Below are 98,004 nucleotides of genomic sequence, written 5' to 3' on the forward strand. Positions count from 1 at the left end.
TGCCTCGTGGGCGACGTCGGCGACGGTGCGAATGTCCAGCACGTTGATGGCGGGGTTGCCGATTGTTTCGGCGTAGAAGGCCTTCGTGTTCGGGCGAACCGCGTTGCGCCACTGCTCGGGGTCGTTCTCATCGAGGATGAACGTCACCTCGATGCCCGCCTTCGCGAGCGTGTACTTGAAGAGGTTGTAGGTGCCGCCGTAGATCGAGGTCGATGAGACGACGTGGTCGCCTGCGCCCGCGATGTTGAGGATCGCGAGCGTTTCGGCGGCCTGACCGCTCGAGACCGCGAGCGCGGCGGTGCCGCCCTCGAGCGCGGCGACGCGCTCTTCGAGCACGGCGGTCGTCGGGTTGGTGATTCGCGTGTAGATGTTGCCGGTCTCGGTGAGCGCGAACAAGTTCGCGGCGTGATCGGCGTCGTTGAAGGCGTACGCGGTCGTCTGGACGATCGGCGTGATGACCGCGTTGGACGAGGGGTCAATCCGCGTGCCCGCGTGAATCTGGCGGGTTTCGAAGCGCTGTGACATGAAATCTCCTAGAGGTGGCAGCGGTGACACGGAGGGGTGCCGGCGCACCCCAATCATCACCGAGGTGGCGAGGCCATGTGAAATCCACTTGTAATACGGAGACACCGGGTGTGGGACGATGAAGAGGTGACTGTGCTGTTGTCTGGAGGTGGCGACCGCAAGGCGGTGCGCCGGGTTGTTGATCGGCTCTGTCGAGAGCTTGCGAGTAAAGCGGGCGCCTCGCAGGCGCGGCTCGGCGTTCTCGCCGGCGGCGACCCCGTGACACGCGAGGTCGTCGACGCCGTAGCGCCGCCGCTCGGTGTCGACGCAGTGCACCTGCCCGAGACTCCGCAGACCGGCGACTTGCTGATGCTCGCGGGTGTCCTTGTCGGCGACGGGGACGCGGCGCAGCAGCTCATGGCGTTTGGCGAGACGATCAGCGATCTGCGCGGGCTGGTGCATCGCGGCGCCAGCTACGCCGGTATCGGCTCTGGCGCAGCTATCGCGGCGGAACAAGCGCTGCTGGGCGGTAGCGAGGTCGGCTCGGTGCCGGTCGCGCCGACGACGAGCGAGACCGAGCGCGAGGTTGAGCTCACCGCCGGGCTCGGCCTCATTGACCTCACGGTACTGCCGCACGCGGCGGCATCGGGTCGCATTGGCCTCGGCGTCGCGACGATCGAGGCCGGTCTCACTGATCGCATCATCGGGCTCGACGACGCGACCACCCTTTCGATCCGGGATGGCGCACTCGAGTTGCTCGGCCCGGGCAGCATGTGGGAGCTCCTTCGGACCGAGGACGGGGTACTCGTACGCACGAGTCGGGTCTCGGCGTGACGGCGAGGTCGCTGGGGGAGCTCGCAGCCGAGGGCGTGATCGCCGATGACTGGGCGGTTGCGCTCGAACCGGCGCAGGCCGAGCTGCGACGTGCGGGGGAGTTCCTCCGCAGCGAGCTCGCAGCCGGCCGCGAGTACCTGCCGGCGGCCGAGAACATCCTGCGCGCGTTCGCGCAGCCGCTTGCCGACGTGCGTGTCGTGCTGGTGGGCCAGGATCCCTACCCGACGCCAGGGCATCCGATCGGCCTGTCGTTTGCCGTGAACCCCGACGTGCGCCCGCTGCCTCGTTCCCTCAGCAATATCTATCGGGAGCTCGACGACGACCTCGGCATTGCGCCGGCCGCCCACGGCGACCTCAGCCGCTGGAGCGATCAGGGCGTGCTGCTGCTCAACCGTGTGCTCACCGTGCGGCCGGGGGCGCCGGCGTCGCATCGGCGGCAGGGCTGGGAAGCCGTGACCGAGACCGCCCTGCGTGCGCTCGCCTCCCGCGGCACGCCGCTCGTCGCGCTGCTGTGGGGTGCGGATGCGCGCAAGGCGAAGGAGTTTCTCGGCGCGACACCGACGGTCGAATCCGCGCATCCCTCGCCGCTTTCGGCATCGCGCGGGTTCTTCGGCTCGCGGCCGTTCTCGCGCGTCAACGCGCTACTCGGAGAACAGGGCGCCGAGCCCATCAACTGGCGGGTCGAGGTACCGGAGGAATAGCCATGACTGAGCTCCACGAACTCACGGCCAGCGAGCAGGTGCGCCTGCTCGCGGTGGGCGAACTCACGAGCACCGAGCTCGCCGAGCACTATCTCGGCCGCATCGAGCGAGCGAACCCCACGCTGCGGGCCTTCACAACCGTCGATGCGGAACACGCACGGCAACGCGCGGCCGAGCTCGATGAGGCTGGCCGCCCGGGCGTGCTGCACGGCCTCCCGCTTGGCGACAAAGACCTCACGAACCGCGCCGGCGTGCCGACGAGCTACGGCTCGCGGTCAATGGCCGACTTCGTGCCGGAGGTCTCCGACCCGCTCGTTGAGACGCTCGACGCACACGGCGCCGTGTCGCTCGGCAAGACGAACACGCCGGAGTTCGGTTTCCCTTGCTACTGCGAGAACGAGTTGCCGGGCGGCGTCGCTCGCAACCCCTGGGACCTCGGGCGAGGCCCCGGTGGCTCGAGCGGCGGCGCCGCGGTCGCCGTGAGCGCGGGTCTGCTTCCGCTCGCGCCTGGCAGCGACGGCGGAGGCTCGATCCGTATTCCTGCCGCGGCGACCGGCCTCGTGGGCCTCAAGCCGTCGCGCGGCCGCGTGCCCGACGGCAGCGGTCTGGATGCGCTGGCCGGCCTCGGCGTCGCCGGCCCGCTCGCCCGCACGGTCGAGGATGCTGCGCTGCTGCTCGACGCGATGATCGCGCGGGACGCCGAGGGTCGACCGGCGAACCGGTTCACGACCGCGGCCGCGAGCGAACCACCGCGGAGCTATGTCGAGGCTCTGCGCAAAGTCGACCGCAGCCCGCGCCTTCGCGTGGCCTGGAACACGTGGACTCCGTGGGAACCGAGCTACGACATCGAGCTGGCCGCGGAGGCGATCGAGGCGTTCGAGACCGGGCTCGAAGCGGTCCGCGCGCTGGGCCACGAGGTGGCGGAGTTCACCCTGCCCGCGGCGCCGGAGTACTTCGACGCGTTCCGCGCCGTGTGGCGCGGGGGAGCGGCGGGTCTGCCGCTCGACGATGCCCAGCTCGACGGCGTAGAGGCGTTGACGGCGTGGCTCGTGCGCAGCGGCCGCGAGCTGCCCATCCAGGAGCTCTCGCGAGCGCTGTCGGCGCTGTCGGCGTTCGAGCGGCGCATGGTGGCCGCCTACGAACCGTTTGATGTCGTGCTCACGCCGGCGATGGCGATGCTGCCCCGGCCGCTCGGCTGGTTCGACCCGCACGACGGCGAGCGTAACTTCATGCAGCAGTGTCAGTACACGCCGTTCACGAGCTACGTGAACGTCGTCGGACTGCCCGCGATGTCGCTGCCGGTGTTCCAGGGGGCACTGCCGATGGGCATACATGCGATTGGCCGCCCGGGCGACGAACTGACGCTGCTGCGCCTCGCGCGCGACCTCGAGCGCGAATTCGCCTGGCACGAGCGCAGGGCGCCGGGGTGGACCATCGCGGACTAGCCCCGGCGCGCACGCCGCAGCGCCGCCGCTCAGCTCGCCTTTCGGCGGCCTCCGCCCGTGCGCACGTAATTGCCGTCGGCAAGCCCGGCCTCAATCTCGAAGCGGTTCTTGAGCGGGTTTGAGCCGGCCAGGAAGTAGAGGACCGGGAACAGCATGCCGTATCGCTCCCACTGGCGTACATGCCTGAGCTCGTGCCGCAGCACGCGCGAGCTCACGTTCGTGTCGGTGAGATAGACCCGGCCGATGCAGACGCCGCCCCGCTTGAATGCCCATTTGGGCAGCCCATGCAGCACGATCATGCCGTCGTGGCGCTCAATGCGACCAACCGACAGTGGCGCCCCGTAGAGGAGCGCCACCGCCGTGGCGAAGCGGCAGCCGAGTCGCGACAGTGGCGAGTCGAGGGCTACTTCGCCGATGAGTTGTCGAAGTCGCAAGGGCTACTGGGTGATGCTCGACTGCGAGTTGCCCGACTTGAGCGCGGCGAGGCGAGCCTCGACCTCGGTCATCTGGCCGACGTTCTCGAGCTCTTCGAACTGCTTGTCAAGACTCGACGCCTGCAACTCTTGCTGGCCACGGACACGAGCTTCTTCTCGACGTACCTTTTCCTCGAAGCGGCCGAGGTCGGTGGTGGGGTCGAGCACGTTGATCTGCGAGAGGGCATCGTTGACCTTGCCCTGTGCCTCGGCCGTCTTGGCGCGTGCCGAGAGCTCGTCGCGCTTGCGGATCAGCTCGTTGAGCTTGCCGCGCATGCCCTCGAGGCCGTTCTTCAGCTGGTCGACGACCTGGGTCTGCTGCTCGATCTGCGGGCGCGCCGTGTTGACGTTGCCCTCTTCCTCGACCTGGCGCTGAATCGCGACCTTCGCGAGATTGTCGAACTTGTCGGCCGACGCGATGTCGCCGCTGTTGCGGAACTCGTCGGCCTTGTTCGACGCGGCGAGCGCCTTCTGGCCCCAGTCGCGCGCATCCTGCTCGTCCTGGCGCGCGTCGTCCTCGAGCATGCGCAGGTTGCCAATCGTCTGCGAAATCGCGGCCTCGGCGTCGGCGATGTTCGCGGAGTAATCACGGATCAGCTGATCGATCATGATCTGCGGGTCTTCCGCCTGGTCGATCAGGCTGTTGATATTGGCACGAACAAGCTGTGAGATGCGGCCGAAAATTGACTGCTTCTGGGCCATGGGAATGCTCCTTGGTGATCGAATCGGTGGATGATCGTGAACTGAATTTATGTTGCGTGTCTGACCAGTTGGCTGATAGCGGCGACTAGCGGGTTCCGCCGCCCCCGCCGAAGCCGCCTCGGCTGCCGCCGCCGCCCGAGAAACCGCCGCCGCCTCCGCCGCCGCCGAAACCACCAAAGCCGCCAAAGCCGCTCCAGTCGTTGTCGTGGCGCCGCGACGAGCCCGAGTCGCTCAAGATGCCGCTGATGATGCCGCCGAGGATTGCCCCGCCCATGCTCGAAAGGAACTGGTCACCGCCACCGCCGTAGGAATTGCGGTGTCGCCCGTAGCCTGCATGGCTCGTCGAGTCCCACGAGCTGAACGAGTACGTGTTGTCGACCTCTTGCTTGCCGGTGGAGAGCGCGGTGCGGGCGAGGTGATCGGCATCGTTCGCGAGCTGCAGCGCCTGCACCGGATCATCGTTGCGGAGGGCCTCGGCGCGGGCGAGCTGAGACTCGGCCTGGTCGAGGCGGGTGCGGGGCCCGGAGGACACGGCGCCGCGCTTCGAGTTGATGAACTGCGCTGCGGCGCTGATTTCCGCGCTCGCGTTGCGCAGCGCTTCGGGCAGCCGGGCGCGCGCGTGATCAACGCGCTCCTTCGCGTCGAGCAGGCCGCCGAGTGCGTCGTCGAGGCGACCCGCCACCGCGTGGAGCCGCTCGATCGTGCCCGCCGGGTCGGTGAATCGGCCCGCAGCCTGGTCGATGTCGGCGAGCAGCTTGCGTGCCTCGGTGACTGTTTCGGTCGTAGTCGCCGACGGCGTGACCGACGCGGTGCCGGTAAGGTCTTCAACCTGCGCGAGCGTGCGCTTGAGCTGGGCGGCCTCGTCGGCGATCTGGCGGGGTGCTCGTTCAAACAGCTCGCGCGTGGCCGTGAGGCCCTTCACGAGTCCGTCGAACTGGGCGAATGCGTTCTCGGCGTCGGTGATATCGACGATCGCGGCGCCGGCATTGCCGGCCTCGGCGGATGCCGTGGCCCCCTCGATCTCATCGTCGGCGAGATCGAGCAACTGACCAGCCTGGCCGATGTCCGCGCCGATGCGGTCGCGCGCCGACTGGTCGTAGTGCGCATCCAAGCCGTCGAACCAGCTCGAAATCTCGGCGAGGCGCGGCCGGGCGGCCTCCGCACGCTGGCGCAGAGCGACGAGCAGCTTCGGTGCGTCGTTCTGCCGCACGCGGAGCTCCTGGAAGTGGCTGGCCTGGTCGCCGAGTCGCTTGGTCGCGGTGTCCGTGATGGTCAGGATGCGCTCGATCCACGCCTCGCGGTCCTCGGGTGCATCGGGGATATGGTCAAGCAGCTTGCCTTGGAGTTCGAAGGCCTCCTTCGACGCCTTCTTCGCCATGCCGAGCTCGTTTTGATACACCTTCACTTCGTCAGAGCCGAACTCGGCGCTCGCAAAGGCGACCTCCTCGTCGGACGACTTGATCAGGTTGTCCATCCGCACAAGCTGGATTGACGCCTGCTGCCGGCGCGCCTCGAGTTCGGCGGCCTGCTTCTGTTCGGCCTCGCGAAGTTGTTTTTGACGCTTGCGGCGGCCGTTGAGGAACACGATCGCGACGACGATGAGCACCACCAACACGAGCACGCCGAGCACGATCGTGAAGACGTTTGAGTTCTCGCTGCTCGTGCTCGTGGCACCGGAGGTGTCGCTGCCTGAGCTCCCGGACCCGCCGGAGTACGAGCCGTTCAGCGCCTGCTCGAGTTCGCTCGCCGCCTGCACCGCGGCACCGACGAAGTCGCGCTGGTTCACGAGCGGCAGGATGTCGTTCTGAATCGACTCGCGATCGGCGCTTGACAGCGAGAGGCTCTGGTCGACGTTGAGCCCGTACTCGCCTGCGTCAGTGCCGATGTAGAGAACGATGTCGTTGATGCCGAGCTGGCTGTCGAGGGCGACCGCGCTCGCCCAGTCATTGCCGACGTTTGGGTTCTCAAAGGTGCTGACGATGACCACGTAGAGGCTGCTGCCCGTGGCGGACTCGAGGCTCGCCGAAGCGTCTTCGATCTCAGAGATGTCGCTGTTCGAGAGGGTGTTCGTCGTGTCGGTGACGAGCCCAGTCAGTTCCATCGGCTCCTCCGCCGATGCGCCCTGCGCGGGGAGAAGCGCGAGGCAACTCGCCAAGAACAGCGACAGCAACAGCGCAGCGGTACGGCGGAGTGTGAGCATCCAGTCCCTCCAGATGTCGAGCCTCATCGAACCGGGGGATTCGAGAGGAATCGAACGTAGTCCCTACCGAAACTAGGGCACGATGCGGGGATCTATCTGAACCCCTCAGCCGAGCCAGAGCGGCGACGCGACGAGGTGAACAATTGGTGTACCCCTGCGTGTGGCTAGTCACGCCGTAGGCCCCGGGCTAACATCTGGTGGCGAGATGGAAATGACTATCTCGGAGAAATAAATATGCGCAGTGATGAATTACTGAATCAACAGTTCCGTTCAACCAAGTACTCCTACGGGTACGACCAGCGAGAAGTAGACACATTCATCGACCGGGCGGCCGCCACGCTCAAAATCTATGAGTCTGGCACCGTGCACAGCGACATCCGCACCAGCGATGTCGGTCTCGAGCATCCGCCGATCACCTCGCAGTTCGTCAACAACGTTCGGTTCACCCCCACGCACCTCAGCGAGGGGTACGACCAGCACGATGTGGACGACTTCCTCGACCGACTCGCATCGGCGTTCCAAATCCTGGAAGCCCCCGAACCGCGAGACTAATCACGCTCCACAACCCGACATGGCCACCGTGACGCAGAAGGCGCCTGCCGACTGCTATAACGGTGGCCATGTCACTTCTTTCCCCACGCGTCCTCATCGTCGACGCGACCATGCTGCGCGCGGACACGCGCTTCACCGGCCAGCTCGAACCCCTCAGCCAGCAGGTCGCGCGCGTGAGCGAGGCGGCGCAGTTGACGCCCGAGCGGCTCGCGATCGGTGACGCCACCGCCGAGGAGGTCGAGGCTGCCTATGAGCGCGCCGATGCGATCGTCGTCATGGGCGGCGAAGACGTGACGCCGAGCCTCTACGGCATGGGCACCGACTACCCCGAGTCGGGCACGCACCTGCGCGAGGCGGATGAGCGCAGCTGCGAGCTCATCCGTCGCGCGATCAGCGACGGTATCCCCCTGCTCGGGATCTGCCGCGGTCTGCAGCTGCTCAACGTCGCCTGCGGCGGCACGCTCGTGCAGCACCTCGAGAACTCGGATGCGCACCGCTACCTTCCGCCGCGCGACGGCGACTTCATCCGGCACCCGGTCGACATCGATGCGGGCTCGCTGCTTGCACAGTACCTGGGGGAGCATCTCGAGGCGGTGGAGTCGGCGCACCACCAAGTCGTGGCGGAGCCGGGCCAGGGACTGCGCGTCAGCGCGCACGCCGAGGACGGCACCCCGGAGGGTCTCGAGCACGTGAGCGCGCCGGTCTTCGCGGTGCAGTGGCACCCAGAATCGGAGTCGAGCGAGCCCTCGCAACTGCCCGCCCTCTTGACCGGGCTGCGAGCCGAGGTTCGCGAACGCGCGTGAGGGTTCGCTAGTGACAACTGAGTGCCCCCGACAGGAGTCGAACCTGCGACCTACGGTACCGGAAACCGGCGCTCTATCCACTGAGCTACGGAGGCGAACAAGCGACAAGCGTAGCAGCAACCGGGCACGCAACTTGCGTACGATTGAGCGTGATGACTGACCAGAACCTTTCGCACGTCCTTGCTGCCGCCACGACCGCAGCGCTTTCCCGTCACGATGCCGGTGCCGTTGAGCTCAGCGACGATGACCTGAAGCTCGAGCGTCCGCGTAATCGCGAGCATGGCGACTGGGCCTCGAATATTGCGATGCGCTACGCGAAGCGGGTGGGCACGAATCCCCGCCAGCTCGCGCAGGAGATCGCGGAGGGGCTCGAGGGTGACCCGAGCGTCAAGCGCGTCGAGGTTGCTGGCCCCGGCTTCATCAACATCACGCTCGACGAGGCGGCCGCGGGTGCGCTCGCGCTCAAGATCGTCGAGGCGGCAGGCTCCTACGGCACATCAGCCGCGCTCGCCGGTCACAACATCAACCTTGAGTTTGTGTCGGCGAACCCGACCGGCCCCATCCACCTCGGTGGTGCCCGCTGGGCCGCTGTCGGCGACTCGCTCGCCCGCGTGCTCATTGCGGCCGGTGCACAGGTGACCCGCGAGTACTACTTCAACGACCACGGCGCGCAGATCGACCGCTTCGCCAAGTCACTGCTCGCCGCGCACCTCGGCGAGGCAACGCCCGACGACGGCTATGGCGGGGCGTACATCGCCGAGATCGCCGCCGCGGTCGCCGACGAGTTCGCCGACGAGCTGGCTGCCGCCGAGTCGCGTGAGGCGCAGCAGGAGTTCTTCCGAAGCCGCGGCGTCGAGCGCATGTTCGGCGAGATCAAGCAAAAGCTCGAGGACTTCCGCGTGGTCTTCGACGTCTTCTTCCACGAGGACTCGGTGCACGAGGACGGCTCGGTCGCCCTCGCGGTCGAACGACTCAAGGAGCGCGGCGAGGTGTTCGTCGAGGACGGCGCGACGTGGCTTCGCTCGACCGACTTCGGTGACGATAAGGACCGCGTGATCATCCGGTCGAACGGCGAGCCCACCTATTTCGCGGGCGACATCGGTTACTACCTGAACAAGCGCGAGCGCGGCTTTGACGAGTGCATCATGCTGCTCGGTGCCGACCACCACGGCTACATCGGTCGCCTCATGGCGATGGTGTCGGCATTCGGCGACACCCCCAACGTGAACCTGCAGGTGCTCATCGGCCAGATGGTCAATCTGGTGAAGGACGGCCAGCCGGTGCGCATGTCGAAGCGTGCGGGCACGATCGTCACGCTCGACGACCTGGTGGATGCGGTCGGTGTCGACGCGGCACGCTACGCCCTCGTGCGTGGTTCGACGAATTCGTCGATGGACATCGACCTCGACCTGCTCGTGAGCCGCACGAACGACAACCCAGTCTACTACGTGCAGTACGCCCACGCGCGTACCCGCGCCGTCGCGCGCAACGCCGAGGCGGTGGGCATCGACGGCAGCGGCTTCGACCCAGCGCTGCTCGCGCACGCGAGCGAGAACGAGCTGCTCGGCCAGCTGCGCGAGTTCCCCCGCATCGTTGAGTTTGCGGCGCTAGAACGCGAGCCGCACCGTGTGGCCCGCTACCTCGAAGACCTGGCCGCGCGCTACAACCGCTGGTACGACCAGACCCGCGTGCTGCCGCAGGGCGACGGCGAGGTTGAGGCGCTGCACCACAGCCGCTTCGTGCTCAATCAGGCGGCCTCGCAGGTGCTGCGTACCGGGCTTGAGCTGCTCGGCGTGACCGCGCCGGAGCGCATGTAGCCGATGGCAGCAGCGCGTCGACGCACCCGACCCGGCATCATCGCGGCGATCATCGTGATCGCCGTGGTGGTGCTGCTCGTCGTGGTCGAGATCGTCGCTCGGGTGCTCGTCGGCCGCATCACGGCGCAGGAGGTTGAGCAACGACTGCCCGACGGGCTCTCGGCTGACGTCAGCGCGGCCGCGACCGGCACGTGCATCACGTGCGAGTTACTTGGCGGTTCGCTCTCGGGCATCCACGTAACGAGCGACGACGTGACGTTTGGCGACGTGACCGGGGCCGCGAGTATCGACGCGCACGACGTGAAGCTCGGCTCGCCGATCACGGTGGGCAGCCTGAACGGCTCGATTGGCATCGACGAAGACGAACTCAATGCACTGCTGCAGGAGGTGGCGGCGCAGTCGGGCATCGAGATTCACTCAATCGAACTGCGCGACGACGGCATCTCCTACGGCACCGAGGTCGAGGTATTTGGCGAGACAGTCGGGCTCTCGGTCGTCGCCAATCTCGAACCCCGCAGCGGTGGTCGCCTGCGCGTCGTGGCCGANAGGTCTCGATCACTTCGGGCCTCGGCTCGGCGCAGGTCGAGCTCGATGCCGATCGCTTCAGCTTCGAAATGTGCCTGGCCGAACACCTCCCTGCCGAGGTGCAACTCACGAGCGTGCAGCCCTCGGCACAGCACGTCGACATCAGCTTCCGCAGCACGAGCGCCATTCCGCTCGACGACACCGCGTTCGCCGAGCTCGGCAGCTGCACCTGACCATTGGCCCCCCAAGTAGGATGACGAGGATGCACGCCTCCGAGAACGCACCGCTCGCGCCCGACTGGCTCGAGCTGCCCAGCGACACCGCAACGCTTGACGACGGGGTTTGGCCCGTCACAGCGCGTCGCACCGATTCTGGCGAGCTCGAACTCGGCGGCGTCTCCGCGGCCCAGCTGCTGGAGGCGCATGGCTCGCCGCTCTATGTCATCGACGAGCAGGATGCGCGGGGTCGCGCCGCCCACACGCTCGGCGCATTCACCGACGCGTTTGGCGCCATTGGCGCCGAGGTCGAACTCCACTATGCGAGCAAGGCGCTGGTGACCATCGATATTGCTCGGTGGATGGCCGAGGCCGGTCTGGGCCTCGACGTCGCAAGCGGCGGCGAGCTCGAGGTCGCGCTGGCGGCGGGCGTCGACCCGGCCAAGATCGGGATGCACGGCAACAACAAGTCGCGCGCCGAGCTCGAGCGCGCGGTCGGCGCTGGCGTCGGCTGCATCATCATCGACTCGATGGGCGAGGTTGCGCTGCTCGCCGAGGTCGCAGCCCGGTTGGGCCGCATCCAGCCCGTCATGGTGCGCATCAACGTCGGCATTCACGCCTCGACGCATGATTACCTCGCGACGAGTCACGAAGACCAGAAGTTTGGCCTGACGCGCGAGGCGGCGATTGACGCCGTGACGCGCATCCGCGCGAGCGAGTCGCTCGAACTCGTCGGCCTGCACTCGCACATCGGTTCGTCGATTTACGAGTCCGAGGGCTTCGGTGCCGCCGCCAGCCGGCTCATGCTCCTGCGCGCGCAGCTGCTCGCCGACGGCCCGGTGCCCGAGGTGAACCTCGGCGGCGGGTTCGGCATCAACTACCTGCCGAGCGACCAGGCGCCCGACGTGCGCGAGCTCGCCCGCGGGATTGCGGCCGAAGTTGAGCGCGTCTGCGACGAGACTGGGAGCAGCCTGCCCCGGTTCGTATTCGAACCCGGTAGGTCCATCGTGGGTCCGTCGGGCGTGACGTTGTACACCGTCGGTTCGACGAAGATCGTCACGGTGCCGGGGGAGTCCGGCGGCGAGCGCGAGTACATCGCGGTCGATGGTGGCATGAGCGACAACATCCGCCCCGCCCTCTACGGTGCCGACTACTGCGTGCGACTCGCGAATCGGGTTTCGGACGCGCAACCGCGTCTCGTGCGCGTCGTGGGAAAGCACTGCGAGTCCGGCGATATCGTGGTGAACCATGATTACCTTCCCGGTGATGTCACCGCGGGGGATCTGCTCGCCGTGCCCGCGACCGGCGCCTACGGCTGGTCAATGGCGAGCAACTACAACTATCTGGAGCGCCCGGCAATTGCCGCGGTGCGCGACGGAGTCGCGCGAGTTCTCGTGCGGCGTGTGACCATCGATGACCTGCTGGCCTACGACGCCGCATGGAATGGAAAGGCGAGCTCGTGAACGAACAGCGCACCGTGAAAGTCGCGCTCCTCGGAGCCGGTTCCGTTGGGAGCCAGGTGGCCCGACTTCTGCTGGAGGACGGCGAGGAGTTTTCGCGCCGTGCCGGCGCGAAAATCGAGCTCGTCGGGATTGCCGTGCGCAATCTTGATTCGAAGCGCGACGTTGAGCTCCCGCGCGAACTGCTGACCACGGACGCCGAGAACCTCATTCTTCAGGCCGACTTCGTGATCGAGCTCATGGGAGGCATCTCGCCCGCACGCGAGCTCATCACCCAGGCGCTCGAGTCCGGCGCCGACGTCGTGACCGCAAATAAGGCGCTGCTCGCGAGCCACGGCCCCGAGCTCTTCGGCATCGCAGAACGTGTGGGTGCTCAGCTGCACTACGAGGCGGCCGTCGCTGGCGCGATCCCGATCATCCGCCCGCTGCGCGAGAACCTCGCGGGCGACCGCATCGAGCGCATCCTCGGCATCGTCAACGGCACGACCAACTACATTCTCGACCGCATGTATTCGAAGGGTGACACGTTCGAGGAGTCGCTGCGCATCGCGACGGAGCTCGGCTACGCCGAGGCCGACCCGACCGCCGACATTGAGGGCTACGACGCCCAGCAGAAGGCGGCGATTCTCGCGTCGATCGCGTTCCACACTGAGGTGCCACTCGAGCAGGTGCACCGCGAGGGCATCACGCAGGTCACGATTGAACAGATCGATGATGCGAAGCGCGCCGGGTTCGTCGTCAAGTTGCTCGCGATCTGCGAGCGGGTGCCCGGTGCCGACGGCGCCGAGGCGATTTCTGCCCGCGTGTACCCCGCGCTCGTTCCCGAGGCGCACCCGCTCGCCTCGGTGCACGGTGGCAACAACGCCGTGTTCGTCGAGGCCGCGGCGGCCGGCCCGCTCATGTTTTACGGTGCGGGCGCCGGCGGCATCCAGACTGCATCCGCGGTGCTGGGTGACCTCGTCTCGGCCGCTCGCCGGCACGTGCTCGGGGGCCCCGGCCTCGGCGAGTCGATGGACGCGAACCTCACCGTGCTCGACTCGGGCGAGATCCGCACGCGCTACCACATCGCCCTCGGCGTGACGGATGCGCCCGGCGTGCTCGCCGAAGTCGCACGCACTTTCGCTGAACACCACGTCTCGGTGTCGACGCTCGAGCAGGCGCGCACTGAAGACGATCACGCTGCGACGATCGTCATTGTGACGCACCTCGCCACCGACGGCGCCCTGCAGCGGCTCGTGGAGTCGCTGGGTGAGCTCGATGTCGTGACGCGCATTGCCGGTGTCCTTCGCGTCGAAGGAGGCGCCGAGTGAGCCGCGTGACGGAGGGCGCGAGGGCCCACGTACGAGTTCCCGCCACGAGTGCCAACCTTGGCCCGGGCTTTGACACCCTCGGCCTAGCCCTCGCGGTCTACGACGAGCTTGAGGTCGAGGCGCTCGCGCCCGGCCGCTACGAGTTTGAACTCTCGGGCGTCGGCGCGGATGCGGTCCCTCGCGACGAACGTCACCTCGTGATTCGCGCGATGCAGCACACGTTCGAGAAGCTCGGCTTCGATATGCCGGGCATCCGACTGCGTGCGGTGAACTCGATTCCCCACGGCCGCGGACTCGGTTCCTCGGGGGCGGCCATTGTCTCGGGCGTGCTCGCCGCATCCGGCCTGATCTCCGATCAGCGGACCGTGACCGCCGAGGAAATGCTCTGGCTCGCGACCGACCTTGAGGGGCACCCCGACAACGTCGCTCCCTGCCTGTTCGGTGGGCTGACGATTGCCTGGATGGACGCCGACGAGCAGGCGCATTCGAAGCAGCTCGCGGTGCATCGCGGCGTCTCAGTGCTGGTGCTGGTGCCCGACGAGACGATGTCGACCAAGGTCGCACGCTCGCTTCAGCCCGAGCACGTGCCGCACGCCGATGCGATTTTTAACCTCTCGCGCTCGGCTCTCATGGTCGCCGCGATGATTCAAAGTCCCGAGCTGCTCTTCGACGCCACCGAGGACCGCCTGCACCAGACGTACCGCGCCGCGGCGATGCCGAAGACGAAGGCGCTCATCGACGCGCTGCGCGAACAGGGGCTGGCCGCGGTAGTCTCGGGTGCCGGGCCAAGCGTGCTCGTGCTCTGTGATGACCCGGGTGCACGCCTGCGAGCAGCAGAAATTGCCGCCGCTCGCACTGACACGACATGGCGCGCGCTCATGACCGCCGTTGATGTTCAGGGTGCTACAGTTGGTGCGGCTGCGGGCCAGGCGACATCAGCGCCGCTCGGTTAGCTCGGTCGCACTTCTCGCGATCGGCATCCCGCTTCGCCATTTCTCTCGACCGGTGAGGTTTCTCGCCAGCGTCGATTTCCCAGCGCCCCGCATACGCGCGGGGTGCGTCACCGCAAGGAAAAGAACTTCATGACCGATTCCACGACTCCGAACGAGTCGCGCTCGCTCGAACAGATGCGTGTCGCCGACCTGCAGGCCCTGGCGGCTCAGCACGGAATCAAGGGCGCCGCACGCATGCGCAAGAGCGTGCTGATCGACGCGATCCAGCAGGCGCAGGCGGGCGCGACCGCCGCGCCGGCGCAGCCCGCCGAGGCCGCTGCGGCACCGGCAACCGAGGCGAACGCCGAGCCCGAGGCTGTTCAGGCCGAAGCTCCTGCCGCCGAGGCACCCGAGGCCGAGTCCACCGAAGTGGCCGAGTCCGGCCTGTCCGCCGGGGACGCACCCGAGGCCGACGCCACCACCAAGTCGCCGGCGCCGGCCGCGGCCGCGGCCGAGCAGACCAAGCCCGCTGAGGGCCGCGGTCGGCGCAATCGCCGCGCGAGCAGCTCGGGTGAGGCCCAGCAGGTAGAGCCGAAGCAGAGCGCACGCAAGGCACAAGCCAACGACGGCGCCGCCAAGAGCGACTCGCCGCTCAGTCTGGACGACATCGTCCTGCCGCCCGCGCGCGAGGACGAGGCCGATTCGGCCGACGACGAGCAGCAGAACGAGAGCCACGGGCGCAAGCGCAACCGCAACCGCAATCGCAACGGACGGCAGGGCGACGACGCGAAGCAGGACTCGGGTCGTCAGCCCGGCAACAATGACTCCGGCCAGAATGCGAAGAGCAACCAGGCCGGCCAGAACAACCAGGGCGGCAGCACGAACGCCGACCGCAAGCGCAAGCGCAACCGCGATGATGTCGACCCAGAGATCGCACCTGACGACGTGCTGCTGCCGATCGCGGGCATCCTCGACGTGCTCGACAACTACGCCTTCGTACGCACGAGCGGCTACCTTGCCGGCAGCAACGACGTCTATGTCTCGCTCGGCCAGGTGAAGAAGTACAACCTCCGCAAGGGCGACGCCATCGTTGGCGCGATCCGTCAGCCGCGCGAGGGGGAGTACCAGTCGGGGCGCCAGAAGTACAACGCGCTCGTCAAAATCGACACGGTGAACGGCGAGCAGCCCGACCCGGCCCGCGAGCGCGCCGAATTCGAGAAGCTGACCGCGCTCTACCCGATGGAACGGATCACGCTCGAGACCCCGGGCGGCCACACCGCGCAGCGCATGATCGACCTGTTTGCGCCGATCGGCAAGGGTACCCGTGGGCTGATCGTCGCCCCGCCGAAGTCGGGCAAGTCGATCATGCTTGAGCGCATCGCGAACGCGATTGCCCAGAACAGCCCCGACACACACCTCATGCTCGTGCTCGTCGACGAGCGACCCGAAGAGGTCACCCGCCTCGAGCGCACGATTCACGGCGAGGTCATCTCGTCGACGTTCGATATGCCGGCCGAGAACCACACCACGATCGCCGAGCTCGCGATCGAGCGCGCGAAGCGCCTTGTCGAACTCGGGCTCGATGTCGTGGTGCTGCTCGATTCGATCACGCAGCTCGGTCGCGCCTACAACCTGACCGCGCCAGCAACCGGCCGCATCATTGCCGGCGGCGTTGACGCATCCGCGCTCTACCCGCCGAAGCGCTTCTTCGGCGCTGCCCGCAACGTCGAGAATGGTGGCTCGCTCACGATCCTCGCCACGGCAATGGTCGAGACCGGTTCGCGCACCGACGAGGTGATCCTCGAGGAGTTCGCCGGCACCGGCAACATGGAGCTTCGCCTGTCGCGCGAGATCGCGAACAAGCGCATCTTCCCGGCCCTCGACATCCAGCAGTCCTCAACCCTGCACGAGGACCAGCTGCTCGACGCTGACGAGCTCGAGGCGACCTGGGCGATTCGCCGTGCCCTCGGCGGCGACGCACAGGTTTCGCTCGAGGCCGTGCTCGAACGCATCAGCCAGACGACGACGAACGAGGAATTCCTCGCGTCGGTGCGCGCCAACCCGATCAGCCCGGTGACGGCCCGATGAGCCGCCGGGACGAATTCGCGGAGTCGCTTGCGACCTTACGCGCCGAGCACACCGATTTGCAGAACCAGCTCGCTGAGCCGGAGCTGCACTCGAATCCGGCCCGCGCCAAGAAGGTCAACCGCCGCTACGCGGAGCTCTCGCAGATCATCGCCGCCGACGACAAGCTCGCGGCCCTCGAGGGCGACCTTGAGGCCGCGGTCGAACTCGCGAAGGAAGACGAGCTGTTCGCCGAGGAGGCCGAGACGACTCGCGCCCGCGTTGCCGAGCAATCCGAGAAGCTGCGCCGTCTGCTTATCCCTCGCGACCCCGACGACGGCCGCGACGTGATTATGGAGATCAAGGGCGGCGAGGGCGGCGAGGAATCGGCGCTGTTCGCGGCCGACCTCCTGCGCATGTACAGCCACTACGCCGAGCAACGGGGTTGGAAGGTCGAGATACTCGACTCCACCACGAGTGACCTTGGCGGGTACAAGGACGTTCAGGTGGCGATCAAGTCGTCGTCGAACGACCCCGCCGAGGGCGTGTGGGCGTCGCTCAAGTACGAGGGTGGTGTGCACCGCGTGCAGCGCGTGCCCGCGACCGAATCACAGGGGCGCATCCACACCTCGACGACCGGTGTGCTCGTCTTCCCCGAGGTAGATGAGCCCGAAGAGGTGCAAATTGACCAGAACGACCTCAAGATCGACGTCTATCGTTCGTCGGGCCCCGGCGGCCAGNGAATACGACCGACTCTGCGGTGCGCATCACGCACGTGCCCACGGGAATCGTCGTGTCGATGCAGAACGAGAAGTCGCAGATCCAGAACCGCGCGGCCGCAATGCGCGTGCTGCAGGCCCGCCTCCTCGCTCGCCAGCAGGAGGAGCAGGCCGCGGCCGAGGCGAATGCTCGTCACTCGCAGATTCGTACGATGGATCGCTCCGAGCGCATCCGCACGTACAACTTCCCCGAGAACCGCATCGCGGACCACCGCACCGGTTACAAGTCGTACAACTTGGACGCGGTGCTCAGTGGGGCGCTTGGCCCGGTCATCGAGTCGGCCATCACGGCCGACGAAGAGGCGCGCCTTGCTGCGCTCGGCGGGGAGTAACCGCTAGATAACCCAGTCGCCGGCTTCTTGCAGTGCGATTCGTGACTGCGGGCGGTTGCGGGCGGGGATTCCGGTGAGAACCGACCTCGGCTGCGCCGAACGCGTCACGACGGAGTTGGCACCAATCTTGGTGTCGCTACCGATCTCGATCGGGCCGAGCAGCTTCGCACCGGCGCCGATCATCACCCGGTCACCGATGGTCGGATGGCGTTTGATGCGCTTGCTCGACACGCCGCCCAGCGTGACGCCGTGGTAGATCTTCACGTCGTCGCCAACGACCGCGGTCTCGCCGATCACGACGCCCATGCCGTGGTCAATAAATAGGCGGTGCCCGATCGTCGCCCCCGGGTGAATCTCGATGCCCGTCGCGAAGCGGGCGAACTGCGAGATGGCCCGCGCGAAATACTTCTTGCCCGGGGTTCCGGTGACCCAGAAGCGATGCGCGATGCGATACGCCCAGACGGCGTGCAGCCCCGAGTAGATCGTCGCAACGGATGCGCGCGAGCGGGCCGCGGGGTCGCCGTGTTGGGCGGCGGTGATGTCCTCGCGCACACCTCGGAAGAACTCGTCACCGGGAAGTCGAACCATGCTTGCTATTTTTCCACATCCGTCGGGCACGCAAGCGGCGGGGCGCGCGCAGTTGCGCACGACCTCGCCGTTCACGATGCGGTGACTGGTTAGTTGCTCTCGCGGAGGTCGTCGAAGAGGACACTCGAGAGATAGCGCTCACCCGTGTCGCAGACGATCACGACGATGTTCTTGCCCGCGTTCTCGGGGCGGCGCGCGACCTGGAGTGCGGCCCAGACGTTCGCCCCCGACGAGATGCCTGAGAAGAGGCCCTCTGAGCGCGTGAGTTCACGCGAGGTTGCGATCGAGTCCTCGAGCGTCGTGTCGATGACCTCGTCGATAACGGACTGGTCGAGGATCTCGGGGATGAAGTTGGCGCCGAGGCCCTGGATTTTGTGGGGGCCGGCCTTGCCTTCGGTGAGCAGCGGCGAGTCCTTCGGCTCAACGGCGACGATCTTTACCTCCGGCTTGCGCTCTTTGAGCACCTGGCCAACGCCGGTGATAGTGCCACCGGTGCCGATGCCGGCAACGAAGATGTCGATGTCGCCGTCGGTGTCGTTCCAGACCTCTTCCGCGGTGGTCTCACGGTGGATCTCGACGTTCGCCTCGTTCTCGAACTGGCTCGCGAGAATCGAGTTCGGCGTGTTCTCCTGTAACTCCTGCGCCTTGGCAACTGCGCCGCGCATGCCCTCAGGGCCGGGGGTGAGGATGAGCTCGGCACCGAACGCACGCATGAGCTGCCGGCGCTCAAGCGACATTGTTTCGGGCATCGCGATGACGACCTTGTAGCCGCGCGCGGCGCCGACCGCCGCAAGCGCGATGCCGGTGTTGCCCGAGGTGCCCTCGATGATGGTGCCGCCCGCCTGGAGCGCGCCGCTGCGCTCGGCTGCGCGGACGATGCCCCAGCCGAGGCGGTCCTTTACGCTCGCGGTCGGGTTATTGAACTCGAGCTTCGCGTAGACGTTCGCGTCGGAGTCGTTGATGCGGTTGAGGCGCACCAGGGGAGTGCCGCCAATCACTTCGGTGACGTCGTTGTAGATCTTGGCCATGTGAAGACTGCCTCTCAGAGTGTGGGAGCCGGGATCGAACCCGGCGGACCGTACGGCAGTTATCCAATCAGCACTCCGTGAGCCACGCCTGGAAGCGCGTCACGATCCGTCACCTTGTTACGCCGCCTACAGTTGACGCGTGCGCATGGACGAACTTCTCGCGATGGTGACCCGCCGGCTGCTGCGATCGCAGCTCACGGCACGGGATGCGGTATTGCTCGCCTCCGTGGGCCTTGGGCGTTCGCTCGGCGACATCGAACTCGCGCGGCTGCTCGGTAAGACGGTCGAGGTCAGCGAAGCGGAACGCGTCCTGTCGCTCGCCGATCGGAGGGCCCGGCGCGAGCCGCTTCAGCATCTCGCGGGTGCGGCGCCATTTCTCGAGTTGGACCTCGCCGTCGGGCCCGGGGTGTTCGTGCCTCGGCCCGAGACCGAGGTGCTCGTCGAACGCGTGACCGAGGAACTCGGTGCCACGCCCGCGGGCCACATCGCCGACCTCGGCTCGGGATCGGGCGCGATTGCGATCACGCTGGCACGCCGGGCGGCAGGGCGCGAAGTGTTTGCCTTCGAGTCCTCTCCATATACCTGGCCCTGGCTGCGTCGAAACATCAACGCACTCGCACCCGAGGTTGTGCCCCGCTTCGGCGACTGGCGCGCCTCGATCGACCGCATCGACGGCGAGTTCGCGGCCCTCGTCTCAAATCCGCCCTATGTTCCGGCGCGCGAGATCCCCCGCGACCCCGAGGTGCGACTGTTCGACCCAGAGGCCGCGCTCTACTCGGGCTCGGACGGGCTCGACGAGATTCGCCGCATTGCGGAGGTCGCCTCCGAGCGACTCGTGCCGGGCGGGTTCGTGGCCGTGGAGCACACCGAAGACCAAGGGGGATCGGTACGCCAGCTGTTCGGCGACGCGGGTCTCGTCGGTTCGTTCACGATTCAAGACCTCGCCGAACGGGATCGCCATACGTTCGCACGTCGCCCCGACTAGACTGGGCGACGTTATGCCAGATGTATATGACCTCGCTCAGCCGCCGCAACTCCTCGCCGGGATGCGTGAGGCCCGCGGCGCGCTCGCTCGCGGTGACGTCATCGTGATGCCGACCGACACGGTCTACGGCATCGCCGCGAACGCCTTCGACGCGTCCGCCATTGGAAAGCTGCTCGCGGCGAAGGGACGCGACCGCACCTCGCCCCCGCCGGTGCTTGTGGCGAGCGCGTCCGCGGTCGACGCGTTGGCGCGCGAGGTTCCCGAGGTCATCCGCACGCTCGTCGAGCAGCATTGGCCGGGACCCCTCACCGTAATCTTGCCGGCGCAGCCGAGCCTCCAGTGGGACCTCGGTGAGACGCAAGGCACCGTCGCCCTGCGCATCCCGAACAACGAGTTCGCCCTCGAGTTGCTCAAAGAGACCGGGCCGCTGGCCGTCTCATCGGCCAACAAGCACGGCGAGCCCGCGCCCGGCAACGTGCAGGATGCGGTCGCCCAGCTCGGCGACGATGTGCAGATCTTCTTGGACGCGGGCGAGGTCGGCGGAGCCGCCTCGACGATTGTCGACGCTACGGGACTCACCGCGCGCGACCCGCTGCCGGCCCGCATCGTGCGAGCGGGTGCGCTCAAACGCACGCAAATCGCGGAGGTGCTCGGCGACCAGCTTGAGCCAGATCGAGGGACTCTCGTCTAGGTGCTCTTTTACGCAAGGGTCATCCTGATCGCCGCGGTGCTGGCCTTCCTTGCCTCCTGGCTGGTGTACCGCGTGGCGATGCGCTATCGCTGGTACCCCGCCGTGCGCGAACGTGACGTGCACACGACCCCAAAGCCCCGACTCGGCGGCGTCGCGATGTACTTTGCGTTCCTCGCGACGATCGCGATTGCGACGCAAATCAGCTGGTTTCAACTCGTGTTTGCGAACCCGACGAGACTCTGGGGCTTGATCGGCGCCGCGACCCTCATCGTGATCGTGGGCGTGATCGACGACATCGTCGATCTCGACTGGATGATCAAGCTCGCGGCACAGATCGTCGCGGGGCTCATCCTCGCGTTCTCGGGTGTCGCGATCACCTCGCTGCCCATCGGTGGTGTCACGGTGGCGTCGCAGTGGATGTCGGTGCTCGCGACAGTGCTCGCGGTCGTGCTCGTCATGAACGCGGTCAACTTCATCGATGGCCTCGACGGACTCGTCGCCGGCGTCGCGATCATTTCGGGCGGCGTGTTCCTGCTCTACAGCTATTTCCTCACCGAATCGCTCTCGTCGAGCCGTTTCACCCTGGCGGCGCTGTTGTCGGCGCTCGTGGTCGGCGTGTGCGTCGGCTTTCTGCCCTGGAACTGGAACCCGTCGAAGATGTTCATGGGTGACGGCGGCGCGCTGCTGGTTGGCCTGCTCATGGCCGCGTCGACGATCGCCGTCACCGGCGAGATCGACCCGAGCCTCATCAGCCGTGATGCGCTCATGCCCGCCTTCCTCCCGCTACTGCTGCCATTTGCGGTGCTCGTGGTGCCGCTTGTCGATTTCATCCTCGCGGTGGTGCGCCGGCTTAGCGCCGGCAAGTCGCCGTTCACGGCAGACCGCAAACACCTGCACCATCGACTCCTCGACATGGGGCACACGCAGCGTCGCGCCGTGCTGATTTTCTACGCCTGGGCCACCGTGGTGGGTGTCGCGGCCCTGCTCGCGTTCCTCGTGCAGCCGATCTGGATTTCTGGCGTGTTCCTCGTGCTCGGCATGATCGTGTGCAGCATCCTCACGATTTCGCCGATGTCGCTGCGCAAACGACTCGAGGTCGAGGCACAGCGCTCGCTCGAACTCGACGACGACGCCCACGATCCGCTCGACGAACTTGGCGGCACGCAGTCCGATCGTGACCGGGCGGCTGATCCGGCTCCCGTCGCGCTGACAGAGCGCCTCCGCGGTCTCATCCCCACCCGCTCCTTGCCGAGCGACGACAAAGGAAACTCATGACCTCCTCCACGAACACCCCCACCAGCGTGCCCGTAATGCGACGTGTGCTGAAGTGGTCGCTGCTGCTGACCCTGGCGATCGCTGTCATCGGGGGAGTGATCGGCTACTTTGTCGCGGACTGGCCCGGCGTCTGGTCGGCGCTCGTGGCCGCCGGCGTGACGCTCCTGTTCACTGGGCTTACGGTGTTGTCGATCATCCTCGCCGCGCGGTTCGACCCGATGTTCTTCATCGCCGTGATTCTCGGCATGTGGATCCTCAAATTCATCGCCTTCCTCGGTGTGCTCGCGATCGTGAAGGCCTTCGACTTCACCCATGACTGGATGCTCTGGTCGACGATGATGGCCGCGATGGTGGGTCAACTCGCGATCGACATCATCGTGGTGCAGCGCAGCCGACAGCCGTATGTCAGCGACGTCGCGCTGCCGGGTGAAAATGACGACAAGTCGTAGATTTATTTCCGTCAACCGCCCCGGCGTGAGTGTGTGGGCTGTGAATTGTTGCTACAGTAATTAAGTCGAAAAACGTCAGTGGCCGTTCACCTGGCACAGCGTCGAAGACATAGCCGTCAACCGCCGCACGATCGCGATTCTTGAGTCGTGCAACGAGACAGGAGACCCCTCTGTACGCTTCGGCCTTGAATCTGATGACGGGATTCTCGTTCACCTCCGGTGACGGAGGATTCCACGCGCCGAACATCGATGAGGAGCTCTTTCCTCCGGCGCTTCTGTTTGACGGGACTCCGTTCGAGATCAACCGGGTCATCCTCGTTCGTCTGATTGCGGTCGCAATTCTCCTGCTGCTGTTCTGGATCGCCCTCCGCCGGCCGAAGATCGTGCCGACGAAGTTGCAGTCGCTTGTCGAAATGGGCGTCGGCATGATCCGCGACGGTGTCGTGTTCGACATGCTCGGCGAGCGCATCGGCAAAAAGTACCTGCCGTACGTCCTCACGGTGTTCTTCGGTGTGCTGTTTATGAACATCACCGGCGTGATCCCGCTGCTCAACATTTCGGGTAACGCGCTGATGGGCATGCCGCTGGTACTCGCGATTTGCACGTACGTGGCCTTCATCTACGCGGGTATCCGCGAAGCTGGCGCGGGCACGTTCTTCAAGAACGCGCTCTTCCCGTCGGGTGTGCCGTGGCCGCTCTACATTCTGCTCACACCGATCGAGCTCGTGAACACCTTCGTGGTGCGTCCGCTTTCGCTCGCGCTGCGACTCATGCTCAACCTCATGGTCGGCCACTTGCTGCTCGTGCTCTGCTTCTCGGCGACCGCGTTCTTCTTCGGCATGCTGAACGTCTGGAGCACCATGGGCATCCTCACACTGTTTGGCGGCTTCTTCATGACGCTCGTCGAGCTCCTCGTTGCCGTGCTGCAGGCGTACGTGTTCGCTCTGCTCACCACGAGCTACATCCAGCTGTCGGTCGCCAAGGAGCACTAGCCACTCGGCTAGCGCACCGCGCGAACGATTCCCCAATGAATCTCAACTGAACACCGACTGATCGCTCCACCCTGGCGCGATTTTCCAACCGGAAGGAAACCCCTGTGGACAACACCACGCTCGCCGAGATTTCGGGCAACATTGCGACCGTTGGCTACGGCCTCGCAGCAATCGGCCCTGGTATCGGTATCGGTATCGTCGCCGGCAAGACCGTTGAGGCTATGGCTCGCCAGCCTGAGATGGCCGGTCGCCTGCAGACCACCATGTTCCTCGGTATCGCATTCACCGAGGTGCTCGCCTTCATCGGCATCGCAACCCCGTTCATCTTCGGTAACTAAGGCACTTCCAAATGGGCATCATGAACTACGGACCCGCCCTCGCGCAGGTCGGTGACGGGAACTCGTTCGGCTGGGACCCCAGCCTGCTGCTTCCCGCCAGCTACGACATCATCTGGTCGCTTGTCGTGCTCGTGGTGCTCCTGCTGTTCTTCTGGAAGTTCGTCCTTCCGCAGCTCAACCAGATGCTCGAGGAGCGGGCCGCCAAGATCGAAGGCGGCATCGAAAAGGCCGCCGCCGTTCAGGCTGAGGCTGACGCTCGTCGCGACGAGTACGAGAAGCTGCTGGCTGACGCCCGCACCGAGGCCGCAGAGATTCGCGAAAAGGCACGCGCCGAAGGCGAATCGATCAAGGCTGAGAAGAAGCAGGAGACTCAGAACGAGCTCGACCGCATGACGAAGTCGGCGAAGGAGCAGATCGAAGCGGAGCGCCAGTCGGCCATCGTTTCGCTGCGCCAGGAAGTCGGCACCCTCGCGATCGACCTCGCTTCGCGCGTCGTTGGAGAGAACCTCTCGGACGACCAGCGCTCCGCAGCGTACGTCGACCGCTTCCTCACTGACCTCGACGAGAAGGCTGAGACGAACCGCTGATGCGCACTGCAACCAAGCACGCCCTCGAAGCCGTCAAGCGCGAGGTCGACACGCTCACCGCTGCGGACGCTGACTCGGCGCGCAAGCTGTTCGACGTGGCGGAAACGCTCGCGTCGAACAAGCAGCTGGCCGTGGCGCTGGTTGACCGTAGTGCTGACGCGTCGGCCAAGCGCGCGCTGGCACGACGCGTGTTTGGCGAGCGCATCGGCATCGGCGCGAGCAACGTGCTCGACGCTGCGGTCAGCCAGAAGTGGCAGTCGGAGCAGCAGCTCGTGCAGGCCATCCAGGACGCCGGCATCCGCGCCGTCGCCCAGGTAAGCGGTGCACACGAGCGCATCGGCGCCGAGCTCGACCAGTTCCTCGAGACCATCTCGTCGAACGGTGAACTCGAACTCGCATTCGGCTCCCGCCTCGCGGATGGTCAGAGCAAGGTCACCCTGCTCGAACGACTGTTCGCCCGCAGCTTGAGCGCCGAGACCCTCGACGTTCTGCGATCGTTGCTGACCCTCCCGAGCTCACAGCGCATCCGTCGCCTTGCCGCGACCGCGCGCGAGAGCGTGGCGGACCAGGCTGGTCGGCAGGTCGCGATTGTTACGGTCGCCCGGGCCCTGCCCGAGGCACAGCTGGATCGCCTTCGCGTCGCGCTCACGAAACGCTTCGGCCACGATGTGGCCGTCAACCAGGTCATCGACCCCTCGGTAGTGGGCGGTATGCGTGTGGAATTCGGTGACGAAGTCATCGACGACACCGCCGCAGCACGCCTGAAGAATCTTCGCCTGCAGCTCGCCTAGCAGCGCATCGAACGCGGGGCGACGCCCCAACGACAAGGGAAGAACATGTCAGAACTTACGATTAACCCGGAGGAGATCCGCAGCGCGCTCAGCGACTTTGCGAACTCCTACCGTCCCCAGGGCGCCGAGGCTACCGAGGTCGGAACCGTCATCTCGGCGGCCGACGGTATTGCCCGCATCGAGGGCCTGCCCTCGACCATGGCCAACGAGCTGCTCCGCTTCGCCGACGGCACCCTCGGCCTCGCGCAGAACCTTGAAGAAGACCAGATCGGTGCCATTGTGCTCGGCCCGTTCGGCGGCATCGTCGAGGGCATGGAAGTCACCCGAACCGGCGAGGTCCTCTCGGTTCCGGTCGGCGAGGGCTACCTCGGCCGCGTTGTCGACCCGCTCGGCGCACCGATGGACGGCCTCGGCGAGATCACCGGTATCGAGGGCCGTCGAGCCCTCGAGCTACAGGCTCCCGGCGTTATGGCCCGCCAGTCGGTTGAAGAGCCGCTCGAGACCGGCATCAAGTCGATTGACGCGATGATCCCGATCGGCCGTGGCCAGCGCCAGCTGATCATTGGCGACCGCCAGACGGGTAAGACCGCCATTGCGATCGACGCGATCATCAACCAGAAGGCGAACTGGGAGACCGGTGACCCCTCGAAGCAGGTTCGCTGCATCTACGTCGCCATCGGACAGAAGGGCTCGACCATTGCTTCGGTGCGCGGCGCGCTCGAAGAGGCCGGCGCCCTCGAGTACACGACTATCGTCGCGTCGCCCGCATCCGACCCGGCCGGCTTCAAGTACCTCTCGGCATACACCGGCTCGGCCATCGGCCAGCACTGGATGTACGGCGGCAAGCACGTGCTCATCGTGTTTGACGACCTGTCGAAGCAGGCCGAGGCCTACCGCGCCGTGTCGCTGCTGCTGCGTCGCCCGCCGGGCCGCGAGGCGTACCCGGGTGACGTCTTCTACCTGCACTCGCGCCTCCTCGAGCGTTGCGCGAAGCTCTCGGATGCGCTCGGTGCGGGGTCGATGACCGGTCTTCCGATCATCGAGACCAAGGCGAACGACGTCGGTGCGTACATCCCCACCAACGTCATCTCGATCACCGACGGCCAGATCTTCCTGCAGTCCGACCTCTTCCTCGCGAACCAGCGCCCGGCGGTCGACGTCGGTGTGTCGGTTTCTCGAGTTGGTGGTGCGGCCCAGCGCAAGCACATCAAGAAGGTTTCGGGCACGCTGAAGATCGACCTTGCGCAGTACCGCGACCTCGCGGCGTTCTCGATGTTCGCATCCGACCTCGACGACACGACCAAGCGTCAGCTCGACCGCGGTGCGCGCCTCACTGAGCTCCTCCGCCAGGGCCAGTACAGCCCGTACCCGATCGAAGAGCAGGTCGTTTCGATCTGGGCCGGCACCAACGGCAAGCTCGACAAGGTTGAGGTCTCGGACGTGCTGCGCTTCGAGCAGGAACTGCTCGACTACCTCAAGCGCAACACCGACGTGCTCGACCGTCTGCGCGCCTCGGGCAAGCTTGAGGATGAGACCATTGCGGCCATGGACAAGGGCATCGACGACTTCACCGCGAGCTTCCGTAGCTCCGACGGCAGGGGCATCGGCAAGCCCGGTCGCGAAGAATTCGACGCTGCGGAAGCCGAGGACGTGAACCAGGAGCAGATCGTCCGCGGTAAGCGCAAGTAGTCGGCGACGGGAGCGAGAGGAGAACCATGGGAGCACAGCTTCGCGAGTACCGAGCCCGCATTAAGTCGGCTCAGACGATGCAGAAGGTCACGAGTGCCATGGAGTTGATCGCGACTTCGCGTATCGCCAAGGCTCGTCGTCGAATGGAAGAGTCCAACCCGTACGCCCGGGCCGTGACGCAGGCGGTTTCGGCCGCCGCGACCTACGCCGACATCGATCACGTCCTGCTCAACGAGCACGACGAAGTCAAGCGCGCTGCGATCGTCGTATTTACGAGCGACCGCGGCCTCAACGGCGCCTTCTCGTCGGGTGTGTTGAAGGAATCCGAAGAACTGGCGACCATGCTGCGCGAGCAGGGCAAGGAAGTCGTGTTCTACCTTGTCGGACGCAAGGCGGTTGGCTACTTCACCTTCCGCCGACGCACGTTCGAGCAGGAGTGGACCGGCACGACCGAGAAGCCGGTCTTCGGCACCGCTAAGGAGATCGGTAAGGCGCTTGTCGAGCGCTTCACCGACCACCACACCACCGGTGGCGTGCAGGAAATCCACGTCATCTATAACCGCTTTGTCAGCATGGTGACCCAGGACCCCACCACGGTTCGCCTGCTGCCGCTCGAGGTTGTCGAGGGCGAAGCCGGCGAGTCCGGCATGGAAGACCTCTTCCCGCTCTACGACTTCGAGCCCGACCCGGCCTCCGTGCTTGACGCGCTGCTGCCGGTCTACATCGAGGCACGCCTGTTCAACGCCATGCTGCACTCCGCGGCAAGCGAGCAGGCCGCACGCCAGCGGGCAATGAAGGCAGCATCCGACAACGCCCAAGAATTGGTGCGTGACTACAGCCGGCTTGCCAACAACGCCCGCCAGGCTGAAATTACGCAGCAGATTAGCGAAATCGTGAGCGGCGCGGACGCGCTCGCTTCTTAACCCGCGCTGAACACGAAGAAAAGGACACCTCACATGACGACGAACGCGACGTTCGAACAGTCCTCGGCCCCTGCGGCCGCGGGCGTCGGTCGCATCGCTCGAATTACGGGCCCGGTGGTCGACATCGAGTTCCCGCACGACGCGATGCCCGGCATTTACAACGCCCTGAAGACGCAGGTCACCATGGGCGAGGAGAGCTTCGAGCTGACGCTCGAGGTTGCCCAGCACCTCGGCGATGACCTCGTCCGCGCCATTGCGATGAAGCCGACCGACGGTCTCGTCCGTGGCCAGGAGGTCATGGACACCGGCGGGCCAATCACGGTCCCCGTTGGCGACGTGACCAAGGGCAAGGTCTTCAACGTGACCGGTGACGTGCTCAACGGCTCGATGATCAACGAGCCGTACGAGATCACCGAGCGCTGGCCGATCCACCGCGAGCCGCCGGCATTCGACCAGCTCGAGTCGAAGACCGAGATCTTCGAGACCGGTATCAAGGTCATCGACCTCCTCACCCCCTACGTGCAGGGTGGAAAGATCGGCCTCTTCGGTGGTGCCGGCGTTGGCAAGACGGTGCTCATCCAGGAGATGATCACGCGTGTTGCACAGGACCACGGTGGTGTGTCAGTGTTCGCTGGCGTCGGTGAGCGTACCCGTGAGGGTAACGACCTCATCTACGAGATGGAAGACATGGGCGTGCTGGACAAGACCGCCCTTGTGTTCGGCCAGATGGACGAGCCGCCGGGGACCCGTCTGCGCATCGCGCTCACCGGCCTCACCATGGCCGAGTACTTCCGCGATGTGCAGAACCAGGACGTCCTCCTGTTCATCGACAACATCTTCCGCTTCACGCAGGCTGGTTCGGAGGTGTCGACCCTGCTGGGTCGCATGCCTTCGGCCGTGGGCTACCAGCCGAACCTGGCAGACGAGATGGGTCTGCTGCAGGAGCGCATCACCTCGACGCGCGGTCACTCGATTACGTCGCTCCAGGCCATCTACGTGCCTGCTGACGACTACACCGACCCGGCCCCCGCGACGACGTTTGCGCACCTCGACGCCACCACGGAGCTCTCGCGTGCAATTGCCTCGCGTGGTCTCTACCCGGCCGTCGACCCGCTGGCCTCGACCAGCCGCATCCTCGACCCGCAGTACGTCGGTGACGACCACTACCGTGTCGCGACCGCGGTGAAGCAGATTTTGCAGAAGAACAAGGAACTCCAGGAGATCATCGCGATTCTCGGTGTTGACGAGCTCTCTGAAGAAGACAAGATCACCGTGTCGCGCGCACGCCGCATCCAGCAGTTCCTCTCGCAGAACACCTACACCGCGATTCGCTTCACCGGTGTCGAGGGTTCGACCGTGAGCATCAAGGACTCGGTGGAGGGCTTCGACGCGATCGTTCGCGGCGACTTCGACCACGTTGCTGAGCAGGCGTTCTTCAACGTCGGCGCGATCTCGGACGTGGAAGAGAAGTGGGCCCAGATGCAGAAGGAAATGAACTAGCGCATGGTCAACTCCGCAAACCAGCTGCACGTGACCGTCGTTTCGGCGACGGCCACCGTGTGGGAAGGCCAGGCGAGCCAGGTCATCGCCCGCACCGTCGAAGGTGAGATCGGCATTCGTGCCGACCACACCCCGGTGCTCGCGATCCTTGCCGATGGCAAGGTGCGCGTGACCACCGCCGAGGGCAAGCAGATCCACGCGCACGCGGCGGATGGCTTCCTTTCGGTGGCGAACAACGTGGTGACCGTCGTCGCCGGTGAGGCCTCCATTACCGAGTGACCTCGTCATTCCTCGTGCTATTGCCGCCGTCCGAAACCAAATCGGACGGCGGCAATCGCCGTCTCAGCAAGAAACTCCACTGGCCCGAGCTCGAGCCGGTGCGTGCGAACGTGCGCGAAAGCCTGTTGCAGCTTGCCCATGGCTCACCCGACGCCGCGCGCTCGGCGCTCAAGATCTCGCCGAAGCTCGCTGAGACTGAGCTCGAGCGCAATCGCGCCCTCGACGATGCGCCGCGCAAACCCGCGATCGAGCGGTACACGGGCGTGCTCTACGACGCCATCGCCGCCGAGACACTGTCGACCGAGGGCCGGGCCTGGGTCGAGCGCCACGTCGCCATCCATTCCGCGTTGTATGGACTGATCATGGCAGGCGACCCGATCGCGGCCTACCGGCTGTCCCACGACTCCAGACTGCCCGGGGCACCCCTCAAGCAGCGCTGGCGCACGCACATCGCCACCGCGCTGCGGGCGCATCGGGGGCCCATCCTCGACCTCCGCTCGAAGGGGTACGTCGGTTTGGGGCCGCTCGACCACGGGGCCGACCGTGCTTGGGGTGACGTGAAGGAACGTCTTGACGACGGCTCGACTCGCTCGCTCAATCACTTCAACAAGCAGAACAAGGGCCTGCTCATCCGGGCCATGGCCGAGCGCTTCGCTGGCGAGGCCGAGCCGACCTCGCTCGCCGAGGTGATGGATGCACTCAGTTCGTTCGCGAGCTGGGAACGACGCGCCGTCGGAACCCTCGACGTCGTCCGTTGATGGAGCGGACGTCGTACCCGAGTTGTGACTTTGCGCATTGGTGCGCTTCGCGCGAGGTTGCCGCGTTAAGGTCTTGACGTATCTCTCATCTCGCACATTAGGAGCGAATCAATGTACGACTACCACTATGCCGCCTCGTTTGGCGTGGGGACGATCATCATCGGTCTCGTCATCGGCTTGCTCAGCTACGCCATTACCGCCTTCTTCCTCATGAAGGTATTTGAGAAGATGAACATCGAGGGTTGGAAGGCTTGGGTGCCCATCTACAGTCAGTGGGTGCTCCTCGAGGCCGGTGGCAATCCTGGCTGGATTTCCCTGGCTTTCCTCGTCAGCTGGATTCCCTTCCTCGGGCAGCTTGCCGCCATCGCCGCCGTTGTGTTCCTCGCGATTTCGATCTACCGCATCGGCATCGGCTTCAACAAGGAGGGCGCCTGGGTCGTCCTCTGGATCTTCCTGCCTATCGTCTGGCTCGCCATCGTGGCATTTGACAGCTCGAAGTGGCGCGGCCTGCCCGATGGCAAGGTTGCGGGCCCCTCGGCAGCCGGCGCGAACCGGGGCGTTCAGCCCTACTCGACTGTGGGCTACCAGCAGCCCGGTGGCTACGCGCAGCAGCCGGGGTCGTACCCGGCACAGCCCCCGCAGCAGGGGTATGGTCAGCAGCCCGGTTACAGCCAGCAGCCGAATCAGTACGGCCAGCAGGCCGCCCAGCCGAACCAGTACGGCCAGCAGCCCACGCAGGGTGGCCAGCAGCAGAACCCTTATAGTCAGCAGCCCGGCCAGTCGGGCCAGCCGAACCAGTACGGTCAGCAGGCAGGCACGCCGGGTCAGACAGGCACGAACGGCGTCTCCGACAACCCGTACGGAGGGTCGAACGAGAACCCTTACGGCGGCGACTACAACCGCAATAACTCCTAGGAACCGTCAAGGTTCGCGATCGGGGGAGTTCTCCACAGATCGTGGCCCCGCGGAGTAATCCACGGATTCTCTGGACCCGTCAGCGCACAGCTGGCGGGTCCTTCTAGCTTGAGCGGCATGACCTCTCCACGCATCCTCACTTCGATCCACGAAGTCCTCCGCACAATCCCCGAAGTGCTCGGCTTTACGCCGACCGAATCCCTCGTCGTCATTCCCTTTAGCGGCGGCCCGAGCAGCGCCATGATCCGCGTCGACCTGCCGCAACCGGCGGGCGACGACGCCGAACACTTCAGCCATGCCGTGCTCGAGCACGTGCTTCGCCTGGGTGACGTCGAGCGTGTGTTCTTCGCCGTCTTCACCTCGAAGGCCCACGCCGGCGAGATCGCGCCATACACGATCGAACTCGAGACACTCGCACGACAGTCGAGGCGACTCGGACTCCACATCGTGGGTGGCGCCTGCGTCGCGGGTGACGCGTGGTCGGAGTACTGGGGCGCACGCGGTGGTCCCCGCGACGAGGTGGTGTCAGCGCTGGCGCCGGTGATCCCCGCCGACGTGTCCGAGGCGACCGAGATCGCTTCAGCGCCCGAAGAGGCCAGGTCGCGCGTCGAAGAGCTGCTCGCAGAACACGCCCGACTCGCCGAGATCACCGACGACGAAGTGCTGTGCGCGTGGAACCTCTACCTCGACGGCGCGCGGTGGCTCGACCCTGAGTACGAGCCGATCCTCGTAGCCCTCGTCAGCCGTGGCCTGCGTCGGCTCCGCACCCTCGAACTCATCGTCGCGAACGGCGCGCTCGGCAGCGAGATCTGCGAGCGCGTCGAGGCGATTTGGCTCGACCTCGCCGAAAACATGCCCGAGGCCGAACTAACGGGGCTCACCGAAGTGTTCGCGGACTTCATTCCGGCCGACCTGGCACGAGTCGATCGGGCGATCAGCGCGCTGCGCAGCATCGCGAGCCACGTCAGCGAGCGTGAGGCTCGTGGCGCGCTGGCCGCCCTGGCCTGGTTGACCTGCCTCGCGGGGCGCGCCTCGATCGCGAGTGAATACGCGCGCAGGGCGCTGCGTGCGGGCCATCATGCCCTCGCCGCCCAAGTGCTTGAGCGTATCGACCAGGGGTACGTGCCCGGCTGGGTCGTCGGCTCCGGATGCGCTGGCCCCGGTCGCTACAGCGAGCTCGACGACTCGGTACCCGAATGACCCTGCTCTCGCACGTTGCCGAAACCCCGGCCGAGCAGCAGGAGGTCGCGCTGGTCCTCCCCGAACTCCCGAAACGCGACCGTCCGAACGGCTTCCCGTATGTGATGGTGTTGGCCCCGATTGTGATCGCCGGGGTGCTCTTCGCCGTGCTGCAGAGCCCCTATGTGCTGATCTTTGCGGTATTTGGCCCGGTGCTCGGCATCGCGAATGTGATCGACCAGCGGGTGGGTGGGCGTCGGCGGTACCGTCGTGCGCTGCGGGAGTACGAGGGGGAGGTTGAGCGGTGCCTCGTTCAGGCCGAGGCCGCGCACGAGCGCATCCGCATGCGGGCTCGTATCGCGGCGCCGGTGCCGGAGGACATCGTCCGGGGCGCACGTGTCAACGGCCCTGGAGTCGCCCTCGGCACGACATCCGTCCGCGGCGAATTACGCACGAGCGGCGCGAACGCCGAACTCGCGACTCGGGTCACGACCACCCCGGGTATGCCGGTCGTCGTCGAAACGCGCTGCGTCGTTCTCGCCGGAGCGGCTCCGGGACTCCTCGCCCTCGCGCGAGCTGCACTGGTCGGGCTGCTCGCGACCGATCTGCAGGCACGGGTCGCCGTCGCCGGGCAAGCCCTCGGGCCGCTTCGTTCCGAGCTGGCGGCTATCGGTGTCGAACTCGCCGGTTGCGCCGATGCCGACCTGATCCTGGCAACGCACGAACCTCGAGACGTCGGCGACCGCGTATGGCTCCAGCTCGAGGCGGATCACTCCGCGACGCTCATTGATGCCTCGGGCGTCGTAACTCGCATCGTGCCAGCCCAACTCGGCGCGCCCCAGCTTCGGGCGTGGCTGCCGACGGTGGTTGCAGCACAGGACTCTCGCCGGCGGGCAGAACAGCTCCTGCCGAGCAGCATTGGGCTCGGCGACCTCGCAGCAGCGGCGGGCCACACGGGCGCCGCGACGTTCCTCCTCGACTCGCAGGGCCCGCGAAGCGTCGATCTGATCAGCGACGGTCCACATGCGGTCATCGGTGGCACGACCGGCAGCGGCAAGAGCGAGCTGCTCGTCGCGTGGGCCGTGGCCCTCGCCTCCCAGCACAGCAGCGCTGAACTCACCCTGCTCTGCCTCGATTTCAAGGGCGGCGCCACCTTCGATGCGCTGGCATCGCTGCCACACTGCGCCGGCATCGTAACTGACCTCGACGGAGACGACGCGGTGCGGGTCAGCGAGAGTCTGCGCGCCGAGCTTCGACGTCGCGAGCAGTGGCTGCGTGACCACGAGCTGCGCGAGCTCCCTGCCGAGGGCATCGCGGGCATGAGTCGGCTCGTTGTGCTGATCGACGAATTTCAGGCGCTCATCGGCGCGCATCCGCAGTTGCAGGAGTTGATCGCCGATGTCGCAGCACGGGGCAGGAGCCTTGGCATCCACCTCGTGCTCTGCACCCAGCGACCCACCGGAACGTTTCGTGAAGAACTGCTCGCGAACTGTTCGCTCCGCATCTGTCTGCGCGTCGAGCAGGCCAGCGATTCGCAAACGCTCCTCGGCAACACCGATGCCGCCAATATTCCGGCCGCTCAGCGAGGTCGCGCGTGGCTGCGCGTCGGCGGCACGAACTCGCTCGTGCAGGTCGCGATGGTGAATCAGCCACTCATCGAGAGGATCGCTCGAGACGAGTGTGCGCGGCTTGCGCGTGCGGGCGCCCCGACTCCCCATGCCGTCTGGCATCCACCGCTTCCGAGCGTGCTGCCGGTGGTCGAGTCGCCGCTGAGACGGCCAGACGAACTTGTTTTCGGTGAACTCGATCTGCCAGCGCAGCAGCTTCGTCGCCCGGCATCCTTGCTCGCGGGAGAACAACTGTTCGTGCTCGGTGCGGCGGGCTGCGGTCGCACCTCGGCGCTCGAGACCCTCGCCGCGGCCGCTCGACGGGCCGCATGGGAGGTTGTGCGCGTGCCGCCTGACGCCGAGGGAGCGTGGGACTCGATCGAGCGGCTCGCTGATGGTGGGGAAGGCGTCCCACGACGTCGACTCGTCGTGATCGACGACCTCGACGCCATCGAGCAGCGCCTCGGTGACGAGCATCGTGCGGCGCTGCTCGATCGGGTGCACGCCCTCGTGCGGGGCGGGTCAGAACGGGCCACGAGCATCGTCGTGTCGGCACGGCGGTGCGGAGGTCAGCTGCTGCGCATCCAGCAGCAATGCAATCAGACGCTGCGGCTCGCGCACGTCACGCGCAATGACTGGATTTTGCAGGGTGGCGAGCCCGCAGACTGGCAGCCGAACTGGCCGCCGGGGCGCGGCAGGCTCGGCCGTGACCTCGTGCAGGTCGCGGTTGTTGAGGCCACGCCAGCGTTCGAGTCGGCGTCGCCTCGCTGGGAACCGTTCGAGATAGCAACGGCGGGAGCCGCCATCGTCGCCCGCCGCTGCGCACCGATTGCGCAGGCATTCGAACAGCACATAGTGGCGGTGAACGCTCCGCCGACAGCGGCCACGCTGCGTGAACAGGGCCTCGGCGACGCGAGCTACCTCGGCGACGTAGAGCAGTGGCTCGGTGCCTATGGCTCGCTCGCACGAGTCGCTGAGCACCGTGACATCGCCATCATCGGCATCACACCCGGTGAATGGCGGAGCCTCTTTCGGGCAGACCCGCTGCCGCCGGCAGTGCGCGACCTCGCCACGCGCGGATTCCTGCGAGCGCCGGACGGCTCGGTGCGGCGGCTCCAGGTGCGCGACGGCGTGCCGATCGCTGTTGAGGTGCCGGCCGCGCCGCAGGTCAGCGACTACAAGGTGCTGGGAACATCCTTGCCCAGCATGATGCTGCCGACCGGTTGTCTGCCGCCGAGTACCTCGAGGTGAAGCGCTGGCAGCACGCGCTGGGCACCCTCAGCGTCGATGCTGCCGGCGGCGAGCAACAGTTGCAGCGCGACGAGCATGCCGGCTCGGTTTGAGCCGTCGAGCATCTTCACCGCGACCGAGGTGCCGTCGGGTGCAACGAGCACCTGGAGCCCCTCGGCACCCGACTTCGCAAACACGCCGAGCTGTTCCATCACGACCGAGTCGGCGCGACCGGCACCCTGAATCGTCCAGGGGTGCTCGAGCTGCGCCCGCCAGATCTTTGCGGCGTTGCGGAAGATGGCAAAAGGCGAGCTTGACTGCGCCGTCGCGAACCGCGACATCGCGCGGGCCAGGCCGGTGAGGGAAATGGCAAATACGGGGGCGCCGCAGCCGTCGACGCCGGTGGCGCGAATCTGCTCACCTGAGAACCGAGCCACGGTCTGGGCCACGAGCTGTTGCAGGGGGTGGTCGGGCTGCAGGTACGTCTCGACGGGCCACTCGGCGGCGCGGCAGGCCGCCAGGAAGCCGGCGTGCTTGCCCGAGCACTCCATGTAGACCGAGGCGGAGGCTTCGCCCGAACGGATGAGGGAGTCGCGACTCGCCCGATCGAGCGGCCACGCCGGCGGGCACTGCAGGGCCCGCTCGTCGAGCGCAGCGCGCCCGAGCACATCCCGCACCAGCGCGACGTGACCCGGGGTGCCGATGTGGCTCGCGCAAGCGATCGCGAGGTGCTCGCCATCGAGCTCCGCGCCGGCCTCAAGCGACGCGAGCGTCTGCAGGGCCTTGAGCGTCGAGCGCGCGAACACGGGGGAGGCGGGGCTGCCAAGCTCGTAGAGCAACTCGCCCTCACGGCCGACGACGACCGCGCTGCCGAGGTGCCGAGACTCGACAAAACCATTGCGCGAGACCACCGCCAATTCGGCTGCGCTGTCTCCCGTGAAAGTAGCCGTGGTCATCGCCGCACCTCTCGCGTCTGCTGTATCGCTCCAACCTGGCCATGTTACGCACAAGCCGCCGCCGGTGACGGTCTACCTTGGGGACTATGCCTGATCTCAGACGCGTCCTCGTGCTCGGTTCGACCGGGTCCATCGGCACCCAGTCCCTCGACATCGCGCGTGCGAACCCCGATCATTTTCGGATCGTCGGGCTGAGCGCCGGCCAGAATCGCGAGCAGTTCGCCGCGCAGGCCGCGGCGTTTGGCCTTGAAAGCTCGGCGACAGCGCTCGGCGCCGAAGACGCGGAGCGTCTCGTGCGCGACGTTGAGGCCGACGTCATCGTGAATGGCATCACGGGCTCGGTGGGGCTCGGCCCGACGCTGGCGGCCCTCGAAACGGGCACCACCCTGGCGCTCGCCAACAAAGAGTCGCTCATCGTCGGGGCACCCCTCGTACGCCAGGTCGCGCGCCCCGGACAGATCGTGCCCGTTGACTCGGAGCACTCCGCGATCGCCCAGTGCCTCGCGGGCGGCACCCGCGGTGAGGTGTCTCGACTCGTGCTCACGGCGTCCGGCGGCCCATTCCGCGGGCGCACCCGTGCCGAGCTTGAGGAGGTCACCCCGGCCGACGCGCTCGCGCACCCGACCTGGGACATGGGCCGCGTGGTCACGACCAATTCTGCGACGCTGGTGAACAAGGGCCTCGAGATGATCGAGGCGAACCTGCTGTTCGACGTGCCGTTCGAGCGCATCGACGTGGTTATCCACCCGACTTCGATGGTGCACTCGATGGTGGAGTTCTCCGACGGGGCGACGATCGCGCAGGTCTCGAACCCCGACATGAAACTTCCCATCGCCCTCGCGCTCGACTGGCCGCGCCGAATCCCCGGCGCCGTCGCACCGATACGGTGGGGCGACCCGGACTTCGAGCAGACCTGGACGTTTTCGGCACCCGACCACGAGAACTTTCCCGCCCTACGGCTCGCGCGCCGCGTCGGTGAGGCAGGCGGAGCACATCCGGCAGTGTTCAACGCCGCGAACGAGGTCGCCGTCGACGCGTTCCATGACGGTGCCCTGTCGTTCCTTGGCATCGTCGACACGGTGAGCGAAGTGGTCGACACCTATGCGGCAGAACCCGGCCCCGTGACCCGAGAGTCCCTGGCCCGCGCAGAAAGCTGGGCACGCGAGTCCGCGAGGCAGCGCATCCTGCACCGCGCCTAAGCTCGCTCTCAAGCCTGCGGCGCTAGGCTTGCCGCTCGTGACTGGAATCGTGCTCTTCGTCGTTGGCATTCTCGCGGCCGTTCTCGGGCTCGGGATTTCCATCGCCCTGCACGAAGTCGGCCACCTGTTCTTCGCGAAGCGATTCAACGTGCGCGTGCCGCAGTACATGATCGGCTTCGGGCCGACGCTCTGGTCATTCAAGCGCGGTGAAACCGAGTATGGCTTTAAGCTGCTCCCGCTCGGCGGCTACATCTCGATGATCGGCATGTACCCGCCCGAACCCGGCAACAAGGCGAAGGCCGCCGGCACGGGCATGTTCAGTCGACTCATTCAGGACGGCCGCGAGGCGAGCGCTGAGACCATCATGGTCGGCGAGGAAGACCGGACGTTCTACCGCCTGCCGGTGTGGAAGCGCCTGCTGATCATGTTCGGCGGGCCGATTATGAACTTCGTGCTCGCGGCGATCATCTTCTCGATCGTCGCGGTTGGTTTCGGTGTCTACCAGCCGACTACGAGGGTCGGCGATGTCTACGAGTGCGTCGTGCCCGCCGGCAGCGAGACGTCGGCCGACGAGTGTGACGAACCCGCGCCGGGCGCAGCCGCGGGCCTGCTTCCCGGTGACACGATCACCGCGCTGAACGGTTCGCCGCTGAGCGGCTGGGACGAACTGCAGAGCACGATCCGCGTTTCGGCGGATGTGCCACTCACTCTCACGGTCGAGCGCGGCGACGAGACGCTTGACCTCACCGTGACGCCGCGTCCGAACGAGATCTACGTCACCGACCCCCAGACCGGTCAGGTGGTCGAGGACGACAACGGCAACCCGATCACCGAAACGGTCGGATTCGTCGGCTTCACGGCGGTGAGCGCGCGTCAGCAGCAAGACCTCACCTTCGTGGGGGAGATGTACTGGGACAACCTCACCAGCGTCGCCAACGTGATCGTGACGATGCCGGAGCGGGTCGTGCAGATGTTCCAAGCCGGGTTCCTCGGCGCTGAGCGCGACCCCTACGGTCCCATGAGCGTCGTCGGTGTGGGCCGCATCACGGGCGAGGTGGTCTCGATGGAGGACACGCCGGTGCTTGATCGGGTCGCCACGGTGCTCTCGATCGTCGGCTCGCTCAACGTGATGCTCGGCGTGCTCAACCTCGTGCCGCTGCCGCCGCTCGACGGCGGGCACATCGCGGCCGCGCTCTGGGACGGGCTGCGCCGCTGGTGGGCGCGTCTGCGCGGCAAGCCAGACCCGGGCCCGTTTGACGCGGCGAAGCTGCTGCCCGTCACGATGGTGATGGCGACCGTGCTCATCTTCATCGGCGCGCTGTTCATCTTCACCGACATCGTGAACCCGATCAGCCTGTTCTCTTCGCCCTAACGAGCGGCGTGATCGCTGATAGAGCAATCGGGAATACCGCGGTCGAAGGCGCTCCCGCGTAAACTGGCGATGTGCCTGCAGTAAATCTCGGACTTCCCAGCGTCCCCTCCGTCATCACCCCGCGCCGCAAGACTCGCAAGGTCAAGCTCGGCTCGACGTTCGTTGGCGGCGACGCGCCCGTCTCGGTGCAGTCGATGACAACGACGCCGACCACCGACATCAACGCGACGCTGCAGCAGATCGCCGAGCTCACGGCATCGGGCTGCGACATCGTGCGCGTCGCGGTGCCGAGCCGTGACGATGCCGAGGCGCTGCCGATCATCGCGAAGAAGAGCCAGATTCCGGTCATCGCCGACATCCACTTCCAGCCGAACTACGTGTTCCAGGCCATCGACGCCGGCTGCGCGGGCGTGCGCGTGAACCCGGGCAACATCCGCAAGTTCGACGACAAGGTGGGCGACATCGCGAAGGCGGCGAAGGACGCCGGGGTTGCGCTGCGCATCGGCGTGAACGCGGGTTCGCTCGAGCCGTCGCTGTTGCAGAAGTACGGCAAGCCCACCGCAGAGGCGCTCGTCGAGTCGGCGGTGTGGGAGGCGAGCCTCTTCGAAGAACACGACTTCCACGACTTCGGCATTTCGGTGAAGCACAACGACCCCGTCGTCATGGTGCGTGCCTACCGCATGCTCTCCGAGCGCGGCGACTGGCCGCTGCACCTCGGCGTGACCGAGGCCGGCCCGGCGTTCCAGGGCACGATCAAGTCGGCCGTCGCCTTCGGCTCGCTACTGTCCGACGGCATCGGCGACACGATTCGCGTGTCACTTTCGGCACCGCCGGTCGAAGAGGTCAAGGTCGGCCTGCAGATCCTGCAGTCGCTCAATCTGCGCCAGCGTCGCCTCGAAATCGTCTCGTGCCCGTCCTGCGGTCGCGCTCAGGTCGACGTTTACACGCTCGCCGACTCGGTGCAGGAAGGGTTGAAGCACCTCACGGTGCCGATCCGTGTCGCGGTCATGGGTTGCGTCGTCAACGGACCCGGTGAGGCCCGCGAGGCCGACCTCGGTGTCGCCAGCGGGAACGGCAAGGGCCAGATCTTCGTCAAGGGCGAGGTCATCAAGACAGTGCAGGAAGACCAGATCGTCGAAACGCTCATCGCGGAAGCCGAGCGTATCGCGGCGGAGATGCCGTCGGATGTGCAGGGCACGCCCGAAGTCATCGCCTAGTTCTGCTTCGGGGCCGACTTCGGTTTGACGCAGTCGCGAGCGAGGGCTGCGTACGATGGCCTGCATGACTGCCTCCCGCATCACCCACGACGATCTCGCAAGAGCGTACGACCTCACCGGCAGGATCGGCACCGCACTTGAAAGTCGGGTGGTGGGGCAGGACCGCCTACGGCAGACGCTGCTCATCGGCTTGCTAACGGGCGGCCACGTGCTGCTCGAATCCGTGCCAGGTCTCGCGAAGACGACGGCGGCAGAAACGCTCGCTGCGGCGCTCGACGGAGAATTTCGGCGCATCCAGTGCACTCCCGACCTGCTGCCGAGCGACATCATCGGCACGCAGGTCTACGACGCGGTCGAGGCCCGCTTCGAGACCCGGCTCGGCCCAGTGCACGCGAACGTCGTGCTGCTTGACGAGATCAACCGTTCGAGCGCGAAGACCCAGTCGGCGATGCTCGAGGCGATGCAGGAGCGTCAGACCACAATCGGCGGCAAGCGTTACCCGCTGCCCGACCCGTTCCTCGTGATCGCCACGCAGAACCCGATAGAGCAGGAGGGCACCTACGTGCTCGCCGAGGCGCAGCTCGACCGCTTCATGCTCAAGGACGTGCTCGACTACCCGCAGCCGCACGAGGAGGCCGAAGTGCTGCGCCGCATCGACGCGGGCGTGTTCCTCGACCATCCGGCGCCCGTGGCCTCGCTCGAGGAGGTCCTGGAGTTACAGGAGCTCACGCGTCGGGTCTACGTCGACCCGGCGATCACCGAGTACATCGTGTCGATCGCCTATGTCACCAGGCACGTCGACCAGTACCTCGACCCCGACGTCGCGCGCCTGGTCGAGGCGGGCGTCTCGCCGCGTGCGTCGATCAACTTCACCGCGGGTGCCCGTGCGGTCGCGCTGCTGCAGGGCCGCGACCACGTGATCCCCGAGGATGTGCGCTCGCTCGCATACCGCGTCCTGCGCCACCGCGTGCTGCTCGGCTTTGAGGCCGAGGCGACCGGCGTTCGGCCCGAGCAGGTCATCGACGCGATCCTGCAGGCGGTTCGTACCCCGTGACCGAAGAGGCACTGCTGACGCGCGTCAAGACCAAACTCTTTCTGCGGTCTCGGCGACGTGCGACGCACCTGCTTGAGGGCCAGTACGCGGCGATGCATCGCGGTCGCAGCATGGACTTCGATGACCTGCGCGAATATGAGCCGGGCGACGAGGTGGCCGACATCGATTGGAACGCCTCGGCACGCTCCGGTACGACGCTCGTGCGCCGCTGGGCCGACGAGCGGCGCAACCGCGTCTGCTTCGTCATGGATTCGGGCCGAAACATGGCCACCGGCTCGACCGGCGGCGACCCGAAGCGTGACATCGCGATCATGGCGGCCGGTGCGCTCGGCTACATCGCGCAGCGCCATGGCGACGAAGTCGCCTTCATCAGCGGCAACGCCGACGGGATCCAGCAACTTCCGTTTCGCGCGACCGAGGGGTCGCTCGAGCGCGGTCTTCGGGCCGCGAGCGCACCGATCGCGGTTGATGGCGCCCGCAGCGACGTGATCAGCTTGCTCGAGCGCGCCCGCGTCACGCTCAAGCAGCGGATGTTCGTGGTGGTCATCGCCGATGAACTGCGGCTGGATGAGCGGCTGCGTGAGCAGCTCGGCGCGCTTTCGGCCGCGCACCAACTCGTGTGGATCGAGGTCGGCGATGGCGACCCCATCGGGCGCGGTGGGCAAGCCACCAGCTTTGACGTCGACGGCGGCTGGGAGATGCCACGCACGCTCGCTCGCTCTCCGAAGCTGCGCCGAGAGCTTGACGCCGCCATGGCCGAGCGCGCCCGCGAACTGCGCACCGAGCTCGAGCGCCGAGGCGTGTCGCATACGCGCATCGAGCGCGTCGATGGCGCAGTGCCGGCGCTGCTCGAACTCCTACGAGTGAGGCAGCATGCCCGGATTTGATTTCGCGAGCGCCACCACGCCGCCCGAGCTGCCGGGCGAGGTGCTGCCGCTCGTCGGCTACAGCGCGTTTTGGCTTTGGCTTGGCATCGGGTTCATCGCGCTCGTTGTTGTCTACTACCTGCTCGTGTGGGTGTTTACCCGCGACCCTTCGCGCACGAACGAAGCTGAGCACGACGAGACCATCGATGTGGACGCCGCTCGGGCCCAGGCATTCGCGCGGGTCGATACCATCGAACGACAGGCCAGCTCGGGTGAACTCGACGATCGCTCCGCCTACGAGCAGCTCAGCGCGACCATGCGCGAGTTCGTGGCCGAGGCCACCGGCGTTCCCGCCGACCACATGACCCTGGCCGACCTCTCGCGCACACAGCTGCAGGGCACGACGAGAACGGTGGCGCAGCTCTACCCGGGTATCTTCGCGCCCGAGGCGCAGCGTGATGTAGCGGCGGCAACACGGGATGCGAGGGCGGTGATTTCGGGATGGAACTAGCATTCTGGTGGTTGCCCATCGCCGTAATCGTGGTGCTGATCGCGGTGATTGCCGCGGGGTGGTGGCTCGGCCGGCGCCGAACGGCCGGCCGAGCAATCGCGAATTCCTGGCGCGTGACCGAGCTGCCTGGTTATCGAACGGCACTCGCCCGGTCTGGCCTGTTCATTGGCGTCACCGCCGTGGTGCTCGCCCTCGTGCTCGCGACCGGTACCGTTGCGGCGGCGCGCTGGGTCTACACGCGAGTCGAGACTCCCGAGAAATACAACCGCGACATCGTGCTCTGCCTGGATGTGTCGGGGTCGATGACTGAGTACGACGCCGACGTGATTGATCGCTACCTCGAAATGCTGCCCGGCTTCGAGGGCGAACGCATGTCGCTCGTGCTCTGGAACTCGTCCGCGGTGCCTGTCTTCCCGCTCACCGACGACTATGCGTTCGTCGAAGACCAACTCAAGACGGTACGGGACGCCATGAAGTCCGGCACGGGGTCCGCGGTGTATACGAGCGGAACGCTTACCCGGCCCGGCGCCTCGCTCGTCGGCGACGGCCTCGCCTCGTGCGTCATGCAGTTCCCGGGGGCCGAGCCGTCCTCCACCGAACCGCCGGTTGACGACGGCCGCTCGAGGTCGATCATTCTCGCCACCGACAACGTCGTGAACGGGGCCCCGACCGTGTCGCTCGAGCAGGCGGCCGCGTACGCCCGCGACAACTTCATCACGGTGTTCGGTCTGGACGCGAACGAGTACCGAGACGCCTTCGCGGCCGAGTACGAGGGCGTCATGACCGAGTACGAGTTCCCGTACTTCCCACTCACCGCGGAGGACTCGGTCGACGAGATCGTGGACACGATCACGAGCGAGCAGACGAGCAAGATTCAGGGCGCTCCGCAGCTCTACGTCATCGACCGCCCCGAGTTCTGGCTGTGGGGACTGCTCATCGGTATTCCGGTGTTCCTCGTGTGCGCGAGGAGGCTGCGCATATGACCTGGGATCCCATGCTCCCGCCGTGGCTCCTCGTGGTCATCGCGGCGCTGCTGGTCGGCTACGTCGGTTTCGCGGCCGTCCGCGCGCCCGCGCGGGCCCGGCTGATGTGGCTCGGTCGCCTGGTGATGGTGCTCGCGCTCGTGGGAGCCCTCGCACGCCCGGGCATCGGCACCTACTCGGCGAACGTCGCGAACGATGCGGTCGACGTCGTGTTTGTCGTCGATACTTCAGCGTCGGTCGGGGCGGAAGACTGGGGGAGTACCGCGGTGCGGCTTGAGGGCATGAAAGACGACATCAAGAAGCTCGCCGCGGATCACCCAGGGGCCCGCTTCGCCATGATCACCTTCAATTCGGTCGCCTCGCAGCGATTGCCGTTCACGAGCGATGCGACGGCGCTGCAGGAGGCGGTCGACCTGCTGACGCCGGAAGATGGCTTCTATGCGATGGGCTCCTCACCCACGATTGCGGCCGACCTCCTGCACGACGTGCTGCAGGATGCGGTCGAGGCCGACCCTGAGGGCGAGCGCGCCCGCGTCGTCTACTACCTCGGTGATGGCGAAGACACGCTCGGCAGCGATGCCAACGACTTCTCGGAATCCGCGGGACTCGTGCAGGGCGGCAGCGTGCTCGGTTATGGGACGAAGGCCGGCGGAAAAGTGCGAGCTTATGACACCTATGGCCGCAACTACACCGACTACCTCTATGACTACGGCACCTATGAGCCGGGAGTCTCGAAGATCGACGAGGAGACGCTCGACGGCATCGCGCAGCAGCTGCGGGTGAGCTACCAGCACCGCGACGCAAACTCGGAACCCGAGGCGGCGCAAGTCGATGTGCGCCGCGGCACGTTGGCACCCGAGGCCGCCAACCGCATGAGCTTCCCGGTCTACTGGGTGTTCGCGCTGGTCATTGTCGGGTGGTTGCTCGTTGAGAGCTTCCTGCTCGTGCGCGCCGGGCGAGAGGTGCGCGATGCGCTGGGCGAGCAGGAGCGGCGCGAGGATGCGCGTGCCGTCGGGGCGGGTGACGACGTATGAGTGACGAGATGAACGACTTTGTGAGCGACCGCACGGTGCGTCACCAGCGAAAGCAGAAGGTGCAGGACCCCGCGATCTCAGCGGCGCGTCGGCGCAGGCGACTTCGCCGTCGCCTCATGCTGTGGAGCCTGCCGTTCTCGATCGCCTTGCTGTTGGTGTCGGCAAAGCTCATTTCGCAGCACGCGATCGCCCAGACCGCGCTGAGCCAGTATTCGCAGGCCGAGTATGAGGGCTCGCTGAATACCTCCGGCCAGCTGAAGTTTGCCAATGTCGTCGAGCCGTGGAAGCCCTTCTACAACATGGGCACGAACTACCTGCGACTGGATGCACTGGCCGAGGCACAGGAGCAGTTCCACTCGGCCCTCGATCTGGCGAGTCCCAGCGAGCAGTGCCCGATTCGCGCGAACCTCGCGATCGCGATCGAGCGCGAGGGCGATGTCGCGCTCGAGGCGGAGGACGCCGAAACCGCCATTGCGAAGTATCAGGAGGCGTTGACCGTACTCGATGAGGCAGACGTGAGCTGCGAGTTCTCGACCTCGAACCGCTCGATCACCGACAGCGACGCCCGCATCACCGAGAAGCTCGAAGAACTCGAGCAGCAGCGGGAGCAACAGGAGCAGCCGCAGGACGGCGGCGACGGCTCCGATAGCCCTGGCGGTGAAAGTGATGGCGGCACCGAGACGCAACCCGACCCGGACGCGCTCGACGAGCTCGAGAACGGGCTCGGCGACAATCAGCAGGATCGTCAGAACGACGTCGAGGACGAAGAGGGCGGTTACGGGCAGAGCCAGCCCGATCAACCCTGGTAGCGCGGGGTACGATGGCCGACGTGATCCAACGTCTGTCGAACTACTTCCTTCGCACGCTCCGCGACAACCCGGCCGACGCCGAGGTCGCGAGCCACCGCCTCCTCGTTCGCGCCGGGTACATCCGACGTCAGGCACCGGGTATCTTCGCCTGGCTGCCGATCGGGTTGCGTGTTCGCCGACGCGTTGAGGCGATCATCCGCGAAGAGCTCGCGGCTGCCGGCGCGCAGGAGATGCTCTTCCCGGCGCTGCTGCCGCAGGAGTTTTACGAGGCCACGGGCCGTGTCGACGACTATGGCGACGGGATGTTCCACCTCTCCGACCGCAAGGACGCCGAGATGGTGCTGGCGCCGACGCACGAGGAGGCCTTCACGCTCGCGGTGAAGGACCTGTTCTCGTCGTATAAGGATCTCCCGATCACGATCTATCAGATCCAGGACAAGTACCGCGACGAGGCCCGGCCCCGAGCCGGCATCCTGCGCGGCCGCGAGTTCACCATGAAGGACGCCTACTCGTTCGACTGGAACGATGAGGGGCTCGACGCGAGCTACCAGGCGCAGCGCGATGCGTACGAGCGCATCTTCCGCCGCCTCGGGCTCGACTACGTCATCGTCGCGGCCGACTCGGGCGCCATGGGCGGATCGAAGTCGGAGGAATTCCTCCACCCGACCGAAATCGGCGAGGACACCTTCGTGCGCNCTGACGGCAGCTACGCCGCGAACGTCGAGGCGTACACGGCGACTCCGGCCGAACCTCGTGACGCGTCGAGCGACCCCGCCGTCGAGGTGTTCGACACCCCGAACGCGGGCACGATCACCGCGATCTGCGAACTGGAAAACATCACCGGCGATGCCACGTTGAAAAACCTCGTCGTCGCGCTCACCGACCACGAGGGCAAGCGTGAGCTCGCCATCGTTGGCCTGCAGGGCGACCGCGCGGTCGACATGAAGCGCCTCGAGATCGCCTTCGCGCCGCGGGAGGTTGAGGCGGCGACGGAGGACGACCTTAAGGCGCATCCCGAGCTGGTCCGCGGCTACATCGGCCCGTGGAAGGACGGCGAGCAGTTTCTCGGCGAGGGCTCGACCACCGGCATTCCGTACTTCCTCGACACCCGCATCGGCGACGGCTCAACCTGGGTCACGGGCGCCAACACCAACGAGAAGCACGTTCGACACCTGGTGTACGGTCGCGACTTCGTCGCTGACGGACGAGTCGAGGCGGCCGAGGTGCGCGACGGCGACCCGGCTCCCGGCGGGCTCGGCCCCATCACCGCCGAACGCGGCACCGAGATCGGTCACGTATTCCAGCTCGGACGTAAGTATGCCGAGGCGCTCGGCGCGAAGGTTCTCGACCCGAACGGCAAGCAGGTCGTCGTGACGATGGGTTCCTACGGCATCGGCGTGACGCGCAACCTCGCGCTCGTGGCCGAGCAGAATCACGACGAGCGCGGTCTCATCTGGCCCGAGGAACTCGCCCCGTTTGACGTGCACGTCATCGCCACTGGCAAGGGCGAGGTGCCGCTGCAGGTGGCCACCCAGCTCGCGGAAGGCGCCGAGGCAGCTGGTCTCGAGGTGCTCTTCGACGACCGTCCGAAGGAATCGCCCGGCGTGAAGTTCGGCGACGCCGAGCTCATCGGCATTCCGTGGATCCTGATCGCGGGCAAGACGGCAGCAGACGGCATCGTCGAACTCTGGAACCGACGGAGCAACGAACGGACTCAGGTTTCGATCGACGAGGCAATTCCCGCGCTGCTGGCAGCCCGTGCGGTAAGATAATCGTTTCCGGCGAGTAGCCGGCACCCAAATCTGAATACGGAGGAGAGCCCATGAAGATCGATCCTGCAGTGCTGAGAACACTCGAGCGGGAACGGGAAATCCCCTTCGACGAACTCGTCGAGATCCTCGAGCAGGCCATCTTCGCCGCGTACGTGAAGCACGCGACCGCGGAAGCCGGCAAGGACACTCCGCCCGAGGGCTCGCGCGTCAACCTCGACCGTCGCACTGGCGAGGTCACCATCGTTGAGCCGCAGTACAACGACGAGGGCGAGGTAATCGGCGAGGCCCTTCTGCCCGCCGAAGACTTCGGCCGCATCGCCGCCTCGGCAGCGAAGCAGGTCATCACGCAGCGGATGCGCAACATCGACACCGACAAGGTGCTCGGGGAGTTCCGTGGTCGCGAGGGCGACATCGTCAACGGCGTCATCCAGCAGGGTGACGACCCGAAGATGGTGCGCATCGAGATCGCCCCCGGTGTCGAGGCCATCATGCCGCCCGAGGAGCAGGTGCCGGGTGAGGACTACCGCCACGGTCGCCGCATCCGCGTGTTTGTGACCAAGGTGGAGCGCGTTGAGCGCGTAGGGCGTGGCACCCGCAGCGCACGCATTACGGTTTCGCGAACCCACCCGCAGCTTGTGCGAAAGCTCTTTGCGAACGAGGTTCCCGAGATCGCCAACGGCATGGTCGACATCGTCGCGGTTGCTCGCGAGGCTGGTCATCGCTCCAAGGTCGCCGTGCGCGCCACCGAGCCGGGCTTCAACGCGAAGGGTGCCTGCATCGGCCCGCTCGGCGCTCGCGTGCGTGCCGTCACCAACGAGCTCGATGACGAGAAGATCGACATCGTCGACTACTCGAACAACCTCTCCGACTTCGTGGCGAACGCACTGAGCCCGGCAAAGGTTTCGAGCTCGTTCGTACTCGACCCGAAGACGAAGGCAGTGCGTGTGCTCGTTCCCGACTTCCAGCTGTCGCTCGCGATCGGCAAGGAAGGACAGAACGCCCGCCTCGCGGCGCGCCTCACCGGAGCTCGGATTGACATTCAGCCCGACAGCGTGATGGAAGACCCCGACGAGTCATAGCGGCGCATGCGCCGACATGGGAGTACTATGGATGCAGTGCGAACGTGCATTGGATGTCGCGTGCGCGCCTCACAAGAACAACTCATCAGAGTTGTCGAGGTATCCGGAAGGCTCCAGCTTGACTGGAACCGGACGCTGCCGGGTCGGGGTGCGTGGTTACATCCGCAGGTTGACTGCGTAACTCACGCGCTCGACCGAAAGCAGTTCCGACGCGCATTGCGCGCCGGGGAGTTGGATGACAGCGCCCTTCGTTCGTACCTAACTGCACTACCAGCAAAGGTTGTTGATCGGACTATGGACCAATCATGAGTGGCTCGCGATGAGGCACAACCGTTAATTGGTCTGCTCCCGTCAGGGGCAGACCCTGATGAGGAGAACTGTGGCAAAACCACGCGTACATGAGATCGCCGCCGAGATGGGCGTCGAATCTAAGGTCGCACTCGCGACCCTGCAGGAAATGGGCGAGTTCGTAAAGACCGCGTCCTCGAGTGTTGAGCCTCCCGTGGCTCGCCGCCTGCGAGACGAACTGAAGCGTCGTGCCGACCAGGGCGGCGCCGAAAGTGCTGCCGAGGCACCGAAGCCGGCCGCAGCGGCAGCACCCGCTGCGCCGAAGCCTGCATCCGCATCGGGTGCGCCGAAGCCCGGCGCCCCGAAGCCCGCCGCTCGTTCGGCCGCGCCGAAGCCGGGCGCAGCGAAGACCGGTGCGGCGAAGCCTGGCGCCGCCAAGTCGGGTGCTGGCAAGGCCGCTCCGGCGGCGCAGAGCCGTGCTCAGTCGGCTCCGAAGCCTGCGTCGAACAAGCCCGCCGAGGCTGCCGCGCCGAAGCCGGCTGCTCGTTCGGCTGTCGCGCCAACGCCCACGCCGAAGCCCGGTGAGGCGCAGGCAAAGCCCGCACAAGGTAGCGCCAAGCCCGGTCAGTCGCCTGCGCCGAAGCCCGGTGCAGCTGCGCCGAAGCCCGGCGGCGCCGACGGCAACAACATCCCTCGCCCCCGCGGCCCACGCCCCGGTAACAACCCCTACGCATCGGCGCAGGGTATGGGTGCACGCCCGCGACCGGGGAACAACCCCTTCAGCCCCAAGCAGGGCCAGGGTGGCGCACCGCGCCCCGGTGGCCCCCGTCCGGGTGCCCCGAAGCCGGGTTCCGTCGGCGGTCGTGGTCCCGCTGGTCCGGCGCGCCCGGGTCAGCCCCGCGTGTTGCCCGGTGAGCGTCCCCAGAACGCTGGTGGCGGTCGCGGTCGTCCCGGCGGCGCTGGCGGCGCTGGCGGCGGTGGTCGTCCAGGCGGTGCCGGCGGCGGTGGCGGCGGATTCGGCGCGCCTCGCGCCGGTGGCGGCGGCGGACGTCCGGGCCCCGGCGGCCGCGGTCGCGGCGGCACCGCTGGTGCCTTCGGTCGCGGCGGCGGTAAGTCGAAGGCGCGCAAGTCGAAGCGGACGAAGCGGGCAGAATTTGAGATGCGGGAGGCGCCGTCGATTGGCGGCGTGAAGGTTCCCCGCGGCAATGGCGAGACGCGCATCAGGCTGCGTCGCGGCGCGTCGATCTCAGACTTCGCCGACAAGATTGATGCGTCGCCCGGTGACCTCGTAACGGTGCTGTTCCACCTCGGTGAGATGGCGACCGCGACAGAGTCGCTCGACGAGGGCACGTTCCAGGTGCTCGGTGAGGAGCTCGGCTACAAGATCGAGATCGTCTCGCCCGAGGACGAAGACCGCGAGCTGCTCGAAACCTTCGACATTGACCTCGAAGGCGAAGAGGACGCGGAGACCGATGAAGAGCTCGAGGTTCGTCCGCCGGTTGTGACCGTGATGGGTCACGTCGATCACGGTAAGACTCGACTGCTCGACGCGATCCGTCGCAGTGACGTTCAAGCTGGCGAGGCCGGCGGCATCACCCAGCACATTGGTGCGTACCAGGTGTGGGGCGAGCAGGAGGGTGTCCAGCGCGCGATTACCTTCATCGACACCCCGGGTCACGAGGCGTTCACCGCCATGCGTGCCCGTGGTGCGAACGTCACCGACGTTGCGATCCTCGTGGTCGCGGCCGACGACGGCATCATGCCGCAGACGATTGAGGCGCTGAACCACGCGAAGGCGGCGGGCGTGCCCATCGTCGTCGCGGTCAACAAGATCGATGCCGAGGGTGCGAACCCCGACAAGGTCCGCGCTCAGCTGACCGAGTATGAGCTCATTGCTGAGGAATATGGTGGCGACACCATGTTCGTCAACGTTTCGGCGAAGACCGGCGAGGGTGTGCGCGAGGTCATTGACGCCGTGCTGCTCACCGCCGACGCCGAGCTCGACCTGCGCGCGAACCCGAACAAGGATGCCCGCGGAACGGCGATCGAGGCGAAGCTCGACAAGGGTCGCGGTGCGGTTGCGACCGTGCTCATCCAGTCGGGTAGCCTCCGTGTCGGTGACTCGATCGTGGCCGGCACGGCATACGGCCGCGTGCGTGCGATGCTCGACGAGAACGGCGAGATGGTTGAGGCGGCCTACCCGTCGCGTCCCGTGCAGGTGCAGGGCCTCAGCTCGGTGCCTCGCGCTGGTGACACGTTCCTTGTGACCGAGGACGACCGCACGGCTCGTCAGATTGCCGAGAAGCGCGAAGCGGTCGAACGCAACGCGCAGCTCGCGAAGGCCCGCAAGCGCATGTCGCTCGAGGACTTCACCCGCGCGCTCGAAGAGGGCAAGGTGCAGTCGCTCAACCTCATCATCAAGGGTGACGTCTCCGGTGCCGTCGAGGCGCTCGAGGACTCGCTGCTCAAGATCGAGGTCGACGACTCGGTGCAGCTGCGCATCATCCACCGCGGTGTTGGTGCGATCAGCGAGTCGGACGTCAACCTGGCGACCATCGACAGCGCCGTGATCATCGGCTTCAACGTTCGTCCTGACCAGAAGGCGCGTGCCGCCGCGGCCCGCGAGGGCGTGGATATCCGCTTCTACTCGGTCATTTACGACGCCATCGATTCGGTCGAGCGTTCGCTCAAGGGCATGCTCGAGCCGGAGTACGAGGAAGTCCGGTCGGGCGTTGCGGAGATCCGCGAGATCTTCCGTTCGTCGAAGTTTGGCAACATCGCCGGCTGCCTCGTGCAGTCGGGCACGATCACGCGCAACGCGAAGGCCCGCGTCATCCGCAACGGTGTTGTCGTTGGCGATGGCCTCGCCATCGAGTCGCTGCGCCGCTTTAAGGATGACGTGACCGAGGTTCGTGATGGCTTCGAGTGCGGTATCGGACTCGGCAAGTTCAACGACATCCAGATCGGTGACGAGATCGAAACCACGGAGATGGTGGAGAAGCCTCGTGACTGACAACGCTCGGGCTGCACGCCTGGCTGATCGCATCAAGGTGCTGGTGGCGAAGACCCTCGAGCGAGGGGTGAAAGACCCTCGTCTCGGCTTCGTCACCATCACCGACGTGCGTGTGACCGGCGACCTGCAGCACGCAACCATCTTCTACACGGTGTATGGCACCGACGAGGAACGGATCGAGTCGGCCGCCGCGCTGAAGAGCGCGACGGGCATGATTCGCTCCGAGGTGGGTCGCAACCTCAATGTGAGGCTGACGCCGTCGCTCGAGTTCGTGCTGGATGCCCTGCCTGACAACGCGGGTCGCATCGACGACCTCCTGGCTCGGGCGCGTGATGAGGATGCGCGACTCGCGTCCGAACGCGACGGTAAGGGTTTCGCGGGGGAGTCCAACCCCTATCGAGACGCTGACGACGAGCAGCAATAAGCTCCATCAATCAGTGCGGGAGGCGAAGAAATTCGTCCTCCCGCACTGCTAGTTGGTCCACCACCAACGCGTCGATGAGCCGAGCGATGCGGGCAGAAAATTCGGTGTCTGCTGCACCGAGTTCGTGGGGGAGCGCATCCTCGGCGATACCCTCGTGACGTTCTCGCAGCAGGCGCATGATTCTGCCGCGCAGTTCGCGGTCCGACCCGGCAAACTTCGCCTGCGAACGGCCCGGTGCGGGTGTTTCGGGGTTGCCGGCGAGGTGCCATTCGCACAGCTCCGCAACGGGGCAGGCGTCACACAATGGCGCGCGGGCGACGCAGATGACCGCGCCGAGCTCCATCGATCCGGCGTTCCACGATGATGCCTCGTCGGGGTCGATGGGGAGCACCGCGAGCATCTCGGCGTCGTCGCGGCGATGGTTCGGCAGCCACGCGTGCTGCTGGCCGTGACGCGTGCGCGCGAGCACGCGTCGCACGTTCGTGTCGACGACCGGCACGACCTCGCCATAGGCAAACGAAGCGACCGCGGCCGAGGTGTACGGGCCGATGCCAGGTAGCGCCAGCAGCGCATCCCGGCTTCGCGGCACCTCACCATCATGGTGCTGGACTATCGCCTGTGCGCAACGGCGTAGGGCAACTGCCCGACGTGGGTAACCGAGCCGGTCCCAGGCCCGAATCACGTCGGCGTCGCTCGCCGCCGCGAGGTCGGCGGGCGTCGGCCACTTGGACATGAACTCGAGCCATTTGGGCAACACGCGCGACATCTGGGTCTGCTGGCTCATGACCTCGCTCACGAGGATGCCCCACGGGCTGCAGTCGGGTTTGCGCCAAGGGAAATCGCGGGCCGTGCGGCCGTACCAGTCAATGACGGTGCCGACCAGCGCATTCTTCGACGTCATGCCATGACCCTGCGGGCGAGTTCGCGGGGCGGCAGGAACCGTTGCGTCGCCGACACCTCGTGCACGAGCCGAGTGACTCGCGTGTTCACGGGAACAGCCAGGCCGACAGCAGCGGCGCTGCGCACGACCTCGCCGTTGAGCGCGTCAATCTCGGTTATCTGGCCGCGCCGAATAGATTGGAGCGTTGAGGCGGGGTTTGGGGTCGTGCCGAACATGCGGCCCAGCTTGCCGCGGACCACCTCGAGCGCCCTGCCACCGCGCACCAGGTCGGCAAAGTGTGGGTGCATGCCGGCCACCCGGGCAAAGCAGATGCGCCGTGCATCCGCCACCGAAACGAGTTCTTCGAGCGAGCGGGCGACGATCGGCGCGAGCAGGGGATGCGCGCTCACGCGCTGCACGCTGAGGCCGGTGACGGCGGGCAGGGCGTTGACCTGATTCAAGAACAGCTTCATCCACAACAGGCCGTCCAGATTCGGCGAGGCGGCCGACGGCAGGGCACCGGTGAATGCGCCCGCAAGCTCTTGCGCGGCCCCGTAGCCGCCCGCGGAAATGGCGGCGAGCGTCAACTTGCCGGGGCCGGTTACGCGGATCTCGGCGGCACCGAGATTCGTGGCGGGGAACGTCGAGACAAGGCCGTAGATGCCGTCGCTCCGACCGAGGAGCCGGGCGACCTCGGAGGGTCCGCGGACGCCATTCTGGGTGACCACAATGGGCGTTGACGCAATCGCTCCGGCCTGTTGCTGCACCGCCGCCTCGGTTTGGTAGGTGCGCACGGCGAGCAGGACGAGTTCCGTGTCGGAGGCAACCGCGTCGCTGGCACTGACGGCCACCGTGAAGTTGCCCTGCGCGCCGCGCAAGCGGATGCCGTGCTCGCGCAGCGCGTCGAGCGTCGCGCCGCGCGCGACGGCGTGCACCTCGTGCCCGGNGCGGGCGAGGAGCGCCGTCAGCGTTCCACCGACCGCACCAACGCCCACCACAGAAATTCGCATCGACTCAGCCTAGCGACGAGCGGGCATAGAATCGTACGGATGTCTCAACGTTCCGATGGCCCGCACGGCCTGCTGCTGCTCGACAAGCCGTCGGGCATCACAAGCCACGATCTCGTTGCCAAGACGCGGCGCGCGCTGGGCACGCGCAAGGTCGGTCATGCGGGCACGCTTGACCCCATGGCGACGGGGCTCATGCTGCTCGGCGTCGGCGACGCCACTCGCCTGCTGACGTACCTCGTTGGCGAGGACAAGGTTTACGAGGCCACCGCGCGCTTCGGCATCGCGACGAACACCGAGGATGCCGATGGCGAGGTGACGAGTCTTGCGTCCCCGGAGCTCGTGCGGGCCGTCACTCACGACCGGCTCGAGGCCGCGCTGGTGAAGCTGCGCGGCGAGATCCAGCAGGTACCGAGCGCGGTGAGCGCCATCAAGGTCAACGGTGTGCGCAGCTACAAGCGCGTGCGCGACGGCGAGCAGGTCGAGCTCGCCGCGCGCACCGTCACGATCCACGAATTGCATGTGCTCGGCACCGAGTTCCGCGAGCTGGGGCTCGCCGACGGCACGACTCAGCCGGTGCTCGACGTGCGCCTGCGCGTCGGCTGTTCGTCGGGCACCTACGTGCGCGCGCTTGCTCGCGACCTCGGCAATGACCTCGGGGTGGGGGCACACCTCACCGCGCTCAACCGACTCGCGGTCGGTGACTTTCGCGTGGCGAACGCGACGACGGTGGACGACGCGCAGCTCGCGAGCCGACTCGTACCGCCCGCCAAGGTCGCGACGACCCGCTTCCCTTCCTTTGTCGCCGACGAGGTCCAGGCGAGCGCGTTGCGGAACGGTCGTCGCATCCCAGCCCCCGAGGGCACCGATGGTCTCAGCGAGCCGATCGCCGCCCTCGACGCCGAGGGGAACCTCATCGGTCTCATCGAGATCCGTGACGGCGAGAGCAAGATCCTCATGAACATGCCGCAGCGCAGCGTGGGCGCCGAATGAGCGAGTGGTTCTCGTGGGTGCAGTTCGCGGTCGCCACCGCCGCGGGCCTGTTGTGCCTCATCATGGCGTTCGCGAATCGCAAGCCGGGCGACGTCACCGTCGGCTCGCTGGCGCTCGTCGAGGTGCTCCTCATCGTCCAACTCGTCGCCGTGCTCGTCGCTCCCGCGGTCGGCAATCCGATCCGCGGCGACGGCCTCGAATTGTGGATGTATCTCATCGCCGCGCTGCTGCTTCCGCCACTAGCCGGACTCTGGGCGATCATCGAGCGCGTGCGTTGGTCGAATGCGGTGCTCGCGGTGGCCGCGTTCGCGGTCGGGGTTATGGTGATCCGGATGCAAACGATTTGGGTGGGCTGATGGGCAAGTCGCGCATCCTCGTCGCCATCTACGTCGTGCTCTTTCTCGCGGCAGGCGGCCGAAGCACCTTTCAGATCATCCGGGAGTTCGATGTCGCGCCGCTCGCGTACACGCTGAGCGCCGTCGCCGCGGTCGTCTATCTCCTTGCGGGCATCGCGCTCGCCCTCGCGGACCACAGCGCTGTGTGGCGTCGACTCGCCTGGGTGGCCCTCGGGTTCGAATTCGTGGGGGTCATCACGGTCGGTGTGCTCTCCGGCCTCGACCCCGAATTGTTTCCCGCCGCAACAGTCTGGAGCGGCTTTGGACGCGGCTACCTGTATATTCCTCTCGTGCTTCCTCTCGCTGGTTTCTCTGTGCTCGAGACACGCTCACGTGCCGAGCGCGCCGGCTTCGCTGCGGCGGTGACCGCGTGATTCTGGTCAACGACCCCGCAAGCTTCCCGGCGCTGCTGCGACCGAGCGTGGTGACGATCGGCAAATTTGATGGGCTCCATTGCGGCCATCGCGACCTCATCGCGCGAGTGCGTGAGGAGTCGCTCGCGCGAGGCCTCACCAGCGTCGTCGTCACCTTCGACCGGCACCCCGCCGCGCTATTCGCGCCCGAGCGAGCCCCGAAACCCGTGGTCTCGCTGCTGCAGAAGGAAGAGCTGCTCGCCGACTCTGGTGTCGACGCCACGGTGGTAGTTCCGTTTACGCGCGAGTTCTCGCAGATGAGCCCCGCCGACTTCGTCGGAAAGTTCCTCATCGAACAGCTTGGGATGCGCGCGATCGTGCTTGGCAACGACTTCCGTTTCGGTTTCAAGGGGACAGGCGACGTGGCCTATCTTCGCGAACTCGGGGGCGAGCTCGGCTTTGACACCATCGTCATCGAGGACACCTCGGACGATGGCACGCACCGGGCCTCGTCGACACGCATCCGCGAGCTGCTCGAGCNGGGGGATGTGCGCGGCGCCGCGGCGGCGCTCGACCGCAACCACCGCGTGCGCGGCGTGGTCGTGCACGGCGCAAAGCGCGGGCGCGAGCTTGGCTTCCCGACAGCGAACCTCGGCCCTGAAACGCTCGAGGGGTACGTGCCCGCTGACGGCGTCTACGCAGGTTGGTTGCACGTCGATGGAGAGCGGCTACCGGCCGCTATCTCGATCGGCAACAATCCGACCTTCGAGGGTGTTCCGCAGAAGCAGATCGAGGCGTACGTGCTCGACGCGACGCTCGACCTTTACGGCAACTCCGTCACGGTCGAGTTCGTCGACTTCATTCGCCCGATGCTGAAGTTCGACTCGCTCGAGGCGCTCATTACGAGCCTCGGCGACGACGTCGCCCGCACCCGCGAACTGCTCAGTTAACGGCGAGGCGACGACGCCCGAACAAGTGCATGATGATCTCGCCGGCGGTCGCATCGAGCGTCGGGCCGGAGCCGATTTGCCAGCGCGCATCCGTCGCCCGCAGCGAGCGCTTACTCGCGAGCTTGACTGCCTTACCGCCGAAGGGCATCTTCGTGCGTGCGAGCGCGACCGAGCCGGTGGAGCGCGGGCTTAACCGCAGCTGCAGGCCGAGTGCCTCGGTCACGTCGTAGGCGTGCACGACTGCTTCGGTGAGCTCAATGATGCCGTTGCGGTGATCGCCCGCGAGCTTGCTGCTCGCGATCTCGCGCAGCTGCTCNACGAGCACGGGCGTCGGCGCCGCGGCCTCATCGCGGGCCAGCTGGGCGACGATGCGATTGAAGTTGAACCCCTTGCGGCCGATGCTCGCGAATGCCGATCCGACCATGTCGGAGCTGTTGAGGCCGAGCCGCCAAATGAGGTGGCCGGCGACATCGCGCACGCGCCAGTCACCGCACATGCTCGGCGCCTCCCACCGTTCGTCGTCGAGGCGATCGAGCGTGTCGGCGAGGCGGTCGAGCGTGGTCGCGATGTGCGCGCTCCAGTCACCCGAGGTGCGCGAGGCCGGGNCGCGAGAACGACGCGTTGGACAAGGGCTGCTCGGATGCTGAATCGGGTGTCACATTGGCAATTATGGCACCTGAGTTGTGTGGCTCCGTGAGCGCGCGGTGATTCGGGTAGAATGGTCGCGACGCCCTGCGTACCCGGATCTCTGTATGTTCCGTCGCACGGCCCACGACGTTCTGAAGTCACCCGCGAGTCGCTGGTTTTCGGCCCGCGGTTTCACCTGTTGAAGGAGGCGCATGTCGCCGAAATCGCACACGCACATGAGCACACAATCCACCCGGCGTCGCCGTTCTAAGGGCGACAACACCGGTGTGATCCCGCAACTGGCCAAGGCGGCCCGCGAGGTCGAAACTGCGGCAATGCGGGGGCGCATCTCGCCCTCGATGCGCACGAAGTTCCAGGTTGTGGGTCTCCTGGTGCGCGAGGAGCGCGCCCGGCTGAAGACCGACGCATCCGTGCCGACGGGGGAGCGCAACGAGTCGCTCAAGCGCCTCGATGGCCTCGGTGCTATTCTCGCGAAGACGGCGGCGCGCGACACGACGCTGCTCAACCTGCTCAAGGAAGACGCGCCGACGACGCCGCAGGCACGCGAGCTGCGCAAACAGATGCTCTTCGCTGGCGGCGTCGACATGGTCGTCGACGAAGAAGAAGAGACGGCACCCGAGCCGCAGACGATGCTGCTGCCCGAGGGCATTCGCGAGCGTCAGGTGATGCCCCCTAGTGTTAAGGCGCGCGTGCGTTCGAACCCGTTCCTCTCGCCGGATCTCACGCAGATTCGGCCACCGAGCCACCACTACACGCGGCTCGCCAACTGGGAGCTGCTCGGCCCGCTACTCAAGGCCTTCGCGACCGGCGCCGGTGGCGGTGCCGCGTCGATGGAGCTGCCGGACCCGCCGCGCTTCGACCGCGTGTCGCCCCCGTCGCTCGAACTCATGCCGCACCAGGCGCAGCTGATCGAGGCGGTTCGTCAGGGGCAGCGTTCGGTGCTGCTCGCCGACGAGCCGGGCCTCGGCAAGACCGCCCAGGCAGTGCTGTCGGCGTCGGTGGCCGGCGCGTATCCGCTGCTCTGCGTCGTGCCGAACGTGGTCAAGACGAACTGGGCGCAGGAGGTCGCGCGGTGGACGCCAACCCGCCGCGCCACCATCATCAGCGGTGACGGCAATGACATCGACGCCTTCAGCGACGTCTTCATCGTCAACTACGAGATCCTCGACCGCCACATTGGCTGGCTGCAGCGCATCGGCCTCAAGGGCATGGTGGTCGACGAGGCGCACTTCATCAAGAACCCAACCTCGCAGCGAAGCCGGCTCGTGCTGCAGCTCGCCCGCAGCATTCGCAGCCGTGTGCCGGGCGTCGACCCGCTCATGATGGCGCTCACGGGTACCCCGCTCATCAACGACGTCGACGACTTCCGTGCAATCTGGCAGCTGCTCGGCTGGCTCGACGGCGATCGCCCCGCTCCTGTGCTGCTCGACGCGCTGGACAAGACTGGCCTCGTGCCGAGCGACGCGGGCTTCGCAGCGGCCGCCCGTCGCGCCGTCATCGACCTTGGCATCGTGCGTCGCCGCAAGGTCGACGTCGCGAAGTCGCTTCCCGCGAAGCGGGTCGTCGACATGCCGGTCGAGCTCGACACCGACGAGGGCGCGTCGATTCGACGCGCTGAGCGACTGCTCGTCGACCGCCTCCTGGCGCGCTACTCGCGGATGCTCAGCGCGGCCGACCTGCCGCAGACGACGATCGATGAAAACCGTCTTCGGATGCTCGCGCGCCAGGAGGTCGAGGAGTCGAAGGCCGCGAGCGGCGGAGACTCGATCTTCGCGATGCTGCACCGCATCGGTATCGCCAAGTCGCGCCTCGCGGCCGAGTACACGGCGCAGCTGGCCCACTCGGTTGGCAAGGTCGTGTTCTTCGCGAAGCACATTGAGGCGATGGACCGGGCCGAGGAAGTCTTCGAGGCCGAGGGTCTTCGCGCGGTGCACATCCGTGGCGACCAGACCACGGCGCAGCGCGACCGAGCCATCGACGCATTCCAGCACGACCCCGAGGTCAAGGTCATCGTGTGCTCGCTTATGGCGGCCGGCGTCGGTATCAACCTGCAGGTTGCGAGCGATGTTGTGCTGGCCGAGCTGAGCTGGACCGCTGCCGAGCAGACCCAGGCCATCGACCGCGTGCACCGCATTGGCCAGGAGATCCCCGTTACCGCGTGGCGCATCATCGCGTCGCAGACGGTGGATGCGCACGTCGCGGAGCTCATCGATGCGAAGCAAGGCCTCGCCGCGCGTGCGCTCGAGGGCACCGATACCGGCGAGGTCTCGAGCGAAGACATTCAGGTTGACGCGATCGTGAATCTGTTGCTTGAGCGGCTGCGGATCTACCAGAATGGAGTTGACGCGTAGCTCGTTTGTAAAAACGAACGTCTTTCACATTATGCTGGTAGCCGAGGCATCGGAGCCAAACGCAACGAAGGTGGATGACATTGTCAACGTCTGATCAGTTCCGCATTGAACGCGACTCGATTGGTGAAATCAAGATTCCGGCGAACGCCTACTGGGGCGTCAATACCGCGAGGGCTGTCGAGAACTTCGACATCGCGCGACGCCAAATCAGTGTGTACCCGGACTTCCTGGTCGCATTCGCTCAGGTGAAGCAGGCCGCGGCCCGCGCGAACCAGGAGATCGGCATACTTGACTCGGAGCGCGGAGGCTACATCGAGCAGGCGTGCCAGGACATCATCGATGGCAAGCTGCACGACCAGTTTGTCGTCGGCGTGATTCAGGGCGGCGCGGGTACGAGCTCGAACATGAACGCGAACGAGGTCATCGCCAACCGCGCCCTCGAACTCGCGGGCCGTGAGTTCGGCGACTACGCGTATATTTCGCCGAACGACCACGTGAACGCGTCGCAGTCGACCAACGACACTTACCCGTCGGCGGTCAAGCTCGGTCTTGTGCACTCGACCCAGAACCTCATCGCCGAGTACAAGCTCCTTCAGGATGCCATCATGAAGAAGGCGTTCGAGTTCAAGGAGGTGCTCAAGGTCGGCCGCACGCAGTTGCAGGACGCCGTGCCGATGACGCTTGGGCAGGAATTCCACGGTTTCGCCACGACGGTCGGCGAGGACATCCAGCGTCTTGAGGACGTTGGGCCGTTGCTGCTTGAGCTTAACCTCGGTGCCACCGCAATCGGCACACGCATCAACGCGCCGGCCGAATACCCGGCGGCAATCATGCGTCACCTGCGCGAGATCACTGGCTACGACGAACTCGTGACCGCGACCGACCTTATCGAAGCCACCAGCGACACGGGTGTCTTCATGTCGCTCTCGAGCGTCATGAAGCGCTGTGCCATGAAGCTGTCGAAGATCTGCAACGACCTGCGTCTGCTCTCCTCGGGCCCGCAGGCCGGTCTCGGTGAGATCAACCTGCCCGCCCGCCAGGCCGGCTCGTCGATCATGCCGGGCAAGGTGAACCCTGTTATTCCCGAGGCCGTGAGCCAGGTTGCCTTCGTCATCGCGGGCTCTGACGTCACCGTCGCGTTCGCGTCTGAGGCTGGTCAGCTGCAGCTCAATGCGTTCGAGCCCGTCATGATGCACACGCTCATGCAGAACTCGGTTTGGCTGCGCCGCGCCATGCGCACGCTGCGCGTGAACTGCATCATCGGCATCACCGCCAACAAGGAGAAGACCGAGGCGCAGGTTGCAGCTTCGGTCGGCCTCATCACCGCGCTCAACCCGGTGATCGGCTATGCCGAGGCATCGAAGATCGCGAAGAAGGCACTTGCCACCAACAGCAAGGTTGTCGACCTGGTCGTCGAGGCCGGCCTGCTCGAGCGCGAGCGCGTGATCGAGCTGCTGCACCCCGAGGCCCTCGCGGGCCGCTTCCCCGAAGCGACGTCAGTCGGCTCGCTCACCGACGACGAGATTCTCGAGCAGGAACGTCGCATCGACTCGCTCGACCCGAAGGAACTCGCCGGGCCGATGCACGAAATCGTGTAGCTCGGTTACTCGCTCAGATTGCGATCGTCGGCGTCATGCTCATCGAGCATGGCGTCGTCGTCGTTGTCGCTGAGGTCATCGAGTGCACCGTCACGGAGATCGGCCGCGGTCACGATCGTCTCGGCCTGGCGCTGACGGTTGCGCTCGTTCGCCTCGTTGAGCTCCTGTCGGAGCGACTCCGTGGTGTGCACGAGCCGCGAAGGGATCTCACGCGAGGTCTCGGTCACGCGGTTGCCCACACGGTGCAGCGCATCCACTGCCGAGTCGAGGCCCTGCTGTGCCGCTTCGGCCGTCTTTTTCGCCGCCTCGGACTCGGCAACACTCGTCGCGGCCGCCTTGATCTGCTCGTAACGGGCACGACCGGCCCGGGCTCCGACAACAAATCCAACTGCGGTTCCGAGAAGAAATATGGCTCGCTTCATGGCACTCAATCTACCTGGCGGTGAAACAACTACGCTGGGCGGATGCCAACGAACGAGGTGCCCGAGCTCGCTGAGGGAACGACCAAAGTTCCTCTTCGGCTTCCCCGTGATCGGCGGGGGCCGTTCATTTGGATGATCGTGTTGTCGATCGTCTTGACTCTCGGTCTCATCGCGGTGGGCTGGTTGCTCGTGAACTGGCAGCTCGACGCGATCGTCATGGCAATCCCGGCGCTGATTCCGCTCACGCTCGTGCTCATCGCGGTGCACTTTCTTGACCGCTGGGAGCCGGAACCCACGATCCTGCTCGTGCTTTGCTTCGTCTACGGCGCGGGGGCTTCGATCCTCGGCACCCTCACTGTCGGAAACTTCCTCCTCGAGGTGACGAACACCTACGCGAGAGACTCCGTCGGTCTCGCGGCCTGGTCGATCCTGCTCCAGGGTCCGTTCGTGGAGGAGCTCGTCAAGGGCGTAGGTGTCGCGGTGCTGCTCATCATCGCCTGGCGCGAGGTTAACGGCCCGCTCGACGGCTTTGTCTACGCGGCGGTGATTGGCGCTGGCTTCGCGTTCACCGAGAACATCGTCTACTTCGCGTCGTCAGGTTCGACCGGGCTGGAATTCGTGTGGCTGCTCGTGGTGCGGGGGATTCTCTCGCCGTTTGCGCACGTGATGTTCACGGGGGTGATCGGGCTGGCCCTGGGCTGGGCGGCACAGCAGCGAAAACCGTTGCAGTTCGCTGTCGCCGGCGTGCTGGGCCTCGTCATGGCCGTTGGTCTGCACGCGTTTTGGAACGGAGCGAGCATCTACCTACTCCCGCTCTTCGGCGTCGACGCGCAGAACCCGTTTGCCTGGATCATCTCGTACGGACTGTTCCAACTGCCGCTCTTCCTCGCCTTCGGCTGGTTGCTGATGCAACTGCAGCATCGCGACCGACAGATCATTCGCAACAGACTCGACGAGTATCGACGCGCCGGTTGGTTCACGACCGCCGAGGTCGAGATGATCACGAACTGGCAGTTGCGGCGCAAGGCGATTCAGTGGGCGCGGGCGCAGTCGACCGAGCAGGGTCGGGCCATGAAGAACTTCGTTGAGGATGCGACGAGGCTCGCCTTCGCGCGCGAGCATGCCTCGATCGACAAACGCGACCCGCATCGCCGGGCCATCGAGAAGTCGCTGCTCGCGGTCACCCGACGTGACAGAAAAGACCTGCAAGATATGGTTCGATCGAAGGCATGACTGAACTTACGAAGCCTGAAGTTGAATTCCCCGATGGTCCGGCCCCGACCGAACTCGTCATCGAAGACCTCGTCGTAGGCGAGGGGGCCGAGGCCCAGGCCGGCGGCACCGTAAACGTGCACTACCTCGGCGTCGACTACGAGTCCGGCGACGAGTTCGACTCGTCGTGGTCGCGTGGCCAGTCTGTGGAGTTCCCGCTTGCCATGCTGGTCAAGGGCTGGCAGCTCGGCATTCCGGGCATGAAGGTGGGCGGCCGTCGCAAGCTCACCGTGCCGCCGGCCCTGGCCTACGGTGATGCCGGTCAGGGCCACCCGTTGTCGGGCCGCACCCTGATCTTCATCATTGACCTGCTCGGCGCCAAGTAGCGTCGTACCGTGCTAGCATTCTGAGGTTGCCGTGAAATCGGCCGCGGACAAAGAGAGTCGCGGGATTCCTTCCCTCGACGCCGCGCAGCGAACGAAAGGGGCTCACCGCCAATGGCGCTGAACGCAGAAAAGAAGCAGTCGATTATCGCCGAGTACGCCACCCACGAGGGTGACACCGGAAGCCCCGAGGTGCAGGTTGCGCTCCTGAGCGCCCGCATCAACGAGCTCACCGAGCACCTCAAAGAGCACAAGCACGACTACCACTCGCGTCGTGGCCTCCTCCTCCTGGTTGGTCAGCGTCGTCGTCTGCTGAAGTACCTCACCGACGTCGACATTGCACGCTACCGTGCGCTCATCGAGCGCCTGGGCCTGCGCCGCTAGGTTCAGGAACCCAAGCATCGTGCTAAGGCTATGCCCCACGTCTTCGACGTGGGGCATAGCTGTCTCAGTACCTATCGCAGCAACGGCACCGCACCAGGGGAGTAGCTATGTCCGACACCGATAAGGCAACAAAGGCGGACGACGCGAGTACCTACCGCCTCAATCGTGCCGGCGTGCCCGACACCACACCCGAGGTCGATGAGCTGGCCGAGTTGGCCGGTCGTCAGCCCGGCAACATCGACGCGTGGAAGCAGGGCTACCCGTACAGCCGCAAACTCACGCGCGCCGTGTACGAGCGCCAGAAGCGCCTCTTGCAGATCGAACTCCTCAAGCTGCAGACGTGGGTCAAGGAGTCGGGCACGAAGCTGGTCATCATCTTCGAGGGCCGCGATGCTGCGGGGAAAGGCGGCGCCATCAAGCGCTTTATGGAGCACCTGAACCCACGAGGTGCCCGCACCGTCGCGCTCGAGAAACCGACCGAGAAAGAATCCACGCAGTGGTATTTCCAGCGCTATGTCGAGCACCTGCCCTCGGCCGGCGAGATCGTGCTGTTCGACCGCTCCTGGTACAACCGGGCCGGGGTTGAGCGCGTCATGGGGTACTGCACGCCGACGCAGTACTTGGAGTTCACGCGTTCCGCGCCCGAGTTCGAGCGGATGCTCGTGAACTCCGGCATTCACGTCATCAAGTTCTGGTTCTCCGTGGGGCGAGCCGAGCAGCTCGCGCGCTTTGCTGCCCGCCGCGACGACCCGGTACGCCAGTGGAAGCTCTCGCCGACCGACCTCGCATCGCTCGATAAGTGGGACGAATACACGGCCGCAAAGGAGGCGATGTTCTTCTACACCGACACCGCCGAGTCGCCGTGGACCGTCGTGAAGTCGAACGATAAGAAGCGAGCGCGGCTCGAGGCGATGCGCTACGTGTTGAACGAGTTCGACTACCCGAACAAGGACAAAGCCGTTGCAGTCGCGCCTGACCCGAAAATCGTTGGTTCTCCGCGCGTGATCTATGACGATGGCGAGCGCCCCGAGGAGTTTCCCGTCGTGTGACGGAATGCGTCGAAGCGAATCGGCGACAGTTGCTGCCCGTAGCTAGGGTTACGGGCAGCAACGACCGTTTTCCAGGAGCATCATGACTGAGTTTTCGAGCCTCACTCGCGCCACCCGTGCGGGCATTGAGACCGACACCGCGCAGGGCGCGGTTGTCCCACCGCTGTACCTTTCTTCGAACTACACCTTCGCGAAGTTCGGCGAGCCGCGACGGTTCGACTACACCCGCTCCGGAAATCCCACGCGTGCCATCCTCGGCGAGGCAATCGCCGAGCTCGAGGGAGGCGCTGGGGCGACGATCGTGGCGACCGGCATGGGCGCAGTTACGCTCGTGACCGTGGCGCTGCTGCAGCCGGGCGACGTTGTTGCTTACCCCCACGACTGTTATGGCGGCACCTGGCGCCTGTTCGAGCAACTCGGCTCGAAGGGGCTTTACCGCTTCGAGCCCGTTGACTTCACCGACGTCGAAGCGGCCAAGGCTCGCATCGCGCAGCTCTCGCCGAAGCTCGTCTGGCTCGAGACTCCCTCGAACCCGCTGCTGCGCGTGACTGACGTCGAGGCCATCTCGGCGGCCGCTCACGAATCGGGTGCGCTCGTTGCAGTTGACAACACCTTCCTCACGCCGCTCGCGCAGAAGCCCTTTGCACTCGGCGCCGACGTGGTTGTGCACTCCGTCACGAAGTACCTGAACGGCCACTCCGACGTGGTGCAGGGCGCGGTCATCGGTCGCACCCCCGAGCTTGCGGAACGCTTCGATTGGTGGGGCAATGTGCTCGGCGTCACGGCCAGCCCGGCCGACTCGTACCTCGTAATTCGCGGCCTGCGCACGCTCGAGGTGCGGTTCGCACGGCACCAAGAAAACACGATCGCCGTCGTCGACGCGATTAGGGACCACCCCGCGGTGCAGCAGCTCAACTTCCCGGGTCTTGCCGAGCACCCGGGCCACGAGCTTGCGAAGCGTCAGCAGTCGGGTTTCGGTGCGATGTTCTCGATCGACCTCGTCGGCGGCGAGGACGCGGCACGCCGCTTCGTCGAGGCGGTCGAGCTCTTCTCGCTCGCGGAGTCGCTCGGCGGCACCGAGTCGCTCGTCGCACATCCCGCGACCATGACCCACGCGTCGATGACGCCCGAGGCGCAGGATGCCGCCGGCATCACGCCCGGCCTGCTGCGGTTCTCGATCGGCATCGAGCCGGTCGAAGACCTCATCGTCGACCTCAAGGCCGCCCTCGACGCCGCGCTCTAGTCTTCCTCAGCCCCGAACGCCACCCCACCCGTCCGCCAAGCGTGATGGTGGGGTGGCGTTCGGGGTTTCCAGACCGCTCGCTGCTAGGATCAGGGGGTTCGTACTAATTCGCACGCGGCTCAGCATTGCTGATTGTCGGTGGTGGCGAGCCGGACTCGTCTGAAACGCGACGCCGGAGCGCAATTACTGATGGTCAGCCGAGGGAGCCTCGACAGGTGTTGTGTGCGTGCGAGCGACACTAAGGAGGAGACCTTTGGAGGGTCCCGAAATCAAGTTCGCCGAAACCGTTATTGACAACGGTAAGTTCGGCACCCGCACCGTCCGCTTCGAAACGGGTCGTCTCGCGCAGCAGTCGCAGGGTTCGGCAGTCGCCTACCTCGACGACGAAACCATGCTGCTCAGCGCGACGAGCATCTCGAAGCACCCGAAGGAGCGCTTTGACTTCTTCCCCCTGACGGTTGACGTTGAGGAGCGCTCGTACGCCAAGGGCGCCATCCCTGGCTCGTTCTTCCGCCGCGAGGGCCGCCCCTCGACCGACGCGATCCTCGCGTGCCGCCTCATCGACCGCCCGATGCGCCCGTCGTTCGTCGACGGCCTCCGCAACGAGGTGCAGATCGTCGTGACCGTGCTCTCGATCGCCCCCGACGAGACCTACGACGTGCTTGCCGTCAACGCGGCATCCATGTCATCGCAGATCTCTGGCGTGCCGTTCTCGGGCCCCATCGGTGCCGTGCGCATCGTGCTCATCGACGGCCAGTGGGTCGCGTTCCCGAAGTACTCGCAGCAGGAGCAGGCTGTCTTCGAGCTGACCGTTGCCGGTCGCCTCGTGACGAACGCCGACGGCAGCGAAGACATCGCGGTGATGATGGTTGAGGCGCAGGCACCCGACAACGCGTGGGAGCTTATCCAGAACGGCGCCCAGAAGCCAGACGAGGCCGTCGTTGCTGGCGGTCTCGAGGCCTCGAAGCCCTTCATCACCCAGCTCATCAAGGCGCAGCAGTCGGTTGCCGACCAGGTGAACAAGGAAATCAAGGAATACCCGGTATTCCCGGCCTACACCGAGCCCGTTCGCGCGCTCGTCGAGGCCGAGGCGAAGGACGAGCTCGGCAAGGTCTACCAGATCGCCGACAAGATCGAGCGCCAGAATGCTGACGACGCCCTCAAGGCGCGCGTGACCGAGGCCGTTGCGGCCAAGGTCGAGGCTGGCGAGCTCGAGGACTCGGCTCTGGGCCAGGTCTCGGCTGCGTACAAGTCGGTCACGAAGGACGTCGTTCGCGGCCGCATCCTCAGCGACGGTCAGCGTATCGATGGCCGCGGAGTTGCCGACATCCGCCAGCTCGACGCTGAGGTCGAGGTTGTGCCCCGCGTGCACGGCTCGGCCATCTTCCAGCGCGGCGAGACGCAGATTCTCGGCGTCACAACGCTGAACATGCTCAAGATGGAGCAGCAGATCGACTCGCTCAGCCCCGTTCAGTCGAAGCGCTACATGCACCACTACAACTTCCCGCCCTACTCGACCGGTGAGACCGGCCGTGTTGGCTCGCCGAAGCGTCGCGAGATCGGTCACGGCAATCTGGCCGAGAAGGCGCTGCTTGCAGTGCTGCCCACCCGCGAGGAGTTCCCCTACGCGATCCGTCAGGTCTCGGAGGCCCTCGGCTCGAACGGCTCGACCTCGATGGGTTCGGTCTGCGCCTCCACGCTCTCGCTGCTCAACGCCGGTGTGCCCCTGCGCGCGCCCGTCGCGGGTATCGCCATGGGCCTCGTGTCGGCTGAGGTCGACGGCGAGATGAAGTACCAGGCACTCACCGACATCCTCGGTGCCGAGGACGCGCTCGGCGACATGGACTTCAAGGTCGCCGGTACCTCGGAGTTCGTTACCGCTCTGCAGCTCGACACCAAGCTCGACGGCATCCCCTCGGAGGTGCTCGACGCCGCGCTCCAGCAGGCGCACGACGCTCGCATCAAGATCCTCAACGAGGCGATCACTGCTGTGATCTCGGAGCCCGACGAGATGGCGGCCACCGCACCGCGCATCATCTCGGTGAAGATCCCCGTTGACAAGATCGGTGAGGTCATCGGCCCCAAGGGCAAGGTCATCAACCAGATCCAGGAAGACACCGGCGCCGACATCTCGATCGAGGACGACGGCACCGTGTTCATCGGCGCGACCGACGGCCCCTCGGCCGAGGCTGCCCGTGCACAGGTCAACGCGATCGCGAACCCGCAGGTTCCCGAGGTCGGCGAACAGTACCTCGGTACCGTCGTCAAGCTTGCGAGCTTCGGTGCGTTCGTGTCGCTCCTGCCTGGCAAGGACGGCCTGCTGCACATCTCGGAGGTGCGCAAGCTCGTTGGTGGCAAGCGCGTCGAGAACGTCGAAGACGTGGTCTCGGTTGGTCAGAAGCTGCTCGTGAAGATCACGAAGGTGGACGACCGTGGCAAGCTCTCACTCGAGCCCGTGCTCGAGGAGGGCGAAGGCGCCGACGAGACCGAGGTCGAGTCGACCGACGCCGAGTAGCCACACCTGGCTGAGTAAAGCGGCCCGTGCAGCGCACGCGCCGCTTTACTCTATTCGGCTACACTCAAGCCGATATGTCTGCACCGATTTTGCTGCCACTGAACACGACTCACCTCGATGAAGAGGTCGCCGGAGCAGCCAGGCTTCAGCGCACGGTGCTGCCGAGCGGGGTGCGCCTGATCACCGAGGATGTGCCCGGCGCGGCATCCGTCTCGATCGGCTGCTACGTGCCCCTCGGCTCGCGCGACGAGCGCGATCGCGAGTACGGCTCGAGCCACTTCCTCGAACACCTGCTGTTCAAGGGCACGCCGAGCCGAGACGCCCGCACCATCGCGCTCGAGTTCGAGCGCGTCGGTGGCGACTTCAACGCGGCGACATCGCGCGAGCAAACCGTCTACCACGCACGGGTGCGCGCGGAAGATCTCGGCATGGCCATCGACGTGCTGAGCGATATGCTCACCGGTTCACTGCTCGACAACGACGAGTTTGAGCTCGAGCGTGGTGTGATTCTCGAAGAGATCGCGATGAGTGCCGACGACCCGGATGACGTGCTCTGGGAGCGCTTCTACGCGAACTTCTTCGGCAACCATGAACTGGCCCGGCCAATCGCGGGCACGCCCGAGAGCATCGGGGCGGCAACGCGCGACGAAGTCTGGGACTTCTACCACCGCAACTATCGGCCCGACACGCTCGTCGTGGCCATCGCTGGCCGCGTCGACCACGACGCCGCGTTGCATCGCCTCGAGGCAGGCCTTCGCAACGGGGGCTGGGACCTCGACCTGACCGCCGCGCCCGTCGCTCGCCGCACCGCTGAATCGCCCGTCGAGGTGACGCGTCATCACGCCCTCGAAAGCATCGAGCGACCGCTCGAGCAGACGAATCTGATCCTCGCTACACCGGGGCTCGTCTCGGGTGACGACCGTCGGCACGCTTTCGGGCTGCTCCACCACATCCTCGGTGGCGGGATGTCGTCGCGGCTCTTCCACGAGGTGCGGGAAAGGCGCGGGCTCGTGTACTCCGTCTTCTCCTTTGCCGCCAGTCACGCCGATGTTGGCGTGACCGGGGTGAACGCTGCCTGCCTGCCCGAGAAGGCCGCCGAGGCGGTGCGCGTGATTCGGGATGAGCTCGACCGCGTGGCGCAAGACGGTGTGACCGAGAGCGAGTTGGCCGACGCGAAGACCTCAGCCGCGGGTGGGGGTGCCCTGGCACTTGAGTCCATGCACTCGCGCATGAACCGCCTCGCCCGCGCCGAACTCGCGCTGGGGGAGTTCCTCGATCTCGACGCCTCCGTTGCGCGACTCGCCGAGGTCACGCGCGAGCAGGTGCGGGAGGTTGCGGGCATGCTGCAGGGAGATATGACGGTCGAAACGATCGGGCCCGTAACCGACGAGGCTCGGGCCGAGTTGGAGGCACTCGCATGAGTCATTTCCTCTACCTGGTGCGGCACGGGGAGGTGCGTGATGCCGAATTCGGCATCANCGACGGCCCGCTCTCGGAGCGCGGCCGGCAACAGGCGCACGCGCTCGGTAAGCGCCTCGCCGATGTGCCGTTCGACCAGGCGTTCACCTCGCCGCTCGACCGCGCACTCGAAACCTCGAGCATCCTCAGCAACTACGTGCAGGGGCCGCCGGTTGAGCAGACCAACCTGCTGTTCGACTGCATCCCGTCTTCTTCGAAAGATGCCCCCGACGGCTACGACGCGTTCTTCTCCGGGGTCGACGAGGAAGACATCGAGGCCGGCCAGGCGCAGATGCAAGACGCCGTCTCGGCCTTCATGACCCGGCCGCGCGAAGACGTCCACACACTGCTCGTCACCCACAACTTCGTTATCGGCTACCTCGTCGCGCACGCGCTTGGCATGCCCGAGTGGCGCTGGCTGACGCTCGGTAGTGGCAACACTGCCCTCACCGTGCTGCGACTGCGCTCTACGCGCCCCAGCGAGCTCACCCTTTTCGGGTCGACGGCACACCTGCCGCGCGACATGCGCACCGGTATGACGTGGACACCAGCTATCTAACTACCCCAGGAGCACCTTGCACATGACTGTTTCCGTCGCCATCAGCGGAGCCACCGGCCGCATGGGCACGCTGATTCGAGGCATCGTCGATGACCTCGACGGCTTCGAGGTGCACGCCGCCCTCGACTCGTCCTCGTCGCTCGACGAAATGCTCGGTGCCGACGTGCTCATTGATGTGACGCACTACGACGCCTCCGAGCGCGCCACACGGTTTGCGCTTGAGCACGGGCTCAACGTCATCATCGGCACGAGCGGCTGGGGCAAGGATCGGGTCACCGAACTTGAGTCGAGCATTCCGGCTGAACGGGGTGTGCTCGTTGTGCCGAACTTCTCGGTGGGTTCGGTGCTCTCGACGCACCTCGCATCGATCGCGGGCAAGTTCTACGACTCGATCGAGATCCTCGAGGCGCACCACGACCGCAAGGTCGACTCGCCTTCGGGCACCGCGGTGCGCACCGCCGAAGCGATCGCGCTGGCACGCGGTGCCGAGGTCTCGTCGCCGAACACCGATCAGCGCGCGCGGGGCGAGGTCGTCGCGGGCATTCCCATCCACGCCCTGCGACTGCGCGGCGTCGTCGCTGATCAGCAGGTGATCTTCGGTGGTGAGGGCGAACTCGTAAACATCCGTCACGAGACGGTGAGCAATCGCGCCTACGTGCACGGCATCACCCTGGCTCTGCAGCAAGCCCCGACGCTTCGCGGCCTCACAGTGGGGCTCGACGCCCTCCTCGGGCTGGGGAGCTAACCCGTGCGGAAGCTCAGCGGGGCGCAGATTGGCGTCTATGTGCTGCTCGCGCTCATGGCGATCTACTTGGTTGCCATCGCAGGAATCGTGTGGGGGCTCGTCACGAGTGGCGAGGTCATCGGTATCGTCATGGGTTTTGCGCTCATCGTGTTTCCGGTCGTCGGCGTGCTGTTCGTCATCCGCGACCTCCGCTTCGTCCTGCAGTCGAACCGGCTCATCGAGCGCATGGCCGAGTCCGGCGAACTACCGGAGGACAACCTGCCGCGTCAAAACAGCGGACGCCCCGATCGTGCCGCAGCCGACGCCGAGTTCGAGTCGTGGAAGGACCGCGTCGAGGCGAACCCGGGCGACTGGCGAAACTGGGTGCTGCTCGGCCTTGCGTACCGGGCATCTGGCGACACGCCGCGAGCTCGCCAGGCGCTTCGTCGCGCGATCGCGCTCGAGCGCGGGGTCTAACTGCGCACTCGCCGGCTCAAGCCGTTTGAGTCGAGTCTGGGCCGCCTGCGACGCGGTTAGGATTGAACGTGTGAGTGGTGACATCGAATTCCGCAGCGACGTAACCGTCGAACTCGTCCGGGCCCAGGCCACCGACCGCGATGTGCTCTTCGCGGCCCGCGTTTCGACCGTGGGCGAGCAGAGCCTCGACTCCGCGACCGGCGACACCGCCGAGCTCGCAAAGCGCGACCGCGGTCTGATCAACTACCTGATGCGCGACCGTCACGGCACCCCGTTCGAGCACAACTCGCTCACGTTTTACGTGCAGGCGCCGCTCTTCGTTTTCCGTGAATTCCAGCGCCACCGCATGGCGAGCTACAACGAAGAGTCGGGCCGCTACCGCGAGCTGCGACCGGTGTTCTACGTACCGGACGCCGAGCGCAACCTCCGCCAGGAGGGTCGTCCCGGCAAGTACGAGTTCTTCCCCGGCAGCGCCGAACAGGTCGAGCTCGTGCAATCCGAGGTGCGCGGCCAGTCCGAGGCCGCTTACGCGAGCTACCAGCGGATGCTCGACGCCGGCGTCGCTCGCGAGGTCGCGCGCACCGTGCTCCCGCTGAATATCTACTCGTCGATGTACGTGACGATGAACGCCCGCTCGCTCATGAACTTCCTCTCGCTGCGGCGCAAGGCCGAGGGCTCGACGTTCCCGTCATTCCCGCAGCGCGAGATTGAGATGTGCGCCGAGAAAATGGAAGACCTCTGGTCGCAGCACATGCCCGTGACCGCCGAGGTGTTCCAGGCGAACGGTCGCGTTGCCCCCTAGCGCGCTGCCCGACGGCGCCCCGGTGCCGCAGGACGGCTCGCTGCCCGGGTCCGTCACGGAGGGCCTCGCGGGTCGGCAATTCGGGGCGTACGTGCACATCCCGTTTTGTCGCGTTCGCTGCGGCTATTGCGACTTCAACACCTACACAGCGACCGAGCTGCGGGGCGTGAGCCAGGCAAGCTACGCGGATGCGGTGGCGCAAGAGATCGCGCTCGCTCGGGGCGTGCTCGACCAGGTCGGGCATCGTGAGCCGCTCAGCACCGTGTTCTTTGGCGGCGGCACGCCGACGCTGCTACCTGCCGCCGACCTGGTGCGCACGCTCGGTTCGCTCCGCGACACCTTCGGCATCGTCGAGGGCGCCGAGGTTACGACCGAGGCGAATCCCGACTCGGTCGACGCCCACTATCTCTCGGCACTGCGTGAGGGCGGCTTTACCCGCGTGAGTTTCGGGATGCAGTCGGCGGTGCCGCACGTGCTGCGCACGCTCGACCGTACGCACGACCCGCTCCGCGTGCCAGAGGTCGTCGCCGCGGCGAAGGCGGTCGACCTCGAAGCCTCCGTCGACCTGATCTACGGCACGCCGGGGGAGTCGCTCGACGACTGGCGTCGCTCGGTCGATGCCGCGCTCGAACTTCAACCGACGCATATCTCGGCGTACGCGCTCATCGTTGAACCTGGCACGGCCCTCGCTCGGCAGATCCGTCGAGGCGAGGTCGCCGAGGTTGACGACGACCTGCAGGCCGAGATGTACGAGTATGCCGATGCCGCGTTCGCCGCGGCCGGCTTCCAATGGTACGAGATTTCAAACTGGTCGCTCGATGGCGCGCATCCGTCGCGGCACAACCTCGCCTACTGGCACGACACCGACTGGTGGGGCTTCGGGCCGGGCGCCCACAGCCACGTAAACGGCACACGATTCTGGAACGTGAAGCACCCCGCGGCATACGCGCAGCGACTCGCGGAGGGCACTTCACCCGCCGCGGCTCGTGAGGTGCTCGACGACGAGCAGCGCTACGCCGAGCGCGTACTGCTGCGCTCGCGCCTGGTTGAGGGTTTGCCGCTCGAGGAGCTGCGGGATCGCCGCGCCGTCGCGGAACTCATCGCCGATGGCCTCATCGAGGGTGCCGACGCAATTCGCGGCACGCTGCGACTTACCGTTCGCGGTCGGCTGCTTGCCGACGTGGTTGCCCGAGCGCTCGCCTAAGCCGAAGTAAACTGGTCGCCATGGTGAGCGAACGCAGNCATCGGCGACTATGTCGCCACGCACGAGCCTGTGGGGTCGAAGCGGTTGGTGGAGCGCTATCAATTTGGCGTGTCTGCGGCGACAATCCGCAACGATATGGCCGTCCTCGAGGAGGCCGAGCTCATCGCAGCGCCGCACACTTCGTCGGGGCGTGTGCCCACCGACAAGGGCTACCGCGTCTTCGTCGATCAGCTCGCCGACGTACGTCCGCTCACCACGGCGCAGCGGCGGGCCATCGCGCAGTTCATGGAGGGTTCGCTCGAGCCCGAGGAACTGCTCACCCGCTCGGTGCGCACGCTCGCGCAGCTCACCGGCACCGTGGCCATCGGCCACCTTCCCTCACTCCTCGACGCGCACATCCATCGCATCGAGCTCGTCTCGCTGTCGGTGCGCCGCGTGCTGGTGGTGCTCATCACCGACACAGGCCGTGTCGAACAGCGCATCGTCGATCTCGAACGCGACACCGGCGACGAGGAGTTTCTCGCGCTGCGCGACCTCGTCAATGAACGGCTCGTTGGCAAGCGGCTCGAAGACGCCGCGGACGAGCTGCGCGAGCTGCATGACGGCGATGACTTCGGCGGGGTCGCCGACCGGGTGCTGCAATCGCTCGGGCAGCAGGTGTTCGCGAACCGCGACGACAAGCTGATCATCGCCGGCGCCGCCAACCTCGCACTGACGGAGCACGACTTCTCGTCGATCTTCCCCGTGCTCGAGGCGATCGAAGAGCAGGTAGTCTTGCTGCGACTCGTCGGGGAACTCGATCTCGACGAACGCGGCGTTGCAGTGTCGATCGGTCACGAGAACCTCAACTCGGCGCTTGAGGAGACGAGCATCCTCGCTACCGGCTATACCCCCGACGGTGAGGCCCGAGTGGGTATCCTCGGTCCGACGCGTATGGACTATCAGCGCAACATCGCCGCCGTTCGGGCGGTCGCGCGATACCTCTCGCGCAGCTTCGACACTCCGAGCTGACTACGGCTCCAACCACTTCATTTCATCCACTCAGGAGGCAGAGGTCTTGGCAGACCACTACGAGACACTCGGTGTGAGCCGCGAGGCAAGCCCAGAAGAGATCAAGAAGGCGTATCGCAAGCTGGCCCGTCAGCTGCACCCCGACGTCAACCCGTCGCCCGAGGCGGCCGAGAAGTTCAAGGACGTCACCGCTGCCTACGACACCCTCTCTGACCCGCAGCGGCGGCAGCAGTACGACCTCGGCGATGCCGGCGGAGCTGGCGGCGGATTCGGATTCGGCGACATCTTCGACGCGTTCTTCGGTGGCCAGGGCTCGCGCCGCGGCCCGCGTTCGCGTGCCCAGCGGGGGCAGGATGCGCTCGTGCGCGTCGACCTCGACCTCGCCGATGTGATCTTTGGCACGCATCGCGACATCGAGATCGCGACCGCGGTGCGCTGCGAGACCTGCGAGGGCAGCTGCTGCGCGCCAGGCACGAGCCCGACCACGTGCTCGACCTGTGGTGGCGCGGGTGAGGTCACCCGCCAGGTGCGCTCAGTGCTCGGCCCGGTCGTCACCTCGAGCCCCTGCGGCGTCTGCCAGGGCTACGGCACCGTCATCGAGCACCCCTGCGACACGTGCCACGGCCAGGGCCGCGTGCGCGCGCAGGTCACCCTGCCCGTTGACATTCCCGCGGGCGTCGACACGGGCCTGCGCCTGCACCTTCCAGGTCAGGGCGAGGCGGGTGCCGCGGGCGGCGCCTATGGCGACATCTACCTCGAGATCCGTGTGCGCGAAGACGACACCTTCACGCGTGACGGAGACAACCTGCTCGCGGCCGTCGAGGTCTCGATGGTCGACGCGGTTTTCGGTACCTCGGCCACGTTGCCCGGCGTGGATGGCGACATCGAGCTCGAGATCCCGGCCGGCGCACAGTCTGGCGACGTGCTCACCGTGCGCGGTCGCGGTGTGACCCGCCTGCGCAGCCCCATGCGCGGCGACCTCGACGTGACCCTGCAGGTGCGCACGCCGACGAAACTCGATCACAAGCAGAAGGATCTGCTCAAGCAGTTTGCGGCCCGCGACAAGCACCCCCAGGCTCCCGGCCTGATCAAGGACCAGCCCGGACTGTTCTCGAAGCTGCGCGGGAAGTTCGGCCGCTAGTGGCACACGCCTACTTCGCCGCCGGTCTTGCCGCGGTTCGCTCCGGCGAACTGATCACGGTGAGCGGCGGCGAGGCGCGCCACGCCGTGGGCGTCGCGCGCCTGCGCGTCGGGGAACAACTCACCCTGCTCGACGGCGAGGGTGGCAGCGTCATCGCCGAGGCGAGCGAAGTCGGCGCAGCAGAGTTCACGGCGCGGGCACTCGCCGACGCGACGGTCGAGCCTGCGCCGAGCCCCCGGATCCTGCTCGTTCAGGCCCTCGCGAAGGGCGGCCGTGACGAGATGGCGCTGCAGGCCTCGGTCGAGCTTGGCATTGACGGGGTGATTCCCTGGCAGGCGCAGCGCTCGGTGTCGACATGGCGGGGCGACAGGGTCGTGAAGCAGCACGAGCGGTGGCAGACGATCGCTCGGGAGGCGAGCAAGCAGGCGGTGCGGGCGCGAGTGCCGCGGGTGGATGCGCCGGTCACCACGAAACAGCTCGCGCAACTCTCGGGCACACTTCGGCTCGTGGTGCTCGACCCGATCGCCACTGCGCCATTGAGCGAGCTCGAGCCGGATGCGCGGGATCTCGCGCTGGTGGTGGGCCCCGAGGGCGGCATCGACGAACGTGAGTTCGGGCTGCTCACCGAGGCGGGCGCTGAGCGCCGACGGCTCGGTGCAAATGTGTTGCGCACCTCGACCGCGGGCCCAGCGGCACTTGCGGCGATGTTCACCAAGCTCGGGCGCTGGTAGGCGACTAGACTCACCCGCATGGCCGAGAGCATTTTCACCCGGATCATCAATCGCGAGATTCCCGCCGAGATCGTTGCTGAAGACGATCGCGTCATCGCGTTCACCGACATTCACCCCAAGGCACCGGTGCATCTGCTCGTCGTGCCGAAGGACCCGCAGTATCGTGACGTGACCGAGCTCGCTGCGGGCGACCCCGAGTTGCTCGCGCACGTCGTCGCGACGGCCAAGCGCCTCGCGGGCGATCACAGCGACGGCGATTTCCGTCTCGTGTTCAACACCGGTGCGAACGCCGGTCAGACGGTATTCCACGTACACGCGCACGTCCTTGCGGGCGGGCTGGAGGAAGGCTCACTTGGAGCAGACTGAACGAACAGTCGTAATTGAGGGTGCTTCGATGCTGCACCTGCTCGGGCCGGGCGATCGCCTCCTGAGCACGATCGAAGCCGAGCATCCGAGCGTCACGGTGCTCGTGCGAGGCAATGAGGTGCATCTGCGGGGCGATGTCGACGACGTCGAGCTCGCTGAGCGGCTCGTGCGCGAGATGGCGTCGCTCGCAAGGTCGGGCGCCATGCTCGCGCCCGACGAGATCGCGCGCTCGAAGCAGCTGCTTTCGAATGGCGAGGGTCCATCGCCGACCCAGGTGTTTGGCGAGGCTATCGTCAACGCCCGCGGTCGCGCCGTGCGGGCGAAAACGCTCGGACAGAAGCGGTACGTCGACGCCATCGACGTCAACACGGTCACCTTCGGCATCGGCCCCGCCGGTACCGGCAAGACCTACCTCGCCATGGCGAAGGCCGTGCAGGCGCTCCAGCGCAACGAGATCAACAAGATCGTGCTCACGCGCCCCGCCGTCGAAGCGGGGGAGCGCCTCGGCTTCCTGCCGGGCACCCTCAACGACAAGATCGACCCCTACCTGCGGCCACTCTTCGACGCCCTGGGCGACATGCTCGACCCAGACCTCGTCGTCAAGCTCATGAGCCAGAACGTGGTCGAGGTGGCACCCCTCGCGTACATGCGCGGCCGCACCCTGAACGACGCGTACGTGATCCTCGACGAGGCGCAGAACACGACGCAGGAGCAGATGAAGATGTTCCTCACGCGCCTCGGCTTCGGCTCGAAGCTCGTCGTGACGGGCGACGTCACCCAGGTCGATCTTCCCGGCGGCAACTCCGGTCTCCGGCACGCGTCGCGGGTGCTCCGCGACATCCCCGACATTCACTTTGCCGAGCTCACGAGCGACGACGTCGTTCGCCACAGCCTCGTCGCAAAGATCGTCGACGCCTATGACGAGTACACGAGCCGCCAGGAGCACAGCCGATGAGTATTGAAATCAACAACGAGTCGGGCGCCGAGGTCGACGAGTCGTCGGTGCTCGGCCTGGCGACGTTCGCGCTCGACTACCTGCACGTGCATCCGGACGCCGAACTCAGCATCGTATTTGCCGATGTCGGGGTCATGGAAGAGCTCCACGTGCAGTGGATGGACGAGCCGGGTCCGACCGACGTGCTCAGCTTTCCCATGGACGAGCTACGCCCCGGCTCGATCGAGCGGCAGACGCCTCCCGGTTTGCTCGGTGACATCGTCGTCTGCCCCGAGGTCGCGGCCGCTCAAGCCGTCACCAACCGGCACTCGACGATGGACGAGATTCGCTTTCTCGTGGCCCACGGCATCCTGCACCTGCTCGGTTTCGACCACGCCGAGCCCGAGGAACACAAGCGGATGTTCGGGCTGCAAGACGAGATCCTCGCGGGGTTCGCGGCGCAAGAGCGCAAGAAGCAGCGGGGTCGTAAGTAAGTGAGCGGACCGCTCGTGGTCCTCATCACCATTCTCCTCATCGTCGGCGCGGCACTGCTCGCCGCCGTCGAGTCGGCCATTGCGGTGCTTTCCCGCGCCGACGTGGTGGATGAGGCCGAGGCGGCGAACTCTCCCGACACGCTGCGTCGCATCGGCGACAACATGTCCGGGCACCGTGAGGCCGTCGGCTTCGCGCGCATCGGCGCCGAGACCCTCGCGACGGTGCTCATTTCGGTCTGGTTTGCCACCTTCGTGGCCGGACCGTGGCTCGCGTTTCTGTTCGCCTCGCTGCTCATGCTCGCGGTGCACGTGCTGTTTACGGGGTCGACGCCCCGCACGATCGGCCGAACACACCCCCGCGACACGCTGCGGATGCTCGGCTGGCTCGCGCGCGGCTGCCGCGTCGTGTTCGGGCCCATCAGCGATCTGCTCGGCACGCTTGGCGACATCGTGACCCCCTCGCAAAAGCATCGACACGCGACCGTCTCGAGCGAGGAGCAACTCCTCTCGATGGTCGACGCCGCCACCGAGCAGGAGGTGCTTGACGAGGATGACCGCGAGCTCATCCATTCGGTGTTCGATTTTTCGGACCGTCTCGTCCGCGAAGTGATGGTTGCGCGCACCGACATGCTTACGGTCGACGCTGACGACACGGTGCACGACGGCCTGCGGTCACTGCTCGAGGTCGGCATCTCGCGCGCGCCGATCGTCGGCCGTGACAGCGACGACATCCGCGGCATCGCGTATCAGAAAGACCTCGCCCGGCACCTGCTCGAACACCCCGAGTCGACGCTGCGGGTCGCCTCGCTGGCACGGCCCCCGGTGTTCGTGCCCGAGTCCCTCGCCGCCGACACGCTGCTGCGCCGGATGCAACGCGACTCGACGCACTTCGCGATGGTCGTGGACGAGTACGGCGGCATCGCTGGGCTCGTGACCCTCGAGGACCTCATCGAGGAACTCGTCGGCGAGATCAGCGACGAGTTTGACCGCGGCGGTGACGAGTACGAGCGACTCGAGGACGGTACGCTCGTAGTCTCGTCGCGCATGAACATTACCGATCTCGGGGAGCTCCTCGACATCGACCTCGAACACGAAGACGTGGACTCGGTGGGCGGCCTGCTCACCACGGCGCTCGGCAGGATTCCACAGCTCGGCGACCACGCCGAGATCGGGGGACTCGCGCTCCTCGCCGACCGCGTCGGGCGTCGCCACCGCGTCACGCGCATCCAGGTGCGAGTGCTCGCACCGCACTCTACGAACGAAAAAGAGGAAGCAGCATGAGCGAGTACCGCGCCGGATTCGTCACCTTCATCGGGCGCCCGAACGTGGGCAAATCGACCCTGACCAACGCGCTCGTGGGCGAGAAGATCGTCATCACCTCGTCGAAGCCGCAGACCACGCGCCGCGCGGTGCGGGGAGTCGTGCACCGCGACCACGGCCAACTCGTCATCGTCGACACGCCGGGTGTCCACCGGCCCCGCACGCTGCTCGGCCAGCGGCTCAATGACGTCGTCGAAGAGACGCTCGCTGAGGTCGACGTGGTCGGGTTCTGCGTGCCTGCCGACGAAGAGCTCGGCCCCGGCGACCGCTTCATCAACGAGTGGGTCGACAAGGCGAAGCGCGCGAAGAAGGTGGCGCTCGTCACCAAGTCCGAACTCGTGTCGAAGGCCAAGGTCGCCGAGCAGTTGCTTGCGCTCGCCGAGCTGCGCGAGTGGGATGCGATCATCCCGGTCTCGTCGGTCGACGACATCAACCTTGAGCCGCTCGTCGACGAACTTATCGGGCTCATGCCCGAGTCGGAAGCGCTGTACCCGGCCGACATGGTCACAGAAGAACGCTACGCACAGCGCGTCGAGGAGCTGATTCGTGAGGCCGCGCTCGAGGGTGTGCACGACGAGCTGCCCCACTCGATCGCCGTGCAGATCGAAGACATTCTCGACTCCGACGATGGTAGCCGCGAGATCTTCGCCAACGTCATTGTCGAGCGCGACAGCCAGAAGGGCATCGTCATCGGCAAGGGCGGCTCGCGCCTCAAGATGGTGCGCCAGCACGCGGCGAAGCAGATCAGCGCCATCTCGCCGACCAAGGTGAAATTGACGCTTCACGTCAAGGTGGCGAAAGATTGGCAGCGTGACCCAAAGCAGCTCGGCCGCCTCGGCTTCTGACGTTCCGCCGCAACCGCGGCGTCGCGTCAACTCGCCGCTACCGGCGTGGCTGCGCCACACGGTTGGCCACAACGGGCAGCACCGGTGGCTCGTCGACAGCGTCTTCGGCATCGGCATGATGCTGACCATCGGCTTCCCGTTTACGACCCGAGCCGACTGGAGCTACTTCTTCAACTGGGCGTCGGTGCCCGTGTGGCTGCTCTTCACCGCCGCCTGCGTCATTCGACGCATATCACCGTGGGCCTCGTTCGTGCTTGTCACGATCGGTTTCTGCATCAAGCTGCTGCTGGGGCTGCGGCCGCACGGCATGGAAGTTGCGATCCTCATCGTGCTTTACACGGGCGCCGTCTGGGGCTCGCGCACGCTGTTCTACCTCACGGCCGTCGCGAGCGTCGTGTACCCGGTCGTGCAGTCGGCCTACATCGCGACCTTTCCGCAGGACATGCCATTCATCACGATTTTTGCGGGCGACGGCATCGTCAGCCTCGACCGCATTATCGTGAACTTCTCGATCGTTGCCGTGCCGTTGACGCTGTTTGCCATGATCAGTTGGGTTGCGGGCGCGCTGCAGCGCATGCAGATCTCAACGAGCCGATCGGCGCACTCGGCGCAGATCGCCGAGCTCGAGTACCAGCGGGCGCAGGAACAGCTCGTGGTCGAACAGGAGCGCAGCCAGATCGCCCGCGACATGCACGACGTCGTCGCGCACTCCCTGGCCGTTGTGGTGGCACAGGCCGACGGCGGCCGTTATCTCATGAAAAGTTCGCCGCAGGCCGTGGAGCCGGTGCTCGCGACGATTTCCGAGACGGCTCGCGACGCGCTGCTCGATGTGCGCGGCCTCCTCTCGCAGTTGCGGCACACCCAAGCCGAAACCGAGCGCAAGACGCTCGACGACCTCCCGCCGCTCATCGGCCGCATCCGTGCCGCCGGCCTCAACCTACAGACGAATATGCAGGGGGAGCCGCATCCGGTGGGTGCGAACGCCGAGGTGGCGATCTACCGGCTCGTGCAGGAGTCCCTCACCAACGCGCTCAAGTACGGTGACGGTCGATTCCCGACGCGCTTGCAAACCCAATGGGGCGAACAGCTGGAGATCACGGTGCGCAATCGAGTCTCACGCAAGCCGAAGTCCCAGAGCGGATCTCGCCACGGTCTCGTCGGGATGCGCGAGCGACTCGCCGTCGTCGGCGGCACGGTCGCGGCCGGTCCGCAGGGCGAGGACTGGGTGGTAACCGCGACGGTGCCGTACTCGGACCGCTCGCGTGCGGCAGCAACTCCGGGCTTGCCGAACCTGCAGAACGAGGATGTTGGCGGCACGACGTAATCTGTTGCCATGAACGAATCTCCCCAGCACGGCGGTCCGATCCGCGTCGCGCTCGTCGACGACCAGCAGCTCTTCCGCGGCGGCATCCGCATGCTGGTCGACTCGCAGGATGACATGGCGTATGTCGCCGAGGCTTCCGACGGCGCCGAAGCCGTCCGCCTCGCGATGTCGGTGAAGCCCGACGTGATTCTCATGGACGTGCGCATGCCGAACATGGATGGGCTCGAGGCGACCCAGCAGATCGTCGCCCGCGGACTCGAAAGCCGCATCCTCATCCTCACCACGTTCGACCTCGACAAGGCGGTCGCGCGCGCGGTCGCGGCCGGCGCCTCGGGCTTCGTGCTCAAGGACGCCGACCCCGAGTTCCTGCTCGCCGCCATCCGCACCGTGCACGGCGGCTCGGAGGTGTTCGCCGCACAGGCGACCGCCGACCTCATCCGCCGTTTCTCGCAGTCGCCGAACCGGCTCGAGGGCGAACCGGAGGAGTTCGAGGCCCTCACAGAGCGTGAGCGCGAGATGTTCTTCCTCGCAGCGAAGGGCATGTCGAACGGCGAGATCGCGACCCAGGAGTTCCTCTCAGAAGCCACCGTCAAGACGCACATTTCGCGCATCCTGGCGAAGCTTGGCCTGCGCGACCGCGTGCAGCTCNTCGTCTACGCGTACGAGCACGGGCTGCTCTAGATTGCGCACCGGCGACAGAGTCATACCTGCGTATGACGCCCGTTCGGATGTGTCGCTGACGAATCATGCTGAGCCTGGTCGTAACGTGGATCGCATGAACGCCCAACCCAAATTCGCTGCCGGGCAACACGCCCCCGGTGCGTACGGGATGGAAGTGTTCGGCCTCCACCGCACCGGCAATGCGCCGCTGCATCGCGTCAGCTTTGTTGCGCGCAGGGGCGAGACCACGGCGCTGTTGTCGCCCGACGGCTCGGGCGGCGCCGTGTTGCGTGCCGCCCTCGGCTTCGAGCCCGTTGAGTCGGGTTTTAGCGTCATCGAGGGTCGGCGCTTCGTGCCGGCCCCCGGTCCCGAGCCGATTGCCGACCCCGAGCGGGTAGGCGTACTGTTGCGCGACCCGGTGGTCACGCAGGGGCGCACCCTTGACGAGCACCTGCGCCAGGGGCTTCTGCCTGATCACCGTGGGGCGCTCGGGCAGCAGGAAGTGCAGACGCTTCGCGACTCGCTTGGCTTCATGAACGCCGGCAGCGCTATCGTGTCGGAGTTGCCGCTCTCGCTGCAGTACCGCGTCGCCATTGGGCGAGCGGTCGCCGCGAGGCCCGCCATCATCGCCGCCGACGACCCCTACGGTGGCCTCCCGGAGCGCGAGCGCCACCTGCTCGTGTCGTTGCTGCGCGCGGTTGCCAGCGAGCACGGCATCGGCGTCGTGCACGCGACGGGCGATGTCGACCTCGCCACGCGGGCAAATCACGTCGTCGTGATCGAGGGCGGGCGCATCACGAACGACCTGCGCGGCACCCTGCGCGTGCAGCGGCTGCTCGGTCGCAACGTGCGCTAGCTCGACGGGCGCCAATTTTGGCGGTGCTACGCTAATCGCATGCATTCGTACGGCACCCTCCTCCTTCTATGCCGCGGCGGGGCTTAGCAACTAAGCCTTCCCTGCCGCGGAGTTGAAGCATGGCTTAGGCCAAGAATCTTCAGGAGAGAGTTCGCACATGCGCAATCTGCAGCAGCCGTCCAAAATGCCCACCCACCGGTACGTCTCGTACGCGGACCAGTTTGGTGTCACCCTTCCCGACCGCACCTGGCCCGATCAGGTCATCACGAAGGCACCACGCTGGTGCGCCGTCGACTTGCGCGACGGTAACCAGGCCCTCATCGACCCGATGTCGCCCGAGCGCAAGCTGGTCATGTTCGACCTGCTCGTGCGCCTCGGCTACAAAGAGATCGAGGTCGGCTTCCCGTCGGCCAGCCAGACGGACTTCGACTTCGTTCGTCGTCTCATCGACGAGAACCACATTCCCGACGACGTGACCATTCAGGTGCTGACCCAGGCGCGCGAGCACCTCGTCAAGCGCACCTATGAGTCACTGCGCGGGGCCAAGCGCGCGATCGTGCACCTCTACAACTCGACGAGCGTGCTGCAGCGCGAGGTCGTATTCCGCCAAGACCGCGAGGGCGTGAAGCAGATCGCGCTCGAGGGCGCACGCATGTGCAAGCGCTTCGAGTCCATCGCCGAGGGAACCGAGATTTTCTACGAGTACTCGCCCGAGAGCTATTCCGGCACCGAGCTCGACTACGCGCTTGAGGTGAGCAACGCGATTATCGAAGAGCTCGACGCGACGCCCGAGCGCCCGATCATCATCAACCTGCCCGCGACCGTCGAGATGTCGACGCCGAACGTCTACGCCGACTCGATCGAGTTCATGCACCGCAACCTCGCCCGCCGCGAATCGGTGATCATTTCGCTGCACCCGCACAACGACCGCGGCACCGCGGTGGCCGCGGCTGAGCTCGGCTACATGGCTGGCGCGGACCGCATCGAGGGCTGCCTGTTCGGCAACGGCGAGCGCACCGGTAACGTCGACCTCGTCACCCTCGGCATCAACCTGTTCACGCAGGGTGTCGACCCCGAGATTGACTTCTCGAACATCGACGAGATCCGCCGCACGGTCGAGTACTGCAACCAGCTGCGCGTGGGGGAGCGCCACCCATGGGGCGGCGACCTTGTCTACACCGCGTTCTCGGGCTCGCACCAGGATGCGATTAAGAAGGGCTTCGAGGCGATGGCCGCAAAGTCGGACGAGACCGGCGTACCTGTCGACGAACTCGAGTGGGCTGTGCCGTACCTACCGGTTGACCCACGCGACCTCGGCCGCACGTACGAGGCCGTTATCCGCGTCAACTCGCAGTCGGGCAAGGGCGGCGTTGCCTACCTGCTCAAGGAGCACCACAACATCGAGCTCCCGCGTCGCTTGCAGATCGAATTCTCGGCAACGGTGCAGCAGCGCACCGATGCCGAGGGTGGCGAGGTCGCTCCCGACGACATTTGGCAGATCTTCGTTGACGAGTACCTGCCGGCAACTGAGGACGCTGAGAAGTGGGGCCGCCTCGAGATCTTCGGCGTCCGCACGGCAACCGAAATGGACGGCACCACCGCGATCACGGTGAAGCTGCGCCGCGAAGACGAAGAGCTCACGATTGAGAGCACCGGCAACGGACCGATCAACGCGTTCCTCAACGTGCTCGAAGACCGCGGCTACGAGGTGAAGCTCTACGACTATGTCGAGCACACGCTGTCGGCATCGGGTGACGCCCTCGCTGCGGCCTACGTCGAGCTCGAAGTCAACGGCCAGCGACTGTGGGGCGTCGGCATCGACCCCGACATCTCGAACGCCTCGCTCAAGGCGATCGTGTCAAGCGTGAACCGCGCGGTGCGCAACGCGCAGCACTAAGTACGAGGGCTGAGGATGCCGAACTATACCGACGAGGTCGTGATTCTTCGCGGCCGTCCGCTCGGTGAGGCCGACCGCATCCTCACCTGTTTCGGGCGACAGCACGGCAAGATCAGTGCTGTCGCCCGCGGCGTGCGCCGTACCGCGTCGAAATTCGGCGCACGCGTCGAGGCGGGCAACGTCATCGACGCGCAGTTCTACACTCGTGGCCACGGACCCGCCGGCCTCGACACCCTCACCCAGGCCGTCACGGTGCACAGCTTCGCGGCCAAAATGGTTGACGACTTCGACGTCTACACGATGTCGGCCGCGATCCTTGAGGCGGCAGACCGCATCCTCGAGGCCGAGCCGGCGCCGTTGCAGTTTGCCCAGCTCGTCGGCTCGCTGCGGTATCTCGCGCGGCGTGAGCATCCCGCCGGGCTCGTACTCGACGCCTACCTGCTGCGTTCCCTCTCGCTGGCCGGTTGGCGGCCGACATTCACCGACTGCGCCCGCTGCGGCAAGCCCGGCCCGCACTCGCGCATCTCGCTCACCGCTGGCGGCGCGGTGTGTGACGACGACGCCCGCTCGAGCGGTGCCGTCATGTATGCGGATGTCGACACCATGCGCCTGCTCTGGGCCCTGCTCGCTGGCAACTGGGGCGTTGCTGAGGCGAGCGACGACGGCACGCGCGCGGCCGCGCATCGCATCGTGAGCGCGTACGCGCAGTTTCACCTCGAACGCGGGCTTCGGTCGATGGCGGTGCACGACCAGGATCGCCCCGGCCCCGGCGTACCCTAATCGGTATGACTACGCCCGAGGCCCGCACGTTCAAGCCCCTGGACTGGACGGGACTCACGCCGCCGGCGTTTCCGAGCGGCTCAGTTCCCGAACACGTCGCCGTCGTCATGGACGGCAACGGCCGCTGGGCAAACCAGCGAGGCCTGCCGCGCACCGAGGGGCACCGCGCTGGTGAGGCCGCGCTGCTCGACGTTGTAGCGGGCGCCGTGCAGGCAGGCGTGAAGCACCTTTCGGTCTACGCGTTCTCGACCGAGAACTGGGCCCGCTCGGCCGCCGAGGTGCGATTTCTCATGGGCTTCAATCGCGAGGTGCTGCACCGGCAGCGAGATCAGCTGCATGCCTGGGGCGTGAAGGTAGTGTGGTCGGGCAACCGCACCCGCCTGTGGAAGTCGGTGATCAAGGACTTGCTCGCCGCCGAAGAACTTACCCGCAACAACACCGGCATGACGCTGAATATGTGTGTCAACTACGGCGGGCGCGTTGAGCTGCGGGATGCGGTGCAGGCAATCGCGCGTGACGTCGCGGCGGGCAAGCTCAAGCCCGAACGCATCCGTGAGTCGCACATTGCGGCACACCTGTACCAGCCACAGCTGCCCGACGTCGACCTGTTCGTGCGCTCGTCGGGGGAGCAGCGCACCTCGAACTTCCTGCTCTGGGAGTCGGCCTATGCCGAGATGGTGTTTCTCGACACGCTGTGGCCAGACTTCACGCGAGAAGATCTCTGGCGCGCCATCGGACTCTACGTGTCTCGCGACCGCCGCTTCGGCGGTGCGGTCGACGCGCCGCAGCACGCCACGGAAACACCTTGACGGCAACAATCTGCTTTACTGGACGGCGTGCAACAACTACGCCTCTTTGAATCAGGCCGTTCGAAGTACCTCGACGTCGACGCGATTCAACGTCGCATTCACGCCGATGTGGCGGGTGGTACCCACCCGAGCACGGTGATCTACTCGGAGTTCGACCCCGTCTACACGGCCGGCTCTCGCACCGCCGATGCCGACATTCCGAACGAGGATGTGCCGATCGTGCGCATCGACCGCGGCGGTTCGGTGACCTACCACGGCCCGGGGCAACTCGTCGCGTACCCGATCGTGCTCATTCACGGCCGACAGGATGTCGTCGCCTACGTGCGGGCCCTCGAAGCGGCCGTCATGGGCGCCGTCGCCGAGCTGGGAGTGCAGAGCCAGCGCGTCGACGGCCGCACCGGCGTGTGGCTGGTGCGCGATGGCGTGCCCGACCGCAAGCTTTGTGCCATTGGCGTGCGCTTCTCGAAGCACGCGACGATGCACGGGCTCGCACTCAACGTGCATCCGAAGCTGCACGACTTCGATCGCATTGTGCCGTGCGGCATCCGCGACGCCGGTGTCACCTCGCTTGCCGAGCTCGGTGTCGACGCCAGCCTCGCCGAAATCGCCGACGTGCTGCACCCGCACCTCGACCGTCAACTTGTCCGTTTCCAGGCACCCGTGGAGGTGACCGCATGAACACGCTCGCACCCGAAGGGCGAAAGCTGCTGCGCGTTGAGGCGCGTAACGCCGAGACCCCGATTGAGACCAAGCCCGAGTGGATTCGCACCCGCGCCACCGCGAACGAGCAGTACCAGGACGTCAAGCGCCTCGCGCGCCAGAGCAACCTGCACACCGTCTGCGAAGAGGCGGGTTGCCCGAACATCTACGAGTGCTGGGAGGACCGCGAAGCGACGTTCCTCATCGGCGGCGACCAGTGCACCCGCCGCTGCGACTTCTGCATGATCGCGACGGGTAAGCCCCTCGACTACGACCGCGAGGAGCCGCGCCGAGTGGCCGAGTCGGTGCGCGAGCTCGGCCTCCGCTATGCGACCGTCACGGGGGTCGCGCGCGACGACCTGCCGGACGGCGCTTCCTGGCTCTTCGCCGAGACCGCGAGGCAAGTTCACGCGCTGAATCCGGGCACCGGCGTCGAGCTGCTCGTCGATGACTTCCGCGGCGGCGACGACGCGATCGTCGCGGTCTGCGAGGCTGAACCCGAGGTGTTCGCCCACAACATCGAGACGGTGCCGCGTATCTTCAAGGAGATCCGCCCTGGGTTCCGCTACGACCGATCGTTGCGGATGCTCGCCCGGGCGAGCGAGCTTGGCATGGTTACGAAGTCGAACCTCATTCTCGGCATGGGGGAGACCCGCAACGAGATCGAGGCGACAATGCGCGAGCTGCGCGAACACGATGTCGACATCCTCACGCTGACCCAGTACCTGCGCCCGAGCAAGCTGCACCACCCGATCGATCGCTGGGTGAAGCCCGAAGAGTTCATCGAGCTCTCCGACATTGCTCGCGAGCTCGGCTTCGTCGGCGTCATGGCCGGTCCGCTCGTGCGTTCCTCGTACCGGGCCGGCCGCCTGTGGGCCCAAGCGACCAAGGCTAAGGGTCGCCCGATTCCGGAGCAGCTCGCGCACCTCGACAGCGACACCCCGGCGCGTCAGGAAGCCACCGAGGTGCTCGCTCGCCACATGGCTAAGATGGGAAGCTGATTCTCGCTGGCTCTGCGCCGGCGCCCGCCCACCATCAGGAGTGTTCATCAGATGGCAGCCTCCAAGCTCGACCAGGTCATCGCGCTCGCTAAGCGACGCGGCTTTGTGTACCAGGCGGGTGAAATCTATGGAGGCTCGCGCTCGGCGTGGGACTACGGCCCCCTCGGCGTCGAACTCAAGGAGAACATCAAGCAGCAGTGGTGGCAGTACTTCGTGCGTGGCCGCGCCGACATGGTCGGCCTCGACTCGGCGGTGATTCTGCCGAAGCGCGTGTGGGAGGCCTCGGGCCACGTCGCGACGTTCACCGACCCGCTCATCGAGTGCACGAACTGCCACAAGCGCCAGCGGCAGGACCACCTGCTCGAGGCATTCGAGGCAAAGAAGGGCCGCGAGGCGACGGGCATGGACGAGATCGTCTGCCCCGAGTGCGGTACCAAGGGCCAGTGGACCGAGCCCCAGAACTTCTCGGGCCTCATGAAGACCTACCTCGGCGCGGTCGACAACGAAGAGGGCCTGCACTACCTGCGCCCCGAGACGGCGCAGGGTATCTTCGTCAACTTCAACAACGTGGTGACGACTGCGCGGAAGAAGCCGCCGTTCGGCATCGGCCAGGTCGGCAAGTCGTTCCGCAACGAGATCACGCCCGGAAACTTCATCTTCCGCACCCGCGAGTTCGAGCAGATGGAAATCGAGTACTTCGTGCCGCCAGCGGATGCGTCGCAGCACTTCGATGAGTGGGTCGAGGCCTGCTGGAACTGGTTCGTCGACCTCGGCATCAACCCCGAGCACATGCGCCAGTTCGACGTCCCCGCCGACGAGCGCGCGCACTACTCTGACCGCACGATCGACTTCGAGTACGAGTTCGGCTTCAGCGGCAGCGCCTGGGGCGAGCTCATGGGTGTGGCCAACCGCACCGACTTCGACCTCAAGTCGCACACGGACGCGTCGGGCACCTCGCTGCAGTTCTTCGACCAGGCGGCCGGCGAGCACTACACGCCGTATGTGATCGAGCCTTCGTTCGGTCTCACCCGCTCGCTCATGGCGTTCCTCGTCGNACGCGTACGAGGAGGACGAGGCGCCGAACGCGAAGGGCGGCACCGACACTCGCACCGTGCTGCGCCTCGACCCGCGCCTCGCGCCGGTGAAGGCCGCCGTGCTGCCCCTGTCGAAGAAGGAAGAGCTTGCCCCGCTGTCGCAGCGCGTCGCCGAGGAGCTTCGCGCCGGTGGCCGCTGGAATATCGACTACGACGACGCCGGCCAGATCGGCCGCCGGTACCGTCGCCAGGACGAGATCGGCACACCGCTGTGCATCACGGTTGACTTCGACTCGCTCGACGACAACGCCGTGACCGTGCGCGACCGCGACACCATGACGCAGGAGCGCGTGAGCGTCGACCGCCTGTATGGCTACGTCGCCGAGCGCCTGCGCGGAGCCTAATCGCAGCTCGGGGTCGCCAATACGGGCGCGGGGTGCGAGAATAGTTCGGTTATGCCGACTGCAACTCTCTCGCACGCACTCGCGCTGAAGATTGGCGACCTCGAGGTCGCCTCGCCGGTCGTGCTCGCGCCGATGGCCGGGGTGACGAATGAGGCGTTCCGTCGGCTCTGCCGCGAGTACGGCGCCGGCCTGTATGTCACCGAGATGGTGACGACCCGGGCACTCGTCGAGCGCAACGAGTCGACGATGCGACTCATCCGCCACCATCCGTCGGAAGACATCCGGTCGATCCAGCTCTATGGCGTCGACCCGATCACCGTCGGTGACGCCGTTGGCCTCCTTGTCGACGAGGATCGCGCCGACCACATCGACCTCAACTTTGGCTGCCCCGTACCCAAAGTCACCCGTCGTGGTGGCGGTTCGGCGCTGCCGTGGAAGACGGATCTATTCGAGGCGATCTGCGCAGCCGCGGTGCGTCGCGCCGGCGACGTGCCCCTGACGATCAAGATACGCAAGGGCATCGACGATGATCACCTGACCTACCTCGAGGCGGCGAAGATCGCCGAGCAGGCGGGCGTCGCCGCGATCACGCTGCACGCGCGCACGCTCGAGCAGCAGTACTCGGGCACGGCTGATTGGGACGCGATCCGCACGCTGAAAGAGACCATCACGTCGATTCCGATCCTCGGCAACGGCGACGTGTTCGAGGGTGAGGACGGCCCGCGCATGATGGCTGAGACCGGCTGCGACGGCGTCGTCGTCGGTCGCGGTGTGCTCGGCCGCCCGTGGCTCTTCGGCGATCTCGAGGCGGCGTTCTCGGGTAGCGAGCGGCGTATCCAGCCCGGCCTGCGCGAGGTCGGTCACGCGATGGTGCGCCACGCCGAGCTGCTCGTCGACTTCTTCGGCAACGAAGGCCACGGTTGCCGCGACTTCCGCAAGCACGTCGCCTGGTACTTCAAGGGATATCCGGTCGGTGGCGAGCTGCGCAAGCGCTTCGCGCTCATCGACACGCTCGACGAGCTGCGCGAGCTCGNCTGATGGGCTTGAGGACTCCTCGTGGCCGGGCGTCGGCGCCGAGGGCCCGCGCGGCCGTTCGGGCAGCCCGAAGCGCGCCGTGCTGCCGCAGGGCTGGCTCGACTCGCGCCGCCTGCTCGACTCCGAGAGCGCCGACATCGCGGCTGCCGAACTTGACGTCTCGGGAGGCTAGGGATGCGCGCGCCCGGCCTGAATGGCCCCGCGAGCGAGTACTCGCTCGACGACGAAGCCCGGTTCCTGCCGGAGTTCCACGAGAACCGTCGCCGCTCATCCTTCGCCCGTGACCGGGCGCGCCTGCTGCACTCCTCGGGTCTGCGGCGCCTCGCGCTGAAGACGCAGGTGCTCTCACCGACGACGGGCGCGGACTTTGCCCGCAACCGACTCACGCACTCGCTCGAGGTGGCCCAGGTCGGCCGCGAGATCGCCGGCTCGCTCGCGCTCGACCCCGACATCGTCGACACCGCGTGCCTCGCCCACGACATCGGGCATCCGCCGTTTGGCCACAATGGCGAGCGCGCCCTCAACGACTGGTCGACCGACATCGGCGGCTTCGAGGGCAACGCGCAGACACTTCGGCTCGTGTCGCGGCTGGAGCCAAAGGTATTCGACGAATCGGGGCTCGCCTACGGCCTCAACCTGACCCGCGCATCCCTCGATGCGGCGTGCAAGTACCCGTGGGATCGCGACACCGGCCTCGCACTCGGCACGCGCAAGTTCGGCGTGTACGACGACGACAAGCCGGTGTTCGACTGGCTGCGAGCCGGCGCCCCGAGCGGGCGCAAGTGCATCGAGGCGCAGGTCATGGACTTGAGCGACGACATCGCGTACTCGNGTGCACGACCTCGAGGATGCCGTGGTCGAGGGCTTCCTGCCCCTGACCGAACTCGAAGACGCCGAAAACCGCGAGGCAATCTTGTTCAACGCCGTCGAGTGGGCGGGGCGCAAATTCGACGAGGGCGAGCTCGGCGCGGCGTTCGATCGGCTGCTCACGCTGCCGTGGTGGGTGCACGACTATTCGGCGGCGGCGCGTGACCGCGCAGCATTGAAGAACCTCACCTCGCAGCTCATCGGCCGCTTTGCGAAAGCCTCAATTGCGGCGACTCTCGAGGCATACGGCAGCGAGAACCTGCTCATTCGCTTTGGTGCCGAGGTGATCGTGCCTCGCGAGATCGAAGCCGAGATCGCACTGCTCAAGGGCGCCGTGGCAGGCTTCGTCATGAGCCTGCCCACGCGCCAGCCGGTGTATGCCCGCCAGCGTGAGCTGCTCACCGAACTGCTCGAGGCACTCTGGGCCACCGGCACGCTGCACCTCGAGCGCGAGTTCTCCGACTTGTTCGACGAAGCCGACGACGACGCTGCTCGCCGCCGGGTGATTGTCGATCAGGTCGCGTCACTCACCGATCAGTCGGCGCTTGCGCTGCATGCGAACGTCGCCGCCGTCCGCGTAGCCACGGCCTAGAATCGGTGCCATGGCGCGCATCCGACGAACTGACATTGACGAGGTACGAGCGCGCACAAATATCGACGACGTCGTCGGCGAGTACGTCGCGCTGAAGTCGGCTGGCGTCGGCTCGCGCAAGGGCCTCTGCCCGTTCCACGACGAGCGCACGCCATCGTTCCATGTTCGCCCGCAGCTCGGCTTCTATCACTGCTTCGGCTGCGGTGAGTCGGGCGATGTCTTCTCGTTCCTGCAGAAGATGGACCACATCACCTTCATTGAGGCAGTCGAGCGGCTCGCGGGCCGCCTTGGCTACCAACTCACGTACGAGGACGGCGGCGAGGCGCCCGACCACAGCAACCGCGTGCGGCTGCTGCAGGTGAATGCCGAGGCCGAGAAGTTCTTCCAGGGCCAGCTCGCCACCGCGGACGCGCAGATCGGCCGCGACTTCCTTGGTGGCCGCGGGTTTGATCCGCAGGCGGCCGCGCACTTCGGCGTCGGCTACGCCCCGAAGTCGTGGGATGCGCTCTCGAAGCACCTGCGCACGAAGGGCTACTCGACGCAGGAGCTGCAGGATGCCGGGCTCGTGTCGACGAACGACCGTGGCTCGAGCTACGACCGTTTCCGCGGCCGGCTCGTGTGGCCGATTCGCGACACCTCCGGTCAGACGGTGGGCTTCGGCGCGCGCAAGCTCTTCGACGATGACAAGGGCCCGAAGTACCTCAACACACCAGAGACCGAGATCTACCACAAGTCCCGAGTGCTCTACGGGCTCGATCTTGCCAAGCGCGACATCTCACGCGGCCACAAGGTCGTCGTGGTCGAAGGGTACACCGACGTCATGGCCGCGCACCTGGCTGGCGTGACCACTGCGGTCGCCACCTGTGGCACGGCCTTCGGCGTCGACCACATCAAGATCCTGCGCCGCATCATGGACGACGAATCGAACCGCGGGCGCGTGATCTTCAACTTCGACCCCGATGAGGCGGGCCGAAAAGCTGCCATGCGGGCGTTCGCCGAAGAGAACCGCTTCGTCGCGCAGACCTTTGTCGCCGTCGACACCACGCACGAGGGCCTCGACCCGTGCGACCTGCGCCTGAAGCACGGCGACGCGGCGATCGTCTCGCTCATCGACCACGCCGTGCCGATGTATGAGTTCGTCGTGCGGGAACAGATCAAGCGCCACAACCTGCGCAACGCCGAAGGCCGGGTGGCCGCTCTGCGCGAGGCCGCACCGATCATCGCCAGCATTCGCGACCGCGCGCTGCGCCCCGAGTACGTGCGCCAACTCTCGGGCTGGCTCGGCATGGACCTCGAGCAGGTGCAACGCGAGGTGCGTCGACACGAGCAGGCGGCGAATTCGCCGAGCGACCCTCACGGCGACCCGAGTGGCATCGCCGACAACACGTACGCCATGCCGGTCGTGCGCATGCGCGACCTGCCAAACGACCCGATCACCCGACTCGAGCGTGACGCGCTCGGTGCAGTGCTGCAGTACCCGAAGATGCTTTCCGAGGTGCAGCTCGACGGCGTGCTCGCGGCGAACTTCTCGGATGCGTCGCTCGACACGGTGCGAAATGCCATCGTGGCAACCCGCGGAACTCTCGGCACGCCGCAGTGGCTGCCGGAGGTGCACGAGGAGGTGCCGTCGTCGTTTGTGCCGCTCGTGACCGACCTGTCGATGGCGCCGCTGCCCGCCGGTCCCGGCCCCGAACAGGTGGCCGCGTACGTACGATCGGTCACGGCAGCGCTCGTTGAGCGCGACCTGCTTCGCCGCAAGGCGGAGTTGCTCGGTGAGTTGAAGCGCACCGACATTGAGACCGATCCGCTTGGACACCGCGAGTTGAGCGAGCGGCTCGTCGAGGTTGAGCGCCGCAAGCGCGAGCTGCGCGAGTCCGTCGAGGCCTAAGCGCGCGACCGCTAGGCTCGTGGCATGAGCAGCGTCATCAGTGCCCGGGATCTGTCGATTTCCTACGGTCCGCACATCGGCGACGCTGAGGCCCGAGTCCTTTCGGGCGTGAACATTGAGCTGCGCGAGGGCGAGATTCTTGGCGTCGTCGGCTCGGCCGGCAGCGGCAAGACGTCGCTCGGTCGCGTGATTTCGGGCCGCGGCCTGCTGCGCGGAGCACCGCATCCGTGGCCCTGGATTTCGGGCGGCGAACTGCACGTTGACGGCGTCAACCTGCGCAAACCCACCCGGGCCGACCTGCGCCGCCTGCCCCTAACCGTCGGGTACCTCGCGCCGAACTCCGGTCAGACGATGCGCAACGACCTCACTGTCGCCGAAAACATCGCCGAGCCGGTACTGAGCCGCGACCGGCACTTCGACAAGCGCTCGCTCGGCAAGGCAGCCGCGCTGCTCATCGACGCGGTCGACCTCGAGCTCGGCGTGCTCAACCGCTTTCCGTTCGAGCTCTCGCGAGGTCAGCGCCAACGCGTCGCGTTCGCACGCGCGCTCATCGTCGAGCCGCGGCTGCTCATCGTCGACGAGCCGGCGCAGGGCGTCGACGTCATTGCGCGCCCGGCACTTTTCGAGCTGCTCGAACGCCTCAATCGTGGCCGCACGCTCTCGATGCTCGTCATCAGCAACGACCTCGCAACCGTTGAGCGACTCACGAGCAACGTCGTCATCACCGACCGCGGCACGGTGCTCGCGCGGGGCAAGATCGACGAGGTGCTGCGCGACCCGTTCGACCCGTATCTGCAGCGGATGCGCGACGCCCGCGAATTCGCCCGCGCGCCCCTTCCTGGCCTGGTCGACCGCGACCTTGTCGCCGCGGCCGAGCGGGTGGCCGGCGGGTTGTTTCGCGACGACGACCCCGATGAGGTCGCCGCCGCCGAGCGCGATCGACTCGTCGAGGATCGCCCGGAGTTTGCACGATTCCACACCGATGAAGAGGAGACCACCAATTGACCGAGTTTCACCACCGCGAAGTTCTGAGTGCGCCGGCCACGAAGCTCGAGGGCGACGCGCGTCCCGAGCCCGGCAAGATCACGGTGCTGCCCGCAGGGTCGGGACGGGCGCAGACGCAGACGGTGCTCGCTGCTGGGGGAGAGGTTGTCGAGCTGTCTGACGACACGCGCGGCCTCATCTACACGTCGTACCGCAACATCGAGCCGCTGTTCGAGGCGCTTGACAGCTACCCGGGCATCGGCTGGGTGCAGCTGCCCTACGCGGGGATCGACGCTTACGCAAAGCGCCTCGCACCGTACGCCGAGCGCGGCCTCGTGGTCACCTCGGCGAAGGGGGCGTACGCGCAGCCGGTCGCGGAGCACGCGCTCGCGCTCACCCTCGCGGCGCAGCGCAGCCTCGTCTTGCGCTCGCGTGCCACGAAGTGGGGCCCGTCGCTGGGCCGCTCGCTCTACGGCAATCACGTCGTTATTCTGGGCGCCGGCGGAATTGCGAGCGAGCTACTCAGCCTGCTGCGGCCCTTTGATGTGACTACGACCGTGGTGCGCCGCAGCGCGGCGCCGCTCGAGGGAGCCGACCGCACCGTGACGAGCGACGAGTTCGACGCCGTGCTGCCGGAGGCCGACGTCGTGGTGCTCGCTGCCGCTTCGACCGCCGAGACCTATCACCTCATCAACGCTGAACGGCTGCACGCCATGAAGCCGACATCGGTGCTCGTCAACATTGGTCGCGGCCCGCTCGTCGACACCGAGGCGCTCGACGCGGCCCTCAACGCCGAGGAGATCTACGGCGCCGCACTCGATGTGACCGACCCCGAACCGCTGCCGGAGGGCCACCCGCTCTGGTCGAACGATCGCTGCCTGATTACGCCGCACTCGGCCGACACCCCCGAAATGACCCTGCCGCTGCTGCTACGCCGAATCGACGACAACGTGCGTGGCTTCCTCTCGACCGGCGAATTCGTGGGGCTGGCCGACCCCGTGAAGGGGTACTAGGCGACCTCGCTCTGGGGCGCATCCACTGGTGATCGGATGCGAGCGGGGCGACTCGGCGGTCGATTTCACATTGCGCGCCGGGTGATGTTAGGCTATTCGAGTTGTCATCCCCGATAGCTCAATTGGCAGAGCAGCCGGCTGTTAACCGGCAGGTTGTTGGTTCGAGTCCAACTCGGGGAGCTTCTGCCCTCCGCCCTCGCGCGGAGGGCATCTTTCTTTTCCCTAGGCTACGGCCGTAATTACGACTTAGCGCTGGCGCTGCCCCGTCGGAAGATCAACCGACCGACGACGCCGAGGGCGAGCACCCCGAGCCCTCCGACAACCGACCACACGGGCAACGTGACGACGAGGACGGCGCAGAGCGCGGCGCCGAGCAGCTGCATCCACTTTGGATACCGGCGATCGTCGCCGCGCTGCTGGAGCGCCGAGAGGTTCGCGACGAGGTAGTACACGAGCACGCCGACACTCGAGAAGCCGATGACGTCGCGAATGTCGCCGATGAGGATCAACGCGGCTACGGCGACGCCGACCACGATGGTGAGCAGCGCCGGCACGTTGTGGCTCGGCGACAGGCGCGACAGCACAACCGGCAGATCGTGGTTGCGCGCCATCGCGAGGCCGGTGCGAGTAATGCCCGCGACGCCCGCAAGCAGGGCCCCCAGGCATGCGAGCGTGGCCGTGACGACCACAACCATGCCAACGCCCGGCGCACCGGAGACGAGGTCGACGAGCGGAGCATCCGACGCGGCGAGGCGCAGCGGCCCCAGTCGAGCTAGCAGCGTGACCGCCACGAGCACGTAGAGAGCGGCGACGAGCCCGAGCGTCGTGATGATGGCCCGTGGAATCACCCGGGTCGGGTCGCGCACCTCCTCGCCGAGGGTCGCGATGCGCGCGTAACCGGCGAAGGCGAAAAACATGAGGCCGGCCGACTGAAGCACCCCGTAGACCGAGACGTCGGGGATGAGCACGAAGGTCGCGTCGGAGGTCGGCGTGGTGGTCCACGCGACGATCAGGGTGACCGCGAGGCCGAGCAGCACGAGCGTCACGATGCCCGCGGCGGCGCGGGCCGTGCGCGTGATGCCGACAAGGTTGAGCACAACCACGAGTGCGACGGCGACGAGGCCGATCGCGCGCTGCCAGAACAGGTCGGGTACGAGATACGCGCCCAGGGTGAGGGCCATCGCGGCGGCCGAGGCGGTCTTGCCGATGACGAAGCCCCAGCCCGCGATGAATCCCGGCCACGCGCCGAGTTCCTGGTTGCCGAAGTGGTAGGTCCCGCCCGAGGTCGGGTACTTCGCCGACAGCTGCGCCGTCGAGGTCGCGTTGCAGGCGGCGACGAGCAGTGCGAGCGCGAGGCCAAGCAACAGCCACTCTCCGGCAACCCGGGCGGCCGGGCCGAAGACGCTGAAAACGCCGGCGCCGATCATGGCCGCGAGGCCGATGCTCATGGCTCCGAAGAGGCCGAGTTTGCGGTCGAGCGCCGGCTGCGTCACGGCGCTAGCCCTCGAGCTTCTCGTCGCCGGGCAGCCACGACTTACCGGGCACGTTCCAGCCGCGCTTGCGCATGATCTTGAAGGCCTGCTTGTGGTTGGGCACCGCAAGGCGGTCGACGTAGATCACGCCGTCGAGGTGGTCGTATTCGTGCTGCAGGATGCGCGCGAGCCAGCCCTCGGCGCGCAGCTC

The 98,004-nt window shown here is 66.4% G+C and carries 91 protein-coding genes, 2 tRNA genes and 4 pseudogenes; 83 read left to right on the forward strand and 14 right to left on the reverse strand.

The window, feature by feature from the left end; all coding sequences use genetic code 11:
* The coding region (locus ID132_RS13850) for a PLP-dependent transferase (protein ID WP_235988380.1) at window positions 1-525 on the reverse strand (525 nt) is incomplete at its 3' end.
* A 132-nt stretch (window positions 526-657) separates the two neighbouring features.
* Between ID132_RS13850 and ID132_RS07235 the strand changes: the two genes are divergently transcribed.
* From ID132_RS07235 to ID132_RS07245, 3 genes are read left to right on the forward strand one after another with little or no spacing between them, the layout of a single operon-like run.
* A complete protein-coding gene (locus ID132_RS07235) occupies window positions 658-1,338 on the forward strand; it encodes a type 1 glutamine amidotransferase family protein (RefSeq protein ID WP_125106091.1) in 681 nt (226 codons plus the stop codon).
* Window positions 1,335-2,039 carry a uracil-DNA glycosylase gene (locus ID132_RS07240; RefSeq protein WP_125106090.1) on the forward strand — a complete coding sequence of 235 codons (705 nt, stop codon included), beginning with the start codon at window positions 1,335-1,337 and terminating at the stop codon, window positions 2,037-2,039. Before ID132_RS07235 ends, ID132_RS07240 begins: the two co-directional genes overlap by 4 nt.
* A gap of 2 nt (window positions 2,040-2,041) precedes the next feature.
* Window positions 2,042-3,484, forward strand: coding sequence for an amidase (locus ID132_RS07245; RefSeq protein WP_193128247.1), 1,443 nt, complete (start codon window positions 2,042-2,044; stop codon window positions 3,482-3,484).
* Window positions 3,485-3,513: 29 nt separating this feature from the next.
* On the opposite strand, the gene ID132_RS07250 is transcribed toward ID132_RS07245, so the two are convergent.
* The 3 genes from ID132_RS07250 to ID132_RS07260 all read right to left on the reverse strand — a co-directional run bounded on the left by ID132_RS07250 (window position 3,514) and on the right by ID132_RS07260 (window position 6,760).
* Window positions 3,514-3,918: a Fe-S oxidoreductase gene (locus ID132_RS07250; RefSeq protein WP_125106088.1), complete on the reverse strand. Its 405-nt coding sequence runs from the start codon at window positions 3,916-3,918 to the stop codon at window positions 3,514-3,516.
* A gap of 3 nt (window positions 3,919-3,921) precedes the next feature.
* Window positions 3,922-4,659 (reverse strand): PspA/IM30 family protein, encoded by a 738-nt coding sequence (locus ID132_RS07255; protein WP_193128248.1) that lies wholly within the window; start codon window positions 4,657-4,659, stop codon window positions 3,922-3,924.
* An 85-nt stretch (window positions 4,660-4,744) separates the two neighbouring features.
* Window positions 4,745-6,760 carry a TPM domain-containing protein gene (locus ID132_RS07260; RefSeq protein ID WP_193128249.1) on the reverse strand — a complete coding sequence of 672 codons (2,016 nt, stop codon included), beginning with the start codon at window positions 6,758-6,760 and terminating at the stop codon, window positions 4,745-4,747.
* Between the two features lie 333 nt (window positions 6,761-7,093).
* Between ID132_RS07260 and ID132_RS07265 the strand changes: the two genes are divergently transcribed.
* Both ID132_RS07265 and ID132_RS07270 read left to right on the forward strand, forming a co-directional pair.
* A complete protein-coding gene (locus tag ID132_RS07265; protein WP_125106086.1) occupies window positions 7,094-7,411 on the forward strand; it encodes a DivIVA domain-containing protein in 318 nt (105 codons plus the stop codon).
* Window positions 7,412-7,479: 68 nt separating this feature from the next.
* A complete protein-coding gene (locus ID132_RS07270) occupies window positions 7,480-8,214 on the forward strand; it encodes a gamma-glutamyl-gamma-aminobutyrate hydrolase family protein (RefSeq protein WP_125106085.1) in 735 nt (244 codons plus the stop codon).
* A 22-nt stretch (window positions 8,215-8,236) separates the two neighbouring features.
* Here ID132_RS07270 and ID132_RS07275 read toward each other — a convergent pair.
* A tRNA-Arg gene (locus ID132_RS07275) sits at window positions 8,237-8,309 on the reverse strand.
* A gap of 57 nt (window positions 8,310-8,366) precedes the next feature.
* Here ID132_RS07275 and argS point away from each other — a divergent pair.
* The 7 genes and pseudogenes from argS to prfA all read left to right on the forward strand — a co-directional run bounded on the left by argS (window position 8,367) and on the right by prfA (window position 17,648).
* Window positions 8,367-10,031 (forward strand): arginine--tRNA ligase, encoded by a 1,665-nt coding sequence (gene argS, locus ID132_RS07280; protein WP_125106084.1) that lies wholly within the window; start codon window positions 8,367-8,369, stop codon window positions 10,029-10,031.
* Between the two features lie 3 nt (window positions 10,032-10,034).
* Window positions 10,035-10,808 carry an LmeA family phospholipid-binding protein gene (locus tag ID132_RS07285; RefSeq protein WP_193128250.1) on the forward strand — a complete coding sequence of 258 codons (774 nt, stop codon included), beginning with the start codon at window positions 10,035-10,037 and terminating at the stop codon, window positions 10,806-10,808.
* Window positions 10,809-10,818: 10 nt separating this feature from the next.
* Complete coding sequence (gene lysA, locus ID132_RS07290) at window positions 10,819-12,234, forward strand: diaminopimelate decarboxylase (protein ID WP_125106082.1); 1,416 nt, start codon at window positions 10,819-10,821, stop codon at window positions 12,232-12,234.
* Window positions 12,231-13,541, forward strand: coding sequence for a homoserine dehydrogenase (locus tag ID132_RS07295; protein ID WP_193128251.1), 1,311 nt, complete (start codon window positions 12,231-12,233; stop codon window positions 13,539-13,541). Before lysA ends, ID132_RS07295 begins: the two co-directional genes overlap by 4 nt.
* Window positions 13,538-14,494 (forward strand): homoserine kinase, encoded by a 957-nt coding sequence (thrB, locus tag ID132_RS07300; RefSeq protein ID WP_125106080.1) that lies wholly within the window; start codon window positions 13,538-13,540, stop codon window positions 14,492-14,494. The genes ID132_RS07295 and thrB overlap by 4 nt, the downstream gene beginning before the upstream one ends.
* A gap of 129 nt (window positions 14,495-14,623) precedes the next feature.
* Window positions 14,624-16,561, forward strand: coding sequence for a transcription termination factor Rho (rho, locus tag ID132_RS07305; protein ID WP_193128252.1), 1,938 nt, complete (start codon window positions 14,624-14,626; stop codon window positions 16,559-16,561).
* Window positions 16,558-17,648: pseudogene (prfA, locus tag ID132_RS07310) on the forward strand (peptide chain release factor 1). Before rho ends, prfA begins: the two are co-directional and overlap by 4 nt.
* 3 nt (window positions 17,649-17,651) lie before the next feature.
* On the opposite strand, the gene cysE reads toward prfA, so the two are convergent.
* The gene (gene cysE / locus ID132_RS07315; RefSeq protein WP_125106077.1) at window positions 17,652-18,236 is read right to left on the reverse strand and encodes a serine O-acetyltransferase; all 585 of its coding nucleotides are present in this window, start codon (window positions 18,234-18,236) and stop codon (window positions 17,652-17,654) included.
* 89 nt (window positions 18,237-18,325) lie between these two features.
* Window positions 18,326-19,264 (reverse strand): cysteine synthase A, encoded by a 939-nt coding sequence (gene cysK / locus ID132_RS07320; protein ID WP_193128253.1) that lies wholly within the window; start codon window positions 19,262-19,264, stop codon window positions 18,326-18,328.
* Window positions 19,265-19,409: 145 nt separating this feature from the next.
* Between cysK and prmC the strand changes: the two genes are divergently transcribed.
* From prmC to ID132_RS07400, 16 genes are all read left to right on the forward strand, one after another.
* Entirely contained in the window at window positions 19,410-20,249 is an 840-nt protein-coding gene (gene prmC / locus ID132_RS07325) for a peptide chain release factor N(5)-glutamine methyltransferase (protein WP_193128254.1), read from the forward strand.
* 13 nt (window positions 20,250-20,262) lie between these two features.
* Window positions 20,263-20,940: an L-threonylcarbamoyladenylate synthase gene (locus ID132_RS07330; RefSeq protein WP_193128255.1), complete on the forward strand. Its 678-nt coding sequence runs from the start codon at window positions 20,263-20,265 to the stop codon at window positions 20,938-20,940.
* Complete coding sequence (locus ID132_RS07335) at window positions 20,941-22,215, forward strand: MraY family glycosyltransferase (RefSeq protein ID WP_125106073.1); 1,275 nt, start codon at window positions 20,941-20,943, stop codon at window positions 22,213-22,215. It abuts the gene before it with no gap.
* Window positions 22,212-22,664: a hypothetical protein gene (locus ID132_RS07340; protein WP_125106072.1), complete on the forward strand. Its 453-nt coding sequence runs from the start codon at window positions 22,212-22,214 to the stop codon at window positions 22,662-22,664. Before ID132_RS07335 ends, ID132_RS07340 begins: the two co-directional genes overlap by 4 nt.
* Window positions 22,665-22,858: 194 nt before the next feature.
* On the forward strand, window positions 22,859-23,656 hold the full coding sequence (gene atpB, locus ID132_RS07345; protein WP_125107365.1) for a F0F1 ATP synthase subunit A: 798 nt from the start codon (window positions 22,859-22,861) through the stop codon (window positions 23,654-23,656).
* 104 nt (window positions 23,657-23,760) lie between these two features.
* On the forward strand, window positions 23,761-23,994 hold the full coding sequence (gene atpE / locus ID132_RS07350; protein ID WP_125106071.1) for an ATP synthase F0 subunit C: 234 nt from the start codon (window positions 23,761-23,763) through the stop codon (window positions 23,992-23,994).
* An 11-nt stretch (window positions 23,995-24,005) separates the two neighbouring features.
* On the forward strand, window positions 24,006-24,581 hold the full coding sequence (locus ID132_RS07355; RefSeq protein ID WP_193128256.1) for a F0F1 ATP synthase subunit B: 576 nt from the start codon (window positions 24,006-24,008) through the stop codon (window positions 24,579-24,581).
* On the forward strand, window positions 24,581-25,372 hold the full coding sequence (locus ID132_RS07360) for a F0F1 ATP synthase subunit delta (RefSeq protein WP_125106070.1): 792 nt from the start codon (window positions 24,581-24,583) through the stop codon (window positions 25,370-25,372). Before ID132_RS07355 ends, ID132_RS07360 begins: the two co-directional genes overlap by 1 nt.
* Window positions 25,373-25,417: 45 nt before the next feature.
* Window positions 25,418-27,061, forward strand: a complete 1,644-nt coding sequence (gene atpA / locus ID132_RS07365) for a F0F1 ATP synthase subunit alpha (RefSeq protein WP_125106069.1) — start codon at window positions 25,418-25,420, stop codon at window positions 27,059-27,061.
* 26 nt (window positions 27,062-27,087) lie between these two features.
* Complete coding sequence (locus ID132_RS07370; protein ID WP_125106068.1) at window positions 27,088-27,984, forward strand: F0F1 ATP synthase subunit gamma; 897 nt, start codon at window positions 27,088-27,090, stop codon at window positions 27,982-27,984.
* A gap of 33 nt (window positions 27,985-28,017) precedes the next feature.
* Window positions 28,018-29,484 (forward strand): F0F1 ATP synthase subunit beta, encoded by a 1,467-nt coding sequence (gene atpD / locus ID132_RS07375; RefSeq protein ID WP_125106067.1) that lies wholly within the window; start codon window positions 28,018-28,020, stop codon window positions 29,482-29,484.
* A 3-nt stretch (window positions 29,485-29,487) separates the two neighbouring features.
* Window positions 29,488-29,763 (forward strand): F0F1 ATP synthase subunit epsilon, encoded by a 276-nt coding sequence (locus ID132_RS07380; protein WP_125106066.1) that lies wholly within the window; start codon window positions 29,488-29,490, stop codon window positions 29,761-29,763.
* The gene (locus tag ID132_RS07385; protein WP_125106065.1) at window positions 29,760-30,521 is read left to right on the forward strand and encodes a YaaA family protein; all 762 of its coding nucleotides are present in this window, start codon (window positions 29,760-29,762) and stop codon (window positions 30,519-30,521) included. Before ID132_RS07380 ends, ID132_RS07385 begins: the two co-directional genes overlap by 4 nt.
* A 111-nt stretch (window positions 30,522-30,632) precedes the next feature.
* Window positions 30,633-31,436, forward strand: coding sequence for a DUF5684 domain-containing protein (locus tag ID132_RS14385; protein ID WP_125106064.1), 804 nt, complete (start codon window positions 30,633-30,635; stop codon window positions 31,434-31,436).
* 117 nt (window positions 31,437-31,553) lie between these two features.
* The gene (locus tag ID132_RS07395; protein ID WP_125106063.1) at window positions 31,554-32,636 is read left to right on the forward strand and encodes a DUF4192 family protein; all 1,083 of its coding nucleotides are present in this window, start codon (window positions 31,554-31,556) and stop codon (window positions 32,634-32,636) included.
* Window positions 32,633-35,473 carry an FtsK/SpoIIIE domain-containing protein gene (locus ID132_RS07400; protein WP_193128257.1) on the forward strand — a complete coding sequence of 947 codons (2,841 nt, stop codon included), beginning with the start codon at window positions 32,633-32,635 and terminating at the stop codon, window positions 35,471-35,473. Before ID132_RS07395 ends, ID132_RS07400 begins: the two co-directional genes overlap by 4 nt.
* Here ID132_RS07400 and ID132_RS07405 read toward each other — a convergent pair.
* Window positions 35,398-36,408 (reverse strand): asparaginase, encoded by a 1,011-nt coding sequence (locus ID132_RS07405; RefSeq protein ID WP_125106061.1) that lies wholly within the window; start codon window positions 36,406-36,408, stop codon window positions 35,398-35,400. The genes ID132_RS07400 and ID132_RS07405 overlap by 76 nt on opposite strands.
* 86 nt (window positions 36,409-36,494) lie before the next feature.
* Here ID132_RS07405 and ID132_RS07410 point away from each other — a divergent pair, with 86 nt between their 5' ends.
* The 14 genes from ID132_RS07410 to rbfA all read left to right on the forward strand — a co-directional run bounded on the left by ID132_RS07410 (window position 36,495) and on the right by rbfA (window position 52,029).
* Window positions 36,495-37,607 (forward strand): 1-deoxy-D-xylulose-5-phosphate reductoisomerase, encoded by a 1,113-nt coding sequence (locus tag ID132_RS07410; RefSeq protein ID WP_193128258.1) that lies wholly within the window; start codon window positions 36,495-36,497, stop codon window positions 37,605-37,607.
* Window positions 37,608-37,644: 37 nt separating this feature from the next.
* Complete coding sequence (locus tag ID132_RS07415; protein ID WP_193128259.1) at window positions 37,645-38,979, forward strand: M50 family metallopeptidase; 1,335 nt, start codon at window positions 37,645-37,647, stop codon at window positions 38,977-38,979.
* A gap of 71 nt (window positions 38,980-39,050) precedes the next feature.
* Window positions 39,051-40,196 carry a flavodoxin-dependent (E)-4-hydroxy-3-methylbut-2-enyl-diphosphate synthase gene (gene ispG, locus ID132_RS07420; RefSeq protein WP_125106059.1) on the forward strand — a complete coding sequence of 382 codons (1,146 nt, stop codon included), beginning with the start codon at window positions 39,051-39,053 and terminating at the stop codon, window positions 40,194-40,196.
* A gap of 55 nt (window positions 40,197-40,251) precedes the next feature.
* Complete coding sequence (locus tag ID132_RS07425) at window positions 40,252-41,250, forward strand: AAA family ATPase (RefSeq protein WP_125106058.1); 999 nt, start codon at window positions 40,252-40,254, stop codon at window positions 41,248-41,250.
* Window positions 41,247-42,137 (forward strand): DUF58 domain-containing protein, encoded by an 891-nt coding sequence (locus ID132_RS07430; RefSeq protein ID WP_125106057.1) that lies wholly within the window; start codon window positions 41,247-41,249, stop codon window positions 42,135-42,137. The genes ID132_RS07425 and ID132_RS07430 overlap by 4 nt, the downstream gene beginning before the upstream one ends.
* The gene (locus ID132_RS07435) at window positions 42,124-42,627 is read left to right on the forward strand and encodes a hypothetical protein (protein WP_125106056.1); all 504 of its coding nucleotides are present in this window, start codon (window positions 42,124-42,126) and stop codon (window positions 42,625-42,627) included. The genes ID132_RS07430 and ID132_RS07435 overlap by 14 nt, the downstream gene beginning before the upstream one ends.
* 11 nt (window positions 42,628-42,638) lie before the next feature.
* Window positions 42,639-43,610 (forward strand): vWA domain-containing protein, encoded by a 972-nt coding sequence (locus tag ID132_RS07440; protein ID WP_211198323.1) that lies wholly within the window; start codon window positions 42,639-42,641, stop codon window positions 43,608-43,610.
* Entirely contained in the window at window positions 43,607-44,644 is a 1,038-nt protein-coding gene (locus ID132_RS07445; protein WP_125106054.1) for a vWA domain-containing protein, read from the forward strand. Before ID132_RS07440 ends, ID132_RS07445 begins: the two co-directional genes overlap by 4 nt.
* A gap of 8 nt (window positions 44,645-44,652) precedes the next feature.
* On the forward strand, window positions 44,653-45,453 hold the full coding sequence (locus ID132_RS07450) for a tetratricopeptide repeat protein (RefSeq protein ID WP_164509690.1): 801 nt from the start codon (window positions 44,653-44,655) through the stop codon (window positions 45,451-45,453).
* An 11-nt stretch (window positions 45,454-45,464) separates the two neighbouring features.
* On the forward strand, window positions 45,465-47,225 hold the full coding sequence (locus ID132_RS07455; RefSeq protein ID WP_211198324.1) for a proline--tRNA ligase: 1,761 nt from the start codon (window positions 45,465-45,467) through the stop codon (window positions 47,223-47,225).
* A 50-nt stretch (window positions 47,226-47,275) separates the two neighbouring features.
* Complete coding sequence (gene nusA / locus ID132_RS07460) at window positions 47,276-48,304, forward strand: transcription termination factor NusA (RefSeq protein WP_125106052.1); 1,029 nt, start codon at window positions 47,276-47,278, stop codon at window positions 48,302-48,304.
* Window positions 48,305-48,331: 27 nt separating this feature from the next.
* A complete protein-coding gene (locus ID132_RS07465) occupies window positions 48,332-48,613 on the forward strand; it encodes a YlxR family protein (RefSeq protein ID WP_125106051.1) in 282 nt (93 codons plus the stop codon).
* Between the two features lie 70 nt (window positions 48,614-48,683).
* Window positions 48,684-51,605: a translation initiation factor IF-2 gene (gene infB, locus ID132_RS07470; RefSeq protein ID WP_125106050.1), complete on the forward strand. Its 2,922-nt coding sequence runs from the start codon at window positions 48,684-48,686 to the stop codon at window positions 51,603-51,605.
* Window positions 51,598-52,029 (forward strand): 30S ribosome-binding factor RbfA, encoded by a 432-nt coding sequence (gene rbfA, locus ID132_RS07475; protein ID WP_125106049.1) that lies wholly within the window; start codon window positions 51,598-51,600, stop codon window positions 52,027-52,029. Before infB ends, rbfA begins: the two co-directional genes overlap by 8 nt.
* A gap of 10 nt (window positions 52,030-52,039) precedes the next feature.
* On the opposite strand, the gene ID132_RS07480 is transcribed toward rbfA, so the two are convergent.
* Both ID132_RS07480 and ID132_RS07485 read right to left on the reverse strand, forming a co-directional pair.
* Window positions 52,040-52,930, reverse strand: a complete 891-nt coding sequence (locus ID132_RS07480) for an HhH-GPD family protein (protein WP_125106048.1) — start codon at window positions 52,928-52,930, stop codon at window positions 52,040-52,042.
* Window positions 52,927-53,919 (reverse strand): ketopantoate reductase family protein, encoded by a 993-nt coding sequence (locus ID132_RS07485; protein WP_193128261.1) that lies wholly within the window; start codon window positions 53,917-53,919, stop codon window positions 52,927-52,929. Before ID132_RS07485 ends, ID132_RS07480 begins: the two co-directional genes overlap by 4 nt.
* Before the next feature lie 39 nt (window positions 53,920-53,958).
* Between ID132_RS07485 and truB the strand changes: the two genes are divergently transcribed.
* From truB to ID132_RS07505, 4 genes are read left to right on the forward strand one after another with little or no spacing between them, the layout of a single operon-like run.
* A complete protein-coding gene (gene truB / locus ID132_RS07490; RefSeq protein WP_125106046.1) occupies window positions 53,959-54,909 on the forward strand; it encodes a tRNA pseudouridine(55) synthase TruB in 951 nt (316 codons plus the stop codon).
* Entirely contained in the window at window positions 54,906-55,265 is a 360-nt protein-coding gene (locus ID132_RS07495) for a hypothetical protein (protein WP_125106045.1), read from the forward strand. Before truB ends, ID132_RS07495 begins: the two co-directional genes overlap by 4 nt.
* Entirely contained in the window at window positions 55,265-55,678 is a 414-nt protein-coding gene (locus tag ID132_RS07500; RefSeq protein ID WP_125106044.1) for a hypothetical protein, read from the forward strand. The genes ID132_RS07495 and ID132_RS07500 overlap by 1 nt, the downstream gene beginning before the upstream one ends.
* Window positions 55,675-56,607 carry a bifunctional riboflavin kinase/FAD synthetase gene (locus tag ID132_RS07505; protein ID WP_193128262.1) on the forward strand — a complete coding sequence of 311 codons (933 nt, stop codon included), beginning with the start codon at window positions 55,675-55,677 and terminating at the stop codon, window positions 56,605-56,607. Before ID132_RS07500 ends, ID132_RS07505 begins: the two co-directional genes overlap by 4 nt.
* Here ID132_RS07505 and ID132_RS07510 read toward each other — a convergent pair.
* A complete protein-coding gene (locus ID132_RS07510) occupies window positions 56,600-57,256 on the reverse strand; it encodes a maleylpyruvate isomerase family mycothiol-dependent enzyme (protein WP_193128283.1) in 657 nt (218 codons plus the stop codon). The two genes, ID132_RS07505 and ID132_RS07510, sit on opposite strands and share 8 nt — an antisense overlap.
* A gap of 190 nt (window positions 57,257-57,446) precedes the next feature.
* Between ID132_RS07510 and ID132_RS07515 the strand changes: the two genes are divergently transcribed.
* Window positions 57,447-59,606: a DEAD/DEAH box helicase gene (locus ID132_RS07515; RefSeq protein WP_125106041.1), complete on the forward strand. Its 2,160-nt coding sequence runs from the start codon at window positions 57,447-57,449 to the stop codon at window positions 59,604-59,606.
* A 74-nt stretch (window positions 59,607-59,680) separates the two neighbouring features.
* Window positions 59,681-61,204 (forward strand): aspartate ammonia-lyase, encoded by a 1,524-nt coding sequence (locus ID132_RS07520; RefSeq protein WP_125106040.1) that lies wholly within the window; start codon window positions 59,681-59,683, stop codon window positions 61,202-61,204.
* Window positions 61,205-61,209: 5 nt separating this feature from the next.
* Here the strand turns inward: ID132_RS07520 and ID132_RS07525 are convergent, their stop codons facing one another.
* Window positions 61,210-61,626 carry a hypothetical protein gene (locus tag ID132_RS07525; protein ID WP_125106039.1) on the reverse strand — a complete coding sequence of 139 codons (417 nt, stop codon included), beginning with the start codon at window positions 61,624-61,626 and terminating at the stop codon, window positions 61,210-61,212.
* A 42-nt stretch (window positions 61,627-61,668) separates the two neighbouring features.
* Here ID132_RS07525 and ID132_RS07530 point away from each other — a divergent pair, with 42 nt between their 5' ends.
* The 35 genes and pseudogenes from ID132_RS07530 (at window position 61,669) to ID132_RS07700 (ending at window position 96,501) form a co-directional block, all read left to right on the forward strand.
* Entirely contained in the window at window positions 61,669-62,859 is a 1,191-nt protein-coding gene (locus ID132_RS07530; protein ID WP_125106038.1) for a PrsW family intramembrane metalloprotease, read from the forward strand.
* On the forward strand, window positions 62,856-63,224 hold the full coding sequence (locus tag ID132_RS07535; RefSeq protein WP_125106037.1) for an FKBP-type peptidyl-prolyl cis-trans isomerase: 369 nt from the start codon (window positions 62,856-62,858) through the stop codon (window positions 63,222-63,224). Before ID132_RS07530 ends, ID132_RS07535 begins: the two co-directional genes overlap by 4 nt.
* A 111-nt stretch (window positions 63,225-63,335) precedes the next feature.
* The gene (gene rpsO, locus ID132_RS07540) at window positions 63,336-63,605 is read left to right on the forward strand and encodes a 30S ribosomal protein S15 (RefSeq protein WP_125106036.1); all 270 of its coding nucleotides are present in this window, start codon (window positions 63,336-63,338) and stop codon (window positions 63,603-63,605) included.
* A gap of 107 nt (window positions 63,606-63,712) precedes the next feature.
* The gene (gene ppk2 / locus ID132_RS07545) at window positions 63,713-64,654 is read left to right on the forward strand and encodes a polyphosphate kinase 2 (protein ID WP_125106035.1); all 942 of its coding nucleotides are present in this window, start codon (window positions 63,713-63,715) and stop codon (window positions 64,652-64,654) included.
* A gap of 82 nt (window positions 64,655-64,736) precedes the next feature.
* Window positions 64,737-65,897, forward strand: coding sequence for a cystathionine gamma-synthase (gene metB, locus ID132_RS07550; RefSeq protein ID WP_125106034.1), 1,161 nt, complete (start codon window positions 64,737-64,739; stop codon window positions 65,895-65,897).
* Between the two features lie 253 nt (window positions 65,898-66,150).
* Window positions 66,151-68,412, forward strand: coding sequence for a polyribonucleotide nucleotidyltransferase (locus tag ID132_RS07555; RefSeq protein ID WP_125106033.1), 2,262 nt, complete (start codon window positions 66,151-66,153; stop codon window positions 68,410-68,412).
* A 74-nt stretch (window positions 68,413-68,486) separates the two neighbouring features.
* On the forward strand, window positions 68,487-69,833 hold the full coding sequence (locus ID132_RS07560) for a M16 family metallopeptidase (protein WP_125106032.1): 1,347 nt from the start codon (window positions 68,487-68,489) through the stop codon (window positions 69,831-69,833).
* On the forward strand, window positions 69,830-70,429 hold the full coding sequence (locus ID132_RS07565; protein ID WP_193128263.1) for a histidine phosphatase family protein: 600 nt from the start codon (window positions 69,830-69,832) through the stop codon (window positions 70,427-70,429). The genes ID132_RS07560 and ID132_RS07565 overlap by 4 nt, the downstream gene beginning before the upstream one ends.
* 22 nt (window positions 70,430-70,451) lie before the next feature.
* Complete coding sequence (gene dapB / locus ID132_RS07570; RefSeq protein WP_125106030.1) at window positions 70,452-71,174, forward strand: 4-hydroxy-tetrahydrodipicolinate reductase; 723 nt, start codon at window positions 70,452-70,454, stop codon at window positions 71,172-71,174.
* Between the two features lie 3 nt (window positions 71,175-71,177).
* Window positions 71,178-71,630 (forward strand): tetratricopeptide repeat protein, encoded by a 453-nt coding sequence (locus ID132_RS07575; protein WP_125106029.1) that lies wholly within the window; start codon window positions 71,178-71,180, stop codon window positions 71,628-71,630.
* Window positions 71,631-71,700: 70 nt separating this feature from the next.
* Window positions 71,701-72,432 carry an FAD-dependent thymidylate synthase gene (thyX, locus tag ID132_RS07580; RefSeq protein WP_193128264.1) on the forward strand — a complete coding sequence of 244 codons (732 nt, stop codon included), beginning with the start codon at window positions 71,701-71,703 and terminating at the stop codon, window positions 72,430-72,432.
* Complete coding sequence (gene hemW, locus ID132_RS07585; RefSeq protein WP_193128265.1) at window positions 72,422-73,636, forward strand: radical SAM family heme chaperone HemW; 1,215 nt, start codon at window positions 72,422-72,424, stop codon at window positions 73,634-73,636. The genes thyX and hemW overlap by 11 nt, the downstream gene beginning before the upstream one ends.
* Before the next feature lie 39 nt (window positions 73,637-73,675).
* Window positions 73,676-74,647 (forward strand): heat-inducible transcriptional repressor HrcA, encoded by a 972-nt coding sequence (gene hrcA, locus ID132_RS07590; RefSeq protein ID WP_193128284.1) that lies wholly within the window; start codon window positions 73,676-73,678, stop codon window positions 74,645-74,647.
* Between the two features lie 46 nt (window positions 74,648-74,693).
* A complete protein-coding gene (gene dnaJ, locus ID132_RS07595; protein ID WP_125106026.1) occupies window positions 74,694-75,788 on the forward strand; it encodes a molecular chaperone DnaJ in 1,095 nt (364 codons plus the stop codon).
* A complete protein-coding gene (locus tag ID132_RS07600) occupies window positions 75,788-76,519 on the forward strand; it encodes a 16S rRNA (uracil(1498)-N(3))-methyltransferase (protein WP_193128266.1) in 732 nt (243 codons plus the stop codon). Before dnaJ ends, ID132_RS07600 begins: the two co-directional genes overlap by 1 nt.
* 18 nt (window positions 76,520-76,537) lie before the next feature.
* On the forward strand, window positions 76,538-76,885 hold the full coding sequence (locus tag ID132_RS07605; protein WP_125106024.1) for a histidine triad nucleotide-binding protein: 348 nt from the start codon (window positions 76,538-76,540) through the stop codon (window positions 76,883-76,885).
* Window positions 76,886-76,913: 28 nt separating this feature from the next.
* Window positions 76,914-77,840 (forward strand): PhoH family protein, encoded by a 927-nt coding sequence (locus tag ID132_RS07610; protein ID WP_125106023.1) that lies wholly within the window; start codon window positions 76,914-76,916, stop codon window positions 77,838-77,840.
* Complete coding sequence (gene ybeY / locus ID132_RS07615; protein ID WP_125106022.1) at window positions 77,837-78,313, forward strand: rRNA maturation RNase YbeY; 477 nt, start codon at window positions 77,837-77,839, stop codon at window positions 78,311-78,313. The genes ID132_RS07610 and ybeY overlap by 4 nt, the downstream gene beginning before the upstream one ends.
* A 15-nt stretch (window positions 78,314-78,328) precedes the next feature.
* Window positions 78,329-79,594 carry a hemolysin family protein gene (locus ID132_RS14780; protein WP_241209072.1) on the forward strand — a complete coding sequence of 422 codons (1,266 nt, stop codon included), beginning with the start codon at window positions 78,329-78,331 and terminating at the stop codon, window positions 79,592-79,594.
* The gene (era, locus tag ID132_RS07625) at window positions 79,591-80,478 is read left to right on the forward strand and encodes a GTPase Era (protein WP_193128267.1); all 888 of its coding nucleotides are present in this window, start codon (window positions 79,591-79,593) and stop codon (window positions 80,476-80,478) included. Before ID132_RS14780 ends, era begins: the two co-directional genes overlap by 4 nt.
* Window positions 80,444-81,802 carry a sensor histidine kinase gene (locus ID132_RS14785; RefSeq protein ID WP_125106019.1) on the forward strand — a complete coding sequence of 453 codons (1,359 nt, stop codon included), beginning with the start codon at window positions 80,444-80,446 and terminating at the stop codon, window positions 81,800-81,802. Before era ends, ID132_RS14785 begins: the two co-directional genes overlap by 35 nt.
* 9 nt (window positions 81,803-81,811) lie before the next feature.
* On the forward strand, window positions 81,812-82,483 hold the full coding sequence (locus tag ID132_RS07635) for a response regulator (RefSeq protein ID WP_193128268.1): 672 nt from the start codon (window positions 81,812-81,814) through the stop codon (window positions 82,481-82,483).
* Window positions 82,484-82,577: 94 nt separating this feature from the next.
* On the forward strand, window positions 82,578-83,318 hold the full coding sequence (locus ID132_RS07640) for an ATP-binding cassette domain-containing protein (RefSeq protein ID WP_125106017.1): 741 nt from the start codon (window positions 82,578-82,580) through the stop codon (window positions 83,316-83,318).
* Between the two features lie 157 nt (window positions 83,319-83,475).
* Window positions 83,476-85,215, forward strand: a complete 1,740-nt coding sequence (leuA, locus tag ID132_RS07645; RefSeq protein WP_193128269.1) for a 2-isopropylmalate synthase — start codon at window positions 83,476-83,478, stop codon at window positions 85,213-85,215.
* Window positions 85,216-85,230: 15 nt separating this feature from the next.
* A complete protein-coding gene (gene recO / locus ID132_RS07650; RefSeq protein WP_193128270.1) occupies window positions 85,231-85,995 on the forward strand; it encodes a DNA repair protein RecO in 765 nt (254 codons plus the stop codon).
* A 5-nt stretch (window positions 85,996-86,000) separates the two neighbouring features.
* Window positions 86,001-86,804 (forward strand): isoprenyl transferase, encoded by an 804-nt coding sequence (locus tag ID132_RS07655; RefSeq protein WP_193128271.1) that lies wholly within the window; start codon window positions 86,001-86,003, stop codon window positions 86,802-86,804.
* Between the two features lie 27 nt (window positions 86,805-86,831).
* Entirely contained in the window at window positions 86,832-87,482 is a 651-nt protein-coding gene (lipB, locus tag ID132_RS07660) for a lipoyl(octanoyl) transferase LipB (protein WP_193128272.1), read from the forward strand.
* Complete coding sequence (lipA, locus tag ID132_RS07665) at window positions 87,479-88,504, forward strand: lipoyl synthase (protein ID WP_125106012.1); 1,026 nt, start codon at window positions 87,479-87,481, stop codon at window positions 88,502-88,504. Before lipB ends, lipA begins: the two co-directional genes overlap by 4 nt.
* A 51-nt stretch (window positions 88,505-88,555) precedes the next feature.
* Window positions 88,556-89,942: pseudogene (locus tag ID132_RS07670) on the forward strand (glycine--tRNA ligase).
* Window positions 89,943-89,993: 51 nt separating this feature from the next.
* Window positions 89,994-91,149, forward strand: a pseudogene (gene dusB / locus ID132_RS07675) (tRNA dihydrouridine synthase DusB).
* Window positions 91,150-91,151: 2 nt separating this feature from the next.
* Window positions 91,152-92,436: pseudogene (locus tag ID132_RS07680) on the forward strand (deoxyguanosinetriphosphate triphosphohydrolase).
* Window positions 92,437-92,446: 10 nt separating this feature from the next.
* Window positions 92,447-94,324: a DNA primase gene (dnaG, locus tag ID132_RS07685; RefSeq protein WP_193128273.1), complete on the forward strand. Its 1,878-nt coding sequence runs from the start codon at window positions 92,447-92,449 to the stop codon at window positions 94,322-94,324.
* A gap of 24 nt (window positions 94,325-94,348) precedes the next feature.
* The gene (locus ID132_RS07690) at window positions 94,349-95,329 is read left to right on the forward strand and encodes an ATP-binding cassette domain-containing protein (protein ID WP_125106007.1); all 981 of its coding nucleotides are present in this window, start codon (window positions 94,349-94,351) and stop codon (window positions 95,327-95,329) included.
* Window positions 95,326-96,321, forward strand: a complete 996-nt coding sequence (locus tag ID132_RS07695) for a D-isomer specific 2-hydroxyacid dehydrogenase family protein (RefSeq protein WP_193128274.1) — start codon at window positions 95,326-95,328, stop codon at window positions 96,319-96,321. Before ID132_RS07690 ends, ID132_RS07695 begins: the two co-directional genes overlap by 4 nt.
* A 107-nt stretch (window positions 96,322-96,428) precedes the next feature.
* Window positions 96,429-96,501: transfer RNA gene (locus ID132_RS07700), tRNA-Asn, on the forward strand.
* Window positions 96,502-96,560: 59 nt separating this feature from the next.
* On the opposite strand, the gene ID132_RS07705 is transcribed toward ID132_RS07700, so the two are convergent.
* Together ID132_RS07705 and ID132_RS13870 are read right to left on the reverse strand one after the other, a co-directional pair.
* Window positions 96,561-97,814, reverse strand: a complete 1,254-nt coding sequence (locus ID132_RS07705; RefSeq protein WP_125106005.1) for an APC family permease — start codon at window positions 97,812-97,814, stop codon at window positions 96,561-96,563.
* A 4-nt stretch (window positions 97,815-97,818) separates the two neighbouring features.
* Window positions 97,819-98,004, reverse strand: a 186-nt coding sequence (locus ID132_RS13870) for a peptide deformylase (protein WP_235988382.1), incomplete at its 5' end; no start/stop codon positions are given.

The organism is Gulosibacter sediminis (genome assembly GCF_014904065.1).
GTDB lineage: Bacteria > Actinomycetota > Actinomycetes > Actinomycetales > Microbacteriaceae > Gulosibacter > Gulosibacter sediminis.

What these genes read in the sequence shown, in the direction of transcription:
- ID132_RS07245 (WP_193128247.1), top strand. Translation starts at nt 2,042, where the DNA reads ATGACTGAGCTCCACGAACTCACGGCCAGCGAGCAGGTGCGCCTGCTC.
- ID132_RS07255 (WP_193128248.1), bottom strand. Translation starts at nt 4,659, where the DNA reads ATGGCCCAGAAGCAGTCAATTTTCGGCCGCATCTCACAGCTTGTTCGT.
- ID132_RS07260 (WP_193128249.1), bottom strand. Translation starts at nt 6,760, where the DNA reads ATGGAACTGACTGGGCTCGTCACCGACACGACGAACACCCTCTCGAAC.
- ID132_RS07265 (WP_125106086.1), top strand. Translation starts at nt 7,094, where the DNA reads ATGCGCAGTGATGAATTACTGAATCAACAGTTCCGTTCAACCAAGTAC.
- ID132_RS07270 (WP_125106085.1), top strand. Translation starts at nt 7,480, where the DNA reads ATGTCACTTCTTTCCCCACGCGTCCTCATCGTCGACGCGACCATGCTG.
- argS (WP_125106084.1), top strand. Translation starts at nt 8,367, where the DNA reads ATGACTGACCAGAACCTTTCGCACGTCCTTGCTGCCGCCACGACCGCA.
- lysA (WP_125106082.1), top strand. Translation starts at nt 10,819, where the DNA reads ATGCACGCCTCCGAGAACGCACCGCTCGCGCCCGACTGGCTCGAGCTG.
- rho (WP_193128252.1), top strand. Translation starts at nt 14,624, where the DNA reads ATGACCGATTCCACGACTCCGAACGAGTCGCGCTCGCTCGAACAGATG.
- cysE (WP_125106077.1), bottom strand. Translation starts at nt 18,236, where the DNA reads ATGGTTCGACTTCCCGGTGACGAGTTCTTCCGAGGTGTGCGCGAGGAC.
- cysK (WP_193128253.1), bottom strand. Translation starts at nt 19,264, where the DNA reads ATGGCCAAGATCTACAACGACGTCACCGAAGTGATTGGCGGCACTCCC.
- prmC (WP_193128254.1), top strand. Translation starts at nt 19,410, where the DNA reads ATGGACGAACTTCTCGCGATGGTGACCCGCCGGCTGCTGCGATCGCAG.
- ID132_RS07330 (WP_193128255.1), top strand. Translation starts at nt 20,263, where the DNA reads ATGCCAGATGTATATGACCTCGCTCAGCCGCCGCAACTCCTCGCCGGG.
- ID132_RS07340 (WP_125106072.1), top strand. Translation starts at nt 22,212, where the DNA reads ATGACCTCCTCCACGAACACCCCCACCAGCGTGCCCGTAATGCGACGT.
- atpB (WP_125107365.1), top strand. Translation starts at nt 22,859, where the DNA reads ATGACGGGATTCTCGTTCACCTCCGGTGACGGAGGATTCCACGCGCCG.
- ID132_RS07355 (WP_193128256.1), top strand. Translation starts at nt 24,006, where the DNA reads ATGGGCATCATGAACTACGGACCCGCCCTCGCGCAGGTCGGTGACGGG.
- ID132_RS07360 (WP_125106070.1), top strand. Translation starts at nt 24,581, where the DNA reads ATGCGCACTGCAACCAAGCACGCCCTCGAAGCCGTCAAGCGCGAGGTC.
- atpA (WP_125106069.1), top strand. Translation starts at nt 25,418, where the DNA reads ATGTCAGAACTTACGATTAACCCGGAGGAGATCCGCAGCGCGCTCAGC.
- ID132_RS07370 (WP_125106068.1), top strand. Translation starts at nt 27,088, where the DNA reads ATGGGAGCACAGCTTCGCGAGTACCGAGCCCGCATTAAGTCGGCTCAG.
- atpD (WP_125106067.1), top strand. Translation starts at nt 28,018, where the DNA reads ATGACGACGAACGCGACGTTCGAACAGTCCTCGGCCCCTGCGGCCGCG.
- ID132_RS07380 (WP_125106066.1), top strand. Translation starts at nt 29,488, where the DNA reads ATGGTCAACTCCGCAAACCAGCTGCACGTGACCGTCGTTTCGGCGACG.
- ID132_RS14385 (WP_125106064.1), top strand. Translation starts at nt 30,633, where the DNA reads ATGTACGACTACCACTATGCCGCCTCGTTTGGCGTGGGGACGATCATC.
- ID132_RS07395 (WP_125106063.1), top strand. Translation starts at nt 31,554, where the DNA reads ATGACCTCTCCACGCATCCTCACTTCGATCCACGAAGTCCTCCGCACA.
- ID132_RS07400 (WP_193128257.1), top strand. Translation starts at nt 32,633, where the DNA reads ATGACCCTGCTCTCGCACGTTGCCGAAACCCCGGCCGAGCAGCAGGAG.
- ID132_RS07405 (WP_125106061.1), bottom strand. Translation starts at nt 36,408, where the DNA reads ATGACCACGGCTACTTTCACGGGAGACAGCGCAGCCGAATTGGCGGTG.
- ID132_RS07410 (WP_193128258.1), top strand. Translation starts at nt 36,495, where the DNA reads ATGCCTGATCTCAGACGCGTCCTCGTGCTCGGTTCGACCGGGTCCATC.
- ID132_RS07425 (WP_125106058.1), top strand. Translation starts at nt 40,252, where the DNA reads ATGGCCTGCATGACTGCCTCCCGCATCACCCACGACGATCTCGCAAGA.
- ID132_RS07435 (WP_125106056.1), top strand. Translation starts at nt 42,124, where the DNA reads ATGCCCGGATTTGATTTCGCGAGCGCCACCACGCCGCCCGAGCTGCCG.
- ID132_RS07445 (WP_125106054.1), top strand. Translation starts at nt 43,607, where the DNA reads ATGACCTGGGATCCCATGCTCCCGCCGTGGCTCCTCGTGGTCATCGCG.
- ID132_RS07450 (WP_164509690.1), top strand. Translation starts at nt 44,653, where the DNA reads ATGAACGACTTTGTGAGCGACCGCACGGTGCGTCACCAGCGAAAGCAG.
- nusA (WP_125106052.1), top strand. Translation starts at nt 47,276, where the DNA reads ATGAAGATCGATCCTGCAGTGCTGAGAACACTCGAGCGGGAACGGGAA.
- ID132_RS07465 (WP_125106051.1), top strand. Translation starts at nt 48,332, where the DNA reads ATGGATGCAGTGCGAACGTGCATTGGATGTCGCGTGCGCGCCTCACAA.
- ID132_RS07480 (WP_125106048.1), bottom strand. Translation starts at nt 52,930, where the DNA reads ATGACGTCGAAGAATGCGCTGGTCGGCACCGTCATTGACTGGTACGGC.
- truB (WP_125106046.1), top strand. Translation starts at nt 53,959, where the DNA reads ATGTCTCAACGTTCCGATGGCCCGCACGGCCTGCTGCTGCTCGACAAG.
- ID132_RS07495 (WP_125106045.1), top strand. Translation starts at nt 54,906, where the DNA reads ATGAGCGAGTGGTTCTCGTGGGTGCAGTTCGCGGTCGCCACCGCCGCG.
- ID132_RS07500 (WP_125106044.1), top strand. Translation starts at nt 55,265, where the DNA reads ATGGGCAAGTCGCGCATCCTCGTCGCCATCTACGTCGTGCTCTTTCTC.
- ID132_RS07515 (WP_125106041.1), top strand. Translation starts at nt 57,447, where the DNA reads ATGTCGCCGAAATCGCACACGCACATGAGCACACAATCCACCCGGCGT.
- ID132_RS07520 (WP_125106040.1), top strand. Translation starts at nt 59,681, where the DNA reads ATGACATTGTCAACGTCTGATCAGTTCCGCATTGAACGCGACTCGATT.
- ID132_RS07525 (WP_125106039.1), bottom strand. Translation starts at nt 61,626, where the DNA reads ATGAAGCGAGCCATATTTCTTCTCGGAACCGCAGTTGGATTTGTTGTC.
- ID132_RS07530 (WP_125106038.1), top strand. Translation starts at nt 61,669, where the DNA reads ATGCCAACGAACGAGGTGCCCGAGCTCGCTGAGGGAACGACCAAAGTT.
- ID132_RS07535 (WP_125106037.1), top strand. Translation starts at nt 62,856, where the DNA reads ATGACTGAACTTACGAAGCCTGAAGTTGAATTCCCCGATGGTCCGGCC.
- rpsO (WP_125106036.1), top strand. Translation starts at nt 63,336, where the DNA reads ATGGCGCTGAACGCAGAAAAGAAGCAGTCGATTATCGCCGAGTACGCC.
- ppk2 (WP_125106035.1), top strand. Translation starts at nt 63,713, where the DNA reads ATGTCCGACACCGATAAGGCAACAAAGGCGGACGACGCGAGTACCTAC.
- metB (WP_125106034.1), top strand. Translation starts at nt 64,737, where the DNA reads ATGACTGAGTTTTCGAGCCTCACTCGCGCCACCCGTGCGGGCATTGAG.
- ID132_RS07560 (WP_125106032.1), top strand. Translation starts at nt 68,487, where the DNA reads ATGTCTGCACCGATTTTGCTGCCACTGAACACGACTCACCTCGATGAA.
- dapB (WP_125106030.1), top strand. Translation starts at nt 70,452, where the DNA reads ATGACTGTTTCCGTCGCCATCAGCGGAGCCACCGGCCGCATGGGCACG.
- ID132_RS07605 (WP_125106024.1), top strand. Translation starts at nt 76,538, where the DNA reads ATGGCCGAGAGCATTTTCACCCGGATCATCAATCGCGAGATTCCCGCC.
- ID132_RS07610 (WP_125106023.1), top strand. Translation starts at nt 76,914, where the DNA reads ATGCTGCACCTGCTCGGGCCGGGCGATCGCCTCCTGAGCACGATCGAA.
- ybeY (WP_125106022.1), top strand. Translation starts at nt 77,837, where the DNA reads ATGAGTATTGAAATCAACAACGAGTCGGGCGCCGAGGTCGACGAGTCG.
- era (WP_193128267.1), top strand. Translation starts at nt 79,591, where the DNA reads ATGAGCGAGTACCGCGCCGGATTCGTCACCTTCATCGGGCGCCCGAAC.
- ID132_RS07640 (WP_125106017.1), top strand. Translation starts at nt 82,578, where the DNA reads ATGAACGCCCAACCCAAATTCGCTGCCGGGCAACACGCCCCCGGTGCG.
- leuA (WP_193128269.1), top strand. Translation starts at nt 83,476, where the DNA reads ATGCGCAATCTGCAGCAGCCGTCCAAAATGCCCACCCACCGGTACGTC.
- recO (WP_193128270.1), top strand. Translation starts at nt 85,231, where the DNA reads ATGCCGAACTATACCGACGAGGTCGTGATTCTTCGCGGCCGTCCGCTC.
- ID132_RS07655 (WP_193128271.1), top strand. Translation starts at nt 86,001, where the DNA reads ATGACTACGCCCGAGGCCCGCACGTTCAAGCCCCTGGACTGGACGGGA.
- lipA (WP_125106012.1), top strand. Translation starts at nt 87,479, where the DNA reads ATGAACACGCTCGCACCCGAAGGGCGAAAGCTGCTGCGCGTTGAGGCG.
- dnaG (WP_193128273.1), top strand. Translation starts at nt 92,447, where the DNA reads ATGGCGCGCATCCGACGAACTGACATTGACGAGGTACGAGCGCGCACA.
- ID132_RS07690 (WP_125106007.1), top strand. Translation starts at nt 94,349, where the DNA reads ATGAGCAGCGTCATCAGTGCCCGGGATCTGTCGATTTCCTACGGTCCG.